The 113,539-nt window shown below is 64.0% G+C and carries 102 protein-coding genes, 1 tRNA gene and 3 pseudogenes (1 of these 106 cut by a window edge); 61 read left to right on the plus strand and 45 right to left on the minus strand.

Going from position 1 to position 113,539, the window contains the following annotated elements; genetic code table 11:
* Window positions 1–20 precede the first annotated feature (20 nt).
* The 3 pseudogenes from UP09_RS38890 to UP09_RS01310 form a co-directional block, all read right to left on the minus strand.
* Window positions 21–206 (minus strand): annotated as a pseudogene (locus UP09_RS38890) (integrase core domain-containing protein); the annotation flags it as partial.
* Window positions 185–266: pseudogene (locus UP09_RS38895) on the minus strand (integrase core domain-containing protein); the annotation flags it as partial. The pseudogenes UP09_RS38890 and UP09_RS38895, both read right to left, overlap by 22 nt.
* Window positions 267–290: 24 nt before the next feature.
* Window positions 291–1,007, minus strand: a pseudogene (locus tag UP09_RS01310) (helix-turn-helix domain-containing protein); the annotation flags it as partial.
* A gap of 161 nt (window positions 1,008–1,168) precedes the next feature.
* Between UP09_RS01310 and UP09_RS01315 the strand changes: the two are divergent.
* On the plus strand, window positions 1,169–2,458 hold the full coding sequence (locus UP09_RS01315; protein WP_044536216.1) for a cytochrome P450: 1,290 nt from the start codon (window positions 1,169–1,171) through the stop codon (window positions 2,456–2,458).
* Window positions 2,459–2,563: 105 nt separating this feature from the next.
* Here the strand turns inward: UP09_RS01315 and UP09_RS01320 are convergent, their stop codons facing one another.
* Window positions 2,564–4,144, minus strand: coding sequence for an AMP-binding protein (locus UP09_RS01320; protein WP_044536217.1), 1,581 nt, complete (start codon window positions 4,142–4,144; stop codon window positions 2,564–2,566).
* Window positions 4,145–4,238: 94 nt separating this feature from the next.
* Complete coding sequence (locus tag UP09_RS01325; protein ID WP_044536218.1) at window positions 4,239–4,649, minus strand: VOC family protein; 411 nt, start codon at window positions 4,647–4,649, stop codon at window positions 4,239–4,241.
* A 237-nt stretch (window positions 4,650–4,886) separates the two neighbouring features.
* Here UP09_RS01325 and UP09_RS01330 point away from each other — a divergent pair, with 237 nt between their 5' ends.
* The 12 genes from UP09_RS01330 to UP09_RS01375 all read left to right on the plus strand — a co-directional run bounded on the left by UP09_RS01330 (window position 4,887) and on the right by UP09_RS01375 (window position 12,268).
* On the plus strand, window positions 4,887–5,858 hold the full coding sequence (locus UP09_RS01330; protein ID WP_044536219.1) for a Bug family tripartite tricarboxylate transporter substrate binding protein: 972 nt from the start codon (window positions 4,887–4,889) through the stop codon (window positions 5,856–5,858).
* 146 nt (window positions 5,859–6,004) lie between these two features.
* Window positions 6,005–6,298 carry a DUF3551 domain-containing protein gene (locus UP09_RS36700; protein WP_082069923.1) on the plus strand — a complete coding sequence of 98 codons (294 nt, stop codon included), beginning with the start codon at window positions 6,005–6,007 and terminating at the stop codon, window positions 6,296–6,298.
* Between the two features lie 98 nt (window positions 6,299–6,396).
* Window positions 6,397–6,840, plus strand: a complete 444-nt coding sequence (locus UP09_RS01335; RefSeq protein WP_245301728.1) for an ArsR/SmtB family transcription factor — start codon at window positions 6,397–6,399, stop codon at window positions 6,838–6,840.
* Window positions 6,840–7,187: an SRPBCC family protein gene (locus UP09_RS01340; RefSeq protein WP_044536221.1), complete on the plus strand. Its 348-nt coding sequence runs from the start codon at window positions 6,840–6,842 to the stop codon at window positions 7,185–7,187. Before UP09_RS01335 ends, UP09_RS01340 begins: the two co-directional genes overlap by 1 nt.
* Before the next feature lie 18 nt (window positions 7,188–7,205).
* Window positions 7,206–7,940 carry a DUF899 domain-containing protein gene (locus UP09_RS01345; protein WP_044536222.1) on the plus strand — a complete coding sequence of 245 codons (735 nt, stop codon included), beginning with the start codon at window positions 7,206–7,208 and terminating at the stop codon, window positions 7,938–7,940.
* A 260-nt stretch (window positions 7,941–8,200) separates the two neighbouring features.
* Window positions 8,201–8,818 (plus strand): hypothetical protein, encoded by a 618-nt coding sequence (locus UP09_RS01350; protein ID WP_044536223.1) that lies wholly within the window; start codon window positions 8,201–8,203, stop codon window positions 8,816–8,818.
* Entirely contained in the window at window positions 8,805–9,185 is a 381-nt protein-coding gene (locus UP09_RS01355; RefSeq protein ID WP_044536226.1) for a transcriptional regulator, read from the plus strand. The genes UP09_RS01350 and UP09_RS01355 overlap by 14 nt, the downstream gene beginning before the upstream one ends.
* A gap of 32 nt (window positions 9,186–9,217) precedes the next feature.
* On the plus strand, window positions 9,218–9,958 hold the full coding sequence (locus UP09_RS01360; RefSeq protein ID WP_044536227.1) for a di-trans,poly-cis-decaprenylcistransferase: 741 nt from the start codon (window positions 9,218–9,220) through the stop codon (window positions 9,956–9,958).
* Window positions 9,959–10,105: 147 nt separating this feature from the next.
* Window positions 10,106–10,510, plus strand: coding sequence for an aminoacyl-tRNA deacylase (locus tag UP09_RS01365; RefSeq protein WP_245301729.1), 405 nt, complete (start codon window positions 10,106–10,108; stop codon window positions 10,508–10,510).
* A 54-nt stretch (window positions 10,511–10,564) separates the two neighbouring features.
* Window positions 10,565–10,720, plus strand: coding sequence for a response regulator (locus UP09_RS01370; protein WP_245301730.1), 156 nt, complete (start codon window positions 10,565–10,567; stop codon window positions 10,718–10,720).
* A gap of 99 nt (window positions 10,721–10,819) precedes the next feature.
* On the plus strand, window positions 10,820–10,969 hold the full coding sequence (locus tag UP09_RS37360) for a hypothetical protein (RefSeq protein ID WP_156164388.1): 150 nt from the start codon (window positions 10,820–10,822) through the stop codon (window positions 10,967–10,969).
* Window positions 10,970–11,038: 69 nt separating this feature from the next.
* Window positions 11,039–12,268 carry a threonine ammonia-lyase gene (locus tag UP09_RS01375; protein WP_044536229.1) on the plus strand — a complete coding sequence of 410 codons (1,230 nt, stop codon included), beginning with the start codon at window positions 11,039–11,041 and terminating at the stop codon, window positions 12,266–12,268.
* On the opposite strand, the gene UP09_RS01380 is transcribed toward UP09_RS01375, so the two are convergent.
* The 3 genes from UP09_RS01380 to UP09_RS01390 are packed head-to-tail and all read right to left on the minus strand — an operon-like array spanning window position 12,265 to window position 13,745.
* Complete coding sequence (locus tag UP09_RS01380) at window positions 12,265–12,777, minus strand: DUF1697 domain-containing protein (protein ID WP_044536230.1); 513 nt, start codon at window positions 12,775–12,777, stop codon at window positions 12,265–12,267. The genes UP09_RS01375 and UP09_RS01380 overlap by 4 nt on opposite strands.
* Before the next feature lie 7 nt (window positions 12,778–12,784).
* Entirely contained in the window at window positions 12,785–13,426 is a 642-nt protein-coding gene (locus UP09_RS01385; protein WP_044536231.1) for a glutathione S-transferase family protein, read from the minus strand.
* A 13-nt stretch (window positions 13,427–13,439) separates the two neighbouring features.
* Complete coding sequence (locus tag UP09_RS01390) at window positions 13,440–13,745, minus strand: hypothetical protein (protein WP_063840125.1); 306 nt, start codon at window positions 13,743–13,745, stop codon at window positions 13,440–13,442.
* A 174-nt stretch (window positions 13,746–13,919) separates the two neighbouring features.
* Between UP09_RS01390 and UP09_RS01395 the strand changes: the two genes are divergently transcribed.
* Together UP09_RS01395 and UP09_RS01400 are read left to right on the plus strand one after the other, a co-directional pair.
* Window positions 13,920–15,185, plus strand: a complete 1,266-nt coding sequence (locus UP09_RS01395) for a serine hydrolase domain-containing protein (protein ID WP_245301731.1) — start codon at window positions 13,920–13,922, stop codon at window positions 15,183–15,185.
* Window positions 15,186–15,233: 48 nt separating this feature from the next.
* Window positions 15,234–15,998, plus strand: a complete 765-nt coding sequence (locus tag UP09_RS01400) for a dienelactone hydrolase family protein (RefSeq protein WP_082069924.1) — start codon at window positions 15,234–15,236, stop codon at window positions 15,996–15,998.
* A 52-nt stretch (window positions 15,999–16,050) separates the two neighbouring features.
* Here the strand turns inward: UP09_RS01400 and UP09_RS01405 are convergent, their stop codons facing one another.
* The 3 genes from UP09_RS01405 to UP09_RS01415 all read right to left on the minus strand — a co-directional run bounded on the left by UP09_RS01405 (window position 16,051) and on the right by UP09_RS01415 (window position 17,611).
* Window positions 16,051–16,437, minus strand: coding sequence for a TfoX/Sxy family protein (locus UP09_RS01405; protein WP_044536232.1), 387 nt, complete (start codon window positions 16,435–16,437; stop codon window positions 16,051–16,053).
* Window positions 16,438–16,536: 99 nt separating this feature from the next.
* Entirely contained in the window at window positions 16,537–17,103 is a 567-nt protein-coding gene (locus tag UP09_RS01410; protein WP_044536389.1) for a cysteine hydrolase family protein, read from the minus strand.
* Window positions 17,104–17,311: 208 nt separating this feature from the next.
* The gene (locus tag UP09_RS01415; RefSeq protein WP_044536233.1) at window positions 17,312–17,611 is read right to left on the minus strand and encodes a hypothetical protein; all 300 of its coding nucleotides are present in this window, start codon (window positions 17,609–17,611) and stop codon (window positions 17,312–17,314) included.
* A gap of 275 nt (window positions 17,612–17,886) precedes the next feature.
* Between UP09_RS01415 and UP09_RS01425 the strand changes: the two genes are divergently transcribed.
* The 5 genes from UP09_RS01425 to greA all read left to right on the plus strand — a co-directional run bounded on the left by UP09_RS01425 (window position 17,887) and on the right by greA (window position 25,834).
* Entirely contained in the window at window positions 17,887–19,149 is a 1,263-nt protein-coding gene (locus UP09_RS01425) for a hypothetical protein (RefSeq protein ID WP_044536235.1), read from the plus strand.
* Between the two features lie 326 nt (window positions 19,150–19,475).
* A complete protein-coding gene (locus UP09_RS01430) occupies window positions 19,476–20,579 on the plus strand; it encodes a hypothetical protein (RefSeq protein ID WP_156164389.1) in 1,104 nt (367 codons plus the stop codon).
* Between the two features lie 348 nt (window positions 20,580–20,927).
* Window positions 20,928–22,157, plus strand: coding sequence for an efflux RND transporter periplasmic adaptor subunit (locus UP09_RS01435; RefSeq protein WP_082069925.1), 1,230 nt, complete (start codon window positions 20,928–20,930; stop codon window positions 22,155–22,157).
* A complete protein-coding gene (locus UP09_RS01440) occupies window positions 22,154–25,300 on the plus strand; it encodes an efflux RND transporter permease subunit (RefSeq protein WP_044536238.1) in 3,147 nt (1,048 codons plus the stop codon). Before UP09_RS01435 ends, UP09_RS01440 begins: the two co-directional genes overlap by 4 nt.
* Before the next feature lie 51 nt (window positions 25,301–25,351).
* Window positions 25,352–25,834 (plus strand): transcription elongation factor GreA, encoded by a 483-nt coding sequence (greA, locus tag UP09_RS01445; protein WP_044536239.1) that lies wholly within the window; start codon window positions 25,352–25,354, stop codon window positions 25,832–25,834.
* Window positions 25,835–25,859: 25 nt separating this feature from the next.
* Here the strand turns inward: greA and UP09_RS36185 are convergent, their stop codons facing one another.
* Window positions 25,860–26,552, minus strand: coding sequence for a TetR/AcrR family transcriptional regulator (locus UP09_RS36185; protein WP_245301732.1), 693 nt, complete (start codon window positions 26,550–26,552; stop codon window positions 25,860–25,862).
* A 241-nt stretch (window positions 26,553–26,793) separates the two neighbouring features.
* Here UP09_RS36185 and UP09_RS01455 point away from each other — a divergent pair, with 241 nt between their 5' ends.
* The gene (locus tag UP09_RS01455) at window positions 26,794–27,297 is read left to right on the plus strand and encodes a hypothetical protein (RefSeq protein ID WP_245301733.1); all 504 of its coding nucleotides are present in this window, start codon (window positions 26,794–26,796) and stop codon (window positions 27,295–27,297) included.
* Window positions 27,298–27,396: 99 nt separating this feature from the next.
* Window positions 27,397–27,678 carry a hypothetical protein gene (locus UP09_RS01460; protein ID WP_044536241.1) on the plus strand — a complete coding sequence of 94 codons (282 nt, stop codon included), beginning with the start codon at window positions 27,397–27,399 and terminating at the stop codon, window positions 27,676–27,678.
* Window positions 27,679–27,786: 108 nt separating this feature from the next.
* Here the strand turns inward: UP09_RS01460 and lysA are convergent, their stop codons facing one another.
* Both lysA and UP09_RS01470 read right to left on the minus strand, forming a co-directional pair.
* Entirely contained in the window at window positions 27,787–29,052 is a 1,266-nt protein-coding gene (gene lysA / locus UP09_RS01465) for a diaminopimelate decarboxylase (RefSeq protein ID WP_044536242.1), read from the minus strand.
* A gap of 244 nt (window positions 29,053–29,296) precedes the next feature.
* Window positions 29,297–29,373 (minus strand) — tRNA-Arg (locus tag UP09_RS01470).
* Between the two features lie 313 nt (window positions 29,374–29,686).
* Between UP09_RS01470 and UP09_RS01475 the strand changes: the two genes are divergently transcribed.
* Window positions 29,687–30,724, plus strand: coding sequence for an alpha/beta hydrolase family protein (locus UP09_RS01475; protein ID WP_044536243.1), 1,038 nt, complete (start codon window positions 29,687–29,689; stop codon window positions 30,722–30,724).
* A 118-nt stretch (window positions 30,725–30,842) separates the two neighbouring features.
* Here UP09_RS01475 and UP09_RS01480 read toward each other — a convergent pair whose 3' ends face one another.
* The 3 genes from UP09_RS01480 to UP09_RS01490 form a co-directional block, all read right to left on the minus strand.
* Window positions 30,843–32,552, minus strand: coding sequence for a methyl-accepting chemotaxis protein (locus UP09_RS01480; protein ID WP_044536244.1), 1,710 nt, complete (start codon window positions 32,550–32,552; stop codon window positions 30,843–30,845).
* Between the two features lie 212 nt (window positions 32,553–32,764).
* Complete coding sequence (locus UP09_RS01485; protein WP_044536245.1) at window positions 32,765–33,169, minus strand: YccF domain-containing protein; 405 nt, start codon at window positions 33,167–33,169, stop codon at window positions 32,765–32,767.
* Window positions 33,170–33,531: 362 nt separating this feature from the next.
* On the minus strand, window positions 33,532–36,633 hold the full coding sequence (locus UP09_RS01490) for a bifunctional diguanylate cyclase/phosphodiesterase (protein WP_044536246.1): 3,102 nt from the start codon (window positions 36,631–36,633) through the stop codon (window positions 33,532–33,534).
* 218 nt (window positions 36,634–36,851) lie between these two features.
* Between UP09_RS01490 and UP09_RS01495 the strand changes: the two genes are divergently transcribed.
* On the plus strand, window positions 36,852–37,490 hold the full coding sequence (locus UP09_RS01495; protein WP_044536247.1) for a carboxymuconolactone decarboxylase family protein: 639 nt from the start codon (window positions 36,852–36,854) through the stop codon (window positions 37,488–37,490).
* A gap of 184 nt (window positions 37,491–37,674) precedes the next feature.
* Here UP09_RS01495 and UP09_RS01500 read toward each other — a convergent pair whose 3' ends face one another.
* Together UP09_RS01500 and UP09_RS01505 are read right to left on the minus strand one after the other, a co-directional pair.
* Window positions 37,675–39,450 carry a putative bifunctional diguanylate cyclase/phosphodiesterase gene (locus UP09_RS01500; protein WP_044536248.1) on the minus strand — a complete coding sequence of 592 codons (1,776 nt, stop codon included), beginning with the start codon at window positions 39,448–39,450 and terminating at the stop codon, window positions 37,675–37,677.
* Window positions 39,451–39,658: 208 nt separating this feature from the next.
* A complete protein-coding gene (locus tag UP09_RS01505) occupies window positions 39,659–40,621 on the minus strand; it encodes a sensor histidine kinase (protein ID WP_044536249.1) in 963 nt (320 codons plus the stop codon).
* Between the two features lie 181 nt (window positions 40,622–40,802).
* Between UP09_RS01505 and UP09_RS01510 the strand changes: the two genes are divergently transcribed.
* Together UP09_RS01510 and UP09_RS01515 are read left to right on the plus strand one after the other, a co-directional pair.
* Window positions 40,803–41,645: an SDR family NAD(P)-dependent oxidoreductase gene (locus UP09_RS01510; protein WP_044536250.1), complete on the plus strand. Its 843-nt coding sequence runs from the start codon at window positions 40,803–40,805 to the stop codon at window positions 41,643–41,645.
* A gap of 100 nt (window positions 41,646–41,745) precedes the next feature.
* The gene (locus UP09_RS01515; RefSeq protein WP_044536251.1) at window positions 41,746–42,759 is read left to right on the plus strand and encodes an adenylate/guanylate cyclase domain-containing protein; all 1,014 of its coding nucleotides are present in this window, start codon (window positions 41,746–41,748) and stop codon (window positions 42,757–42,759) included.
* A 48-nt stretch (window positions 42,760–42,807) separates the two neighbouring features.
* On the opposite strand, the gene UP09_RS01520 is transcribed toward UP09_RS01515, so the two are convergent.
* The 5 genes from UP09_RS01520 to sthA form a co-directional block, all read right to left on the minus strand.
* A complete protein-coding gene (locus tag UP09_RS01520) occupies window positions 42,808–43,602 on the minus strand; it encodes an adenylate/guanylate cyclase domain-containing protein (RefSeq protein WP_044536252.1) in 795 nt (264 codons plus the stop codon).
* A gap of 341 nt (window positions 43,603–43,943) precedes the next feature.
* Window positions 43,944–45,320: a cytochrome P450 gene (locus UP09_RS01525; protein WP_044536391.1), complete on the minus strand. Its 1,377-nt coding sequence runs from the start codon at window positions 45,318–45,320 to the stop codon at window positions 43,944–43,946.
* A 166-nt stretch (window positions 45,321–45,486) separates the two neighbouring features.
* Entirely contained in the window at window positions 45,487–46,728 is a 1,242-nt protein-coding gene (locus UP09_RS01530; RefSeq protein WP_044536253.1) for an LLM class flavin-dependent oxidoreductase, read from the minus strand.
* Between the two features lie 210 nt (window positions 46,729–46,938).
* Window positions 46,939–47,892 (minus strand): formylglycine-generating enzyme family protein, encoded by a 954-nt coding sequence (locus UP09_RS01535; RefSeq protein WP_082069926.1) that lies wholly within the window; start codon window positions 47,890–47,892, stop codon window positions 46,939–46,941.
* 125 nt (window positions 47,893–48,017) lie between these two features.
* Window positions 48,018–49,409 carry a Si-specific NAD(P)(+) transhydrogenase gene (gene sthA, locus UP09_RS01540; protein WP_044536393.1) on the minus strand — a complete coding sequence of 464 codons (1,392 nt, stop codon included), beginning with the start codon at window positions 49,407–49,409 and terminating at the stop codon, window positions 48,018–48,020.
* Between the two features lie 207 nt (window positions 49,410–49,616).
* Between sthA and UP09_RS01545 the strand changes: the two genes are divergently transcribed.
* Together UP09_RS01545 and UP09_RS01550 are read left to right on the plus strand one after the other, a co-directional pair.
* The gene (locus tag UP09_RS01545; RefSeq protein ID WP_044536254.1) at window positions 49,617–51,023 is read left to right on the plus strand and encodes an MFS transporter; all 1,407 of its coding nucleotides are present in this window, start codon (window positions 49,617–49,619) and stop codon (window positions 51,021–51,023) included.
* Window positions 51,024–51,243: 220 nt separating this feature from the next.
* Complete coding sequence (locus UP09_RS01550) at window positions 51,244–52,425, plus strand: extracellular catalytic domain type 1 short-chain-length polyhydroxyalkanoate depolymerase (protein WP_044536394.1); 1,182 nt, start codon at window positions 51,244–51,246, stop codon at window positions 52,423–52,425.
* Window positions 52,426–52,441: 16 nt separating this feature from the next.
* On the opposite strand, the gene UP09_RS01555 is transcribed toward UP09_RS01550, so the two are convergent.
* Window positions 52,442–53,110, minus strand: a complete 669-nt coding sequence (locus UP09_RS01555) for an MBL fold metallo-hydrolase (protein WP_044536255.1) — start codon at window positions 53,108–53,110, stop codon at window positions 52,442–52,444.
* A gap of 129 nt (window positions 53,111–53,239) precedes the next feature.
* Here UP09_RS01555 and UP09_RS01560 point away from each other — a divergent pair, with 129 nt between their 5' ends.
* Together UP09_RS01560 and UP09_RS01565 are read left to right on the plus strand one after the other, a co-directional pair.
* A complete protein-coding gene (locus UP09_RS01560; RefSeq protein ID WP_044536256.1) occupies window positions 53,240–54,052 on the plus strand; it encodes an RMD1 family protein in 813 nt (270 codons plus the stop codon).
* A 96-nt stretch (window positions 54,053–54,148) separates the two neighbouring features.
* Window positions 54,149–55,756 (plus strand): alpha-amylase family glycosyl hydrolase, encoded by a 1,608-nt coding sequence (locus UP09_RS01565; protein WP_044536257.1) that lies wholly within the window; start codon window positions 54,149–54,151, stop codon window positions 55,754–55,756.
* On the opposite strand, the gene UP09_RS01570 is transcribed toward UP09_RS01565, so the two are convergent.
* Window positions 55,744–57,444, minus strand: a complete 1,701-nt coding sequence (locus UP09_RS01570; RefSeq protein ID WP_044536258.1) for an alpha-amylase family protein — start codon at window positions 57,442–57,444, stop codon at window positions 55,744–55,746. The genes UP09_RS01565 and UP09_RS01570 overlap by 13 nt on opposite strands.
* 117 nt (window positions 57,445–57,561) lie before the next feature.
* Between UP09_RS01570 and UP09_RS01575 the strand changes: the two genes are divergently transcribed.
* The gene (locus UP09_RS01575; RefSeq protein WP_044536259.1) at window positions 57,562–58,044 is read left to right on the plus strand and encodes an MmcB family DNA repair protein; all 483 of its coding nucleotides are present in this window, start codon (window positions 57,562–57,564) and stop codon (window positions 58,042–58,044) included.
* Between the two features lie 110 nt (window positions 58,045–58,154).
* On the opposite strand, the gene UP09_RS01580 is transcribed toward UP09_RS01575, so the two are convergent.
* Together UP09_RS01580 and UP09_RS01585 are read right to left on the minus strand one after the other, a co-directional pair.
* A complete protein-coding gene (locus UP09_RS01580) occupies window positions 58,155–58,709 on the minus strand; it encodes an ActR/PrrA/RegA family redox response regulator transcription factor (RefSeq protein WP_044536260.1) in 555 nt (184 codons plus the stop codon).
* A 129-nt stretch (window positions 58,710–58,838) separates the two neighbouring features.
* Window positions 58,839–60,161, minus strand: a complete 1,323-nt coding sequence (locus tag UP09_RS01585; protein ID WP_044536261.1) for an ActS/PrrB/RegB family redox-sensitive histidine kinase — start codon at window positions 60,159–60,161, stop codon at window positions 58,839–58,841.
* Between the two features lie 106 nt (window positions 60,162–60,267).
* On the opposite strand from UP09_RS01585, the gene UP09_RS01590 reads away from it, so the two are divergent.
* The 4 genes from UP09_RS01590 (at window position 60,268) to UP09_RS01605 (ending at window position 64,413) form a co-directional block, all read left to right on the plus strand.
* Window positions 60,268–61,098 carry an ABC transporter ATP-binding protein gene (locus UP09_RS01590; RefSeq protein ID WP_082069928.1) on the plus strand — a complete coding sequence of 277 codons (831 nt, stop codon included), beginning with the start codon at window positions 60,268–60,270 and terminating at the stop codon, window positions 61,096–61,098.
* Complete coding sequence (locus tag UP09_RS01595; RefSeq protein WP_044536262.1) at window positions 61,095–61,919, plus strand: ABC transporter permease; 825 nt, start codon at window positions 61,095–61,097, stop codon at window positions 61,917–61,919. Before UP09_RS01590 ends, UP09_RS01595 begins: the two co-directional genes overlap by 4 nt.
* 127 nt (window positions 61,920–62,046) lie before the next feature.
* Window positions 62,047–63,375 (plus strand): polyhydroxyalkanoate depolymerase, encoded by a 1,329-nt coding sequence (locus UP09_RS01600; protein WP_044536263.1) that lies wholly within the window; start codon window positions 62,047–62,049, stop codon window positions 63,373–63,375.
* Window positions 63,376–63,573: 198 nt separating this feature from the next.
* A complete protein-coding gene (locus tag UP09_RS01605) occupies window positions 63,574–64,413 on the plus strand; it encodes a M48 family metallopeptidase (protein ID WP_044536264.1) in 840 nt (279 codons plus the stop codon).
* Window positions 64,414–64,536: 123 nt separating this feature from the next.
* Here the strand turns inward: UP09_RS01605 and UP09_RS01610 are convergent, their stop codons facing one another.
* Window positions 64,537–66,819: a transglycosylase domain-containing protein gene (locus UP09_RS01610; RefSeq protein WP_044536396.1), complete on the minus strand. Its 2,283-nt coding sequence runs from the start codon at window positions 66,817–66,819 to the stop codon at window positions 64,537–64,539.
* A 221-nt stretch (window positions 66,820–67,040) separates the two neighbouring features.
* Between UP09_RS01610 and UP09_RS01615 the strand changes: the two genes are divergently transcribed.
* Entirely contained in the window at window positions 67,041–67,466 is a 426-nt protein-coding gene (locus tag UP09_RS01615) for a DUF1330 domain-containing protein (protein ID WP_044536265.1), read from the plus strand.
* 227 nt (window positions 67,467–67,693) lie between these two features.
* Here the strand turns inward: UP09_RS01615 and UP09_RS01620 are convergent, their stop codons facing one another.
* From UP09_RS01620 to UP09_RS01630, 3 genes are all read right to left on the minus strand, one after another.
* On the minus strand, window positions 67,694–68,920 hold the full coding sequence (locus UP09_RS01620) for an ABC transporter substrate-binding protein (protein ID WP_044536266.1): 1,227 nt from the start codon (window positions 68,918–68,920) through the stop codon (window positions 67,694–67,696).
* Window positions 68,921–69,325: 405 nt separating this feature from the next.
* Window positions 69,326–70,546, minus strand: coding sequence for an ABC transporter substrate-binding protein (locus UP09_RS01625; RefSeq protein ID WP_044536397.1), 1,221 nt, complete (start codon window positions 70,544–70,546; stop codon window positions 69,326–69,328).
* Window positions 70,547–70,684: 138 nt separating this feature from the next.
* Window positions 70,685–71,047, minus strand: a complete 363-nt coding sequence (locus UP09_RS01630) for a DUF1304 domain-containing protein (RefSeq protein WP_044536267.1) — start codon at window positions 71,045–71,047, stop codon at window positions 70,685–70,687.
* A gap of 90 nt (window positions 71,048–71,137) precedes the next feature.
* Here UP09_RS01630 and UP09_RS01635 point away from each other — a divergent pair, with 90 nt between their 5' ends.
* The gene (locus UP09_RS01635) at window positions 71,138–71,662 is read left to right on the plus strand and encodes a methylated-DNA--[protein]-cysteine S-methyltransferase (RefSeq protein WP_197082581.1); all 525 of its coding nucleotides are present in this window, start codon (window positions 71,138–71,140) and stop codon (window positions 71,660–71,662) included.
* Window positions 71,663–71,803: 141 nt separating this feature from the next.
* Here the strand turns inward: UP09_RS01635 and UP09_RS01640 are convergent, their stop codons facing one another.
* The gene (locus UP09_RS01640) at window positions 71,804–74,599 is read right to left on the minus strand and encodes a [protein-PII] uridylyltransferase (RefSeq protein WP_044536269.1); all 2,796 of its coding nucleotides are present in this window, start codon (window positions 74,597–74,599) and stop codon (window positions 71,804–71,806) included.
* A 198-nt stretch (window positions 74,600–74,797) separates the two neighbouring features.
* Here UP09_RS01640 and UP09_RS01645 point away from each other — a divergent pair, with 198 nt between their 5' ends.
* From UP09_RS01645 to UP09_RS01665, 5 genes are all read left to right on the plus strand, one after another.
* On the plus strand, window positions 74,798–75,772 hold the full coding sequence (locus tag UP09_RS01645; protein ID WP_044536270.1) for an aliphatic sulfonate ABC transporter substrate-binding protein: 975 nt from the start codon (window positions 74,798–74,800) through the stop codon (window positions 75,770–75,772).
* A gap of 200 nt (window positions 75,773–75,972) precedes the next feature.
* Window positions 75,973–76,806, plus strand: a complete 834-nt coding sequence (locus UP09_RS01650) for an ABC transporter permease (RefSeq protein WP_044536398.1) — start codon at window positions 75,973–75,975, stop codon at window positions 76,804–76,806.
* A complete protein-coding gene (locus UP09_RS01655; RefSeq protein ID WP_044536271.1) occupies window positions 76,806–77,591 on the plus strand; it encodes an ABC transporter ATP-binding protein in 786 nt (261 codons plus the stop codon). Before UP09_RS01650 ends, UP09_RS01655 begins: the two co-directional genes overlap by 1 nt.
* A gap of 57 nt (window positions 77,592–77,648) precedes the next feature.
* Complete coding sequence (locus tag UP09_RS01660; RefSeq protein ID WP_044536272.1) at window positions 77,649–78,158, plus strand: OsmC family protein; 510 nt, start codon at window positions 77,649–77,651, stop codon at window positions 78,156–78,158.
* A 158-nt stretch (window positions 78,159–78,316) separates the two neighbouring features.
* Window positions 78,317–79,114, plus strand: coding sequence for a hypothetical protein (locus UP09_RS01665; RefSeq protein WP_044536273.1), 798 nt, complete (start codon window positions 78,317–78,319; stop codon window positions 79,112–79,114).
* A gap of 106 nt (window positions 79,115–79,220) precedes the next feature.
* Here UP09_RS01665 and mutS read toward each other — a convergent pair whose 3' ends face one another.
* A complete protein-coding gene (gene mutS / locus UP09_RS01670) occupies window positions 79,221–81,947 on the minus strand; it encodes a DNA mismatch repair protein MutS (protein ID WP_044536274.1) in 2,727 nt (908 codons plus the stop codon).
* A 212-nt stretch (window positions 81,948–82,159) separates the two neighbouring features.
* Here mutS and pcaF point away from each other — a divergent pair, with 212 nt between their 5' ends.
* The 5 genes from pcaF to UP09_RS01695 all read left to right on the plus strand — a co-directional run bounded on the left by pcaF (window position 82,160) and on the right by UP09_RS01695 (window position 86,833).
* Window positions 82,160–83,368, plus strand: coding sequence for a 3-oxoadipyl-CoA thiolase (gene pcaF / locus UP09_RS01675; protein ID WP_044536275.1), 1,209 nt, complete (start codon window positions 82,160–82,162; stop codon window positions 83,366–83,368).
* 105 nt (window positions 83,369–83,473) lie between these two features.
* Window positions 83,474–84,175, plus strand: a complete 702-nt coding sequence (gene pcaH / locus UP09_RS01680; protein WP_044536276.1) for a protocatechuate 3,4-dioxygenase subunit beta — start codon at window positions 83,474–83,476, stop codon at window positions 84,173–84,175.
* Complete coding sequence (pcaG, locus tag UP09_RS01685; RefSeq protein ID WP_044536277.1) at window positions 84,176–84,775, plus strand: protocatechuate 3,4-dioxygenase subunit alpha; 600 nt, start codon at window positions 84,176–84,178, stop codon at window positions 84,773–84,775.
* 18 nt (window positions 84,776–84,793) lie between these two features.
* Window positions 84,794–85,648 (plus strand): shikimate dehydrogenase, encoded by an 855-nt coding sequence (locus UP09_RS01690; RefSeq protein ID WP_044536278.1) that lies wholly within the window; start codon window positions 84,794–84,796, stop codon window positions 85,646–85,648.
* Between the two features lie 15 nt (window positions 85,649–85,663).
* A complete protein-coding gene (locus tag UP09_RS01695) occupies window positions 85,664–86,833 on the plus strand; it encodes a Gfo/Idh/MocA family protein (RefSeq protein WP_044536279.1) in 1,170 nt (389 codons plus the stop codon).
* 179 nt (window positions 86,834–87,012) lie between these two features.
* Here the strand turns inward: UP09_RS01695 and UP09_RS01700 are convergent, their stop codons facing one another.
* The 4 genes from UP09_RS01700 to UP09_RS01715 form a co-directional block, all read right to left on the minus strand.
* Entirely contained in the window at window positions 87,013–88,323 is a 1,311-nt protein-coding gene (locus tag UP09_RS01700) for an ABC transporter substrate-binding protein (RefSeq protein ID WP_044536280.1), read from the minus strand.
* A 235-nt stretch (window positions 88,324–88,558) separates the two neighbouring features.
* Window positions 88,559–90,115, minus strand: coding sequence for an MDR family MFS transporter (locus UP09_RS01705; protein ID WP_044536281.1), 1,557 nt, complete (start codon window positions 90,113–90,115; stop codon window positions 88,559–88,561).
* Window positions 90,116–90,335: 220 nt separating this feature from the next.
* Window positions 90,336–91,502 (minus strand): HlyD family secretion protein, encoded by a 1,167-nt coding sequence (locus UP09_RS01710; protein ID WP_044536282.1) that lies wholly within the window; start codon window positions 91,500–91,502, stop codon window positions 90,336–90,338.
* Window positions 91,495–91,974, minus strand: coding sequence for a MarR family winged helix-turn-helix transcriptional regulator (locus UP09_RS01715; RefSeq protein ID WP_156164392.1), 480 nt, complete (start codon window positions 91,972–91,974; stop codon window positions 91,495–91,497). The genes UP09_RS01710 and UP09_RS01715 overlap by 8 nt, the downstream gene beginning before the upstream one ends.
* A 155-nt stretch (window positions 91,975–92,129) precedes the next feature.
* Between UP09_RS01715 and UP09_RS01720 the strand changes: the two genes are divergently transcribed.
* Together UP09_RS01720 and UP09_RS01725 are read left to right on the plus strand one after the other, a co-directional pair.
* On the plus strand, window positions 92,130–92,615 hold the full coding sequence (locus tag UP09_RS01720; RefSeq protein WP_044536284.1) for a Fur family transcriptional regulator: 486 nt from the start codon (window positions 92,130–92,132) through the stop codon (window positions 92,613–92,615).
* 246 nt (window positions 92,616–92,861) lie between these two features.
* A complete protein-coding gene (locus tag UP09_RS01725; RefSeq protein WP_502689024.1) occupies window positions 92,862–93,737 on the plus strand; it encodes a DMT family transporter in 876 nt (291 codons plus the stop codon).
* 344 nt (window positions 93,738–94,081) lie between these two features.
* Here the strand turns inward: UP09_RS01725 and UP09_RS01730 are convergent, their stop codons facing one another.
* Window positions 94,082–94,957, minus strand: coding sequence for a sulfurtransferase (locus UP09_RS01730; protein ID WP_044536286.1), 876 nt, complete (start codon window positions 94,955–94,957; stop codon window positions 94,082–94,084).
* 254 nt (window positions 94,958–95,211) lie between these two features.
* Between UP09_RS01730 and ispG the strand changes: the two genes are divergently transcribed.
* The 3 genes from ispG to UP09_RS01745 all read left to right on the plus strand — a co-directional run bounded on the left by ispG (window position 95,212) and on the right by UP09_RS01745 (window position 98,981).
* Window positions 95,212–96,501: a flavodoxin-dependent (E)-4-hydroxy-3-methylbut-2-enyl-diphosphate synthase gene (gene ispG / locus UP09_RS01735; protein ID WP_044536287.1), complete on the plus strand. Its 1,290-nt coding sequence runs from the start codon at window positions 95,212–95,214 to the stop codon at window positions 96,499–96,501.
* Between the two features lie 130 nt (window positions 96,502–96,631).
* Window positions 96,632–97,525 (plus strand): TauD/TfdA dioxygenase family protein, encoded by an 894-nt coding sequence (locus tag UP09_RS01740; protein WP_044536288.1) that lies wholly within the window; start codon window positions 96,632–96,634, stop codon window positions 97,523–97,525.
* A 115-nt stretch (window positions 97,526–97,640) separates the two neighbouring features.
* Complete coding sequence (locus UP09_RS01745; RefSeq protein WP_044536289.1) at window positions 97,641–98,981, plus strand: Rieske 2Fe-2S domain-containing protein; 1,341 nt, start codon at window positions 97,641–97,643, stop codon at window positions 98,979–98,981.
* Between the two features lie 138 nt (window positions 98,982–99,119).
* On the opposite strand, the gene UP09_RS01750 is transcribed toward UP09_RS01745, so the two are convergent.
* Window positions 99,120–100,727, minus strand: coding sequence for a Na+/H+ antiporter (locus UP09_RS01750; RefSeq protein ID WP_044536290.1), 1,608 nt, complete (start codon window positions 100,725–100,727; stop codon window positions 99,120–99,122).
* 111 nt (window positions 100,728–100,838) lie between these two features.
* The gene (locus UP09_RS01755; RefSeq protein ID WP_245301734.1) at window positions 100,839–101,225 is read right to left on the minus strand and encodes a nuclear transport factor 2 family protein; all 387 of its coding nucleotides are present in this window, start codon (window positions 101,223–101,225) and stop codon (window positions 100,839–100,841) included.
* A 63-nt stretch (window positions 101,226–101,288) separates the two neighbouring features.
* Here UP09_RS01755 and UP09_RS01760 point away from each other — a divergent pair, with 63 nt between their 5' ends.
* The gene (locus tag UP09_RS01760) at window positions 101,289–101,759 is read left to right on the plus strand and encodes a GFA family protein (protein ID WP_082069929.1); all 471 of its coding nucleotides are present in this window, start codon (window positions 101,289–101,291) and stop codon (window positions 101,757–101,759) included.
* A 190-nt stretch (window positions 101,760–101,949) separates the two neighbouring features.
* Complete coding sequence (locus UP09_RS01765) at window positions 101,950–103,824, plus strand: caspase family protein (protein ID WP_044536292.1); 1,875 nt, start codon at window positions 101,950–101,952, stop codon at window positions 103,822–103,824.
* A gap of 48 nt (window positions 103,825–103,872) precedes the next feature.
* Here the strand turns inward: UP09_RS01765 and UP09_RS01770 are convergent, their stop codons facing one another.
* Entirely contained in the window at window positions 103,873–104,553 is a 681-nt protein-coding gene (locus tag UP09_RS01770; protein ID WP_044536293.1) for a DUF1345 domain-containing protein, read from the minus strand.
* Between the two features lie 18 nt (window positions 104,554–104,571).
* Window positions 104,572–105,492: a polyprenyl synthetase family protein gene (locus UP09_RS01775; protein WP_044536400.1), complete on the minus strand. Its 921-nt coding sequence runs from the start codon at window positions 105,490–105,492 to the stop codon at window positions 104,572–104,574.
* 184 nt (window positions 105,493–105,676) lie between these two features.
* On the opposite strand from UP09_RS01775, the gene mtgA reads away from it, so the two are divergent.
* From mtgA to UP09_RS01790, 3 genes are all read left to right on the plus strand, one after another.
* Entirely contained in the window at window positions 105,677–106,348 is a 672-nt protein-coding gene (gene mtgA, locus UP09_RS01780; protein WP_044536401.1) for a monofunctional biosynthetic peptidoglycan transglycosylase, read from the plus strand.
* 155 nt (window positions 106,349–106,503) lie between these two features.
* Window positions 106,504–106,689, plus strand: coding sequence for a 50S ribosomal protein L32 (rpmF, locus tag UP09_RS01785; protein WP_044536294.1), 186 nt, complete (start codon window positions 106,504–106,506; stop codon window positions 106,687–106,689).
* Window positions 106,690–106,859: 170 nt separating this feature from the next.
* Window positions 106,860–107,486 carry a hypothetical protein gene (locus tag UP09_RS01790; RefSeq protein WP_044536295.1) on the plus strand — a complete coding sequence of 209 codons (627 nt, stop codon included), beginning with the start codon at window positions 106,860–106,862 and terminating at the stop codon, window positions 107,484–107,486.
* Window positions 107,487–107,600: 114 nt separating this feature from the next.
* Here the strand turns inward: UP09_RS01790 and UP09_RS01795 are convergent, their stop codons facing one another.
* The gene (locus UP09_RS01795; RefSeq protein ID WP_044536296.1) at window positions 107,601–107,885 is read right to left on the minus strand and encodes a hypothetical protein; all 285 of its coding nucleotides are present in this window, start codon (window positions 107,883–107,885) and stop codon (window positions 107,601–107,603) included.
* A 240-nt stretch (window positions 107,886–108,125) separates the two neighbouring features.
* On the opposite strand from UP09_RS01795, the gene UP09_RS01800 reads away from it, so the two are divergent.
* Window positions 108,126–109,817 carry a bifunctional diguanylate cyclase/phosphodiesterase gene (locus tag UP09_RS01800; protein ID WP_044536402.1) on the plus strand — a complete coding sequence of 564 codons (1,692 nt, stop codon included), beginning with the start codon at window positions 108,126–108,128 and terminating at the stop codon, window positions 109,815–109,817.
* 171 nt (window positions 109,818–109,988) lie between these two features.
* Here UP09_RS01800 and phaR read toward each other — a convergent pair whose 3' ends face one another.
* A complete protein-coding gene (phaR, locus tag UP09_RS01805; RefSeq protein ID WP_044536297.1) occupies window positions 109,989–110,579 on the minus strand; it encodes a polyhydroxyalkanoate synthesis repressor PhaR in 591 nt (196 codons plus the stop codon).
* Between the two features lie 315 nt (window positions 110,580–110,894).
* Here phaR and UP09_RS01810 point away from each other — a divergent pair, with 315 nt between their 5' ends.
* The 3 genes from UP09_RS01810 to yddG form a co-directional block, all read left to right on the plus strand.
* Entirely contained in the window at window positions 110,895–112,073 is a 1,179-nt protein-coding gene (locus tag UP09_RS01810; RefSeq protein WP_044536403.1) for an acetyl-CoA C-acetyltransferase, read from the plus strand.
* Between the two features lie 180 nt (window positions 112,074–112,253).
* Window positions 112,254–112,979 (plus strand): acetoacetyl-CoA reductase, encoded by a 726-nt coding sequence (gene phbB, locus UP09_RS01815; protein ID WP_044536298.1) that lies wholly within the window; start codon window positions 112,254–112,256, stop codon window positions 112,977–112,979.
* Window positions 112,980–113,145: 166 nt separating this feature from the next.
* A protein-coding gene (gene yddG, locus UP09_RS01820) for an aromatic amino acid exporter YddG (RefSeq protein WP_044536299.1) crosses the window boundary here: on the plus strand, window positions 113,146–113,539 show its 5' end (the start). Its footprint extends 473 nt past the window's final position; 394 of the gene's 867 nt are visible here — the first part of the coding sequence; its start codon is at window positions 113,146–113,148; its stop codon lies off the right edge, out of view.

The raw sequence follows: 113,539 nt of genomic DNA on the forward strand, positions 1-113,539 counted from the left end.
CTCGCAATTGTGCAAGTTCACTAATTCGCTGATTGAATGGGTTCAGTTTTGGTCGCAGCGAAGTCCTTTGGTGTCTGGCCGCCAAGGGCCTGATGAGGCCTGTGGTTGTTGTAGTAGATCAGGTACTCGAAGAGTTCATTGGCGAAGTGATCGAGGTTATCGAAGGTTGCCCCATCGATGACGTCGTCGTCGAGGGTACGCCAGAACCGTTCGATCTTGCCGTTGGTCTGCGGCCGATAGGGTCTGGTGTAGCGATGCTTGATGCCGAGTTCGAGGAGCATGGCTTCGAAGGGATGCTCTTCACGGTTGTTTCGGGATGCGAACTCGGCGCCGTTGTCGGACATGATTTCGGCGAAGACCAGCCCATAGGTGACGTTGAGGGTGTTGATCATCTTCAGCGTCCTGAACATGACCGGCAAGGCTTTCTTGGAGGTGATGACCTCGGCCCAGGCCAGGCGCGAGCAGCTGTCGATCAGGCTGACGATATAGGCCGTGGCCGGGGGTGGCGCCAGGAACACGTCGCGTGGCAGCTGATGCAGATCGACATGGCCAAGTTCGCCGAGCTTGTCCTTGATAATGCGGCGTTTCTCCTCGCGCATCGCCGGCGTGCGCCGGTTCAGATGATAGCGTTTCAGGACCCGGTAGATCGTCGACGGCGAGGGTAGCGTATCGCGCCGCTCGCGCAAGACAGCATGGATCTCGTAGCGGTTCATCCCCCTCTGGCGGCAAGCAACGATCTCGGCCTCGATGCCTTCCGGTTCGCGCCGTTCCTTCCACTTCGGTCCGCGCCGCCGCGGCAAGAGGTCGGCCTCCTCGCCGCTTTGCAAATAGCGGTTGTAACACTTCCGGAAGGTTTGCGAGCAGGTGCCGTGATGCCGATAAAAATCTCCGACCCGGCGGAACGTTGCCGACCGCCCGGCTTTCACCGCCTCGTATTCCGGGATCAGGAACCGCCACTTCTGCAGGTAGTTCCGCTCAATCGTCCGGTCGTAGCTGTTGTCGCGCATCGAATCCTCCCGCAAGAGAATTCAATCAGCGAATTAGTGAACTTGCACAGCAATGACGGGTGAGGCAGGCTCTCTAGCCATTCAACGCAAGTCCCCGTCCTTGCCTCCGCCTAGATTTCAATGATCATCGGCGCGACTGATGACGTGGCGGGAGGACGACCATGAATACGACAGCGACCGGGGATCTCGACATCCCCGCCGACATCGCGGCCACCCTCGTCGATCCCGTGGCCTATGCCGACCACCGCATCCACGACAGCTATCGCTGGCTCCGCGCCAACAACCCGCTCGGCATCGCGCGGCCCGAGCGGTTCGATCCGTTCTGGGTGGTGACCAAGCACGCCCATATCCAGGCCATCAGCCGGCAGAACGAGCTGTTCCACAATGCCGACCGCCCGACCACGCTGACCACGCAGGCGCTCGAGGAGCGGGTCCGCGAGATCACCGGCGGCCCCAATCTGGTGCGCACGCTGGTGCAGATGGACGCGCCCGATCACCCGAAATATCGCGCGCTGACGCAGGGCTGGTTCATGCCGGCCAATCTCGGCAAGTTCGAAAGCCGCGTCCGCGAGATCGCGCGCGCCACGGTGCAGCGCATGCTCGACAAGGGCGGAGCCTGCGATTTCGTTGAGGACGTCGCGCTCGGCTATCCCCTGCATGTCATTATGGAGATCCTCGGCGTTCCCGAAGCGGACGAGCCGCGGATGCTCAAGCTGACCCAGGAGCTGTTCGGCCCGCAGGATCCCGACACGGCGCGCAGCCGCGAGGCGCTGGGCGCGGAGCAGTTTTCCGCGATGATGCAGGCGGTGGTCGCTGACTTCTCGGCCTATTTCCGCGCCATCACCGAGGATCGCCGCCGCAATCCGCGTGAGGACCTCGCCACCGTCATCGCCAACGCGAAGATCGGCGGCGACTACATGCCTGAGCATGATGTCACCAGCTATTACATGATCGTCGCGACAGCGGGCCACGACACCACGTCGTCCTCGACAGCCGGCGCGATCTGGGCGTTGGCCGAAGACCCGGATCAGTTTGCCAGGGTCAAAGCCAATCCGGAATTGATCGCGGGCCTGGTCGACGAGGCGATTCGCTGGATGACGCCGGTCAAGCATTTCATGCGGTCGGCCACCGCGGATACGGAATTGGGCGGCCGCAGGATCGCGAAAGGCGACTGGCTGATGCTGTGCTACGCCTCAGGCAATCGCGACGAAGACGTGTTCGAGGATCCCGATCGCTTTCGCAGCGACCGCAGGCCCAACCGCCACGTCGCGTTCGGCTATGGCGCGCATCTTTGCCTCGGCCAGTATCTGGCCAAGCTCGAAATGCGTATCCTGTTCGAGGAGCTGCTGCCGCGGCTGAAGTCGCTGTCGCTCGACGGCGAGGTAAAGATGACTCAGGCCACTTTTGTCAATGGCCCGAAGAGGCTTCCGATCCGGTTCGAGGTGAATTAAGCCGTTCTCGTCATTGCGACGAGCGAAGCGACGAAGCAATCCATCTTCCCGCGCGTGCGGAGCCATGGATTGCTTCGCTCCGCTCGCAATGACGGGGAGAGGACTTCACTCCAGCATCTTGCGCAACTCCGCCTTCGCCACCTTCTCCAGGGTCGAGCGCGGCATCTCGTCGACGAAGCGGATTTCCCTGGGCAATTTGAAGTCGGCGAGCGCCGAGCGGCAGGCGGTCATGACATTGTCGTGCAGGTCGGCCGGCAATGCGGCAACGCCGGCCTGCGGGATGATGAAGACGACCGGCACCTCGTCCAGCATCGCGTGCTTCTTTGCGACCACCGCGGCCTCGCGCACTCCCGGTACTACCGCGATCACCTGCTCGATCTCGGAGGCCGCGACATTCTCGCCGCCGACCTTCAGCATGTCCTTGGCGCGGTCGCCGAATTTGAGGTAGCCGCGGTCAAGCAACGTGATGCGGTCGCCGGTGACGAAATAGCCGTGCTCGTCGAAGCTGTCGCGCGTCGCTTTCTCATTGTGCAGATATTCGGCAAACAGCGACAGGCCCGGAACGCCCTTGATCAGCAGGTTGCCGGTCTCGCCGACGCCGGTCGGTGTGCCGTCGTCGTTGGTGATGCGGATCTCGTATTCCGGCGCGGCACGGCCGATCGACATCGGCGTGTTGGGTTGGTCGATCTCACCTATGATGCCATGGGTGATGGTCTCGGTCATGCCCCACCAGCCGATGATCTTGACGCCGAACACCGCGAACGGCGGCGGATCGTTGACCGCGGTGCCCCAGAGCCGGAATTTGTGATCCCTGGGGACCTCGTGCTCGAGCAGTGCCTTCATGCAGAACGGGATGGTCGAGGTCCAGGTGCAGCCATGCTCCAGCGCCACCGGCCAGAAGCGGCTGGCCGAGAAACGCGGCTGGATCACGCAGGATCCACCGACCCACAGTGATGCCAGCATCGAATAGGCCAGCGCGTTGGTGTGGAACAGCGGCAGATAGGTCTGGTGCACGTCGGACGCGTGCAGGTCCTGGTGCGCGGCGTTGATCTTGGCGCCCCACAACGCGTTGGCATGCGTCCACAGCACTGCCTTCGGTCGCGACGTCGTGCCGGACGTATATTGCACGCTGCAGGGTGCGAGCGGATCGGTCGCGCGGCGCGGCCGGTCGGCGCTATCGGCAAACAGTGAGTCAAAGCTGTCGCCGCGCGACGGCGCCTGCACGGGCGTTTGCCCTGCGTCATGCGAGGTCACGGCGATCCAGCGCAGCCCCTTGCAGTGGGCTGATATCAGCTCGGCATAGGCCGGCTGGGTGATCGCGGCCACGGCGCCGCAATGGCCGGCGAAATACTCGATCTCGGCCGCGGCCGAGCGGGTGTTGGTGGTAACCGCGATGGCGCCGAGCTCGACGCAGGCAAACCACGACAGCACAGCCTCGATGCAATTGTCGAGATGGATCAGGACGTAGTCGCCCTGCCTGATGCCACGCTTGGCAAGTCCGGCCGCCAGCGCGCCGACCCGCTCATGGAATTCGCCGTAGGACCAGCGCCGCGCCGGTGCATCGAACGGCGCCCAGATCAGGAACGGATGAGCGCGGCGCACCTCGGCGCGCATCCGGAGCAGCCACGGCACGTCGAGCCCGGCGAACGGTCCCACGATGCCGGGCGCGGCCTTCGAATTGGTCATGTGTCCTCCCGCGCAGCTTCAGCGGCTGCTTGCTTGTTGTCGGGAGCCTTTGTGCCATCGGATCGCGCGGCGGGCAAATGCCACGCGTCAGCAATCAGTCCGCATACGACGAAATCTCGATCAGACTCCCGTCCGGATCGCGGCAATAGACCGAGCGCAGCGTGCCGCGGGCGCCCTGCTTGGCCACCGGGCCTTCCTCGATCGCCACGCCATGGGCCTTCAGATGCGCAACGACCTCATCTGGCGTGCTCGAGGTCAGGAAGCAGAGATCGTCGCTGCCGGCCATCTCGTGATCGGCGGTGAACCACTCGACCTTGTCGGCATCGCGCGGCCGCACATTGATCTTCTGATTGCCGAACACCAGCGAGGTGCGCGGCGTCTTGCCTGCGCCAGGATCGAACACCTTCACCTCCATGCCGAGGATCGTGCTGTACCAGGCAACCGAGCGCGCGACGTCGGCGACATTGATCACGAGATGGTCGAGCGCATTCACCTCGACAGCCATGATCGATCCTTTCGGTCCAGAGCGTTTTCAAGCGAAGCCTGCCCCGCACTTGATGCGGGGTGGACACCGGTTCGCGTGAAGAAAACGCGTCAAACAAGAATTCAGCTTAGCCTTTCGTCGCGGTCGGCTGCGCATGTGTCGCACTGGCCGCAACAGGCTTTGTTTGTTAAAACGCCGGCGCGCGCAATTCAACAGCAACGGGCAGGGGGCAAACCTGCCGCATCGGGAGCAAACTTCATGATTTCACGCCGCACTGCGCTGGGCCTGATGGGGTCGGGGATTTCGACATTCGCGATCGGCCGCGCGTCAGCAGCCGATTACCCGGCGCGGCCGGTGCGCTGGATCGTCGGCTATCCGCCGGGCGGCGCCACTGACATCATTGCGCGCCTGATCGGGCAGCGGCTGTCGGAGAAGCTCGGGCAGCAATTCGTGATCGAGAACAAGCCGGGCGCCGGCAACAATATCGGCACCGAAGCTGCCGTCAACGCCGAGCCCGACGGCTATACCGTGTTGCTGGTCAATCCGGCCAATTACATCAACGCTTCGCTCTACACGAATTTGAAGTTCAATTTCGTGCGCGACGTCGCGCCGATCGCCTCCTTCAACCGCGTGCCGAACGTGATGACGGTCGCCAAGGATGTGCCGGCCAAGACCGTCGCCGAGTTCATCGACTATGTGAAGGCCAATCCCGGCAAGGTGAACATGGCCTCTTCCGGCAACGGCACCTCGGTGCATCTCTCCGGCGAGATGTTCATGTCGATGACCGGCTGCAAGATGCAGCACGTGCCGTATCGCGGCGCGGCGCCCGCGATCACCGACATGCTCGGTGGCCAGGTGCAGGTGATCTTCGACAACATGCCCTCGATCATCCAGCACATCCGCGCCGGCTCGCTGCGCGCGCTCGGCGTGACGACGTCGGAACGCTCGTCGCAACTTCCTGACGTGCCGGCCATTGGCGAGACTGTGAAGGGCTATGAGGCGAGCGCGCTGTTCGGCATGGGGGCGCCGAAGAACACGCCGAAGGAGTTCATCACCAAGCTGAACACCGAGATTAACGCCGTGCTCACCGAGCCCGACATGAGGAAGCGCCTGGTCGAGCTTGGCGGCGATTCCTTGATCCAGACGCCGGAGGCGTTCGGCAACGATATCAAGGCCGAGACCGACAAGTGGAAGAAGGTGGTCGAATTCGCCGGACTCAAGGTCGAATAGGCTACGGTCCCGCACGTGATCGTGATGCCGCGAGATGATGCGGCATTGCTCGAATCCGCCGACAGCGGAATAAAACGTCACACCGGAAACTTTACCTCGCGTGCTGCGCTATCTGTTGCGGCGCCGTGAGAGCGGGAGATTCGATCATGCGTCTATCGCGACTGGCAGTGCTCGCATTGGGGGCGATGATGCTCACCGGCGTCGCCAACATCGCTCCCGCTTCGGCCGATCCCAATGATTATCCGTGGTGCGCGCAAGGCCCGAGCTGGGGTTATCCCGGTGAATGCATGTATCAAACCTTTGAACAATGCGAGGCAAGCGTGTCCGGCCAGTACCTCGCCTGCGGGGAAAACCCTCGCTTCCTGTTTCGCGAGCAGTCCCAGTTTCAGTCCCTGCCGCAACCGCATCGGCGACGACACCGACACGTCCATCGGCACTAAGTGCGTGAATCTCTGATTCCGTGGCATTGACGCGATCGTGAAGTCGCGGCCTTGACGCCACACGGTTTGCGCCTATACTAAACCTTATGGTTAAGTATTTGGACGAGACGCTGGACCGCACCTTCGCGGCGCTCTGCGACCCGACCCGCCGGGCCCTTCTGGCTCGGCTCGGTGAGCAGGAGAGCCTGTCGGTGAGCGAGCTTGCCCAGCCATTTGCGATCTCGTTACCCGCAATCATGAAGCATCTCGACGTGCTTTCGGATGCCGGCCTGGTCGCGCGCGAAAAGACTGGCCGCACGGTGGCGTGCCGGCTCACCGCCCGGCCGATGGAGCAGGCGATGAACTGGCTCAATCACTATGCGCAATTCTGGTCCGACAATCTCGACCGCCTTGCCGCCTTTGTGGAGGACGACCCATGGTCAACAAATCTGCCGTCGCAGCCGACGCCGGCCTCGCCGCGCGCCCAAGCCTCACCCTCACGCGGCGGCTCCGCGCGCGGCCGGAAAAGGTCTACGCCGCGTGGGCCGATCCGGAAAACCTAGTGCAGTGGTTCGGGCCCGGGCAGGTCAAGCCCGGCTCGGCGCGTGCGGAACTCGATGTCCGCGTCGGCGGACGTTACCGCATCAGCTTCACCGGCTCGAACGGCGAACATCACGAGGTCGGTGGCGTCTATCGCGAGGTGGTGCCGAACGAGCGGCTGGTGTTCAGCTGGGCCTGGCATTCGACGCCGGAACGCGAGTCGCTGGTCACGGTGTCGATCAAGCCTGATGCCGGCGGCACGCTGCTCACTTTCCATCACGCCCAGTTCGTTGATGAGACCGCCCGTGACAACCACGAGCGCGGCTGGACCGAGTTCCTCGGCAATCTTGAAAGCTTCGTCGACGCCTGAATACGGAAGGGGCATACCATGCAACCGCACAAGATCGTCTCGCGCGAGGAGTGGGTCGCGGCCCGGACAGACCTGATGGTCCGTGAGAAGGAGCTCACTCAGGCCCGTGAAGCGCTGAGCCGCGACCGCCGCGAGCTTCCCTGGGTCAAGGTCGACAAGGACTATGTCTTTGACGGGCCCAAAGGCGAGATCACCCTCGGCGAATTGTTCAAGGGCCGGCCGCAGCTCGTCGTGCAGCACATCATGTTCGCGCCGGAATGGGACGCGGCCTGCAAGCACTGTTCGTTCTGGGCCGACGGTCTCGATCGCACGGTGGCGCATCTCGCCGCGCGCGATACCACGATGGCCGCGATCTCGCGCGCGCCGCTGGCGAAGCTCGAGGCGTTCAAGAGGCGGATGGACTGGACCTTCGACTGGGTCTCATCGGGGAATAACGAGTTCAACTACGATTACGCCGTCTCGTTTACCCGTGAGCAAATGGACAAGGGCGAAGCGCGCTACAACTTCGGAACCACGCCGCCGTATGGCGACGAGTTGCCCGGCATCAGCGTGTTCTATCGCGACGAGACCGGTGACGTCTTCCACACCTATTCGACCTTTGCACGCGGCCTCGACATGATGAACGCCGCCTACCAATATCTCGACCTGACGCCGCTCGGGCGCCACGAAGAGGGGCTGCCCTATCCGATGGATTGGGTAAGACTGCGGGACCAGTATCAACCGGCGCTGGTTCCGGCATCCTGCTGTCACTGACGCCATCTTAAGCGGCTTGTGACTTGCTCCGTCGTTCCGGGATGGTCCGAAGGACCAGACCTCAGATGCGCAATTGCGCATCGGGGAACCTCGTGCATCGCCCCGGAATGACGGATGCTAACACTGCACGCGGCGGCGCGCCTTCTGCAGTTTTTGTGCAGTAACCCATCGTTAATCATCTTGATCGGCGCGTGGCGCGCTGCTGCTTGCTTTCACTTGGCGATCCCGTATACTTTGCAATACAAAGTTCGGGCGAAAAAATGCGCGACCTCGACAAGGCGTTGGCTGATATCCTCGCGATCCGCAGCCAGATTGCGGCGGGAACCGCGTTCCGCGGCTATGGTCCGGCCACCGTCGCCGCCACCAGCGGCATCGCGCTCGTCGCCGTACTGGCGCAGCACCTCTGGCTCGACGATCCCACCTCGCATCCGATCGCCTTCCTCGCCGGCTGGGCCGCGGCAGCCCTGCTGTCCGCCGTGCTGATCTGGATCGAGATGCAGGCGCGCTCGCGGCGGCACCATTCCGGCCTGGCGGACGCGATGGTGCAGCAGGCGATCGAGCAGTTCCTGCCTGCGGCGATTGCCGGCGTGCTGCTTGCGATCCTGCAATGGAAGTTCGCGCCGGAGACGCTGTGGATGCTGCCGGGCCTGTGGCAGGTGCTGGTCAGCCTCGGCGTGTTCGCATCGGTCCGCCTGCTGCCGCGCTCGATCGCGTTCGGCGGCGCCTGGTACTTCCTCTCGGGCTTCACGGTGCTCCTGATCGCAAGCCAGACTCACGCGCTGTCGCCCTGGACCATGGGGCTGCCGTTCGCGATCGGCCAGCTCCTGCTCGCCGCGCTGCTTTATTTCGCTTCCGGAGACAATGATGCCGAAGACTGACGCGACCAGTGCGCCATTCGCCTATGACGGCCTCGACCGCGTCATCCACGAGAAGGCGCGGCTCGGACTGCTGACCTCGCTGATGGCCCATCCGAAGGGCCTGGCCTTCGCCGATCTCAAGCAGCTTTGCGGCCTGACCGACGGCAATCTCAGCAGGCACCTGCAGGTGCTGCAAGAGGCCGGCCTCGTCGACGTCATCAAGGGCTATGAGGGCAATCGCCCGCATACCACCTGCCGTCTGACCAAAAGCGGCCGCCGCCGCTTCCTCGACTATCTCGCCGTGCTCGAGCAACTGGTGCGCGATGCCGCGAAGGCCGCCGGCAAGGACGCCGGCACGGCCACGCGGCTCGGCATCCTGCCCGCATGATCACCCCCCCCTTTTTACCTGGAGACTTTGTGATGCAAAGTGAGCTCTCGCCCGATCCTGACGCCGCTACCCTGCTGCATGTCGGCATCATCATGGACGGCAATGGCCGCTGGGCGACACGCCGCGGCCTGTCGCGGCTACGCGGCCACGAGGCCGGGGTGGAGGCGATCCGCCGCGTGGTCGAGGCGGCGCCGGACCAAGGCGTTGGCACGCTGACGCTTTACGCGTTCTCCAGCGACAATTGGCGGCGTCCAAGGGCCGAGGTATCCGCCTTGATGACGCTGTTGCGGTTCTATCTTGCCAACGAGATCGACGCGCTGGTGCGCAACGGCGTCCGTCTCACCGTGATCGGCCGCCGCGACCGCCTGCCTGACGGCATCGCCAACGCCATCGCGCGCGCCGAAGCCGCGACTGCCGACGGCACGACGCTCCATCTGCGCATCGCGATCGACTATTCAGCACGCGAGGCGATCCTGAATGCGGCCGTGCGGGCTGCAAATGCCGGCCCGCTCAGCCGCGAGACTTTTGCCGATCTCATCACCGGCGAAACCGGTCTGCGCGACGTCGATCTCATCATCCGCACCTCGGGCGAGAAGCGGCTGTCGGACTTCCTGCTCTGGGAAGGCGCCTATGCCGAGCTGCATTTCACCGAGCGGATGTGGCCCGAATTCGATACCGACGATCTTGCCGATGCACTGGCTTCCTTCCATCGCCGCGAGCGCCGCTTCGGCGGGCTGACGTCGATCGCACCGGAGGTCGTTCCGACGCTTTAGCGCGACGACCGCCGCGACTACGTAAGCACATACCGTTGTGCTGAACTCTGGATAACTGCCGCACCCGGCTGGACGGTCGAGTCGTCAACGCGATAACTTCCGCAATGGCTGCGCAGAACAAAAAGAACCGTGGCGGTCGAGGCGTGAGTGAGCATACAGGTTGCGATTCTGAAAGTATTGGCCAGTCACGGCAGCGGCCGCGCCACGCTCGAGTCCCTCAAACACGATCTTGCAATTCTCGCATCGAGCGGTGCGGACTGGCAGGCGCGGATCAAGCGCTTGGCGTCGCGGGTTCCCGATATCGACATCTTTGGCAATGGCTACGTGTTGCGTGATGCCGAAGGCTGGGAGATCACATTGGCCGGCCGCGCGTTCCTGCATACGCTGGAAGCCGTGACACAGGATAATTTGCCGTCCGAGCCGCCACCGGAAAGGGCAACCCACGCGCAGGGCGCGCTGATCGTGGTCGGTCACCGCTTCAAGAATCGCACGAGGCTGCAAATTGTGCGCAGGGAACCCGGCCGTCGCCGGCCGTTTTCCGAGCAACGCTGAACCTCGCAGCGCCAGGCGCGACCTACATCTGGGGTATTGCTTCGGAGGTCGCAAATGACTGCTTTGACTCAATCGATTGCACGCGCGTTTCCTGCCAATTCGCTTCAAATCAATATTGTCCGGCAACTCCTGTTGCTCGCTCTCGCCGCCGTGGTCGTGGCCCTCCTCAGGGCCACCTATGGACTCGACCTCAGCTGGGCTTTCTTTTGAGCCGCGTGCCGTTTTTTTCGGCTGCAAGTCATATTAGGTTAACCGGACCGGTGTAGCCAAGCGCACGCTTCATTGATTTTGAAATCGGGCCGATCTCCCATGGACAAGCCGATGCGCTGCCAGTGCGGAAGAACGCGAACCATTGCGCTCGACAAGCATTTTCGCACCGCGCTGGTATGCCCGAAATGCGATGAGATCGAACGGACCGGGCCGGTCAAGACGGGGGAAGAGGCGCTGACCGCGCGCTAGCACGGTCGTTTTCGGCGCCGAAACCCGGTAAGCTTCGTTTTCCGAAACCCTCGAAAGCGAAGCCATCCGATGTCGCACCTTCCCGATACCGCCCATGCCGCCGTGACGCTCGCCGACGTGCGCCAGGCCGCGGTTGTTATCCGCGATTCGGTCATGGTCACAGCGTGCAACGAGAGCCGCACGCTGGGCGAGATCTGTGGCTGCCGTCTGTTCCTGAAGTTCGAGAACCTGCAGTTCACCGCGACCTTCAAGGAGCGCGGCGCGCTGAACCGCCTGCAGGCGCTCTCGCCGGAGGAGCGTAAACGCGGCGTGATCGCGATGTCGGCCGGTAATCACGCTCAGGGCGTGGCCTATCACGCGAAACGCCTCGGCATTCCCGCCACCATCGTGATGCCGATCGGCTCGCCGATGGTGAAGATCGAGAACACCAGACGTCACGGCGCCGAGGTCATCATCACCGGACAGACGCTGGAAGAGGCCGCTACATTCGTTAGGTCGCATGCCGCGGCGCATGGCTTCACTCTGGTCCATCCCTATGACGATCCCCTGATCATTGCTGGCCAGGGCACGATCGGGCTCGAAATGCTCGAGGCGGTGCCGGAGATCGACACGCTGGTTGTGCCGATTGGTGGCGGCGGATTGATCTCGGGTATCGCGACCGCCGCCAAGGCATTGAAACCGTCGATACGCATCGTCGGCGTGCAGGCGCAACTCTATCCGTCGATGTACAACGCGATCCGTGGCGAGCAATTGCCGATGCGCGGCGACACGCTCGCCGAGGGCATCGCGGTCAAGGCGCCCGGAAAGATCACCACCAAAATCGTCCGCGACCTCGTCGACGACATCATGCTGGTCAGCGAGGATCAGATCGAGCGCGCGGTCGCAACCTTGATCTCGATCGAGAAGACCGTGGTCGAGGGCGCCGGCGCCGCCGGGCTCGCCGCGGTGCTTGCCGCACCGGAACGCTTTGCCGGCCGCAATGTCGGGCTTGTGCTGACCGGTGGCAATATCGACACGCGATTGATCGCGTCGGTGCTGACCCGCGAACTCGCGCGCGAGGGGCGGCTGACGCAGCTCGCACTCGATATCGTCGACCGGCCCGGACAGCTCGCGGCGGTCTGCAATCTGCTCGCCTCTGCTGGCGCCAACGTCATCGAGGTCTCGCATCAACGGACTTTCTCCGACCTGCCGGCGAAGGCGACCATGCTGGAGCTCGTCATCGAGACCCGCGATCGTGTGCACCTCGAGGACGTGCTGACGAAACTCGGCGCAGAGGGTTTTTCCGTCCGCGGCGGTTAGTCGTCAGCCGCCAGCTCCGCCAGCTTGGCGATCGTGTTGATGTTGCGCGCGGTGCCGTTGATGGCCGCGGGGATCTTCAGCTTCGAGCGGCCCATGCCGCTGCCATAGGTGACATAGATCTCGCGCTTGCCGAGCCGGACCTGCTCGTCCTGCTGGCCCTTGATGTCCTTCAAGGCGTCCTTAGGCAGCGGTTCGTCGAGGAAGATCGCGACCGTCCAGTTCGGCGGCTGCTTCGGAAACGGATTGGCCTTCAGCACCGCAGCGATCTCGTCCGCGCTCCGGACCGCCACGCCGACCGGCTTGCCGGCATAGGCGTGCAGCCGCTTCTCCAGCGCCGCCTTGACCTTGGCCGCACCGAGCTTCGACGAGAACACCACATTGCCGCTGGCGATGTAGGTCTGGACCTCGCCGAATCCCTCATCGACGCACATCGCCTTCAATTCGGTCATCGGCAGCTTGCCGGTGCCGCCGACATTCACAGCGCGCAGCAGAGCGACATAACGGGGCATCAGGGCCTCAGGTCAACAACAGCGCCATGCCCGGATCGCCCTTCTCCATCGCACGCCGGTAGGCCGGGCGCGCGGCAATGCGGCCGAGATAGGCCTTGATGTCGGGACAGCGCCCGAAATCATAGGGCAGGAAATAGCGCATGGTCGTGAGCGAGAAGCCGATCATGATGTCGGCCGACGTGAACTCGTCGCCGGCGAGATAGTTTGCGTCGCGCACGCGCGCATTAACCAGATCGAAGGAACGATCGAGCCGCGCTTTGGCCGCGACCAGCATCGGATTGTCGTCCGCGAGCTTGAGCCGGTTCAGGATCATGTTACGGCCCATCTGGGCCTGCAGCGTGCCGTTGGCGAAATGAAACCAGTACAGGAATGGCGCGAAGTCGGGATGATCGGGCCTCACGGCCAGCCGTCCGTTGCCATATTTCGCGATGATGTATTCGACCACGGCGCCGGATTCGGCCAGCACCAGGTCGCCATCGGTGATGACGGGCGCAGCGCCGATCGGGTGCAGCGCCTTGTAATCGGCCGGCGCCAGGATCGTGACGGGATCGCGCGCATAGTGCTTCAGCTGATAGGGGATCTCCAGCTCCTCGCACAGCCAGACGATCCGCTCCGATTGCGACTTGCCGAGATGATGGACCGTGAGCATGCAGCTTCCTTTCTCAGGCGTCCGCGGTCTTTTTGGCTGTTTTCTTCACCGGCATCGGCTCCTCGATCGCCTTCTTCATGGCGCGAGCATAGGCGTCGGCGGCGTTCTCGGCCGAGTTCTGCAGGCGCTTGGCGGTCGCAGTGGCGTTCAGCAGGGTGCTCTTGGCGAGGAAGCGGAAGCGCGCCTTGGCGTCCTTGTCCTTGGCCTTGGCGGCGCGCGCCACCCACACGGCCCGGCGCTTCTTCGCGGCCGCCATCACGGCCTTGGTCTGTGTTCTTGCGGTTTGCCGGATGACGGCGTCGAGGTCGGCTTCGGCCATTCAGGTCCACTCATTGACTGGATAATGTGCGCCGGGACGGACGCACGGATCTGTGAAGGGAGCTATCACTAGCGCACCCGGCGCGGTTTGAACATGTGGTCCTTGCGGTCGGCGATTGTATCGAGCCGGGCGCTCCGGCATAACCGGCCGGGCCAGAGGGGAGTGGCCCTGCGGATGACGGCCCGGTTTAGTCGGCGCGATATGATGCTGCGCACGGCGGCGATCGCCGCCGCGGCCACGATGGCCAATGCGCCCGTGGCGGTCTCAGGCCCGCTCCGCGCCTTGCGGCAAAGCCGCGACATTGACGCGGCATTGCGGGCTCGCGTCGATGCCGGGGAGGTGCCCGGAATCGTCGCCATGGCGGCCAGCCCGCGGGCCACGATCTATCAGGGCGCGTTCGGCGTTCGCGCGAAAGGCGCGGGCGCGCAAATGTCTATCGATACCGTGTTTCGCATCGCCTCGATGGTCAAGCTCCTGACCTCGGTCGCGGCGCTGCAATTGGTCGAGCAGGGTCGGCTGAAGCTGGACGAGCCCGCGGCCAATATCGATCCGACGCTGGCCGCGCCACAGGTTCTCACCGGCTTCGACGCCAAGGGCACCCCGCAACTGCGACCGGCGCGAAAGCCGATCACGCTGCGCAACCTGCTGTCGCATACGTCGGGCTTCAGCTATCCGCTATGGGATGCCGATGTCGGACGCTATTTTCGGGCCGCGCGATCCGACCCGGCGCTGCCGCGCAGCGTGCTGATGTTCGATCCCGACAGAGGCTGGGCCTATGGCGGCAGCCTCGACCGGGTCGGCCGGCTGGTGGAGATCGCAAGCGGGTTGACGCTCGACCGCTACTTTGGGGATTACATCCTCGGTCCGCTCGGCATGAACGACACCGGCTTCACGATCACCGAGCAGCAGCGCGCTCGGGAAGCGCATCTGCATGTCCGCCAGAGCGACGGCACGCTGGTGCCGCAGCCGCTGGAGAAGCACACTGCGCCAAAGACGTTCTCCGGTGGCGGCGGTATCTATTCGACCGCGCCTGACTACCTCATCTTGCTGCAGACGCTCCTGAACGGCGGCAACTTCGGTGGTACATCGATCCTGCGGTCGCAGACCGTGGCGATGATGGCTGATAACCAGATCGGCAATCTCGACGCCGGCGTGATGAAGACGACCAATCCGGCCATTTCCAGCGACGTCGATTTCTTTCCCGGCGTCCGCTTGCGTTGGGGCCTCGGCCACATGATCAACCTCGATCCCGTTTCCGGCGGCCGCAAGGCCGGCAGCCTGACCTGGGCCGGCCTCTACAACACCTACTACTGGATCGACCCGGCGTCCGGCCTTGCCGGTGTGATCATGATGCAGATCCTGCCCTTTGCCGATGCGCATGCGCTTGCGGCCTATCGCGCGTTCGAGCGCGCGCTCTACCGGGCGTACGTCGCGACGTGATATGGCTGACAACGCAGCCTTGAACTGCACAGTCCGATCGAGGTCTTAGTGCACACACTCAGCCGAAGAAGCCTGCTTGGCGGTCTTGCCTGCGTTGCAGCGTCGCGTCCGCTGGCGGCGGCGAAGGAAAAGCTCAGTGTCGAGGTTGGCGACGGCCGCGTCGCGCTGAGCCGGTATGCTTCGGCGCACGCCGGCAAGCGCCCTGCCGTGCTTCTCCTGCACGGCTCGCGCGGCTTCGATCTCAGGCTGCCGGCCTATGAGCGCTATGCCAACGCGCTGACCGCTGATGGCATCGACGCCTATCTGGTCCGCTACTACACCCCGGCCGACGAGCACGCCTTCGAGACGCTGCACACGCGCGAGAGCCGCGAGGCCTACGAGACCGGGCGCTTCGAGGCCTGGGCGGGGCGCGTCTCGTCCGTGCTGACCGCGGTGCTGGCAGGCGCGGACAGTTCGGGCCGGATCGGTCTGCTCGGCTTTTCGCTGGGCGGCTACGTTGCCGCGGCAGCGGCGGCGCGCGATGCGCGCGTATCTGCGCTGGCCGTGCTCTATGGCGGTATGCCCGAGAAGATCGCACCTGACGTGAAGCATCTGCCGCCGCTGATCGAGCTGCACGGCGAGGCCGACCGCAACGTGCCGCTCGCAAGCGGCGAAGCGCTCGTCAAGCTGGGCAAGGCGATCGGCGCGCCGGCGGAGCTCGTCAAATATCCGGGCAAGGGCCACGGCTTCGACTTCGCGGACAATGATCCGATGACGGCCGATGCGATCAGCCGCGTGAGCGGCTTCTTCCAGTCCCGCCTGACCGCGGCCTGAGCGCAACGGTCCGTCTTCGGTGCGCGAAGAAGGGCTGCGATCGAGTTCCGCTTTACCGCGATCTCGCGGGTGTTTTTCGTTTGGGCGGCGACGGCCGGTCCCGCTTCGCGGCAACCCGGTGCGCGGCTGCAAGCGCGGCCTGCGTCCATGCGACGAATTCGTCCGGCTCGTCGAACAGCCGGTCCGGCATGCGCCAGAATGCAAGATCGATGGTGTGGCCCCGTTTCGCGTAGTTGAGCGGCGGGCTGGACGCGGCCTCCTTGAACGTCTCGCGGTTCTGCTCGTCGACCCGCACATAGAACGTGTTGTCCGTCACCATCCCGAGCATCACGCCGTCGCAGAACACGCCGGACTTGCCGAACATGCGCCGCATCGTGACGTGGCCGAGCGGCGCGAGCTGCTCACGCAGGAATTCGGCAAAGGCGTCGCTGGCAACCATCCTCAATCCTCAGGACCGATTATGATCTGCCGAATGATGGCGGGGATCGGGATGTCCGACAAGGGTGGCGTGATTCCACCGCCCGTCCACGCGCGGACGTCATGCGGCAATCTTCTCCACGGGATCGGCCAGGGCCTCGGCGACCGTTGCAATACGGGCAAACCGTTCGGACAGCACGAGCTCGGTGCGGCCGCGAATCTCGGCCGCGCTCCACACCCGTCCACCCGCATCGGTCATCGGGAAGGTCAACGTTGCTTCACTGACGAAGCTCACCTTGTAGCCAAGATCGGACGCATGCCGCGTCGTCGTTTCGCAGCACTGCTCCGTGCGAATGCCCGACACGATCAGGTGACGGATACCGTTGCTCGTTAGCCAGACGTCGAGGCCAGTTCCGACGAGCGCACTATGACGGCGCTTCCGGAAGATGGCGTCCGGCTCGAACTGCAACGGCGCCAGCGTGGTAACGTGACCCGAAGCTTCGGAGAAGGCGCCGCTGTCGGCGACATGGAATATCTGTACGACGGGAACGCCCTTGGCCTTTGCGCCGTCAATCAGTGCCTGCTGGCGTTCGATGTAGGCCGCGAGGCCGTCGTCGCAAAAGAATGGCCGGTGACGAAAGGATTCCTGTGCGTCGATAACGATCAGGGCGGAACTGATGGCGGACATATCGGGCATTCCCATTGCGTTGGATGAATGGAATCCTACACCGGTTCTTTCGGATCAAAATGCTATCGCAAGACCAAGAGGAGACGATTCACGCAAATTGCCTGGGAACTCGGAGTGCGGTGAAATGCGTTGAAGGGGAGGGATATGCGAAGGGCACTCTCGCTTGCCGGGGTGGGAGGGCACCTGGATGCCCTCCCGACAATCCCGCTCAATTGCACCCGCAGCCATGCGAGTGGCCGCCGCCAAGGATACCAGAGAGGATGCTGGTATTCTTGAGGCTGATCGGCAGGATTGCCGACACGTTGGTCTTGTTGCCGTTCAGCACGTTCACGCCGCCGCCCAGCACGTTCACATTGTTCAGCGCGTTGACGTTCAGCACCGAAACGGCAGTGGTGATCGGAGCCAGCACGGAACCGATCAGTCCGCCGCCACCACCGCGGGGGCCACCCGCGAAAGCGGGCGATGCAGCGAGCGTGGCGAGAGCGGCGGCAACGATATATTTCTTCATGACTTCCTCCGTTGTTATCTGAACAAGCAATTCATTTGCTTGGTGCCGCCACTATCCTCATCTCGCGAACGCTTACAACTTGAAGTGGTTTTTTACTCTAATACTTAGCGTTAACCATGTTATCCAAATTCTTGATGCCCCTATTTCTACTGATGATGCCATCAAAACTGACGCCGGTGGACGATCTGCCCGCGACGTCGAAATCAACCAGAAATTGCTGATTTAAACCGCGGATTAACCATGATTCCCCACGCTGCGCGCGGAGGGTTGCGTGCATGATTCAGCGTGCGCTGTTGGCGGCAGTTGTTGTTTCGCAGCTTGGTGTCTCGGCCGGCCTGGCGCAGACCGCCCCGGCGCAGCCCGCTCCGGCCGGGGCCGCGACCCAGATCACCCCTGCGCAGACCGCCGCGGCGGAGACGGTGACGGTGAGCGCCGGCTCGATCGGCCTGCGAACCGGCTATGATTCCAATCCAACGGACATTCTCGGCGCGCACGGCAGCATGTTCGCTACCGAGACAATCAATTACGACTATCTGCGCGGCTCGCTCCAGGATGGCGTGATCGGACTCAATATCAAGGTTGCGGACACGCAATACGATCCCAACGTCGCGGCCCCGAGTACGAACGCAATCATCGCCGCCACCGGTGCGATCGAGCTGGCACCGAAGCTCACCTTGCGCACGACGTTGACGACGACGGTCGACGACAGCTGGGCGCGCCGTTCGCACGCCGTGCAACTGCGCAATCGTGTCGAATACGACACCACGGATTTCAGAATCTTCGCCAATGTCGACGCGGGTCTCAACGCGCTCAACGAGCGGAATATCTTCACGCTGGGCGGATTCCTGCCCCAGGATGAGAACTTCGCGACGACCACGTTCCTGCCCGGCTTTGCCTACAAGTTCGGGACCGGCGAAATCGGCACATCGGTCGCGTTGTCGCGCGTTGGCTATCTCGACACCGATATCTTTGGTCTCGACCGCAGCCACAACATCGTGCAGCCGAACGCCTTCTTCTCGGTGAAGACCAGCGGCGTTGAAGTGGAGGGATCGGTGTCGCCGTACTTTGCCAAATACGACACCACCGATTTCGACGATGTCAGGCTGTTGCTTTACACGGCCAAGGCCAAGTACCAAACCGGCGCCTGGACATTCGGCGTCGGATCATCGCGCACCGTCCAGGACACGACGTTGTCGTTCGCGTCGCTTGACACGGCGTTGGCACACGAGGCCGCGGTCAGCTACAAGATCGACGACAAGAACGCGGTCAGCCTGCTGGCGCGCTATCGCCGCGACGATTATCTCGGCACTGATCTGTGGAGCACGACGTTCCTCACCGGCATCGACTTCGCGCACGATTTCGGCGAGGGATTCATCGGCACTGCCGGAGCGTCGGTCCGGCAGGTCCGACGTCCGGACGAGGTGCAGCCATGGGCGCTGAACCTGCAGATTGGTCTGCAGAAGAGACTCGATTTCGGCGACGTGCCGAAGCCGGCCGCCGACAAGGTCGCCGACGCCAAGCCCAAAACCGTCCAGTAAGAGACAGTCCAACAAAGGACTGCCCAACACAGCGTTTGCGTGCGCCGCAGCATGGTGCCGAGTCTGCCGCGTGGATCTGCACCGATCGCCGAACTGAAACGATCCGAAATGTTCTGAAACCTGTCTCGCGCAATTGCGGCGGCTTTCAGCGCAAAAGCGTTGCGCGTCTGCAACGCAGCGCGCTGGCGGCGATCATGACCATCCTTTAATTTGCGTCGCGGCGACTTCTGGTCCCAGCTTGGCAGCTATTTCAAGTCATTCGTTTCGGGACTTGATCAGACCCGGGGGAATCGGTGATCAGCCGCAGGGCGCTTTCCGGATTGTTGATGACCCTCGTCGGGCCAGCCGCCGTTGGCGGCAACGACGCGCTGGGGCTCAGCCATTGCGATGGCGCGTGTGCGAATGTCGATCTGCCCCGCCTGGGCTATGATGCGTTCTGCCGCTCGTTCTTCGATATCGCAGTGGGCGGAAAGCTGCGGCCTGGCGCAACGGGATCGGAGATCCGCCCGGAGATGAGATCGCTGTTCCGGCAGCGCCGTCTTTATCGACCGGCTAGCGACGAGATTGAGGTCCTGTGGAAGCGGACGGAGGACGGATTTTCGGTCGCGAAGGTCGAGTTCAACCTTGAATGTGGAATTCCGGTGCGGGGATGTCTCGGCATTCCGGCTGGAGACATCAAGGGATTGATCCTGCTTGCCCACGGCATGGCCAGCACGCCGGAGCGTTGCTTCGACGATGCCGATTCCGACTACATGAACGCCATCGGCAAGAAGCTGTGCGAGGATGGTTATGTCGTCTGGTGCCCGTACATCGTCCAGATCGGAAATCAGGAGAGCCAGAACAATATCGCCGCGATGCTGGCTTCCCACGGCGTCTCTGCCCACAACGTATCCTGTTCGTCGATCGAGGCGGGCGAGTTCGTTTGCAGGAAAATAGTGGGCGCGTCCGGTCTGAACGTCGGCGTGTATGGCGTATCCTGGGGTGCGCTGCTGGTGGTTCACCTCGAGGCCGCAACCGGACGCATGAGGCCGACCGTTGCGTCCGGATACATGCGGGACGAGACGAAGTTTCTGATGTCGCCCATCATCAGCAAGAATTTGGGCATGGAGCTCGCGTCATACGTCCATTTCAGTAACAGCCGTAGCAAGTACATGGGCGGTCAGCTGGCTGATCTCGTCAGCCCATGCCCGCTTCTCTTCGAGCTTGGGAGCCACGACCTGGCAAACTCGATCGCGTATGGCAGGGACGAGAAGTTCGCGGAAATGCGATCCGTGTACGCGTCGTCCGGCCATGCGCATTTGATCGGCATGACGGTGTTCGAAGGCAAGCATGAGGTCAGCGGCAAGAGTGCACGGCCGTGGCTGCAAGCGCGATTGGCGTCGCCGACCTATCAAGTCACGTCTCGGCTGAAGAACGCGATTGCGTTGTGAGCGCCACGGTCGCCATCGCCGCGGCTTGCCTGGCGCGGTGATCTGCGCGTAGCAGGCGGACACCTCCGTCCTCCCGGTCAATTCGTGCCTGTCAATTCGAGCGAGTGGATGTTCGGGTGCCGGTTCCCGGCGCCGGACACGGGGGCGGCACCGTGACTGTCAAGCCCTGATCGGCCGTGTGTCGGGTCAAAAATGCGGCACAGCGGTTACAGGATTGTCGGAGGCAGATTGAGCGCGTTATGATCCTCGGCAACGCCACTTGCTCATCCTTGCCTTTTTTCACGCTTGAAGGAAACTCGACGTCACAACCGCCATGTAGAGATTTCCGGTAGCCGAAGGGCAGGACATATGAATGGCACGACAAGAACGTTCGGTCGAACGGCAGGTCTCCTCGTAACCGCGGGACTTGTGTTTGGGGGGATTTCGGCGGCCGATGCCCAGACGGCTGCCCCGGCGCCTCCGGCGGTCGGCGTGATCGAGGCGGTCAAGCGGCCGATCACCGAGTCCAACGAGTTTCTCGGACGAATCGAGGCCACCAATCGCGTCAACGTGGTCGCGCGCGTCACCGCCTTCCTGGAGAAGCGGAACTTCGTCGATGGCGCGGAAGTCAAGACCGGCGATCTGCTCTATCAGCTCGAGCGCGGTCCGTTCGAAGCCGACCTTGCATCGAAGAAGGCGCAGGTCGCCCAGTTGCAGGCGACGCTGGTCAACGCCAAGCTGACAGCGGATCGCGCCAAGGCTCTGCTCAGCGGGCCGGCCGGCCAGCAATCGAGCGTCGACGCCGCGGTCGCCAGCCAGCAGAGCCTTGAGGCGCAGGTGCAGGCCGCGCAGGCGCAGGTCGATTTGTCCAAGATCAATCTGGATTACACCGAGATTCATTCGCCGATCGACGGCAAGATCGGGCGCACCGCGGTTACCGAGGGCAACGTCGTCACGCCGAGCTCGGGTACGTTGACGACCATCGTCAGCCAGGACCCGATGTATGTCACCTTCCCGGTTTCGGTGCGCGAATCGCTGACGCTGCGCGAGCGCTACGTGACGCGCGGCGGCTTCAAGGCGGTCGTCATCCGTATCAGGCTGACGGACGGCCGGCTCTATGACAAGGTCGGCGAACTGAATTTCGTCAACAACACCATCGCGCAGAATACCGACACGATTACGCTGCGCGGCACCATTCCCAACCCGGCCTTGTATAATGCCCCCGAGGCCGGCGGCGCGGTCCGCGAGCTCACCGACAACGAGTTCGTGACGGTCCTGCTGGAGGGCGTGGAGCCGGTCGAGGTGCTGGCGATCCCGCGCTCGGCAGTGCTGTCGGACCAGCAGGGCGAATATGTCTACGTCGTCGGCGCCGACAACAAGGCCGAGCAGCGGCGGATCAAGCTCGGGCAATCGACGTCGACGATCGCGGCGGTGACTGAAGGCATCTCGCTCGGCGACAAGGTGATCGTCGAGGGACTGCAGAAAGTGCGGGTCGGACAACCGGTCGCGCCGGGGCCGGCCAGCGCGCTGATCCAGTCGAGCATGAAGACCTCGGCCGAGAGCGGCGGCAGCACGAAACCGGCGGGCGCAACGCCATGATTTCCGCAGTCTTCGTCGATCGTCCGCGGCTTGCGATCGTCATCGCGTTCGTGATCACGATCGCTGGCGCGCTGGCGCTGTTGCAGATCCCGGTGGCCCAGTTCCCCGACATCGTGCCGCCGCAGGTCACGGTGACAGCGGTATTTCCCGGCGCCTCCGCCGACGTGGTGGAATCGAGCGTCGCCCAGCCGCTCGAAGCCCAGGTCGTGGGCGTCGACAAGATGCTCTACATGAAGTCGACCAGCGGCAATGACGGCAGCTATACGCTGACGGTCTCGTTCGCGCTCGGCAGCAATCCCGACATCAACACCGTCAACGTCAACAACCGCGTGCAGAGCGCGCTGGCGCAATTGCCGACCGAGGTGCAGGCGCAGGGCCTGGTCGTGCAGAAGAAGTCCTCGGCCGTGCTGCAGTTCATCGTGCTGTACAGCAAGAGTGGCGAGCAGGACCCGCTGTTCATCACCAACTACGCCATCATCAACGTGCTGGACGCGATTTCCCGCACGCCCGGCGTCGGACAGGCGTCGCTGTTCGCCAAGCTGAACTATTCGATGCGGATCTGGTTCGACACCCAGCGTCTCACCAGCCTCAATCTCGCGCCGTCGGACGTGATCGCGGCGATCCGCGCCCAAAGCGTGCAGGCGCCGGTCGGCCGGATCGGCGCGCGCCCGATCAGCAACGATCAGCAGTTCCAGTTCAACGTGCAGACCCAGGGCCGCCTGACGACGTCGGCGCAGTTCGGCGAGATCGTGCTGCGGGCCAATCCGGACGGATCGGTGCTGCGGATCAGGGATGTCGCCCGCGTCGAGATCGGTGCGCAGAACATGGACTCCGAGTCGCGCATCGACGGCAATCCCGGCGTGCCGATGGGCATCTATCTCGCCCCCGGCGCCAATGCGGTGACGACGGCCAAGGCCGTCCAGGCCACGCTGGCAACGCTGTCGGAGCGGTTTCCGCCGGGCCTGACCTATCTCGTACAGTATGATTCCACGACCTTCGTCTCCGATACGATCACGGAAGTGATGAAGACCCTCGGCGAGGCCTTCGTGCTCGTCGTCATCGTGGTGTTCCTGTTCCTCGGCAATCTGCGCGCCACGATCATTCCAGCGGTTGCGGTTCCGGTCAGCCTGATCGGCGCCTTCGCGGTGCTGCTGGCGCTCGGCTACTCCGCCAACACGGTCTCGTTGCTGGCGATGGTGCTGGCCATCGGCATCGTGGTCGACGACGCCATCGTGGTGGTCGAAAACGTCGAGCGCGTCATGGAGGAGGAGCCGGAGCTGTCGCCGGCCGACGCCACCAAGAAGGCGATGACGCAGATCACGGCGCCGATCATCGCGATCTCGCTGGTGCTGCTGTCGGTGTTCGTACCGATTGCTTTCATCCCCGGAATTTCCGGAACGCTGTTCCGTCAGTTCGCGGTGACGATCAGCGCGGCGATGGTGATCTCGGCGTTGAACGCGCTGACGCTGTCGCCGGCGCTTTGCGCCGTCTTCCTGCGCCACACCGGGCCGCGCCACGGCATCATGGGACGGGTGCTGGGCGGCATCGACTGGGTGCGCGACCGCTATGCCGGAGGGGTGAAGCGGCTGTTGCGCGTCGCGGTGCTCTCGCTGGTCGGCGTTCTGGTGTTCTCCGGCGCTATCTTCGGCGTGTCGCTGATAACCCCGACCGGCTTCCTGCCCGAGGAGGATCAGGGCGCGTTCTTCATCGCCGTCCAATTGCCCGACGGCGCCTCGGTGGCGCGCACCAGCGAGGCGACCAAACAGGTCGAGGCGCTCTTGAAGAAGAACCCGGCGGTCGACCACGTGCTGTCGATCATCGGCTTCTCGCTGCTCGATGGCGCCAGCGAACCCAATTCGGCGTTCATGGTGGCGCGCATGAAGCCGTTCGCCGACCGCAAGGCGGTCACCGATTCGGTGCAGGCCGCGATCCGGCAGACCTTCATCGGGGGATCGCAGATCCGTCAGGCCTCGGTCCTGCCGTTCAACCTGCCGCCGATCATCGGGCTCTCGACCTCCGGCGGCTTCGAATATCAGCTCGACGCGCTGGAAGGGCAGGATCCGGCCTCCCTCGGCAGCGTGATGGGCGGGTTGATTGCCGCGGCCAACCGCGACCCGCGGCTGACCCGCGTGTTCTCGACCTTCACCGCGACCAATCCGTCGGTTTATCTCGACATCGATCGGGCCAAGGCGCAGGCGCTCGGTCTCAACATGAGCGATGTCTTCACCGCGCTGCAGGCCACGCTCGGCGGCATCTATGTCAACAACTTCAACCTGTATGGCCGCACCTGGCAGGTCAATGTGCAGGGCGAGGCCGCCGACCGCGGCGACATCCCCGACATCTGGCAGATCTATGTGCGCAATGCGACCGGCGAGATGGTGCCGATCCGGTCGATCGCGTCCTTGCGGATCGTCACCGGTCCGCAAGTGATCACCCGCTACAACAATTTCCGCTCGGTCACCGTGAACGGCGGCCCGGCGGCGGGCGTGTCGTCGGGCACGGCGATCGCGGCCATGGCCGAGATCTCCAAGGCGACGCTGCCGGCCGGCTATTCCTACGAATGGACCGGCACCGCCTATCAGGAGCAGGCGGCCGCCGGCCAGACCGGCATCATTCTCGCGCTGGCGGTGCTGTTCGCCTATCTGTTCCTGGTGGCGCTGTACGAGAGCTGGACGATCCCGATTCCCGTGCTGCTGGCGATCACGGTCGGCGTGTTCGGCTCCTATCTCGCCATCAAGCTCGCGGGGCTGAATCTCGATCTCTACGGCCAGATCGGCCTCGTCGTGCTGATCGCGCTCGCCGCCAAGAACGGCATCCTGATCGTCGAGTTCGCCAAGGAGCAACGTGAGGCCGGCATGCCGATCGTGGACGCCGCGCTGTTGGGATCGCAGATGCGCTTCCGCGCCGTCATGATGACCTCGATCGCCTTTATCCTCGGCCTGCTGCCGCTGGTGGTCGCAACCGGCGCCGCCGAAATCAGCCGCCGCGCCGTCGGCACGGCGGTGTTCGGCGGCATGCTCGCCGCAAGCTCGATCGGCATCTTCCTGGTGCCGATGCTCTACGTCACCTTCCAGCGCATGCGCGAGGGCGTGAAGAGCAGGTTCGGCGGCAAGGGCAAGGTGCCGGAGGCTCCGGCGCATTAGCGCAGCGAGCGAAGTGCAGCTATACTGCCTCGTCTTCGATGGAGCTCCAGATTGAGTGTTGCCTTCACCAAGGAAGAGAGCGCCGAAACCGCGTCCGAGACGCTGTTGCCCGACCGTCCAATTTCACCGCATCCCAATCTGGTGACCGAGGCGGGGTTGAAAGCGTTGGAGGCTCAGTTCCGCCAGGCGCGTGAGGCGCACGAGGCCGCGCAGCAGCTCGAGGACGTCAATGAACGGCGACGGCAGTCGGCAGCTCCCTTGCGCGACGCACGATACTTCGCGGAAAGGCTGCGCACAGCCCAGGTCGTCCCCGATCCTGCTTCAACCGAAACAGTTGCCTTTGGAAGCACGGTGACTTTCAGCCGCGCTGACGGGCGCGTGCAGACCTATCGCATTGTGGGAGAGGACGAGGCCGATCCCAAGGCCGGCTCGATTTCCTTTGCGTCTCCGGTCGCGAAGTCGCTGATGGGCAAGAGCGTGGGAGACGTGGTGGGGTCGGGCAGTCAGGAACTCGAAATTGTTGCGATCGCTTGAGCGGTCGATCTCCTGCCTGAACCCTTCACGCATAGGACCGCATGATGCCTTCGGTCGCCAGCTGTCGAAACATCGCGTCTATCCGCTGGGGCAGCAGCTTTGCGCCACCGTCCAGCCACCAGGTCATCACCGCCATGAAGGCACCAACGACATACTGGACCACGACGTCGTGCGGGATAGTTTCCGCCGATGTCTTGTCAACGGTTGCCGCCAGTTCATTGCGCACCAGATCCGACAGGATCTGGCGAATGGTTCCGAGCGCGACGGCACCGCCGCGGCCGCCCACCAGCGCTTTGTAGAGATCGATATGACCATGGGCATGTTCGAACATGGCAAGGCTGAAGCCCAAACTTCGGTCTTTGCGGTCTCCTGATTTCGCCAGAGCCTCCTTCTGGCGATCGACAAGCTGCTTGCGCAAATGGTCGAGGCCGCTCCGTCTCAGATCATCCTTGCTCGTATAGTGGGCATAGAACGTCGATCGAGCGACGTTGGCCGCGGCGCAGATATCGTCGACGGTGATCGCCTCATAGTCCTTATCCAGGATCAAGGCGAGATGGGCCTGTTGCAGCATCGCCCTGGTACGGGCGACGCGACGGTCGATCGGTTGCTTTGTCATCGCCGCATCATTTCCGGTCAAATCGAGCAGTTCGTCCGGTAACGGACATCCGCGTGAGACTGTTCGTTGACAACATTCCGGACGTTCCGTCTCGTATCGCACGCTGCGTTCAGGTTCACAATTGCGCGCGACACGAGGAGACGCCGATGACTGATCCGGACCGCTATCCAGGCGTCCCACGCTGGGTGAAGGGATTTGGAATCGCGGTCGGTGCCGCGGTTGTCTTGCTTGTCGTCGCACTGCATGTGGGGGGCGGGCTTCGCCACGACATGCCGTCCATCGGTGCCCGAACTGACCCTGCAACGCCGGAGAATGGGCGCTGATGGCGACAATGGCACCCCGTGTGCGCAAGTTCGCGCTCACGGCGCATGTTACCGGCTCGGTCGGCCTGCTCGGTGCGATCGCAGCTTTCCTGGTTCTCGCGATCGCCGGCCTGATCGGCCATGATGCATCGACAGTGCGCGCGGCCTACCCTTCGATGCAGTTGATCAACCAGTTCGCGATCGTCCCATTGGCATCCGTTTCGTTGCTGACCGGGCTTATCCAGTCGCTGGGCACGCCCTGGGGTTTGTTCCGGCACTATTGGGTCCTGATCAAACTCTTGCTGACGGTGTTTGCCATTGCGGTCTTGCTGTCCAAGATGAAGCTGATTGGTTACGCCGCCGGCCTGGCCGCGGAGACCACATTGCCGCGTGCCGAGCTTCGCGCGGTGGGGACTCAACTCGTGCTTCATGCCGCCGGTGGTCTGCTGGTGCTGGTCGTGCCGGCAGTCCTCTCAGTGTACAAGCCGCCGGGCAGGACCCGCTACGGATGGCGAAGACGGTTTGAGCAGTGCTCGCCACCGTAAGCGATCGCAGGCACGCGGCGTTCGGCCCGTGAGTTCCTTTATCTTTCGGTAAGCACGTTGACGCTAGAGTCGGTCGATGAGTTGCGTCGGAGTGGCCAGGTGATCGATTTTGATGAACTGCGGGATCTCGCAGCGGACGTTCGTATCTTCATCGAGGCCTCTGACGACAAGGCAAGCGCGCTGCGGGCGGTCATTACGGCCTACGATGTCGTCGTAGGCATTTACCCCTCCGAGAGCGGAACCGACCTTCACGTCATCAAGGGCCGCGAGGTTCTCGATCACATCGCCCGTTCGCAGACCGCAGACGATTACACCCACACCGCGATCGCGTTCCAGAATCGCGACCAGGCGATCGCGCTTCAGCAGGCAATTGCGGCCTAGTTACCGGTTCATCTGATCGCGGCGGCGTCGCGCGCGTGTTCGCGGGTTATCTAAGCCGTCGGTCTGCGCCAGCAAAGGGCAAGCACAACAGCACCGCTGGCGCAACCATCAGAGCGGTCCTCCATCGGCTTCAAGGTCAAGCAACTGCTCGATCGACTGACGCCTGCGGATCACCGAGAGCGCTCCCGCATCGAGCATGACCTCAGGCGCAAGCGGTCGCGTGTTGTAGTTTGAAGACATGGTCGCGCCATAGGCCCCCGCGTCGCGCAGGATCGCGACATCGCCAACCTCCGGCAGCGGGAGTTCGCGGAACTCGACGAAGCCGCCATCATGTTGGGTGAAGACGTCGCCCGCTTCGCAGAGCGGCCCGGCAACCGCGATGGGACGGATCGGACCGGCAACCGGCGCACCGGCTCGCGTGACAAAGCAGATGTCGTGGTGACTGCCGTAAAGGATGGGGCGCGCCAGTTCGTTGAAGCCCGCATCCAGCAGCACGAAATGGTTGCCGGCCACATTCTTCACCGCGCGAACCTCGGCGACGAGAAGCCCGGCATTGGCCACGAGGTATCGGCCTGGCTCCAATTCGAGGCGTATCCGGCCACCCGTGATTCGCTCCGCCTCGAGCCTCGTCTTGTTCCATGCTGCATAATATTCGGCGATATCGATCTCCGGTTCGCCCGGCCGATAAGGCACAGAGAGCCCGCCGCCCGCCGAGATCGCCAACAGCGGCCGATTGGCGCGCCGCACGGCATCCAGCATGCTGTCGCAGACACGATGCAGGTGCGCATAGTCGACGCCCGAGCCGATATGCATGTGAAGTCCGATCAGGGATAGTCCGTATTCGTCGACGAGACGCAGGCTGTCCTCGAACTCCTCATGCCAGATTCCATGCTTGCTCGAAGGACCACCCGTGTTGGTCTTGCGGTTGTGACCATGTCCGAAGCCTGGATTGATCCTGAGCCAAACCGGATGGCCTCGCCCCACGCGGCCGAGTTGCCTCAGCATGTCGGGCGATCCGCAATTGACGGGAATTCCCAGTGCGAGGACGCGCGCCAGCGTCGCCTCGTCGATAATGTCGGCGGTAAACACGATGTCATGCGCGGTCGTGCCGGGCACGTAGCCTGCCCGCAGCGCTCGTTCGATCTCGCCGAGGGAGACGGCGTCGACCGCGACCCCCATGGACCGGAGCAGGCGCAGGATATGCGTGTTGCTGTTGGCCTTCTGGGCGAAGCGGACGCAATCGAATCCTGACAATTGCCTGACTCGTTCACGTATCGGCTCGGCTTCGTAGAGCCAAAGCGGCGTGCCCACGCGTTGAGCGGATGTGAGCGCGGCGTCGATCAGGTCGGGCCGCAGGGATTGTGGTCTCGTCACGAACAGGTCTTCCGTCTGGGGGTAATGGCCGAAAGTGGTTAGGCCATGGATGACTCGAGGGAAAGCGCGGGCGATCTCGCCCGCAGCATTTCGGCCTGTTCGGGTGCATTAATCAAGACTTGTGCAAGCGCGCAAGCGAAGCGGACGCCAAACTGATGGGGTCGAAAAGCGTCCTGCTGCGTACTCGTGCCGTTGCCTCAAGTGCAAAATGGCGGGTTTTGGCGTGCCCAGTTTTGTACCGAACTGGCGCACCCGACACGATTCGAACGTGTGACCTTTGCCTTCGGAGGGCAACGCTCTATCCAGCTGAGCTACGGGTGCGTACAGGGGTTCATTTAGCTGATTGGCCTCGCGTCGGCAACGGCCTTGGCGGGCCGCCCGCAGGCTTTAAACTGGTCCTCCAAACATGACCGCGCGCGCGAAAACGGCTGTGTTTCGAGGGAGATCGTCATGTGTCCGCTGGAATTGGGCGGGTATCCGCCCGATCCTCGCGGCGAACAACCGCGGGCGGCTGGCGGCCTGAGAATCGGTGAAGCGCCTTTCCAAAAGTTCACGGGTGAACGAGCGCCCGATGCGCCATGATCAAGCCCGATCCCATCTTTCCCGCGGGCACAGCATTGACGGAGCACCCATCATGCATCACCGAGTCTGGCTTGTGGCATTGACGCTGCTTGTCGCGATGGCGGCTCGCGCCCCTGCGGCGCCGCTGACGGAAGACGTCGAGCGTCACGATAAGCCGGTCAAGGAGGTCGCCAGCGCGCGCATTGCGGTCGGCACCGCGACGTTCCCGCTCTATCTGTCGGCCGACTGGTCCAAGCCGCGCCCGGACATCACGCGCGCTGTCCTTGTCCTGCATGGCGCGCTGCGCAATGCCGACGATTACTTCCGTTCCGCGCTGGAGGCACAGGCCGCCGCCGGCGATGCCGGCAAGAGCACGCTGATGATCGCGCCGCAATTCCTTGTCGAATCCGACGTGAATGCCTTCAAGCTGCCCGCCGACACGCTGCGCTGGAGTCTCTATGGCTGGGAGGGCGGCGATCCCGCGCTCGGACCGGGCCCGGCGAGTTCGTTCGACGCGCTCGACGCCATCCTGGCGAAGCTCGGCGACCGCACGCTGTTTCCGAACCTGAAGCAGGTCGTGGTGTTCGGCCATTCCGGTGGCGGGCAGGTGGTGCAGCGCTACGCGATCGCAACGAAGGGCGATCAGCCGCTTCTGCATGAAGGCATCGGCGTGCGCTTTGTGGTCGCCAACCCCTCCTCATATGCCTATTTCAGCAAGGACCGGCCGGATGCCGCGATCGCGGCGAGCTGCCACGGCTACAACGACTGGAAGTTCGGCATGGACGAGCGTCCGCCCTATCTCGCCGAGCCGTCGCCAGCTGCACTGGAGCAGGCCTATGTCGCGCGGCGCGTCATCTATCTCTTGGGAACGCTCGACACCAATCCGAATCATCCCGCGCTCGATAAAACCTGCATGGCCGAAGCCGAAGGACCGTATCGTTACGCGCGCGGCCACGCCTATGTCGCGGTCATGCAGGCCCGCGACAACGGCACGCCGAACCACAGCGAATGGGATGTGCCGGGCGTAGGCCATGAGGGCGGCAAGATGCTGACCTCGCCCTGCGGCCTGACCGCGGTGTTCGACATTCCCGGCTGCGAGGCCGCGCGGTAGAGCGTTTTCGAGCGAAGTGGATACCGGTTCGCGTGAAGAACACGCGTCAAAACAAGAATCTGGAGCTCCGTTCCGATTCCATCGGAACGGGAAACGCTCTAGAGCACGCCGCCGCTTATCACGCTGCCCTGATCGAGCTCAGGAAGCTGCCGACGCCGCGTTTGAGCCGGGCGCTCTCGTTGGCGAGCGATTGCGCGGCCGCCTGTACCTGAGCAGAGGCGCCGCCGGTTTCCGCCGCGCCGCGCTGAACGTCCACGATGCTGGCTTCGACCTGCGAGGTGCCTGCGGCGGCGCGTTGCACGTTGCGGGAAATCTCCTGGGTGGCCGAGCCCTGCTGCTCGACCGACGACGAGATCGACGCTGAAATCTCCGAGATGCGCCCGATCGTCGTGCCGATTTCCTTGATGGCCGCGACAGAATCCTGGGTTGCCGACTGAATGTCCGAGATCTGCTGGCTGATCTCGTCGGTCGCCTTTGCGGTCTGCTCGGCAAGCGACTTCACTTCCGAGGCCACCACCGCAAAGCCTCGACCGGCGTCGCCGGCGCGGGCGGCCTCGATGGTGGCGTTCAGCGCCAGCAGATTGGTCTGTCCGGCGATCGTCTGGATCAGGTCGACCACGTCGCCGATGCGGCTTGCCGCTTTCGACAACTCGCCGATGCGGATATCGGTCTTCTGCGCCTGGGCCACCGCCTCGCCGGCGATGCGTGCGGACGCGCCGACCTGGCGGCTGATCTCGCCGATCGAGGCTGCAAGTTCTTCGCTCGCGGCCGCCACCGAATGCACGTTCGAGGAGGCCTCGCCGGATGCATTGGAGGCGCGGCTGCTGACTTGCTCGACCGTGTCGGCGGTTTTCGACAGCGTCGTCGAGGATTGCTCGAGCTGACCGGCGGCGACCGACACCATCTCGATGATCTCGCCGACCTCGCTTTCGAACTGATCGGCAAGACGGTTCATGTCGATCTTTCGTGTCGCGGCCTGGTTGTGCTCTGCGGCCGCCTGTTGCTCGCGCAGGCGGTTGGTTTCGATCATCGCGTCCCGGAACACCTGCACCGTGCGCGCCATCTCGCCGATCTCGTCGCGGCGGTCCGCATGCGACACCGGAGCGTCAAGCTGGCCGGCGCTGAGCGACGCCATCCGCTCCTTCAGGCTCGACAGCGGCTTCACCACGCTGCGCCCGACCGCCCAGGCGATCACAATCGAGATCAGCATGAGCACGGCGATGACGCCGGAGGCCATCTGCACCATCGACCAGAACGAGGTATCGACCTCCGACATGTACTCGGCCGACCCGATCATCAGATTCCACGGTGCGAAGCCGCGCGTGAAGGCGACCTTGTCGAGCGGGGTGGCATCGCTGCCGCTGCGGCGGAACGCGTAGCGCAGGGTGCCCTGGCCCTTCTTCGCCAGATCCATCAGCATGACCGCGAACGGCAGGCCATTGGCGTCCTTGTTGGGGCGCATGTCCTTGCCGACGAACTGCGGAATGCCGGGATTGGAGACGCAAAGCCCGGTCTCGTAGTCGTAGATGAAGACGTAGTTGGTGTGGTCTTCGTACCAGACCGAATTGTTGGCCTCCAGGAAGCGCTTCCTGGCTTCCTCCTCCGTCATCTGGCCGGCCTTGTAGGCCTTGTAATAGCCGTCCGCGAGATTCCACACCACGTCGACGATGGCATGCGCCTTCTCGGTGCGCTCCGTGACGAGCTGGCCCCGGGCAATCCAGAGAACGGTCGACGCCACCAGCGCCATGCAGATCGCGCCGACCACGGTCATGATCGCAAGCTTTGTCCCGATCGAGCGGAACGAAAACGGGGTCTTGAGGACCGGCATTCTGCCTCTTCGATGTGCTGAGAACGCCGCCCAGGAACCGGGCGGCAGACTGTCCATGAGGTAGGATGCGGCAAAATAGAACGAATTCGTTAAGAACTGAGTTAACAAAGTGACCGTCGTGCCACGGCGGGGGCTCAATCAGGCGCGGCCAGGCAGCGACGTGAGCCGCCAGCCCGGCGGTTCATCGTCAAGAGGCCTCTCGCTACCGATCATCACGCCGGCACGATGACCTTGCCGATCGGCCACAGCGCGATTCCGGCGAGCTTGAGATGGGCCCAAGCGAAGGGGATGCCGATGATGGTGACCGCGAGCAGGATCGCGGTGATCAGGTGCCCGATCGCAAGCCACCAGCCGGCCAGGATGAACCAGATGAGATTGCCGATCAGGCCGAGCGGCCCGGTTCCGAGGTCGCCCTGGCCGGTCAGTTCATTGCGGCGCACCGCGCGCGAACCGAACGGCAGCAGCGTGTAGACCGCGATGTTGAAGGCGGCGCGGGCCCAGGGCAGGCCGATGATGGTGATGGCCATGATCACGGCGGCCACCAGCCAGCCGACCGCCATCCAGGCACCACCGAGTAGAATCCAGAAGATGTTCAGAAGGATAGAGACCGGCTGCATCGAAGAGACCTTCGCGTCGGGTGGGACCGGGATCAATATAGGCCTGCGGCGATCGATGCGGTAGGGATGAGGTTAGGTCGAATAGCAACGGCGAAGGAGCTGTGCTTCCTCTCCCGCTTGCGGCAGAAGTCCACAAACGCCATACGCAATAGCCTGGGGCGAGGGGCGCCTGCGCGATTTCGGAATAATGGAATAATATCGCTGAGTTGCCCGACATGTCAAGTCGTCATGTCGAGCGCCGGGGGCCGCCGGCTACTTTGCATGGGGTTGTTTTCGATATTTTGGCAGTGCGCCCCTGCCCGCAAGCGGGGAGAGGTGCAGCGAGCCTGCCGACGGATCGTTCAACCCGACTCCAGTATGTTCTACGCGATCGCGCGCGCCTTTTCGCCGTGGGCTGATAGCAACGACCTGAGTTCGGCGGCGGGTTTCGGAGCGCTGAACAGATAGCCCTGCATCTCGGTGCAGCCGAGCTGGCGCAGCAGGTCGCGCTGCTGTTCGGTCTCCACACCTTCCGCTGTCGTGGTCATGTTGCGCGAGGCGGCGATGTTGACCACTGACTGCACGATCGTCGCCGAGCCGTCGACCGCGATGTCGCTGATGAAAGAGCGGTCGATCTTGATCTTGTCGAACGGGAAGCGCTTCAGATAGCTCAGCGACGAATAGCCGGTGCCGAAATCGTCGAGTGCGATCCGCACCCCGATGTCGCGGAGCTGGTGCAGGATCGCCAGCGCCACGTCGTCGTCGCCGATCAGCACCGCCTCGGTGATCTCGAGCTCGAGCCTGTTCGGGTTCAGGCCAGAGGCGGCGAGCGCGCTGGCGACCTTCAGCGCCAGCGTGGCATTCTTCAACTGGATGGGGGAGACGTTGACGGCAAGGCGGATGTTGTCCGGCCAGGTCGCAGCCTCCATGCACGCGGTCCGCAGCACCCACTCGCCGAGCTCGACGATCAGGCCGGTGTCCTCCGCGACGGGGATGAATTCAGCCGGCGAGACCATGCCGCGCTCGGCATGCCGCCAGCGCAGCAGCGCCTCGCAGCCGGTCACCTCGTCGCTGTCGAGGCCGAGCAGCGGCTGGTAATAAATCTCGAAGGCGCCGTCGATCATCGCCTGCCGCAGGTCCTGCTCCATCCTCAGCCGTGCCCTTGCGTTGGCGCCCATCTCCGGCTCGAAGAAGCGGTGGGTGCGGCGGCCTTCCGCCTTGGCACCGTACATGGCGATGTCGGCGTTGCGGATCAGCTGATCGAGGTCGGTGCCATCCCGCGGCGCCAGCGCGACGCCGATGCTGGCGTCGGTCGACAAATGATGGCCGAGACAGTCGCAGGGCTGCCGGATCGCGTGGTGGACGCGAGCGACGAAACCCTCAACGTCCTCGGTGCCGCCGATCGCGGTCTGGATCACCGCGAACTCGTCGCCGCCGAGCCGCGCGATCAGGTCGCCATGCTTCAGGCAGGCCTTGATGCGGCCGGCAATGGTCTTGAGCAGGTCGTCGCCGACGTGATGGCCGAGCGAGTCGTTGATGCCCTTGAATTCGTCGATATCGATGTAGAGCAGGGCGAATTGCCCGCCGCGCTTCGCCTTCTCCAGCTCACGCTCGATCCGCTCGCGGAACAGGACGCGGTTCGGCAGGTCGGTCAGTGCGTCGTAATGGGCGAGGTGCGCGATCTTCTCGTTGGCGCGCCGCCGCTCGGTGACGTCTTCCACCACGTTGACGATGTAGCGCGGCATGCTGGCCTTGTCGCGGATGCCGATCCGCCGCGCGGTGATGTAGTGCTCGCCGGTGACAGGGCTGTGCCAGTAATGCTCGTCCTTGAAGAAGCCCTCGCCCGATCGCAGCACCATGTCGTCGTCGTCGGTGACGCTCTGGGCGTTTTCCGCCGGAAACATGTCGAACGCGGTCTTGCCGATGATGTTGTCGCGCGGCATGCCGAACTGGGTCTCGGCGACGCGATTGACCAGCAGATAACGGCGGGTATGCGCGTCCTTGACCGTGATCTGCGAGGGGATGTGGTCGACGATTTCGCGCAGGAAGGCGTTGTTGCGATCGCGCTCCTGCTCCAGATTGCGCCGCTCCGTGATGTCGTCGATGGTGGCGACCCAGCCACCATGCGCCAGCGGCCGGTTGATGGTCGAGAAGCAGCGTCCGTCGACGGACGAGGTGATGATCTCGCTCACTTCAGTTTTGGCGACATTGCTGCGGACCGTCGCGCAGAACGCGTCGACATCGCCATCGAACGATCCGTTCGCCTTGCGCTGCCGTATGATGTCCTCGAATCTGCGGCCCGGCTTGGCGAAGTCGGCCGAAAGTCCGCTCATATCGAGATAGCGCTGATTGCAGACGACCATGTGCGCGGCCGCGTCGAACAGCACGAGGCCCTGGATCATGTTGTTGAGCGCGGTGTCGAGCTGCTGCCGCTCCGACTCCAGCCGCTGCTGCGCCTCGCGGTTCTGCCGCATGATCTGCCTGACAAGGACGAACAGCACCAGGGCTACGATAATTGCGGCGAGTGTGGCGACAGAGACCAGGAAGCGGGTTTGCGCCCGCCAGTCGCCGAGCGCCGCCTCCACCGTGTTGGTGGCGACCACGACTGCCGGAAAATGCGTGAGCCTGACGGCCGAGCCGAGCCGGTCAATGCCGTCGATCGGGCTGGCCAGACGCCGCGTGTGCTGGCCGCCCTGCCGCGCAACGAGATCGACCAGTGGGGCATTGTCGAGCTTCCTGCCGATCATCGCCTCGACATGCGGATAGCGCGCGAGCATGGTGCCGTCGGTTTGGAACATCGTGATCGCGGCACTCGCGCCCGGCGCCACCGAGGCAAAGAACTTCTCGTAGTTCAGGGGATCGATGCGCCGGGTCATGACGCCGAGGAATGTGCCGTCCGGTCCGCTCAGGCGATGGGCGATTACGGTGCTGAGGCCGCCGATGATCAGGCTGCGCAGGGTTTCGGTGCGCACCGGCTCCGGATGCGCATCGAACTTGAAGCTCTTGAAGTAGTCGCGTTCGGCGATGTTCAGCTTGGCCGGCGGCGGCAGATCGCCCGACCAGGTGATGGCCTTTCCGTCGGCATCGAACAGCACGAGGTGGCCGAGGAACGAGACCGCCTTGGTCTTCAGCATCTGATGGGTTTCCGGCGTCGACATCTTCGCGCGGAACGCCTCCGGCGAGGTGATCTCGGAAATCCTCAACTTCTCGATCATGTTCGAGGCGATGATGTCGGAATCCTCGAACTGCTGATCGAAATGGCGGGCGAGCAGCAGAACGGTGTTCTCCAGCTCGCGCTCGCTGTTGGCGAGGGCGCGCTCGCGGTATTCACCGACCATCATGATGGTGCCGGCGAAGATCGCTGAGACCAGCAGGGCGCCGCAGACGGTCAGCCACAGCACCGGCCCGCGAATGGTCGCAGCGATCCGCCAGTTCACACTCTGTCCCGATGGGACGCCCGCCTGCCCCTGCATCGATCCACGCATTTCTCATCCCCTGGATGCCATGCATACGCTGCGGAGTTCGCACAAGCGGTTAGGAAAACCGGTTACTCGTCGCTTAATTGGCGGGGCGGGATTCTGAACGTGATGGTTGCAGGGGTTGCTGCCGCCATCGGCGGTATTCCGTTGCATCCGGGTCGACCGCGATTAAGCTCGCCCGACAAGGGCGGCGAGACGTCCGCCTCGAAAAAGGGAGAGCGATAATGCGACGATTGCTGAAGGCAGGGATTCTGGCGGCTTCGGTGCTTGCCGCGCATGCCGGCCGGGCCGAGGACATCACCCGCTTCGCGCCGCTGAAGGCCGAGGAGTTGTCGCCGGCGCAGAAGGCCTGGGCTGACCTGATCACAGCGCCGCCGCGCAACGCCAAGTTCACCGCACCGCCCTATCGCGCCCATATCCGCAATCCCGATCTGGCGCCAAAACTGTCCAACCTGTCGGAGTATTTGCGCTGGAACACGTCGCTACCGCCGCGCTTGAGCGAAATGGCGATCCTGATCACGGCGCGGCACTGGACCGCGCAGTATGAATGGTTCGCGTACTACCCACTTGCGCTGAAGGGCGGCCTCGATCCGAAAGTCCTGGACGCGATCGCCAAGGGCACGCGGCCTGACGGGATGAAGGACGATGAGGCGGCGCTGTACGATCTCGGCATCGCGCTCTATCGCGACAGGAAGGTCAGCGATGCCGTCTACAAGGCCGCACAGGACAAGTTCGGCGAGCGCGGCATCATGGATATCATCGCCATCATGGGCTATTACGATCTGGTCTCGATGACGCTGATCACGATGCAGGCCGGCGCGCCGAACGACAGCGTGCCGCAACTTCCGGTGCTGGAGAAGTAGCGCGGGCGGCTTTGAAGTCCTGAATCACAGAGCTAACCGCGTCATTGCGAGGAGCAAAGCGACGAAGCAATCCATGGCTCCGCAAGTGGAGGTATGGATTGCTTCGCGGAGCCTGTCATCGGGCGCGCGTTCGCGCGACCCGTTGGCTCGCAATGACGATGAGGCGCAGCAAAATTATCCCGCCCTATCTTCGATAGCTGCTGGCGCGGGAATAGGTCGCGCGGCTTTCCTGGGCCGGGCGCGCCGCCAGGCTGCCGCGCGTCTCGCTGGCGTGCGGCGTCGCGGGCCTGAGGTCCTCGAGGAAGATCGGCCTGGCGAAGTAGTATCCCTGCGCATAGCGGATCTTGGTCGCGGCCTGCAGATAGGCGAGCTCCTCATAGGACTCGATCCCCTCGGCGATCACGGTCATGCCGAGCACCTCGCTCAAGGATTCGATCGCGCGCAGGATGCCCTGGCTGCGCGGCCGCTTGTGGATGTCCGTGATGAAGGAGCGGTCGATCTTGATCTCGTCGGCGGTGATGTCGGCGAGCGCCGACAGCGACGAATAACCGATGCCGAAATCGTCGATCGAGATGCCGACGCCGATTCCGCGCAGCATCGGCAGGATCTGGTCCTGGAATTGCGATTTGGTGATGAAGGCGTCCTCGGTCACCTCGATCATGAAGCGCCTGGCAAAGCCGGTGTCCTCGATCGCGCGGGCGAACGAGCGCATGAAGTCGGGGTTGGCGGCCTGCTTGGCGGCGACGTTCATGCTGATCGTCGTGGTCGGGCCGAAGGTGTCGTTGATCAGGTCGATCGACTTGACGATTTCCGCCAGCACCAGATGCGTCAGCTCGTCGATCAGCCCGAGCTCGACGGCAAGGTTGATGAAGGTGCCGGGCGCCTGGATCACGCCCTCGTCGTCGCGCAGCCGCACCAGCGCCTCGATGCCCTTGACCTCCTGGGTGCGGATATCGACCTTGGGCTGAAACGCGCAGCAGAAGCGCTTCTCCAGGATCGCGAGCCGCAGCGACTGCTCGATCTTCATCCGCGCCAGCGCCTCGCGCTCCATGCTGTCGTCGAAGAACGCGGTCGCGCCCTTGCCGTTGTTCTTGACCCGATACATCGCGATGTCGGCGTTCTGTCGCAGCGCCTCGTAGTCCCGGCCGTGCTCGGGATGCAGGCTGACGCCGATCGAGGTCGAGGCGAAGATTTCAGACTGATCGATGAAGAACGGCGCCTTCAGCCGCTCCTGGATCATCTGGATGAACTCGGCGACCTCGTGATCGCCGCTGATCGGGTTCAGCAGCAGCAGGAACTCGTCACCCGAGATGCGCGACAGGATGTCGGTGTCGCGCAAGGCGTGCCCGAGCCGCTTCGACAGCTCGATCAGCAGCGCATCGCCGATCGCGTGGCCATAATAGTCGTTGATGTGCTTGAAATTGTCGACGTCGAGGAAGGCGAGGGCGAAATGCGCTTGCGGCCCGTCGCGGCGGATCAGGCCGTTGACCCGATGCTCGATCACCCGGCGCGTCGGCAGATCGGTCAGCTCGTCGTAATAGGCGGAGCGGAACAGCTGGTCCTCGAACGCCTTCTGGTCGGTGATGTCGGCAGAGGCCGAGATCAGGAAGTTGCGCCCGGCGATCTGCACCGGCCGGTGCGAGGTGAGGAACACATGCTTGGACGCGCCGCAGGTCAGGGCCTCTTCGAGCACGACCGGGCTGCCGCTGCGCAGCAGTTCGAGGCAGGTCTCGTGGCGGTCGTCGATCTGTGTCGGCTGGCTGGCATTGGCCGCGAGCTGCAATTGTGCCGCGGCCGCTTCGTTAACAAGGATGAATTCGCCGCGCTCGTCCTGAACAGTCACGCCCGAGGGCAGCAGGCGGAGAAGATCCCGCAAAATTTGCAATTCATTGCTGGAATTGCCTTCATTTCCGGCCGCTAACGCACCGGACTGAAAATCGTGTTTGGTGAGACTATGCATGCGCGAAGCTTGGCAAAGTCCGTTGTAGTTTTGGTTAAGCGGAACTGAGAAAAGCCGTGACAGCATGAGAGAGCTGTGGGCTTCGCAAGCCGTCGGCAATCGTCATTAACAGACTATCAACGCGCGGCGTTGCCGCCTGCGCGAGCGATTTCGGTTCCCGCGGTTTCCGTGCGCACTTGAAACAGCGTGTCGTGCCGGGATCGGTTTCTCAACCGGCGGGAAGCTGACACTGCATGGTGCAGTGAATGCCGGTCTTCAGGTAGCTGATCTCGGTCTTGCCGTCGAACGGCCGCAGCGCCGAATTCAACAGCTTGGTGCCGAAGCCGGCTTCGCCGATCGCTTCGACCGCCGGCCCCTCGGTTTCGTCCCAGGTCACATTGAGGCGGCCGTCGCCCGCCGTCCACGACACCTGGAGGAACCCGCGTGGCGAGGAGAAGGCGCCGTATTTGCCGGCGTTGGTGGCGAGTTCATGGAAGATCAGCGCCAGCGAGACCGCGAGCTTGGCGGGCAGAAACAATTGCTCGCCATTGAGGTTGAACCGCACATGACCGTAAGGCCCGAGCTCCGAGCGAAGCAAATCCTTGATATCGCAGCCATAGCCGTCGACCCGCGTGATCAGATCGTCGGTTGCCGACAGCGCGCGGATGCGGTGATCGATGCGGTCCCAGACGTCAGGTCGGTCCTGCAGCGCCTGGTGCAGCACGGCATGAATGGTCGAGGACTTGTTCTTCAGCCGGTGCTGCAACTCGTCGACCACCATCTTGCGGTATTGCTCCTCCTCGATCAGCCGTTGGGCGATCTCGCGTTGCTGCGCGACCATCGAGCGGTAGTGCTCGACGCCCCAGATCGCGATGCCGCACACCGCCCAGAAGATCATCAACAGCGCAAAGCGGGCGGGATCGACGGCTGTACCGCTGAAATTGACGGCGACGCCAAGCGCGCCGCTGGCAAGCGCGGTGGCGATCCCGACCCGGAAGCCGCCGAAGGCGGTGGCGAAGAACACGGCCGGAAAATACGGCGTAAAAAACACATCCGGCCTGATCTGGGCGAGCCCAAAGCGCGCGGCCGTGGCCCAAACGAGACAGAACAGGGCGAAACTGCCCGCAAAAAGCGTCGAGGGCTGGGAAATGCCCTGCCAACCCGTCCTGAATTCATCGATCAGCTTCGTCATCCGCTGTTACTTCACGTGATCAGCGGACCCAAAATAAGGCCGCTGCGACCGAAAACCTGCAGTTGTGTCCTTCCGGCCACAGCCGGACCCGTGCCGGCGTCGCATGCGAGCGTAGCTGTGCTTGCGTTGCCCGGGATGGACGCGGAATATCTGCGGCATCAAATTGGGCTGGGGGATCGGGATGGGACGGCTGGACGGCAAAGTCGCGGTGATTACGGGCGCGACCAGCGGCATCGGGCTGCGCACGGCGGAAGTCTTCGCCGCGGAAGGCGCAAGGATCGTGATTGCGGGCCGCCGCGCGGCGGAAGGCGAGGCGCTGGCGAAGCAACTCGGTGTTAACTGCGTGTTCCGTCAGACCGACGTCACGGTCGAGGACCAGATGCAGGCGCTGATCGCGCTCGCGGTCGAGAAATTCGGCCGGATCGACTGCCTGTTCAACAATGCCGGCGGCCCGGCGCAGACCGGAGGCATCGAAGGCCTCGACGTCGCGCGGTTCGACGCCGCGATGGCCACCTTGCTGCGCAGCGTCATGCTTGGCATGAAACACGTCGCGCCCATCATGCGCAAACAAGGTTCCGGCAGCATCATCAACAATGGCAGCATCGCCGGGCGGCTCGCGGGTTTCTCGTCATCGATGGTCTATGGCGCGGCCAAGGCGGCTGTGATTCATTTCACCAAATGCGTCGCGATGGAACTCGGCGAGGACGGCATCCGCGTCAACTCGATCTCACCCGGCGCGATCGCCACCGGTATTTTCGGCAAGGCGCTCGGATTGTCGACCGAGGCGGCCGAGAAGACGCCGGCGGTGATGCGCGAGATCTATAAGGCGGCGCAGCCGATCCCGCGCGCCGGCCTGCCCGACGATATCGCGCACGCGGCGGTGTTCCTGGCGAGCGACGAGTCGAGCTTCGTCAACGGCCACGATCTCGTCGTCGACGGCGCCATCACCGGCGGCCGCAACTGGACGCAGCAGCAGGCGGCCTATGTCGCCCTGCGCAAGGCATTCGATCAGGGCGCAGGGTAGGTAACATCGTCATTGCGAGCCAAAGCTGCTCGCAGTGACGGGGGGAAGGACACATCATGCTGTTCGCAATGGTCAGCTGCCTTAGCCGGCTCCGTTCCTCATGAACGCGAGGCTCGAACGTCAGCTGCGCTTTCTCGGCGCCATCATCGTCGCCGGTGCAGTGGCGAGCGTTGCGGTCAATCTCGCGCAAGGCCGCCATACAGCGCCCCAGCTCATCGCGGCGCTTGCTTACACCTTCGTGACCGCCGTGGTGATCGGTAGTGTCGAGTTGTTCATCCTGCAGGACTCGGAGCGGCTCCGCCGCTTGCCGCTTGTTGCCCTTCTGGCTGTCCGCAGCGCGATCTATGCCGTCCTCATCATTGCGATCCAGTTGCTTCAGGTCGGCGAGCGCGCCGCCGGGCTGGAGTTGCAAACGTCGATCGAGGATTTCTGGCGCAGCATCGTCTATTCGGGCGTGATCTCGGTGATCCTGAACCTCGGGTTCAGCATCGCAAATCTGATCGGCCCGCGCGTCTTCCTGAACTTCATCTCCGGCCGTTACCATTCGCCGGTCGAGGAGAACCGCTTCGTGCTGTTCGTCGACATTGCCGGGTCCACCGGTCTCGCCGAGCAGCTCGGCGGCATCGGCATTCATCGCTTTCTCGACCGCACCTTCCGCCTGCTCACCGAATCGGTCGTGGATTATCGCGGCGAGGTGTTGAACTACATCGGCGACGAGATCATCGTGACCTGGCCGGAGCAGTCCGGCGCGATCGATAGCCGGCCGCTGCGCTGTTTCGTGGCGATGCGCCGCGCCTTGCAGAAGGCCGTGCCGGAGTTCGAGCGCGAATTCGGCGCCGCACCGCAAATCCGCGGCAGCCTGCATTTCGGACCGGTGATCGTCGGCGAAATCGGCGACGTCAAGCCCGCCATCGTGTTCAACGGCGACGTCATGAACACCGCAGCGCGGCTGGAGGAGTTGAGCCGCAAGGTCGATGGCGGATTCCTGGCCTCGCGCGCCGCGACGGCGCGCTTCGCGGCACCGCCGCCGTTCCCGCTGCACGATCTCGGCACGCTGCCGATCCGCGGCCGCGTCGACGGCATCGAGGTGGTCGGGATTGGGGCGGCGGCGTAGTCCGTCACCGTTCCTGCTTGTGGAGAGGTGACGCCATCTCAATGCGGATTAATGCTCGACCCGATACAGGCGCCATCGCTGCGGTACGCCTTTGAGTTGGTGAATGCCGCGATCCTTGAAACGGATTTCGGACGTCGACATCAGATCCTTGACCGCGCTCGAGACCAGGACTTCGCCGGCACGCGCTTTGGCGGCGACGCGCGCGCCGATGTGAATCGCGAGACCAATCACCTCCGCCCCGCTCACCTTGTATTCGCCCGCGTGCAGCCCGACCCTGATCTCCAGTCCCAGCGTGCGCACCGCCTCGCGGATGGCGGTCGCGCAACGGACTCCGGCAGCCGGCGCGCGGAACGTCGCCAGCAATCCGTCTCCCGTCGTCACGACTTCTTTTCCGCGCAAAGCCTTCAGCTCTCTGCGGACAGCGGCGTAATAGTGATTCATCACCTGTGCCCAACGCGAATCGCCGAGCCGTGCGGCCTTTTCGGTGGACCGGACGATATCGACAAAGAGGATCGTGGCGAGCGCTTGTCCAGGCTCGGCGCTGCGATTGGCGGTTCGTCGCCGGGCGGCGATGTTTCCAGTCAGCGGTTCGTAATGATGGCTGCGTCGCCGTGCGATCGCGGCTTTTGCATAGTCCTTGGCACGCTGCTCCGTACGGCAGCGAACTGTTTTATCCCGCGGTGGAAGCGTCCAGTAGACCTTGCGCCCTTCTCCGGCGCCATGGACCTCCACGGCGCCCCACTTCAGGAGAACCGTCGAGCCAACCCGCCGGACGCACCATGCCTTCGACGTGTATCCCGACACGTTCGACTGATGGACTCCGATGCGAAGAAATTTGGGCATGAACGCGCCGCAGATCGAAAGACCGTATGGGTCTGGCTGGGCTCAAGCGTAGTCATACATTCGCGCGTTGGCAACATCGCTCCGGGCGAAGCTTCAACGGCGCTCGTGCCAACGCACCAGACGGGCCGTGCATCCTTCGAGACGCGCACGAGGGCGCTCCTCAGGATGGCGGGACATAGCCGTAGGATGGATAGAGCCAACGGGTCCGCGTAATGCGCGGCCCGATGATAAACTCCGCGAAACCCATCGCTTGCGGATGCCGGTGGATCAGGTCGGTGGGTTTCGCTCCGTTCTACCCACCCTACAAAGCTGTCGGATATCGACGTTGATGAGGACCCGTTCTACGCCGGCTTCACCATCACCCTTAGCCCGTCGCGTGGTTTCGGGATCGGCCACATCTGCCAGTCGGCCTTGTAGCCCGGCGGCAGCGATACTTCGAGGTTCTGCACGAAATGCCGCGCAAAGCACTTCGCCTGCATGTAGGCGAAATGCAGCCCGATACACATATGCGCGCCGCCGCCGAACGGCACCCACGCGAAGCGATGGCGCGCGCGTTGTGCTTCGTCGGTGAAGCGCATCGGGTCGAACCTCTCGGGCTCGGGCCAGATCTCCTTCATATGATGGGTGAACAGCGGATTGACGCCGACCAGCGTGCCGGCGGGAATCGCATAACCCCTGAACGAGAAGTCGCGGACCGCGCGGCGCGGCATCGACGGCACCGGCGGCTTCAGCCGCAATGCTTCCTTGAACGCCATCTCCGCCATCGGCAGAGCGTTGAGATGGTCCAGGCTGGTGGGTTGATCAGCGGCAATGCCGAGCGCGCCGACCTCGTCACGCAGCTTGTTCTGCCAGCCGGGATTGGCGGCGAGCTCGCCGACGAACGACGTCAGCGACGAGGTCAGCGTGTCGTGCGCCGCCATCATCAGGAAGCTCATATGGTCGATGATATCAGGCTCGGACAGCAGCGCGCCGTCCTCGTGGGTCGCCTGGCACAGTTGCGAGAACAGATCGTCGCCGCCGCCTTTGGCGCGCCGGATCGGAATCTGCTCGGAGAAATAGGCGATGATCCGTTTGCGTCCCTTGACCCCGCGCGCCATCTGCGTGCCCGGCAGCGGCTTGCGGATCGGTGCCACCGCCGCGGCCACCATGTCGACAAAGGCGCGGTTGATCTGGTCGACCTCGGGGCCGATGTCGGCGCCGAGGAAGGAGGTCGCAGCGAGGTCGAGCGTGAGCTGCTTCATCGCCGGATAGACCAGCATCTCGCCGGGCCTGGCTTTCCACTGCGCCACCCGCGCGGCGATGCCGCGGTCGAGCCCGGTGAAGTATGACTTCATCGGCTTGTCCTTGAAGGCGAATGACAGCGCACGGCGGTGCAGCCGATGCTCGTCGAAGTCGCGCAGCATCAGGCCGCGCGGGAACAGCAGGCCGAGAATCGGGCCCCATCCGTGCTCGGAGGAGAATTGCTTCGCCTGGTCGAACAGCACGAGTTCGTTGGCCTCGGGCCCCAGCAGCACGATGTTGGTCTCGCCGAACATATGGCTGCGGTAGCAGAGGCCGTGTCGCGCGGCGCTCTTCTCGACGAACCCCTTGGGGTCCGCCAGCACCTGCAGCGTCTTGCCGATGAGCGGCCAGCCCTCGTCGCCGGGAATATGGGTCAGCGAATTGCGCTTGGGCGGCGTGAACGTGTAAGCGGTGGGCGCGACACTCTGCATCGACATGGTCAGTGCTCCGGTCGGGGCGTCTCGCTCATAAATAGCCGGTTTGCGGCGCCACCGCAAAGCTCCGGTGCGGCGGATCGCCGTGGTCTTCAACAGGCCGGGCGACGACACCGCGTATTGCTGCGCGACGCTGGGGCCAAAGTTGAGGGAGTGCGGGATTAAAACATCACACCTTGTGCTTCGCCGCCGCCTTCTGCAAATCAGGCGCATTCACCGCCGGAATCGCGACACGCCCCGTGCCGGTAAGCTGAAGTGCTGCGGCGGCTTTGTCGTTTTGCATGATCTTGGCCATCACGGCCTGGCCGGCGCGCTCGAACACCGCGCGGTTGTCGATCACGAACTGGCGCGACTTGCGCAGGCTGTCGATATAGCCGTTGATTTCAGGAACAACATAGCGCGCGACCATGTCCCAGCTGCGGCGGGTGTTTTCCGGATTGGCCCAGTCATGCGCGAAGCCGACGATGGTGCCGACGCCGCCGGAGACATCGACCAGGTTCTTGATCATCTTCACGAGATCGTCGGGTGTGCCGATGGTGGAGGCCGCGCCGTCGACGAACGCGGTCTTGTCGACCGCTTCATCGGGCGAAGCGTACGCGGTCAGGCCCGGCCGCATCAATGTGCCGACATTATATTCATTGTGCCAGCGCATCAGGCCGGGGCCGGCCTCGCGCCGCGCCTGTTCGCGGGTTTCGGCGACGTGCCACGACAGCAGCACGCGCCAGTTCGCGCGGCTTACCGTGGTGCCGGCCTTCGTCGCGGCGTCCTCGGCGAATTGCCATTGCTGCGGCAGCGCCATCAGGCCCTGCGTCGACATTGAGCCGAGCGAGATGATGCCGATGCCGTATTTGCCGGCGAGCGTCATGCCCGACGGCGATATCTGCGAGGCCACCACGAACGGCATGTCCTCCTGCAGCGGCAGGATCTGCAGCGCGGCGTCGTTCATCTCGAACCAGTCGGTCTTCGCCGTGACGCGCTCACCGTTGAACAGGCGGCGGATCACCGCGATCGCCTCGTCCTGGCGGTCGCGTTGGGTCATCGGATCGATGCCGAGCGTGTGCGCGTCGGACGCAAGCGCGCCCGGGCCGGAGCCGAAGATGGCGCGGCCGCCGGTCATGTGGTCGAGCTGCACCATGCGCTGGGCGACGTTGAAGGGATGGTGATAGGGCAGCGAGATCACGCCGGTGCCGAGCTTGATGCGCTTGGTGCGCTCGCCGGCCGCGGCCAGGAACATTTCCGGCGAGGCGATGGTCTCCCAGCCCGACGAATGGTGCTCGCCGCACCAGAATTCATCATAGCCGAGCGCGTCGAGCTGCTCGACGAAATCGAGGTCGCGGCGGAATTGCAGCATCGGATGCTCGCCGATCGGATGATGCGGGGCGAGAAAGGCTCCGAATTTGAGGCGCGCCATGGGTCGTTCTCTCCGGATGATTGTTATTGGGGGCTTTCCGCCAACCTACGGGGTGCCCCGGGGCAAGGCAATGCTTCGAGGCTGCAGCGCCCGCATGGTTGTTGCGCGAATCGGCCGCGCTTGCCGCCGTCCGGAATGTTTCCCAGCGCGTCAACGCAAGTTGAGGCTGACGCCGCAGCGTGCTTGACGAAGTCCCGGCAGGCCGCGGTTCTAAGGCACGTTCAGCGTGCGCACGACGCGGAAGCTGAACCCGTAGCCGTCGACCAGCCCATTCTCGCGGTAGCCGGAGCGCACCATGTTGGCGGACCAGTCCCATCTTCCGCCGCGCAGGATGCGGTTGCGGCAATCGCCTTCCAGCCAGGGCGCGCCATCGCTCGGCGTGTCCTCGGTGTAGCGCTTGCTGAAGCAGTCCTCGGTCCATTCGAACACGTTGCCATGGACCTGGTAGAGCCCGAACGGATTCGGCGGATAGGAATCGACCACCACAGGTCCCTTGCTGTCCGGCCCGTGCGGGCCGCTGCCGTAGGGCGTCGAGGCCTGGTAGTTGGCGTTCTGCGTCGTGATCGTGTTGCCGAACCAGAACGGCGTCGTGGTGCCGGCACGGGTGAAATATTCGCGTTCGGATTCGCTCGGCAGCCGGTAGGTGCGGCCGACCTTCTTCGACAGCCATGCCAGATAGAGCTTGGCCGCGTTGAAATTGATGCCCTGCGCGGGCATCCGGCCGCGGCCGAATTTGTCATCACCCTTGATGCCGCCGCATCCGCTGTCGGCCAGGCAGGCGTCCCAGTCATCGAAGCTGATCGCAAAGCGGCCGACCGCGAACGGCTTCGTGATCGTCACGCGGTGAATCGGGTCCTCGCCCTTGAAACGGTCGGGCTCGTTTGCGGGCGTTCCCATCATGAACGAGCCCGCAGGCACCACCACCATTTCGGGGCAGTCGGCGCATTCCCTAAAACTGTCCTTCGGGCGCAGCTGAGCTTCGATCTCCGGCGTCAGCGGCTGGACGGTTTGTCTGGAAAATATTGCCGCGGCGGCGCGGGCGGGATCTGAGCGGCTTGCGCCGGGGCTGGCCTCGGCTTGGCGGAAGCAATGGTGGACGAGACAGCAACAAGCATCGCCGCGGCCAATGCGGCCAGCAGGCGGGAGCGACCAGACATGAGACATCCTCTGCACCGAAGGTACCTGGTGCTTGGTCGCGTGCTGCGGAGAACGCGTTCACGTCGCCATCGGCTTTCGAGACGGTCGCCGCGTGTGTCATCGGGCCGCTCGGTGGTGTGTGCACGTGGAGGTTACCGCGTCATCCTGTTCCACGCATCGAGGCCGGCGATCTTGTAGGCCTCCGCGAGCGTCGGATAGTTGAAGGTATTCTGGATGAAATAATCGATGGTGCCCTTCAGATTGAGCACGGCTTGGCCGATGTGAATCAGTTCGGTCGCGCCTTCGCCCAGGATGTGCACGCCGAGCAGCCGGCGGGTCTTGGTCGAGAAGATCATCTTCATCATGCCGCTGTTCAGCCCCATGATGTGACCGCGCGAGGTCTCGCGAAACCGCGCGATGCCGACCTCGTAGGGGATGCCGCGGGTGCGGACCTCCTCCTCGGTCAATCCGGTGGTGGAGATCTCCGGCACCGAATAGATGCCGTAGGGAAAATACTCTGGCGGCGCCATCGGCTCCATGCCGAGCGCGTGGCAGGCGGCGACGCGGCCCTGCTCCATCGAGGTCGAGGCAAGGCTCGGGAAGCCGATCACGTCGCCGGCGGCATAGATGTGCGGCACGGAGGTCTGCAGCGTCATCGGATCGACCGCGATGCGGCCGCGGTGGTCGACGTTGATGCCGGCGGCGTCGAGATTGAGCCGGTCGGTGGCGCCGACGCGGCCGGCGGCGAACAGCAGCATCTCCGAGGTTACGACGCGGCCATCGGCAAGCCGGGTCTGGATCGCGCCGCTGGTGGCTCGCTCGATCGCCGAGACGGCGGAGCCGAGCCGCAGCGAGACGTTGCGATCGCGCAGCTCGTGCATGAATTCGTCGATCAGCTCCTTGTCGATGAAGTCGAGGAAAGTCGGCCGCGGCTCGATCAGGGTGACGGCGACATCGAGCGCGGAGAAGATAGTGGCATATTCGACCCCGATCACGCCGGCGCCGATCACGGCAAGGCTGCGCGGCAGCTTCGGCAGCTCGATGATCTCGTCGCTGTCGAACACCGATTTGCCGTCGAACGGCACATAGTCGGGCCTGAACGGCCGCGTGCCGCACGCGATCAGGATATGGGCAGCGGAGACCACTTTAGTCTCGCCGTTCTGCGCCGTCACCTCGATCTGATGCGGGCCGACGAAGCGCGCTTCGCCATTGGCGGTGCGCACCAGATTGCGGCTGAATTGATGCTCGAGCACCTCGACCTCGTGGTCGAGCGTCTTCTGCAGCCGCACGATCAGATCGTTGGCGGCGATGTCCTGCTTGACCCGGTAGGAACGCCCGTAGAAGCCGCGCTCGCGCCAGCCGGAGAGGTTCAGCACGGTCTCGCGCAGCGTTTTCGACGGGATCGTGCCGGTATGGACCGACACGCCGCCGACCCGGCGTCCCTTTTCGACCACCAGCACCGACTTGCCGAGCTTGGCGAATTGCACCGCAGCCCGGCGGCCGGACGGGCCGGAGCCGATCACCAGCATGTCATAGTCAACCATCGAAGGCAGTCCCGAACGCGCGAAACGACTGAAAAGGTGCAAAATGCGCTGAAATACATGCAGCAATCGGGCCAATCCCGGCGTTCGCTTACCCCCGAGTCAAGCAAGCTTACCTCCGAGGTAGCTACGCTTACCTCCGAGGTAATCGCCGGGATGACCGTTTCTGGTGATGATGCATGCAACAGAATTCCGACAGGACCGCACCGCATGCACCAGATCGTATCGACGCGAGCGGACTCATCCCGCCGCTGGTGGGTGCTGGCGATTGTCGTCGCCGCGCAATTCATGTTCGGTGTCGACGCCTTCATCGTCAACGTCGCGATCCCGACCATCGCGTTGGAGCTGCACGCGAGCCCGGCGCAGATCGAGGCCGTGATCGCGATCTACCTGATCGCCTATGCCACGCTGGTGGTGACCGGTGGCCGGCTCGGCGATATCTACGGCACCAGGAACGTGTTCATCACCGGCGTCGCGGGCTTCTCGGTGACCTCGCTGTGGTGCGGCCTGGCGCAATCCGGTCCGGAGCTTATTCTCGCGCGGCTGGCGCAGGGTGCGACCGCGGCACTGATGGTGCCGCAGGTGCTGGCGACGCTGCATCTGTTGTTCGCAGACAGCGCCCGCGCGCGGGCCTTCGGCATCTACGGCATCGTGCTCGGGCTTGCGGGCGCCGCGGGCTTCATGCTCGGCGGCGTGCTGGTGACGTTCGATCTCGCCGGCCTCGGCTGGCGCGTGGTGTTCTTCGTCAACGTGCCCTGTGGCGCCGTCATCATCGCGGCGGCGCTGAAGATCATGCCGACGGTGCCGCGCCGCGCCGGCACGCGGCTCGATATTCCTGGCGCGGTGGTGCTGTTCACCGGCCTGCTGTGCCTGATCGGGCCATTGCTGTTCGGCCACGATCTCAATTGGGCGGCGTGGATTTGGTTGGTGATGGCGGCGGGTGTTGCGATCATCGCGGCATTCGTGCGGCTGGAGCGCGCCGTCGCGCGCCGCGGCGGCATGCCGTTGATCGATCTGTCGCTGCTGGCTGATGCCGCCTTCATGCGCGGACTGGTCGCGGTGTTTTTCTTCTTCTTCGCGAATCTGTCCTTCTACCTGACCATGACCATGTTCATGCAGAAGGGCCTGCAGATTGCGCCGCTGCAGGCGGGGCTGGTGTTCGTGCTGCTGGCGCTGACCTTCGTGGTCGCCTCGCGTCATAGCGGTATCAGGGCGAAACATCGCGGCACGCTGGTGCTGATCGAGGGCTGCCTGTTGCAGGTCGTCGGTCTCGCGGTGCTGGTGGCGACCGTTGAGGTGGTCGCGGCGCCATCGGCGCTGTTGCTTGCGCTGGTGCTGATGGTCTTCGGCTATGGTCAGGGACTGGTGATGGCGCCGTTGTCGAGCGCAGTGCTCTCGAGCGTGACGCCGGCAAGTGCGGGCGCGGGCTCCGGCATGTACGGCACCACGGCGCAGATCGGCAACGCGGCCGGCGTCGCCGCGATCGGTGCGGTCTTCTTTGCCGTTGAGACTGCTATTTCGGCACGCGTGGCATTGTTCGCAGCGTGCGCATTGTTTGTGCTGTCGATCGCCATTTCAGCCGCATTTCTGTCATGGATGCGCCGCGCCACAGCGTGAATCCGGAGGCGGATGGCGCGTTTTTTCGAAAAGATCATGCTCAAACAAGGTGCTACGGCAACTATTTCAACTGAGCGTCATGCGCTTCAGCGCCGATCACGCATTAACGCCGATTCTCACATTTCCGCGGGGAGGGACAGCACACGGGCTTTTCTTTTTGCAGTGCAGCAACTATCTGTTCCGCTGTGCGTAACTAGAATAATCACCTCAGGAGTTGCTGTTGTCCTTGATCAACAACGTCGAGTTTCTGCGTCATCTGCCGAAGATGAACGCGTTCAACGGCCTCGGCGCATTTGCGCCCGCCGTGTCGACGCCGCTCGTCGAGACGACCGAATTTGGCGCCAACCCCGGCGCACTGAAGATGCTCTCGTTCGTGCCCGCGCAGCTCGCGCGGTCGCCCGCGCTCGTCGTCGTGCTGCATGGCTGCGGTCAGACGGCTGCAGCCTATGATCTCGGCGCCGGCTGGTCGACGCTCGCGAGGCACTATGGCTTCGCATTGCTGATGCCGGAGCAGCAGTCGTCCAACAACGGCAATACCTGCTTCAACTGGTTCGATCCGGAAGACATCGCGCGCGGTCAGGGTGAGGCCAGCTCCATCAGGCAGATGATTGCGTACATGGCCGGTGCGCATGACATAGATTCGCGGCGCATCTACGTGACCGGTCTCTCCGCCGGTGGTGCGATGGCGTCCGTCATGCTCGCGACCTATCCGGATGTGTTCGCGGGCGGCGCGATCATCGCCGGCCTGCCGTTCGGCGTCGCCACCAATCTGCGCGAGGCGCTGCAGGCCATGATGCAGGGCAGTGCGCTGCCCGCGCCCGAACTCGGCGCGCTCGTCCGCAACGCTTCGAAGCACAACGGCGCCTGGCCGAAGATCTCGGTGTGGCATGGCAGCGCCGATCGCACCGTCAGTCCTGCCAATGCCGACGCGATCGTCCGGCAATGGCTCGACGTTCACGGCCTGCCGCCGGCTGCGATGTCGAAGGCCGATGTCGGCGGTTATCCGCGTGAGGTCTGGTGGAACGCCGATGGCGAGACGCTGGTCGAATCCTATGGCATCACCGACATGGCCCATGGCACACCGCTCGGGCTTGCCGACAATGACGATCGCTATGGCGTGGAAGGCGCGTTCATGATCGAGGCCGGGATCTCTTCGACCTATCACATCGCAAGCTTCTTCGGCCTGACCGATCAGGTCCGTCAGCCGCAGATTGCACCGACGGGAATCCCGCGCGAGCGCGCCGACACGATCTCGATGACGATTCCAGTGCCGGCGGCTGAGCCTGTCTCCGAAACGATGTCCGACCGCAGCAGCACCAAGCCGCGGAATCCACCGAGCAAGGGCGTCGATGTCGGCCGCGTCATCGCGCGGGCGCTGACCGCCGCGGGGTTAATGAAGTAGCGGGCGGGATAGGCGCTTACATCTCGCCGGTCAGGAACGGGTTCGTCATTCGCTCCTGGCCGATGCTCGATCCGGCGCCATGGCCGCAGATGAAGCCGACATCGTCGCCGAGCGGCAGCAGCTTGTCCTTGATCGACTGGATCAGCGTCGGATGACTGCCGCCGGGCAGGTCGGTGCGTCCGACCGAGCCGGCGAACAGGACGTCGCCGACATGGGCGAAGCGCAGCTCCTTGTTGAAGAACACCACGCTGCCCGGCGAATGGCCGGGGCAATGCAGGATGTCGAAGGTGAGGTCGCCGATCGAGACCTGGTCGCCCTCGTCGAGCCAGCGATCGGGCCCGAAATTGCGGACTCCGGTCATGCCGAAGCGTTCGCCGCTCGAGACCACATTGTCGAGCAGGACCTTGTCCGCGATATGCGGGCCCTCGATCTTGACCTGCAGCGCATCGCGCAATTCGGCGGCGCCGCCGACATGGTCGATGTGGCCGTGGGTCAGCCAGATCTTCTCGACCGTGACGCCGGTCTGCTTGATCGCCGCCTGGATCTTCGGCACGTCGCCGCCGGGGTCGATCACCACGGCCTTCTTGGTCGGCTCGTGCCAGATGATGGTGCAGTTCTGCTCGAACAGCGTCACTGGTACGATGATCGCGCCAGCCTTCGGTTTGGTCTCGGTTGTGTCATCCATGAGGGGCACCATAGGCTACCAGAAACAGCCGTCAACACGGACCAACGCGCGGTGCCCGGCGTGTGATCCAAAACAGACCGTGATAGACTTGTGATGACAGAACAATTGGTCCCCGCAGTCCCGACCTCCATGACCCAGGCCCCCAAATCGCCGCTCGGCGGACCCCGGACCAGCGCTCGCGCGTTCTTTGTCGCAGACCGCATCAGCACGTCCGGCCTGGAGCGCGGCGACGTGCTGGCCACCACGCCGCTGGCGTTCCGCGTCAACGACAATGGCGTCGCGATCCTGTTCCGTTACGGCGTCGTGGTCCTGATCGGCCTCAACGCGCTGGAGGAGGATGAATTCCTGCGCAGTCTGCAGTCGCGGATGACCGGCCCCTTCGCGCGGCGCGAGGAGGAGATCGCGATCATCGAGCTCGCTTCGGAGAAGGAGGATCAGATCCCGCCCGGCGGTCCGATCTATCTGCAAAGCCTGTCGCCGGAGCGGCTGATCCTGGTCGGCGAGGCGCTCGCCAAGAGCGTGGTGCTGGCGCGCCACGAGCGCGAGGTCGCGGCGGTGTTCGACACCACCGAGCCGTTCGCGCGCGACCTGGCGAAGAGCGGGCGGATCCATGCTGGCCGCGTCGCAATCCTCAAGCACATCGGCAATGCGCTGTCGGTGAGGCACCGCGTGGCTGGTCCCGTCGAGATCGCGGAGAAGCCCGACATCCTCTGGGACAAGCCGCAGCTCGAGCGGCTCTACGCCCGGCTCGAGGATGAGTATGAGCTGAAGGAGCGGGCGGAATCGTTGAACCGCAAGCTCGCGGTGATCGCCGAGAGCGCCCAGGTCCTCACCGACATCATCGACACCAGCCGCTCGCTGCGGCTGGAGCTGATCATCGTCTTCCTGATCCTGTTCGAGGTGCTGATCACGATCTACCAGATTGCGATGGCTCGTCACTGAGCCCGTCATCTTTCCGTCCCGAATTGTGCGTCATCCCTGAACCAACCGGCACCATCGGGCGTTAGCTTGCTCGGGCCGGATTGCGAGGGGAGCGGGATGGATCAGGGCGACAGGGACTGGTGGCGGAACGGCATTTTCTATCAGATATATCCGCGCTCGTTCGGGGATAGCGATGGTGATGGCGTCGGCGATCTCAGGGGGATCATCGCGCGGCTGCCCTATCTGACGCGGCTTGGCGTCGATGCGGTCTGGCTGTCGCCGATCTTCCCGTCGCCGATGGCCGACTTCGGCTACGACATCTCCGACTACACCGGCATCGATCCGCTGTTCGGGACGATGGAAGATTTCGACGATCTTGTCGCGGCCGCCCATGACGCCGGCCTCAAGCTGATCCTCGATCTGGTGCCGAACCACACCTCTGACCAGCATCCCTGGTTCACCGAGGCAAAGAGCTCGCGCGAAAATCCGAAGCGCGACTGGTACATCTGGCGCGATCCGGCGCCGGATGGTGGGGTGCCCAACAACTGGCTGTCCGAATTCGGCGGCAGCGCTTGGGCATATGACGAGGCCTCGAGCCAATATTACTATCACGCCTTCCTCGCCCAGCAGCCTGACCTGAACTGGCGCAATCGTGACGTCAGGCAAGCAATCTACGACGTGATGCGGTTCTGGCTCGCCAAGGGCGTCGACGGCTTCCGCGTCGACGTGATCTGGCACCTGATCAAGGATGCCGACTTCCGCGACAACCCGCCGAACCCGCATTATCGCGAAGGCCGGCCGCCACACGAGAAAATCCTGACGCAATATTCGACCGACCAGCCGGAGGTGCATGCCGTCATCACCGAGATGCGCCACGTCACCGAGGAGTTCGACAACCGCGTGCTGATCGGCGAGGTCTATTTGCCGCTGCACCGGCTCGTCGCCTATTACGGCAACGATCTCAGCGGCGCGCAGATGCCGTTCAATTTCGCGCTGCTGTCCACGCTGTGGAGCGCGCGCTCGGTCGAGACCATCATCGCCGACTATGAGAAGGCGCTGCCATCGGGCGCATGGCCGAACTGGGTGCTCGGCAATCACGACCGGCCGCGCGTGGCGAGCCGGGTCGGCCCGGCGCAGGCGCCGGTGGCCGCAATGCTGCTGCTGACGCTGCGCGGGACGCCGACGCTCTATTACGGCGATGAGATCGGCATGCGCCAGGTGCCGATCGCACCGGATCAGGTGCGCGATCCCTTCGAGAGGAACGTTCCTGGTATCGGCGTCGGTCGCGACGGCTGCCGCACGCCGATGCAATGGAGCGCCGAGCCTAACGCCGGTTTCTCCAGCGCCAGGCCATGGCTGCCGCTGGCGCACGACTTCGCCAGGGACAATGTCGCGAGCCTGGAGGCAGACGGGGCGTCGATCCTGAACCTCTATAAGGCGATGATTGCGCTGCGGCGAGGATTGCCGCAGCTCGTCCATGGCAGCTATGAGCCAGTGGCGGCGCAGGGCGATGTGCTGCTGTACCGGCGGCGCAGCGCCGAGGGCGTGGCGGTGGTCGCGCTGAATTTTGGCGCGCAGCCTGCGACCATCACGTCCAGCGCGATCGGATTCAGCAATGAAGTCCTGCTATCGACCTTGATGGACCGGCAGGGCGAGAAGATCGAAGGCGCGCTCGATCTGCGCGCCAATGAGGGCGTGATCCTCGGGCCGCATCAGGAGGACTGACGGGCCGTGCGCGGCGTTTTCGTATCGATGTCGCTGCGCTTGAGCAAATAGTCGAGACCGCCGACGCGATACCAGCGATAGCCGTAGCCCTCGATCAGGAGCTTGTGGCGCCCGCGATCGTCGGCGAGGCTGTGATCCTCGCTCAGCAAGTTGACCAGAGTGTTGCCGGCGTCGTCCGGAAGCCCGACAGCGAACGAGATTTCGCGAGGCTGTTCTGCAAGATTATGCATGAACAGCACCGAGTTGTTACGCCAGTCGTAACGGATCACCAGCACGGCGGGATCTCGGGTTGCGATTATCTTGAAATCCCCCCAACCGATCTCAGGGACCTCCTTGCGCATCCGGATGACGCGCTCGGTCCAGTTCAAGAATGAATCGGGGTCGCGCCGTTGCCTGGCGGCATTGACGTGATCATAACCGTACGGACCCTTGTCGATCACGGGCGAGCACGGCTTGCCGGCTTCGGTAAAGCCGGCATTTGGCTCGTTCGACCACTGCATCGGCGTGCGCGCACAGTTACGTTCGGGCAAATCCAGATTGTCGCCCATGCCGAGTTCGTCTCCGTAGCGGATCACAGGCGTGCCGGGGAGCGTGCACATCAGGCTGTAGGCCAGCTCCAGACGCCGGCGATCGCCGCCGAGCATCGGTGCCAGACGCCGGCGGATGCCGCGGTCGTAGAGCTGCATGCTCTTGTCCGGTCCGAACGCCTTGAACACGGTCTCCCGTTGCGCCTTGCTGAGGCGGCCGAGGTCGAGCTCATCATGATTGCGCAGGAACAGGCCCCATTGCGCCGTCGCCGGTCGCGGCTTCGTTGCGGCAAGCGCCTTCGCCAGCGACCGCGAGTCGGCGGACGCCATCGCGTAGAACAGATGCTGGTTGACATGGAAATTGAACATCATTTGCGCTCGGTCGCCATCGCTTCCGAAATACTCCATGTCAGTCTCGGGCTGCACGTTGGCTTCAGCAAGGATGATTGCGTTGCCCTGACGCCATTGCAGGAACTCGCGGAACGTTCGCAGCATGTCGTATTGCTCGACCGGCTTGCGGACTTTGGCGCCCTTGGTTGCGATCACAAAGGGCACCGCGTCCATGCGAAAGCCGGAGACGCCAAGCTGGATCCAGAACCCCATGATCTTGAGGATCTCGGCCTGCACATGCGGGTTCGACGTGTTGAGATCGGGCTGGAAATCGTAGAAGCGGTGGAAATACCAGGCGCCGGCCTGCTTGTCGCGCGTCCATGTCGATTTCTGCACGCCCGGAAACACCATGCCGGTGTTGGCGCTAGCGGGCCGCTTGTCCGCCCAGACATACCAGTCGCGATAGGGCGACTCCTTTGAACTACGTGCTGATTGAAACCAGGCGTGCTGGTCCGAGGTGTGGTTGACCACGAGGTCGATGATCACGCGGATGCCGCGTTGCTTGCAGCCGTGGGTGAATTCGACGAAATCGCCGAGCGTCCCGTAGCGCGGATCGACGCCGTAATAATCCGATATGTCGTAACCGTCGTCCTTGCCGGGCGAGGGTTGAAACGGCATCAGCCATATCGCGGTGATCCCGAGCCCGTCCAGATAGTCCAGGCGCCGCAACAGGCCCTGGAAATCGCCGATGCCGTCGCCATTGGCATCCATATAGGTGCCGACGGAGAGGCAGTAGATCACTGCGTTTTTGTACCAGAGATCGTCGATCACGAGGCAGCCCTCATCGGTCCGCCCATCGCAGCGGCCATGAGATAAGCGGCAATGGACCCCTGAGTTCCGGCTATCGGCTGTTGGGCACGTGCCGCGGAATCGGTTAGTCTCTGCTGGATGGAAACGCCCGCTCGCCAGATCGCGCTCGTCCCGGCGCCCGACCGACGCCAGTCGGAGACCGCGCTTGCGATCGCGCGCGGCACGGCGAGGCTTCTGAGATCGCTGGGATTTTCCTGCATCAGCGAGTTGCCGCTGCCGTCCGGCCGGCGAGCCGACCTGGTCGCGCTGAACGAGCGCGGCGAGATATGGATCGTCGAGATCAAGTCGTCGGTGGAGGATTTACGCGCCGACCAGAAGTGGCAGGACTATCGGATGCATTGCGACCGGCTGTTCTTCGCCTTCACGCAGGATCTGCCGTGCGAGATATTTCCGTTGGATACCGGGCTGATCATCGCCGATGCCTATGGCGCGCATCTGCATTGCGAGGCGCCGGAGCATCGCCTGCCGGCCGCCACGCGCAAGGCGATGACGGTGCGTTTTGCGATGGCTGCGGCGCAGCGGATCAACCGGCTGGTCGATCCGCAGGGGCATGAGCTTTAGAGGATGTCACGTAGCCCGGATGAAGCGCAGCGAAATCCGGGACCGGTCGCGCCATTTGAGAGTTGCCCCGGATTTCGCTTCGCTCCATCCGGGCTACAAGTGCGCGACGTTTACCGCGGCGCGCGTTTCGCCAAGATTCGCTGCAGCGTGCGGCGGTGCATGTTGAGGCGGCGCGCCGTCTCCGAGACGTTGCGGTTGCACATCTCGTAGATGCGCTGGATGTGTTCCCAGCGCACGCGGTCGGCCGACATCGGATTGGTCGGCAGCTCGGACTTCTCGTTGCCGCTCGCAAGCAACGCGGCGACGACGTCATCGGCATCGGCCGGCTTGGAGAGATAGTCGACGGCGCCCATCTTCACCGCGGTGACGGCGGTCGCGATGTTGCCGTAGCCGGTCAGCACGATCGCGCGCGCCTCGGGGCGTTTGCGCTTCAACGCCGAGACGACGTCGAGGCCATTGCCGTCGCCAAGCCGCAAGTCGACGACTGCGAAAGCGGGTGCAGCGCGGCCGATCTCGGCGAGACCGTCGGACACGCTATCGCATGACTTCACCGTGAAGCCGCGTGTCTCCATGGCGCGCGACAGGCGCTCCAGGAACGGCTTGTCGTCCTCGACGATGAGGAGCGATCGGTCGGCGTGATCATTCAGTTCGGCGATAGCGTTCACGGTCCATTTTCCCTATGTCAGACCCCCATTATATGGGACGGCACTGCGACCCTGCCAAGGCAGCCTAAAGTCGAGGCGGCTGCATCCTTAATGCCAGAGGCGCGCAAGAGATGCGATTAGGAACCGTTCTTAGGAGGCGTTCTCAGCATCCGGGGCGGCTTCCTCAAAGCGTTCGCGCGGCCAGACGATCTGAACCACGGCGCCGTGATCGGGGAAGATGCGGTTGCTGAACGAGACCTTGGCGCCGGTGCGCTCCAGCAGCGTCCGCGCAATGAAAACGCCGAGACCGAGGCCTCCGCGCGGGTTTTGGGCCTCATCTGCGCTGCGGCGGCGCGACAAATAGGGTTCCCCGATCCGTTTCAGCATGTCCGGCGCTATGCCTGGACCATCGTCGGAGATGACCATTTCAACGGTTTCCGCATTCCACCATGCATTCACCTCGACGGTCTGATGCGCGAAATCGACGGCGTTTTCGAGAATGTTTCCGACGCCATAAAGGATCGCCGGATTGCGCGCACAGACTGGTTCACGCGTAGCTGCGACAGCAAGCCGCACCTTGATGTCGACGCCGAAGTCGCGATGCGGTGCCACCGACTCCTCGATCAGCGTCGACAGCTTCATGTTGTCGAATGGTGCGCCGCTCGATGACAGCTGCGCGATCTTGCTCAGGATATCGCGGCAGCGCTGCGCCTGTTCGCGGAGGGTCTTCACGTCGCTTGCGAGGCTTGGGTCATGCACCGTCTTCTCGAGCTCGCGCGAGATCAGGAAGATCGTCGACAGCGGTGTGCCGAGTTCATGGGCGGCCGCGGCGGCGAGGCCGTCGAGCTGGGTCAGATGCTGCTCGCGCGTCAGCACCAGTTCGGTCGCGGCCAGCGCATCGGAGAGCTGGCGGGCTTCCTCCGTCACCTGAAACGCATAGAGGCTGGTGACGCCGATCGCGAGCACGATCGAAAGCCAGACGGCGAGCAGATAGATCGGCGGCAGCACCAGCGGATCGTCGGCATCCCATGGCAGCGGCAGATGGTAGAAGAACAGCGCCGAGGCGCAGGCGACCGCAAGGCAGCCGAGCGCAATGGTCAGGCGGACCGGCAGCACCGTGGCCGAGATCAAGACCGGTGCCAGGAACAGGAACGAGAACGGGTTCTGCAGGCCGCCGGTGAAATACAGCAGTGCCGCGAGCTCGACGATGTTGAGCGCGAGCAGGGCTGCGGCATGGCCCGGCTCCAGCCGCTGCATCGGGTTGAAGGCGATCTGGAGCCCCAGATTGAGCAGCGCAGAGAAGGCGACGATGCAGACGCAGGGGATGATCGGAACGTCGAATTCCAGCCCCTGGGCGACGATGAAGATCGCGACGAGCTGGCCGAGCGCGGCCAGCCAGCGCAGCCGCAGGATCGTATCCAGGCGGACAAAGCTGCGTGGCTGGCGGAAATCGGAAGCGGCGACGTCGGTCATCTCAGAACTCTAGCCGTGCTGTGGGCGGCGCACAAATTTGCGACTTAGCTCGATGGTGCGGCCCGCGCCTTGCGCTTATTGTCGCAATGGCTCAAGGAACGGCGATATGCAACAGAACGAGACGGGTCAGGGGCAGCCGCCCGATCTGCGAACGACAGCGGCCGATCTGCAGGCGCGCGCGGCCGACGTGAATGGACCGGCCGCGATCGATGTCGCGCATCTGGTCAAGCTCTACAAGGCCACCCGCGCGGTCGACGACATTTCCTTCCGCATCGCGCGCGGCAGCATCACGGGACTGCTCGGCGGCAATGGCGCCGGCAAGACCACGACGATCGCGATGATCATGGGGCTGGTGCTGCCGACCTCGGGCCGCGTCGAGGTGCTGGACGCAAAAATCCCCGAGCAGAGCTATGACGTGCTCGGCCGGATGAATTTCGAGAGCCCCTATGTCGACATGCCGATGCGGCTCACGGTGCGGCAGAACCTGACGATCTTCGGGCGCCTCTATGCGGTGAACCATTTGCGCGAGCGGATCGACCAGCTTGCCGCCGATCTCGACCTGAAGGAATTCCTCGACCGCGCCAGCGGCAAGCTCTCCGCCGGGCAGAAGACCCGGGTCGCGCTGGCGAAGGCGCTGATCAACGAGCCGGACCTGCTGCTGCTGGACGAGCCGACGGCATCGCTCGATCCCGACACCGCCGATTGGGTGCGCCAGCATCTCGAGACCTATCGCAAGACCCATAATGCGACCATCCTGCTCGCATCGCACAACATGCTGGAGGTCGAGCGCCTGTGCGACCGCGTCATCATCATGAAGCGCGGCAAGATCCAGGACGACGACAGCCCTGACCGGATCATGGCGCGCTACAACCGCGACACGCTGGAAGAGGTGTTTCTCGACGTCGCGCGCGGGCGGATGCGGGAGGGCGCGTCATGAGCGAGATCGTTAGTCACCGGCATCGCGGCATATCGCTGCATCGCATCAATGCGATGGTGCTGCGCTATTGGTATCTCCTGATGTCGTCATGGCCGCGGCTGCTGGAGCTGGTCTACTGGCCGACGCTGCAGATCATCACTTGGGGGTTCCTGCAGACCTATATCTCGCAAACCTCAGGGTTTTTCGCCAAGGCCGGCGGCTCACTGATCGGCGCCGTGATCCTGTGGGACATCCTGTTCCGCGGCCAGCTCGGCTTCTCGATCTCGTTCCTGGAAGAGATGTGGTCGCGCAATCTCGGCAACCTGATGATGAGCCCGCTGAAGCCGATCGAGTTCCTGCTCTCGCTGATGATCATGAGCCTGATCAGGCTCGCCATCGGCGTGATTCCAATGACGCTGATGGCGCTGTTCTTTTTCGGCTTCAACTTCTACGCCATCGGGCTGCCGCTGATCCTGTTCTTCTGCAATTTGATCTTCACCAGCTGGTCGGTCGGTGTGTTCGCGTCGGGCCTCGTGCTGCGCAACGGGTTAGGGGCGGAGAGCATCGTGTGGACGCTGATGTTCGCGGTGATGCCGCTCGCCTGCATCTATTATCCGGTCACGGTGCTGCCGGTCTGGCTGCAATATGTCGCCTGGGCGTTGCCGCCGACCTATGTGTTCGAGGGCATGCGCTCGCTGCTGATCGACCACGTCTTCCGCGCCGACCTTATGATCGATGCATTTGTTATCAACGCGATCCTGTTCGCTGCATCTTTTGCGATCTTCCTTGCCCTTTTGCGCGCCGCCAAGCGTCATGGATCGCTGCTCGGCGGGGGTGAATAAATGTCACTTTCTCGTGGAATTTCGCCCTTTTAGGCGAATTCCGCCCCTATATTCCACCAGCGGCGCATTGACGCATTATTACGCATTGTCCAGTATGCTGCGGCGCAAAACAGGGGTCTGAACGATAATGCCGATTGGTGAATTTGGCGGTGCCCCGCCACTGGTGGCGGAAGGCAGTCCGGGACTCACGACGCCGCTCTACTGGATGTACGAGATGGGGCATGCGTCGCTCAATCCGGCACGTGCGGTGACCGACGCCACCAAAATCCTGTTTCAGAATCCGCTCAATCCGTGGACCCACACCGAGTTCGGCAAGAACGTCGCGGCGGCTTGCGAATTGTTCGAGCGCACCACCCGCCGTTACGGCAAGCCGGAATGGAATCTGCCGACGACCGAGGTCAACGGCGTCCGCACGCCGGTCGAGGTACGTTCGATCTGGGAAAAGCCGTTCTGCCGCCTGTTGCATTTCGATCGCAAGCTGACGCGTCCGCTGCGCAGCCCGCAGCCGCGTGTGCTGATCGTGGCGCCGATGTCGGGCCACTATGCGACGCTGCTGCGCGGCACCGTCGAGGCGTTCCTGCCGACGCATGAGGTTTACATCACCGACTGGGCCGATGCGCGCACGGTGCCGCTCGCGGCCGGCCGTTTCGATCTCGAGGACTATGTCGATTACCTGATCGAGATTCTGCATGCGCTCGGCGGCAACATCCACATCGTTGCGGTGTGCCAGCCCTCGGTGCCGGTGGTTGCGGCGGTCTCGGTGATGGAGGCGAACAACGATCCGTTCGTGCCGCTTTCGATGACGCTGATGGGCGGCCCGATCGACACCCGCCGCAATCCGACCGCGGTCAACAACCTGGCCGAAGAGCGCGGCATCGACTGGTTCCGCAACAATGTCATCACCAAGGTGCCGTTCCCGCATCCCGGCGTGATGCGCGACGTCTATCCGGGGTTCCTGCAGCTTAACGGCTTCATCAGCATGAACTTCGATCGGCACATGGACGCGCACAAGTCGCTGTTCGCCAATCTGGTGAAGGGTGACGGCGATCTCGTCGACAAGCACCGCGAATTCTATGACGAGTATCTCGCGGTGATGGACCTCACTGCGGAGTATTACCTGCAGACCGTCGACCTCGTATTCGTCAAGCATGCGCTGCCGAAGGGCGAGATGACCCATCGCGGCAAGCCGGTCGAACCCTCGAAGATCCGCCGCGTCGCGCTGATGACGGTGGAGGGCGAGAAGGACGATATCTCCGGCCTCGGCCAGACCGAGGCAACGCACGCGCTCTGCACCGCGATCCCCAACGATCGCCGGGTGCATTACGTGCAGAAGGGTGTCGGGCACTACGGCGTGTTCAATGGCTCGCGCTTCCGCTCCGAAATCGTGCCGCGGATCTCCGATTTCATGGTTTCGGCGGCCATTACGCGGGTTTCCCTCGCCGCCGCCGCTGAATAGGTATCGTTCCGGCCTCGATTCCGGCGGCGGCATAAGTCGCTGAATTGACTAAAGGAATATCGAATCCGGGATCGTTTAAGGGGTGAATGTGGCCTCACCCCTTGGGCATTGTTTGTGACGATGATTCACTTGAAAAATTCCGATCCGAGCCCCTGCAGGTAGAGGTCAAGAACTGGCCAGCCCCTGTATATTGGGCAAATGATTTGTTTTTGCGCCGAGCGATTTCAATGGCGGCGGTTATGGCAGAATCCGGGCGAACTCCTGCTCCCCGGACTGTCAGACATGGCTACTCGCGCGCTCCTCTATCGGCGGCCTGCCGAACCCGCGACTCTTTTGGTCAGGCACGGCTCCCAATTCTTCACGATCAGGCTTCGCCGGCACCGGCGGGCGCGGCGTTATACGTTGAGAATCCATCCGACCGACCGCGAAGCGATCCTCACGATGCCGCCGCGCGGCACGATCGCGGAAGCCAAGGAGTTCGCCCACCTCCATGGCGGCTGGATCGCCGCTCGTCTTGGCCGTTTGCCGAAGGCCGCACCATTCCAGCCCGGCACGATGGTGCCGTTCCGTGGCGTTCCGCACCGCCTTGTTCACCGCACCGGCGAGCGCGGCACGGTCTGGATCGAGACGCGTGACAGCGGCGAGAAGATTCTCTGCGTCGCCGGCGGCGTCGAGCACATGGACCGCCGCGTGCACGACTTCCTCAAGCGCGAGGCGCGCAAGGAACTGCAGAAGGCGGCGCTGTTTTATGCGGCGGAACTCGGCGTGCGGGTGAAGCGGATTTCGATCCGCGATCAATCCAGCCGCTGGGGCTCGTGCACCTCGGCCGGCTCGCTGTCATTCTCGTGGCGGCTGATCCTGGCGCCGCCCTTCGTACTCGACTATCTTGCGGCGCATGAAGTCGCGCATCTCGTCGAGATGAACCACTCGGCGCGGTTCTGGCGGGTGGTCGACAAGGTCTGTTCGTCGGTCGCGCGTGCCAAGAACTGGCTCGACACCCATGGCAACGACCTGCATCGCTACGGGATCGAGGATTAGGCGTCGTCAGCGCTTAGTGCGTAGGATGGGTAGAGCGGAGCGAAACCCATCATCTCGCCGCGCAGATGAAGACTGATGGGTATCGCTGCGCTCCACCCATCCTACGCATTGAAGCAAGAGCGCTTAGCGACGCCCGCCGAACAGCCGGTCCGTCAGCCAGCCATCTAGTCCGGCCGCCGCTTCGGGCCGCGCGTTCGGGTTCGCTTGCGCCGAGGTGCGCGTCGGTGGCGGTGGGCGATAATAGCTGCCGGCGGCTGGCGTGACGGGTGCAGGCGGTTGCGACGGTGGCTGCATCTGAGGCTGCATCTGAGTCTGCATCTGTCCCGTCGGCGCCGACGGCGCGCTGACCTGCGTCGACACCTGGATCAGGTTCGCCGGTCCCCAATTGCCTTGCGAATTCGGAATGGTCGCCACAGGCACGCCTTGATGCGCGGCCTTCATGAAACGCGTCCATACCTCGACCGGCAGCCCGCCGCCGGTCGCCTTCTTGGTCGGCGAATTGTCGTCATTGCCGAGCCAGACGCCGGTGACGAGGTTGGCGGTGTAGCCGATGAACCAGGCGTCGCGATAATCCTGGCTGGTGCCGGTCTTGCCCGCGGCGGTCCAGCCGGGGATCTCGGCCTTGCGCGCGGTGCCCGAGATCAGCGTCTCGCGCATCATGCTGTTCATCATCGAATCGTAGCGCGGCTCGATCACTTGATTGGGCTGATCGGAGGGCCTGACGTAGAGCACCTTGCCCGAGCTGGTGCGGATACTGGTCACGACATGCGGTGAGACGCCGAACCCGCCATTGGCGAAGGGTGCATAGGCGCCGACCATCTCGATGACAGAGACTTCGGAGGTGCCGAGCGCGATCGAGACGTTGGGCTCGAGTTTCGACGAGATGCCGAGCCGGTGGGCGGTGCGCACCACGTTCTTCGGCCCGACCTCGAGGCCGAGCCGCACCGCGACCGTGTTCAGCGACATCGCCAGCGCCTGGGTCAACGTCACCGAACCGAAATATTCGTGGGTGTAGTTTTCCGGCTTCCAGCCCTTGATGTCGAGCGGCGCGTCCTGCCGGATCGTATCCGGCGTCAGCCCCGATTCCACCGCGGTGAGATAGACGAACGGCTTGAACGACGAACCCGGCTGGCGCTTCGCCGTCACTGCGCGATTGTACTGGCTCTCGGCGTAATTCCGTCCCCCCACCATGGCGCGGACCGCGCCGTCGGGCGTCATCGCCACCAGCGCGCCCTGGCTGACATTGAACTTCACGCTCTTGGCGGCGAGCTCGTCTATAACAGCGGCTTCCGCAATGTTCTGCAGCTTCGGATCGATCGTGGTCTGCACCGTAATGTCCTGGTCGATCTGGCCGACCAGATCGTCGAGCACTTCGCCGATCCAGTCGGCGACATAGTTCACGGTGCCGGCACCGGCCGGCTTCACATTGATCGAAGGCTGGCCGATCGAGGCTTTTGCCTGGGCTTCGGTGATGAAACCGGCGTCCGCCATTGCAGTGAGCACGAGTTGCGCGCGCTGCTCGGCGCCCTCCGGATTGCGGTTCGGCGCCAGCCGCGACGGCGATTTGACGAGACCCGCCAGCATCGCGGCTTCCGCCACCGTCACATTCTTCGCCGACTTGCCGAAATAGCGCTGCGCCGCGGCTTCGACGCCATAGGCGCCGGAACCGAAATAGACGCGATTGAGATAGAGTTCGAGGATCTCGGTCTTGGAATGCTTGCGTTCCAGCCACAGCGCGAGCTCGGCCTCCTGCAGCTTGCGCTGCATAGTGCGCTCCTGGGTCAGGAACAGGTTCTTGGCGAGCTGCTGGGTCAGTGTCGAGCCGCCCTGCGAGACGCCCCGATGCAGCACGTTGGTGACTGCTGCGCGTAAAATGCCGATCGGGTCGACGCCGTAATGCGAATAGAAGCGGCGGTCCTCAATGGCGATGAACGCCTTCGGCAGATACGGCGGCAGATCCTTCAGCGCGACATTGGCGCCGGCCATTTCGCCACGCTGCGCCAGCACGCTGCCGTCGAGACCGACGATCTGGATGGTCGGCGGCCGCTTCGGTATCTCCAGCGACTGGATCGGCGGCAGATGCGCGCCGACATAGACCACGACGCCAATCACCGCGATACCGGCCCACAGGCCGAGCACCGCGGTCCAATAGAACAGCCGGCCGATGACGGTGCCGCGTGATTTGGCGCGGCGCTTGCTGCCGCTGCGCGATGGACGCGGCCTCTCACCGCCGGAATCGCCGCCAGAGGTGTTGTTCCTATTGTTCGTGGGCTTGGATTTGGCCGGCGTGTCGTCGCCACCGCCGGGAATGCGGTCGGCGATCGACAGCCGCAGGTCGGAAAGCGCGGCCGGAAGCCCGAACAGCGGCTCCTTGCGCCCACCGCTTTTTTTCTGTCCCCACGCCATCCGCAACGCTCACACCCTTACGGGGGCGCAAGCTAGCGTTCCCGGTTTAAGGGGCGGTTACGCAAAGCTTAACGCCGGATTAGGAGGTTGGGCGGTGCGTGCTTAAATGTTGGAGCACGATCCGGAAAAGTGGGCACCGGTTTTCCGAAAAGATCATGCTCAAACAGAGAGATGGAGCGCGACCGAATGATCGCGCTCCAGGGAACAACAAGGAGCACCGCATGGGCCACATCGATCCGACCAAGGACGTTTTCGCACAGTTCCGGGACAGCGACCGGCCAGGCCCGATCCACATGCTCAATCTGGTCCGGCTGCGCGAGCACGCCGCCTATCCCGACGGCCGCAAAGCGACCGGCGCCGAAGCCTATGCCGCCTATGGCCGCGACAGCGGCCCGGTGTTCGAGCGGCTCGGCGGACGCATCGTCTGGCAGGGAAAGTTCGAGCTGATGCTGATCGGCCCCGAGGCCGAGCGCTGGGACCATTGCTTCATCGCCGAGTATCCCAGCGTCGGCGCCTTCGTCGAGATGATCCGCGATCCCGTCTACCGCGAGGCGGTGAAGCACCGTCAGGCCGCGGTGGAAGATTCGCGGCTGATCCGGCACGCCGTGCTGCCGGTGGGGAAGAATTTCGGCGAGGTGCCGAAGTAGGCTACGCAGGAATCGATTGGACGCGACGATCTCCATCCCCGTCATCCTGAGGTGCGAGCCCTTGCGAGCCTCGAAGGGTGCGCGGCCACAGTCGGGCCGCCGCCCTTCGAGGGCCGCTGAAGAAGCGACCACCTCAGGGTGACGGTGAGAGATTGATTGTGACGAGCCCAAAAAACAAACCGGCGGCCCGTTGAGGCCGCCGATCGTCTGTCAAATCTGCAATCCCACTAGCCCGCCGGACCTGCGTCCTCGAGGATCGGGCCGAACAGCTCCCAGCGCTCGCCGTTGAACTTCATCATCTGCAGCTGCTTGTTGACGCGATAGTCGGTCGCCGACGTGTTGGCCTTGATGCCCGGCAGCGCGATGTCGGTCGTGACATCCTTCATCGATGAAGCCTGCTTCATCACGTTCTCGCGCGTCAGGTCGTCGCCGCACGCCTTCAGCACGGTCACCAGCATCTGCGCGGTGGCGTAGCCGTAGGTGTTAAAGTTCGAGTCCTTGTCGCCATCGGGATAGTACTTGGCCATGAAGTCGAAATAGCGCTTCAGGCCGGCATCGTCCTTCCAGGTCGGATCGAGCGGGTCTTTGCCGTAGTTGACGCTGATCACGCCCTTGGCGGCGTCGAGCCCCGCCGGCTTCATCACCGCGCCGACCGAGGTGGCGTTGATGTCGACGATCTGGACCGGATGCCAGCCGATCTCGGCAATCTTCTTGATCGCCTGCGCCGCCTGCTTCGGCGTCGTGGCCGAGAAGAACAGGTCCGCGCCGGAATCCTTGATCTTGAGGATCTGCGAATCGATGGTCGGATCGGAGACCTCGTAGGACGCTTCCGACACCACCGTGGTCGCGGCCTTGTCGCCGAGCCCGGCCTTGAAGCCGTTCAGGTAGTCCTTGCCGAGGTCGTCATTCTGATAGAGCACGCCGACCTTGGCGTTGGGATATTCTTTCACGATGTACTGGCCGTAGATACGCCCTTCCGTGAAGTAGTTGGGGTTGAAGCCCATCGTCCAGGGGAAGTTCTTCGGATCGGTGAACTTCGAGGCGCCGGTCGCCGCAAACAGTTGCGGCACCTTCTTGCCGTTGAGATATTTCTGCACGGCGGCATTTGACGGCGTGCCGACGATCTGGAACGTCAGCAGCACCTCGTCGCTCTCAACGAGCTTGCGGACCTGCTCGACGGCTTTCGGCGGCGAATAGGCGTCGTCATACTGGATCAAATTGACCTTGCGGCCGTTCACGCCGCCCGCATCGTTGATCATCTTGAAATAGGCCGCCTGGGTCTTGCCGATGCTGGCATAGGCGGAGGCTGGTCCACTGAAAGGGACGGTCTGGCCGATCTTGATCTCGGTGTCGCTGGCGCCGGAATCGTACTTCTTTTGCGCCGAGGCCGCCGTTGTCGACAGCGCGATTGCGAGCGCCGTTGCCGTGACCAGGTGGAAAATCCCGTTCCTCATAATGCTGCGTTCCTCACGTGATTGATGTTGGGCCGATGATCTCGTCCGCGGGTCCAAATTCCCGCAGATCGCCATCGCTTGCGCCGGATACTGGAGGAACCCCTGTTGCAACGCAAGACGAGCGATGCCGAAAAGGTGAGCGATTTCAGTCAACGAAAGTAGGGGGCGGCGCAAAAGGAAAGCGGCGCAGCGGAGGATGCGCCGGCTTTGCCTAACCTCGCCCCGCGTGCGGGGAGAGGTCGCATCGCATCGAAGATGCGATGCGGGTGAGGGGGAGTCTCCGCGAATTCGTCTGTCACCGTCTGTGCGGTAACAGCCCCTCACCCCAACCCTCTAAGAGCGAGCTACGCTCGTCTCGGCCCCGTAAGAACGGGGCGAGGGAGCGCGGTCCCATCGCGGCTCGATCTAACCCGCCGGTCCGGTGTCCTCGATGATCGGGCCGAATAGCTCCCAGCGCTCGCCGTTGAATTTCATCATCTGCATCTGCTTGTTGATGCGATAGTCGTTCGGTCCTGTCGTGATCGACATGCCGGGTAGCGCGAGGCTCGGCACGAACTTCTTCAGGCTGGTCACCTGCTTCATCAGGTTCTCGCGGGTGAGGTCGTCGCCGCACTGCTTGAGCACCTGGATCAGCAGCTCCGCCGTCGAATAGCCGTAGGTGTTGACGGTGTTGAGCTTGTCGCCTTCAGGGTAATATTTGTCCATGAAGGTGAAGTAGGCCTTCAGGCCGGCATCGTCCTTCCACTGCGGATCGGCCGGGTCCTTGCCGTAGTTGGTCGAGATGATGCCCTTGGAGATGTCGAGACCGGCCGGCTTCAGTGTCGCCGATACCGGGCTCGCATTGATGTCGAGGATGTGCACCGGGTTCCAGCCGAGGTCGGCGACCTTGCGGATCGCCTGTGCCGCGAATTTCGGCGTCGACGCATCATAGAGCAGATCGACGCCGGCGGATCTCAGCTTGACGATCTGGGAATCGACCGTGGGGTCGGTCAGTTCGTAGGACACTTCGGCCACGATCATGCTCGCAGCCTTGTCGCCGAGCCCGCCCTTGAGACCTGCGATGTAATCGCGGCCGAGATCGTCGTTCTGGTAGAAGATGCCGATCTTGGCGTTGGGGTAATTGGCCAGGATGTATTTGGCGTAGATGCGTCCCTCGGACTGGTAGTTCGGATTGTACGAGATGGTCCAGGGCGCTGCCACCGGATCGGAGAAGCGCGACGCCCCGGTGGAGGCGAGCAGCTGCGGCACCTTCTTGGTATTGAGATATTTCTGCACGGCGGCGTTCGATGGCGTGCCGATGATCTGGAAGGTGAACAGCACCTCATCGCTTTCGACCAGCTTGCGCACCTGCTCGACCGCCTTCGGCGGCGAATAGGCGTCGTCATACTGGATCAGGTTCAGCTTGCGGCCGTTGATGCCGCCCTGATCGTTGATCATCTTGAGGTAGGCGGCCTGGGTCTTGCCGATGCCGGCATAGGCCGACGCAGGGCCGGAGAACGGCACGGTCTGGCCGATCTTGATCTCGGTGTCGGTCGCGCCGATGTCGTATTTCTTCTGCGCGGCGGCTGACGTAACGGACAACGCGATGGCAACCGCAGTCGCAGCGAGCAATTGCACGCTTCTCATGTCGTGACCTCCCATGTTGCCGATGATCTTGTCCGCGAGCCGTCGGCCGCCGGATGTCACCGTTGTGAAGATGATGGAGGAACGATGGGGGCATTGCAAGGCAATGCCAGCCGCGCGCAATGTCGCGCTATGCGCCTCTCAAGCCAGCCAGAGCAGGATCAGCGCCAGCGCCGCGGGCGCGGCCTGCACATACAGGATGCGCTTGCTGACGGTCGCAGCGCCGTAGACGCCGGCAATGATGACGCAGAGCAGGAAGAATATCTTGATCTGGAACGCGAAGGCGGGATTGCCGTGGATCAGGCCCCAGATCAGCCCTGCGGCCAGGAAGCCGTTATAGAGCCCCTGATTGGCGGCGAGCACTGCTGACTCGGTGGCCTTCTCGATCGAGTTGCGAAAGGTCTTGAGCCCGAGCGGCTTGGTCCAGAGAAACATCTCCAGGACCAGGAAATAGATGTGCAGTGCGGCCACCACCGCGACCAGGACATTGGCGAGCAAGAGCATGATGCGGTCCCCCAACCGGAATTCGGGTGGACGCTAGCACAGCCGTGGTGAAAAGTGCGATCCACCGATGCTGATTTCCGTGAGATGACGATGGCCGACCGCAAAACGCCTCAAACCTTCAACCTCGATCACTTGCCGACGCCGATCGGCGTGGCGCTCTTGGTGACCGATGACGACGGTGCGTTGCGCGCGCTTGATTGGGACGATTACGAAGGACGAATGCGCGATCTGCTGCGGCTGCAACACGGCGCGGTGACATTGCGGGACGGCCGCGCGCCGCGCGATCTATCGCGCGCGCTCAGCGGTTACTTCAAGGGTGACCTCGATCGGCTCACCGAGATCAGATGGCGCGTTTCCGGCACGCCGTTCCAGCAGAAGGTTTGGCACGCGCTGCCGAAGATTCCTTGCGGCTCCACCATGAGCTACGGCGCATTGGCGGCGAGACTGAAGGCGCCGAACGCGATGCGCGCGGTCGGCCACGCCAACGGCTCCAACCCGATTAGCGTCGTGCTGCCCTGCCACCGCCTGATCGGCGCCAACGGCTCGCTGGTGAAATATGGCGGCGGGCTGGAACGCAAGCGGTGGCTGCTGCGGCACGAGGGGGTGGAGGTTTAGCTCCACCTTCTCCGTCGTCATTCCGGGGCTCGCGAAGCGAGAGCCCGGAATCCATCGCGCCGCTGAACATGTGGGCCAATGGATTCCGGGCTCAGCCCTGCGGGCTGCCCCGGAATGACGGGTGGAGAGAGTGCGAGCCCTCTACGCCGCTGGCTTCGCCGCCTGATCCTCGCTCGACAACAAATGCAGCAGCGCGCTCTTGATCGCGGCCTGCCGGGTTGGGGCGTTGATCTGGGCGCCGAGCAGGTCGGTGACATAGAACACGTCGCGGGCGCGTTCGCCGAAGGTCGCGACATGGGCGGAGGCGATGTTGAGGTTGAGCTTCGAGATCGCCGTGGTGAGCTGGTACAAGAGGCCCGGCCGGTCGAGGCCGGAAACCTCGATCACGGTGTAGCGGTCCGACCACTGGTTGTTGATGATGACCTCGGGCTCGACGAAGAAGGGGCGCGCCTTGCTGCGCACGGTGCGCTTCGCCACCGCATCGGGCAGCCGCAGCTTGCCTTCCAGCACGTCCTCGATCATCTCGCCGATCCGGGTCGCGCGGCGGCCCTCGTCCTCGTCGCGGTCGTATTCGCGCGAAATCGAGATGGTATCGAGTGCGCGGCCGTCGGTCGTGGTGTAGATCTGCGCGTCGACGATGTTGGCGCCGGCGGACGCACAGGCGCCGGCGATGATCGACAACAGCCAGGGATGGTCGGTTGCGAGGATCGTCAGCTCGGTGACGCCGCGCATTTCGTCGAAGCCGACATTGATCGCGAGCTTATGCGCGGCCTGCTCGCTGGCGCGGATGAAGCGCGCCTGGCGGATCTTGCGCGGCAGCTCGACCTTGAGCCAGTAGGCCGGATAGTGCCGGCCGATATAGGCGTTGAGCTCGGCTTCCGGCCATTCGGTGAAGGCCTGACGGAATTCGGCCTGCGCCACCGCGATGCGCTGGGCGCGGTTCACCTCCGAGAAGCCGCCGGTCAGCACTGGCTCAGTCTCGTAGTACAGCGTGCGCAAGAGCTGCGCCTTCCAGCCGTTCCAGACGCCGGGGCCGACGCCTCTGATATCGGCGGTTGTCAGGATGGTCAGCAGCTTCATCTGCTCGACCGACTGCACCACGGCAGCGAAATTCTCGATCGTCTTGCGGTCCGACAGGTCGCGCGACTGCGCCACCGTCGACATCGTCAAGTGATCCTCGATCAGCCAGGCCACGAGTTCAGTGTCGGCGGCGGAGAAGCCGAGCCGCGGACACAGCCGTCGCGCCACCTTGGCGCCGGCGATCGAGTGATCCTCGGGGCGGCCCTTGGCGATGTCGTGCAACAGCGTCGCGATGTAGATCACTGGGCGGTGCTCGGGGCGGATCTTGCGGAACAGGTCGCTCGCGACCACGAACTCGTCGCTGTTGCCGCGCTCGATCTCCTGCAGGAAGCCGATGCAGCGGATCAGATGCTCGTCCACCGTGTAGTGGTGGTACATGTTGAACTGCATCATCGACACGATCTTGCCGAAGGCGCGGATGAAATGGCCGAGCACGCCGGTTTCGTTCATCCGCCGCAGCACAATCTCGGCGTTGTCGGAGGTCAGGATCTCCATGAACAGGCGGTTGGCGTTCGCGTCGTCGCGGAGCTGGGTGTTGATCAGCTTCAGCGAGCGCGTCACCGTGCGCATCGCGTCGGGATGGAAGGCGAGGTTGTTCTTCTGTGCGAGGCGGAATATCCGGATCAGGTTGACCGGATCCTGCTTGAAGACGTCGGGCGCGGCGAGGTTGATGCGGTTGTTGTCGACGATGAAGTCGTCGCTCTCGGGCACTCGCCGCCGCTTGGTGCCGCCGGGGCGGAAGCGCGCCACCATGCGGCTCAGCACCGGCGCCGGCTTCTTCTGCTCTTCCTCCAGCCTCGCGCACAAGATCGCGGTGAGATCGCCGACGTCTTTCGCGATCAGGAAGTAGTGCTTCATGAAGCGCTCGACGTCCTGCATGCCGGGATGCGAGGTGTAGCCGAGACGAATCGCGATCTCGCGCTGCATGTCGAACGACAGTCGCTCCTCCGCGCGTCCGGCGAGGAAGTGCAGGTTGCAGCGGACCGACCACAGGAAATCGGCGCAGCGGCGGAAGATGCGATACTCCTGGGCGTCGAACACGCCGCGCTCGAGGAGTTCGTCGGTCTTGCGCACGCGGTAGACGTATTTGGCGATCCAGAACAACGTGTGCAGGTCGCGCAGGCCGCCCTTGCCGTCCTTCACATTCGGCTCGACCAGATAGCGCGACTGGCCGGCGCGACGGTGTCGTTCTTCGCGCTCGGCGAGCTTGGCGGTGACGAATTCGGACGCAGTACCCTGCACGACCTCCTTGTCGAAGCGCCCGACCAGTTCGTCATAGAGCGGCTGATCGCCGGTCAGGAATCTCGTTTCCAGGATCGCGGTGCGGATCGTCATGTCGCCGCGCGCCTGCCGGATCGATTCATCGACCGAACGGGTGGCGTGGCCGACCTTCAGTCCCATGTCCCAGAGGCAGTAGAGGATCGCTTCGGCGACCTGCTCGCCCCAAGCGGTCTGCTTGTAGGGCAGGATAAACAGCAGATCGATGTCGGACTCCGGCGCCATCAGGCCGCGGCCATAGCCGCCGGTCGCGACCACGGCCATGCGCTCGGCGCCCGAGGGGATCGGCGAGTGATAGAGATGCCTGGTGGCCGCCGCGTAGAGGATGCGGATGATCTCGTCCTGCACGAAGCAGAGCCGCTCGGCGCAGCGGCGGCCGTGACGGTCCTTCAAGAGCAGCGCCTGCGCCTTGGCGCGCGCCGCGATCATCTCGGCCTTGAGCAGCTGTGCCATCGCGGCACGGAACTGGTCCTCACGGCCGGAATGCTTCTCGGCGAGGGCATTGAGCGCAGCGGTGATCCGCGCGGTCTCGAAACGATCATCCGCGTAAGGGCGGCTCTCGGCTACGACGCTGTCCATCTTTCAATCCGATAACGGACGGAGCCTTTGCTGTCACGGACCAAAGTATGAGGACAGCAGGCCCATCCTGTTTCAGCGCCGCTTCGAGCAAGAGTGTTCTAGCGCCGCCTCGCAAAGGGTATGCATTTTCTGGTTGACCGCAAGCCTAACTCATTGAAATAAAAGATTGTTTCTTAAGCACCTCAAGGAGATCGACGAATGCAGATATTTTCCCGGCGCGCGTTGGCCGCGCTGCTCGCGGTCTCGGCGTTGTTTCCCGGTGCGGCCTTCGCCGCCGATGCGCTGAAGGAGATCCGGATCGACTGGGCGACCTATAATCCGGTGTCGCTGGTGCTGAAGCAGAAGGGCCTGCTGGAGAAAGAGTTCGCCAAGGACGGCATCAGCATCGTCTGGGTGCAGTCGGCCGGTTCCAACAAGGCGCTCGAATTCCTCAATGCCGGCTCGATCGATTTCGGCTCGACCGCGGGCTCGGCCGCTTTGGTGGCCAAGATCAACGGCAACCCGATCAAGTCGATCTATGTCTATTCGCGCCCCGAATGGACCGCGCTGGTGACATCAAAGGATTCCAAGATCGCCTCGGTCGCCGACCTCAAGGGCAAGCGCGTCGCCGTCACCCGCGGCACCGACCCGCACATCTTCCTGGTCCGCGCGCTGCTCGGCGCCGGCTTGAGCGAGAAGGACATCACGCCGGTGCTGTTGCAGCACGCCGACGGCAAGACCGCGCTGATCCGCGGTGACGTCGACGCCTGGGCCGGCCTCGATCCGATGATGGCACAGGCCGAAGTCGAGGACGGCGCAAAGCTGTTCTATCGCAAGGCCGACGCCAACACCTGGGGCATCCTCAATGTGCGCGAGGAGTTTTTGAAGGATCATCCTGACGTCGTCCGCCGCGTGCTCGCGACCTATGAAGAGGCGCGCAAATATTCGCTGGCGAATTACGACGAACTGAAGAAGACCTTCATCGCGGTGACCAAGTTGCCGGACGCCGTGGTCGACAAGCAGCTCAAGGAGCGCACCGAGCTGACCCACAGCAGGATCGGCAGCCCGCAGCGCGAATCGATCCTCGCCGCCGGCCTCGCGCTGCAGCAGGCCGGCGTCGTCGATGCCAAGGTCGATGTGAAGGCTGTGCTGGATACCCTGATCGACGATCAGGTGCCGCTGCCCACCAACTAACAGCTGTCGTCCCGGACAAGCGAAGCGCGATCCGGGACCCATAACCACAGGGCGTGGTGATGGAGCAAGCTGGGGCCACAGCGTTGTTCAACAATGCAGTCCTGTGGTTATGGGTCCCGGCTTTCGCCGGGACGACGTGGGGATGGAGCGGGCCATCCCCACCTTGCAATCCCGCCCGAGGAGTCGTTTTTGCTATGGCCATGACCGTTGACCTGCCCGCGCTGGAACAGACGGCCGCGCCGCGTGCGGTGTCGGCGCGGTGGCGCCATGCGCGGCCGGCGCTCGGGCTGTTGCTGCCGGTCGCGGTTGCGCTCGGCTGGGAGCTTGTCGTCCATCTCGGTTGGTCCAACGGCCGCCTGGTGCCGCCGCCGTCAAAGATCTTCGCCACCATCGTCGAGCTGGCGCGAACCGGCGAGCTGTCGCGTCACATCCTTGCGACGTTGTGGCGGGTCGGCGCGGGCTTCGCGCTCGGCGTCGTCGCCGGCACCATCCTGGGTGCGATCTCCGGCTATTGGGGCCTGGCGCGGCGGCTGCTCGATCCGACCGTGCAGGCGCTGCGCGCAATTCCCTCGATCGCCTGGGTGCCGCTGTTCATCCTGTGGCTCGGCATCTTCGAGACCTCCAAGGTCGCGCTGATTGCGGTCGGCGTATTCTTCCCGGTCTATCTCGGCGTGATGGGCGCGATCGCATCGGTCGATCGCAAGATCGTCGAGGTCGGCCGCATCTTCCGCCTCTCTGGCCCCGCGATGATCCGCCGCATCCTGCTGCCCGCGGTGCTGCCGGCCTACGTCGTGGCGCTGCGGGTTGGCCTCGGCCTGGGCTGGATGTTCGTGGTCGCCGCCGAATTCATGGGGGCGTCCGAGGGGCTCGGCTACCTCCTGATCGACGGCCAGCAGCTCGGCAAGCCGGCGCAGATCCTCGCCGCGATCGTGATCTTCGCGATCCTCGGCAAGACCACCGACTGGCTGATCGAGATCGCAAGCGCGCCGCTGTTGCGCTGGCAGGATGCGTTCGGCGCGCGAGGAGGGGCCTGATGCTCGCGCTCAAGGATGTCGGCAAAACCTATCCCAACGGCGTCCATGCGCTGGAACGCTTTTCGGCCGAAATCCAGCCGGGCGAGATCCTTGCCATCATCGGCGGCTCCGGTTGCGGCAAGTCGACGCTGCTGCGCGCCATCGCAGGCCTCGATCCCGCCACCACGGGCGCCGTGACGCTCGACGGTGCCGTGATCACCTCACCGCATGCCAAGATCGGCATCGTCTTCCAGGAGCCGCGGCTGTTGCCCTGGCTCAGCGTCGCCGACAATATCGGCTTCGGCCTCGCCGACCTTCCCGCCGATGTCCGGCGCGCGAGGGTCGCTGCCGCGCTGACCCGCGTCGGTCTCGCTGACAAGGCCAATGCCTGGCCACGTGAGCTCTCCGGCGGACAAGCACAGCGGGTCGCGATTGCGCGCGCGCTGGTGCCGCAGCCCGAAGTGCTGCTGCTCGACGAGCCGTTCTCCGCGCTCGACGCCTTCACGCGACGCGACCTGCAGGACCATCTGCTCGATCTCTGGGCCGACACCCGGCCGACCCTGATCCTGGTCACCCATGACGTCGATGAGGCCGTGGTGCTGGCCGATCGCGTGCTGGTGATGCGGCCGCGGCCGGGCCGGCTGTTCGAGGCGATCACCATCAATCTGGCGCGGCCGCGCGACCGCAATTCCGAGCTGTTCGACACCTTCAAGCGCCGCGTGCTGACCGCGCTCGACCGTTCGCTGGACCGTTCCGTGCGCGACGTCACGGACAAATCCAGCGCCGGCGAGGCGATGTGGTGGTGACATCGGCCCCATAAGGCCTTACATCGGCGGATAACAAGAACAGCCGGGAGCAGAACCATGGACTCCGCCGAACTCCGCGCAATGCAGGCCCCGATCAAGGAACGCTACAAGGCCGATCCCTCGGCCGCCGTGATCACGCTGAAAGCCAAGGGCACGATCGACAACGAAAGCCTGTCCTGCAAGGTCGAGACCGGCCGCGCCCTCGCGGTCGCCGGCCTCCACCCCGCCACCGGCGGTTCCGGGCTTGAGCTCTGCTCCGGCGACATGCTGCTGGAGGCGCTGGTCGCCTGCGCCGGCGTCACGCTGAAATCGGTCGCGACCGCCGTCGAGGTGCCGCTGAAGACCGGTAAGGTCTTCGCCGAGGGCGATTTGGATTTCCGCGGCACGCTCGGCGTCGACAAGGAGGCGCCGGTCGGCTTCGCCGAGATTCGGCTGCGCTTCGAGGTCGGCACCGACGCGCCGCAGGACAAGCTCGATCTGCTGCTGAAACTCACCGAGCGCTATTGCGTGGTCTATCAGACCATCAAGAACGGCCCGAAGGTGTCGGTGTCGATGAAGCGGGTGTAGCTCGTCGCCCCGGCGAAGGCCGGGGCCCCGGCGTGAGCGCAATTGCGCTCATCGCCATCGCCGTGCCTCATCGTTTGAAACTCCAATATTCGACGTCTTTCGTTCCCCACGAACAGTCGTGGTTATGGGTCCCGGCCTTCGCCGGGACAACTCAAGACATGCCCCCCGAACTCCATTTCCTCCTCACGCTTGTGCTGCGAATGGCCATCACGGCCGCGTTCGTGGTCAGCGCCTCCATCATCACGGAGCGCTCGGGACCGGTGATCGGTGCGCTGGTCGCAACATTGCCGATCTCGGCGGGGCCCTCCTATACCTTCCTCGCGCTCGACCATGACGCGGCCTTCATCGCCGCCGGCGCGCTGGCGAGCCTGCCGGTCAACGCGGCGACGATTCTGATGGGCCTCGTCTATGCGGTGCTGGCGCAGCGCTTCAGCATGTGGATCAGCGCCGGCACGGCGATTGCGGTGTGGCTGGTGCTGGCCACCATCATGCGCCAGTTCGAATGGACGCTGGCCGGCGGCCTGATCGTCAACATCATCACCTTCGCGGCCTGCGTTCCGCTGCTCAAGCCCTATCAGCACGTCGCCAGGATGCCGCTGATCACGCGGCGCTGGTACGACATCCCGCTCCGCGCCGCGCTGGTCGCGACCCTGGTTGCAACCGTGGTCACGACGTCGGGCTGGGTCGGTCCGCGTGTCACCGGCGTGATGGCGCTGTTTCCGATCGTGTTCTCCTCGATGATGCTGATCCTGCACCCGCGCATCGGAGGGCAGGCGACCGCCGCCGTGCTCGCCAACAGCGCCTGGGGCCTGCTGGGTTTCGGGCTAGGTGTCGCGGTGCTGCATATCGCCGTGCTGCAATTCGGTTCGGCGATCGGGCTCAGCATCGCGCTCGCCACCTGCATCGCCTGGAATCTGACGCTGTGGTGGAATGGACGACGGAAGCGGGTGGCATGAACCTAACCCCCGTCATTGCGAGGAGCGTAGCGACGAAGCAATCCATCCCTCCGCGTATGGGGAAGGATGGATTGCTTCGCTTCGCTCGCAATGACGGCGGAGAGAGCTACTTCGGCAGTTTCGCCTTCAGCGCATAGAGCGCATCCAGCGCCTCGCGCGGCGACATTTCGTCGGGATGCAGCGCCTTCACGGCTGCCATCAGCAACTCTGCCTCGCTCGGCGGCACATCTTCCGCAGCAGCACGCGATGGCACGGCGAACAGCGGCAGGTCATCCGCCAGCGCACGTGCGGTCTGGCCGCGGTCTTGTGCTTCCAATTTCGCCAGCACCGATTTGGCGCGCGCGATCACCGCCGGCGGCAGGCCGGCAAGCTTCGCGACCTGGATACCGTAGGAGCGGTCGGCCGAGCCCGGCAGCACCTCGTGCAGGAACACGACGTCGCCCTGCCATTCCTTGACCCGCACCGTGGCGTTGAACATCCGCGGCAGCCTGGCCGAGAGCGCGGTCAGCTCGTGATAATGCGTCGCGAACAGCGTGCGGCAGCGGTTGCTCTCGTGCAGATGCTCGATTGCGGCCCAGGCGATCGACAGTCCGTCGAAGGTCGCAGTCCCACGGCCGATCTCGTCGAGAATAACAAGCGACCGTTCGCTCGCCTGGTTGAGGATCACCGCGGTCTCGACCATCTCGACCATGAAGGTCGAGCGCCCGCGCGCCAGATCGTCGGCGGCGCCGACGCGCGAGAACAGCCGGTCGACGATGCCGAGCCGCGCCCGCGAGGCCGGCACGTAAGAGCCGATCTGCGCCAACAGTGCGATCAGCGCGTTCTGGCGCAGGAAGGTCGATTTACCCGCCATGTTGGGGCCGGTGATCAACCAGAGCTGGCCGGATTTTTGCGCGGGGGTGGGCGAGAGATCGCAGGCATTGGCGATGAACGGCTGGCCGTCGCGCTTCAGCGCTTGCTCGACCACCGGATGGCGGCCGCCCTCGATCGCAAAGCCGAGCGAGCCGTCGACCTCGGGCCGCACGTAATTGTCGTCGATCGCGAGCTTGGCCAGCGCGGTTGCGACGTCGAGCATCGCAAAGGCATGCGCGGCGTTGCGCAGATCGTCGCTCACGGCAAGCGCCATCGCGCTCAGCCGCTCGAAGATCTCAAGCTCGAGGTTGAGTGACCGCTCGCCGGCGTTGGCAATCTTGGCCTCGATCTCGCCGAGCTCCGACGTGGTGAAGCGAACCTGACCTGCCAGCGTCTGGCGATGGATGAAGGTCGCGTTCAACGGCGCCGCCATCAGCTTGTCGCCATGCTGCGCGGTCACCTCGACAAAGTAGCCCAGCACGTTGTTGTGCCGGATCTTCAGCGTCTTGATGCCGGTGTCCTCGGCGTAACGCGCCTGCATCGCGGCCACGACGAGGCGCGAAGCGTCGCGCAGATTGCGGCTCTCGTCGAGCGCGGCTTCATAGCCCTCGCGAACGAAGCCGCCGTCGCGCTTGATCAGCGGCAGTTGCTCGGACAGCGCGCGGGAGAATTCCTGCGCCAGATCGCGCGAGGGGCGGCGCAACGCCGCCATCACGGTCGCGAGCTCGGGCGGCGGATTTTCAAGCTGCGCCAGTAGCTCCAGCGCCTGGTCGGCGGCGAGGATGCCGTCGCGCAAACCTGCGAGGTCGCGCGGGCCGCCGCGACCGACCGATAGCCGCGCCAGCGCGCGCGACATGTCGGGCGCCGCCTTCAGCACGGTCCTGATATCTTCGCGCGCCGCGCTGTCTGCGACGAAGGCCGCGATCGCATCGAGCCGCCGCGCGATCGCAGCAGCATCGGTGAGCGGCGCGGCGAGGCGCTGTGCGAGGAGCCGCGAGCCCGCAGCAGTGACGGTGCAGTCGATCGCATCCAAGAGCGAGCCGCGGCGCTCGCCGGCGAGTGTGCGCGTCAGTTCGAGATTGGCGCGCGTGGCGGGATCGATCGCCATCGTGGTGCCGGCGGCCTCGCGCGTCGGCGGCGACAGCGGCGGCCGCTTCCCCACTTGCGTGCGGTCGATATAGGTGACGGCCGCGGCAGCAGCCGTCGCCTCCAGTCGCGACATCGCCGACAGGCCGTCCATGGTCGCGACCGCGAAATAATCGCACAGCCGCCGCTCGGCGGTGGCGCCATCGAAGACGTCGCGGGTCAGCGGCGTCACCGCCGGCAGTTCGCGTAAGGTCGGCGCAAGCTCGGTGTCGCCATAGAGCGCGTCAGTGACGATGACTTCGTTCGGATTGATGCGCGCCAGCGTCGCCGCGAGTTCCGCCGTCGCGCACTCCGTCACCATGAATTCGGAGGTCGAGATGTCGATCCAGGCGAGCCCGAGCCGGTCGGCGCCGGACGAGCCCCGGGCGCGGGCGATCGCGATCAGGTAATTGTTAGTGCGGGCATCGAGCAGCGTGTCTTCGGTCAGCGTGCCCGGCGTCACCAGCCGCACCACGCCGCGGCTCACCACGCTCTTGTTGCCACGGGCACGGGCGGCTGCCGGATTCTCGGTCTGCTCGCACACCGCGACGCGGTGACCGGCGCCGATCAGACGATGCAAATAATCCTCGGAGCGCTCCACCGGCACGCCGCACATCGGGATGTCCATGCCCTGATGCTTGCCGCGCTTGGTCAGCACGATGCCGAGCGTCTTCGAGGCGATCTCGGCATCCTCGAAGAACAGCTCGTAGAAATCGCCCATCCGGTAGAACAGCAGCAGGCCGGGATGGGCCGCCTTGATCTCCAGATACTGTTCCATCATCGGGGTGACGCGCGACGATGTGTCTGCGGCGGTTGCGGCCTCGGGCGGAACAGGGATGGGCTGTTGAATGGTCATGAGGGGGCGGAAACTACAGAATTTCGTCTGCCGGTCCTACCAGTGAAGGTGGGGTTTTCCACCCTGTCCACGGCATTGGGCATAACAGACCTAACGGCAATGCGCCGATGACGCGCATCGGCGTCAATTGACCTGCCGCGGGCACGCTCCTAAAACTCGCCCCAAGTTCCAGCGATCCAGCGCCTAAACCACGGCATTCAGGGAGAAATTCAATGCGTGATGTCTATATTTGCGATGCCGTCCGGACCCCGATCGGCCGCTTTGGCGGTTCGCTCGCCAAGGTGCGCGCCGATGACCTCGCGGCCACCCCGATCAAGGCGCTGATGGCCAAGCACCCGACGCTCGACTGGACCCAGGTCGACGAAGTGTTCTTCGGTTGCGCCAATCAGGCCGGTGAGGACAATCGCAACGTCGCGCGCATGGCGCTGCTGCTGGCTGGTCTGCCCGATTCGGTTCCCGGCCAGACCCTGAACCGCCTCTGCGCCTCCGGCCTCGACGCGGTCGGCGCCGCGGGCCGCGCCATCCGCGCCGGCGAGATCGATTTCGCGATCGCCGGCGGCGTCGAATCGATGACGCGCGCGCCGTTCGTGATGGGCAAGGCGCCGGAAGCGTTCTCGCGCTCGGCCGATATCTACGACACCACGATCGGCTGGCGCTTCATCAATCCCCTGATGAAGGCGCAGTACGGCGTCGACGCGATGCCGGAGACTGGCGAGAACGTCGCCGAGGAGTTCCAGATCTCGCGCGCCGATCAGGACGCGTTCGCGATCCGCTCGCAGCAGCGCGCGGGCGCCGCAATCGCATCAGGCTATTTCGCCGAGGAGATCACCCCGGTCCGGGTGCCCGGCGGCAAGGCCGGCCCCATCACCGTCGACAAGGATGAGCATCCGCGTCCCGAGACCACGCTCGAAGGATTGGCCAAGTTGAAGCCGATCGTGCGCAACCCGGGCACGGTGACCGCGGGCAATGCGTCCGGTGTCAATGACGGCGCCGCCGCGATGATCCTGGCGTCTGAGGCCGCGGTGAAGAAGCACGGCCTGACCCCGCGCGCGCGAATCCTCGGGCTTGCCTCTGGCGGCGTGCCGCCGCGCATCATGGGCATCGGCCCGGTGCCGGCCGTGCGCAAGCTGGTCGAGCGGCTCGGCATCAAGGTGTCGGACTTCGATCTGATCGAACTCAACGAAGCCTTCGCCTCGCAGGGCATTGCCGTTTTGCGCCAGCTCGGCGTCAAGGAGGATGCCGATTTCGTCAATCCGCATGGCGGCGCGATCGCGCTCGGCCATCCGCTCGGCATGAGCGGCGCGCGGCTGGCGCTGACCGCCGTGCACGGCATGGAGAAGCGGGGCGGGAAGCTTGCCTTGGCAACTATGTGCGTCGGCGTCGGCCAGGGTGTCGCGCTCGCGATCGAAAAATTGAACTGAACCAATGGCTTGGAGGGGCTGAAAACAGCCCTTCCAAGGATTGGTTATGTTCTATAATGATCGGCGGCAGGGCTCACCGGCATCTCACCTGCGGAGGTATCAGCCATGACCTTACAGTATCCGCTGCAGTCGCTTGCGGCGCATCCGGCGCGGCTGTCGCCGGCCTATCGCTCCACGGTGAAGCGTTCGCCGCAAAAGCCGCTGATCCCGATGCGGCACACGCTCTCCGAACTCACCGGTCCTGTCTACGGCCATGAGACCGTCCGCGAGCACGACAACGATCTCACCATTCAGGCGAAGGGCGAGCCGCTCGGTGAGCGCATCATCGTGCATGGTCACGTGCTGGATGAAAACGGCCGCGGCGTGCCCAACACGCTGGTCGAGCTGTGGCAGGCGAATGCCTGCGGCCGCTACGTCCACGTCGTCGACCAGCATCCCGCGCCGCTCGATCCGAATTTTACCGGCGCCGGCCGCACGCAGAGCGACGCCAGCGGTTACTACAAGTTCATCACTATCAAGCCCGGCGCTTACCCCTGGGGCAATCACCACAACGCCTGGCGGCCCGCGCATATCCACTTCTCGGTGTTCGGGCATTCATTCATCTCGCGTCTCGTGACCCAGATGTACTTCCCGGGCGATCCGCTGTTCCCGTTCGATCCGATCTTCAATTCGGTGACCGACGAGAAGGCGCGGACGCGGATGATCTCGTCGTTCGATCTCGACAACACCAAGCCGGAATGGGCGCTGTGCTACCGCTTCGATATCGTTCTGCGCGGGCAGAGCGCCACGCCGATGGAGACCAAATAGGTGTCGAATCAGCGTCCTGATGGCGTCACGCCGTCGCAAACCGTCGGTCCTTATTTCAAGTACGGCCTGACGCCGAACGGCGCCTATGAATGGAACGACGCCTTCACCAACAATTTGCTCACGCCTGACACTTCGGGCGAGCGTATCCGCGTCGAGGGCAAGGTCTATGACGGCGACGGCGCGGTGGTGCCGGACGCGATGCTGGAGATCTGGCAGGCAGACGCGCAAGGCCGCTTCTCCGATCCGCAGGACAAGCGCGCGCTGCCGAATTCTTCGTTCAAGGGCTTTGGCCGCTGCGGCACCGACGCGGGCGGCGGCTACGCCTTCGACACCATCAAGCCGGGCTCCGTCCCCGATCCCGACGGCAAGCCGCAGGCGCCGCACATCGTGCTGGCGGTGTTCGGGCGCGGCATGCTGCTGCATCTCTACACGCGGATTTATTTTGACGATGAAGCCGGCAACGCCGCCGATCCCGTGCTGGCCCTGGTGCCGGCCGATCGCCGCGCCACGCTGATTGCGAAGAAGGCGGGGTCAAGCAACGTCTACACGCTCGACATCCACCTGCAGGGCGACAACGAGACGGTGTTCTTCGACGTCTGATCTCGGGTTTGAGGATTGATGCGCGACCGCTTCCTCACTGGCCTGATTGGATACCCGATCGCGCAATCGGCCGCGCCTGCGATGCATGAGCAGGCCGCCGCGGCGCTCGGCGTTCACTGTCACTACCAGCTGATCGAGGTCGCGGGCGCCGGACGCGAGGATCTTCGCGCCATGCTCGAGGGCGTCAGGCGGCTTGGTTTCGCCGGCGTCAACGTCACCTTTCCCTACAAGGAAGCCGTCGTCGATTGGCTCGACGACCTCGCGCCGGACGCCCGCGCGATCGGCGCGGTCAACACCATTGTCGTCGATGGCGCACGGCTGGTCGGGCACAACACCGATGCGTCAGGCTTCAAGCGCGCGATCGAACCATTGCTTGCCACCACGCCAAGCCGCGCCATCGCATTGGTCGGTGCCGGCGGCGTCGGCAAGGCGATCGCATTTGCGCTCGCGGGTCTCGGTGTCGGCGAGATCAGGATTTTCGACGCCGATGGTGCCAAGGCCGCGCAGCTCGCGGGACAGTTGGAAGGCCGCGTGACGGCGCGCAGCGTCACCAGCATCGCGGCCGCACTCGAGGGCGCGGCGGGCCTGGTCAACGCAACGCCGGTCGGCATGCTGCCGAACCGCGAGAGTCCGGTGCCGGAAGCCCTGCTGCGTCAGGCGATGTGGGTCGCCGATGCCGTCTATACGCCGCTGTGGACGCCGTTGCTGACATCGGCAAAGGCCGCGGGCGCCACGGTCCTGACCGGACGTGACCTTGCGATCAATGCCGCGGCGGATGCGTTCGCGCTGTTCACGGCACTGACGCCGCCGACTGACGTGATGGGAAATGCATTCGACGCCGTGATGGCTGCACGCTACGCTCTGCCGGCCTGAAGCACGGAGCATCCCATGGCGAAACTCAGGATCGGTCTGGCCGGCTGCGGCTTCGTGTCGGAGCTGCATATGGTCGCGTACCGGCGCGTCTACGGCGTCGATGTCGAGGTCAGGGCGGTCGCGGCGCGTGGCGACCATGTTGTGGACTTTGCTCGCAAGCACGCCATCCCGAATGCCTATCGCAGTTTTGCGGAGCTGGTCGCGGACCGCGATCTCGACGTCATCGACATCTGCACGCCGCCCAATCTGCATGCCGCGATGATCGTCGACGCCATGCAGGCCGGCAAGCACGTGATCTGCGAAAAGCCGTTCAGCGGCTATTTCGGCCGTGACGGCGACCAGCAGCCGATCGGCAAGCATGTGCCGAAGGCGCTGATGTACCAGCGTGTGATGGAGGAGATGGAGACGACGCGCGCTGCGATCGAAAAGACTGGCAAACTGTTCATGTATGCCGAGGACTGGATCTACGCGCCGGCGGTGACCAAGACCGCGGAGATCATCCGCGCGACCCGCGACAAGATCCTGTTCATGAAGGGCGAGGAGAGCCATTCCGGTTCGCACGCCGCGCATGCCGCGCAATGGGCGATGACTGGCGGCGGCTCGCTGATCCGGATGGGGTGCCATCCGCTCTCGGCGGTGCTCTGGCTCAAGCAGGTCGAGGCCCGCGCGCGAGGAGAGAGCATCCATGTCGCCAGCGTGACCTGCGACGTCGGCAACGTCACCGCTGGTCTCAAGCCGGAGGAACGCACCTACATCAAGGCCAATCCGGTCGATGTCGAGGATTGGGGCACGTTGACCGCGACCTTCTCCGACGGCACCAAGGCCACGGTGTTCTCCGGCGACATGATCATGGGCGGCGTGCGCAATCTGATCGAGACCTACACCTCAGGCGGCTCGCTGTTAGCCAACATCACGCCGAACACCCATCTGACCAGCTACCAGACCTCCGAGGAGAAGCTCGCGAGCGTCTACATCACCGAGAAGGTCGACCGCAAAACCGGCTGGCAATATGTCTGCCTCGAGGAGGAATGGACTCGCGGGTACTTGCAGGAGATCCAGGATTTCATGGAGTGCGTCGCGACGGGGAGGCAACCGCTCGCCAATCTCGCGCTGGCGTTCGAGACGACGAAGGTGAATTACGCGGGGTATTGGGCAGCGGATGAGGGACGGCGGGTGATGCTCTAACCGCGCGCGCACTTCCCTTCTCCCCTTGTGGGAGAAGGTGGCGCGCAGCGCCGGATGAGGGGTTGTCGCCGCGAGTTCAGGTCGCGAGAGAGGCGTCTGCGGAGAGAGACCCCTCACCCGGCTTCGATGCGCTGCATCGAAGCCACCCTCTCCCACAAGGGGAGAGGGTGAAAGACACGCTACGCCGCGTAGATCGAGCTCTTCGGCAGCGGGAACACCGGGTCCTGCGTCCTGATATTCGTCGGCCACACCACGGTGATGCGCTCGCCGGCGTTTTGCATCACGACCGGGGTCGAGCGCTCGTTCTGGCCGGACATCGGGGTGCCTGGCGGATAAAATTTCACGCCATAGCCCTGGATGGTGCCGCCTGCGGGGATGTCGACGTCGAGCGCGGCTTTGCGGACGGCTTCCGGATCGAAACCGCCATACTTCTCCTTGGCGACCGGCAGCACGTTGTTGAGCAGGACCCAGGTCTGGTTGAAGCCCATCGAGCAATGCGGCGGGACTTCGGTCGCCTTGGTCTTCTCCAGGTAGCGGGCGACCATGGTCTTGGTGAGGTCGCCGACCCCCGGTGCGAGCTTGGCGGGATCGAGCAGTTGCGCCGGCACTGGATCAATGTTGCAGAAATTCTCGATGTCGGTACCGAACGTCGCGCGCAGCTTGTCGAGCTGGCTGTAACCCGCGCCGGCGCCGAACAGCATCTTGAACTTCAACCCGCTCTCGCGCGCCTGGCGCAGGAACAGCGTGATGTCGGGGTTGTAGCCGGCGTGTGAGATGATGTCGGCCTTGGCGCGCTTCAGCTTGGTCACCAGCACCGAGAGATCAGGCGCGGAGGCTGAATAGCCTTCCTTCAGCACGATTTGCAGCCCGGCTTCTTTCGCGAACATCTCGTCCGCGGCAGCGACGCCGACGCCATAGGGACCGTCCTCATGGATCAGCGCGACCTTGACGTCCTTTGGCTCCATGCCGAGCCTGGCCTGGGCGTGCTCGGCGAGGAAGCCGCCAAAGGCCTGACCGTATTGGTCGGAATGGATCTGCGCGCGGAAGACATATTGCAGGTTCTTGTCCTTGAACACGGCGGTCGAAACCGCGGTCGTGATCCAGAGGATCCGCTTCTGCTGCTCGACCTTGGCGGCAAGCGGGACCGCGTGCGAACTGGCGAAGACGCCCTCGAGGATGTCGACCTTCTCCTGGTCGATCAGGCGACTGGCCTCGTTGATCGCAACATCGGGCTTGCTCTGGGAATCGACGTTGACGGGGGCGATCTTGTGCTTGCCGCCGATACCGCCCTTCTCGTTGACGAGATCGATCGCGATCTGGGTGCCGATCGAGGAGGCCACCGAGCCGCCGGCGGCAAACGGGCCGGTCAGGTCGTAGATCACGCCGATGCGTACCGTTTCGGCCTGCGCCTGCGCGCGTGTCCAATCGAAGCTGAATGCAGCGGCGGCGGCCGCGGAGGTCTTCAGCAGCGTCCTGCGTGACGTCGGCATCGCGTCCTCCCCATTGATCGGCTTTTTTGACCGGCTTTTTCGCCGTTTTGCCGAGTATTGGGAGCAGGGGCCGGAAAGTCAACGCGATTGCGGCTGCCGCGCCTCGCTCGTTGGTAGGGGGAGCCGTCATTCCGGGGCTCGCGAAGCGAGAGCCCGGAATCCATTCCTCCACGAAACATGCGGCCTGATGGATTCCGGGCTCGTGCTTCGCACGCCCCGGAATGACGGGCGAGATTTACTCCATCACCGCAGCATGATCCGCCGGCGCCGACTGCTTGCGGAGCGCGGCCTTGGTCGAGCCGATCATGATCGCGAGCGGGATCGAGACCAGGATGAACACCATCACCAGCTGGTAGTCGTGCGAGAATGCGATGATCTGCGACTGCGCCGCCACCATCCGGTCGGCGAGCGCGCGGCCGGCATCGCTGTTGAGATTGATCATGCCTGCGACGTCGGGCATCTGCAGCGCGTGGTTGAACGGATTGATCTGCTCCGACAGCTTTGAGTAGATGCGCCGCCCGCCCTCGGTGAGCTGCGCGATCACGATCGAGATGCCGACCGAGCTCGCGACGTTGCGGAACAGCGTCAGCATCGATGTGCCGTCGGTGCGCAGATTGCCCGGCAATGTGAGGAACGCCACCGTCGACAACGGCACAAAGACGAGCCCGAAGCCGAAGCCCTGGACCACGCTGACGATGATGATCTCCCTAGCCTGGGTCATGTCGGTCCAGCCCGTCATCTGGAACAGCGACGCGGCGGTCAGCGAGAGACCGGAGATGATCAGCGTGCGCGCCTCGATGTAGCGCATCAGGCGGCCGACCAGCATCATCGCGACAAAGGTGCCGGCGCCGCGGGTCGCCAGCAGCAGGCCGGCGGTGATGATCGGATAGCCGACCACGTTCTGCAAATACGGTGAGGACAGCGCCATGGTCGAATACAGCACGAGGCCCATCACCGTCATGAATACGACGCCGCCAAGGAAATTCCGGTCCTTGAAGATCGAGAACTGGATGAACGGCTTGTCGGTCGTCAGCGAATGGGCAAAGAAGAAATAGCAGCCGACCGCTGCGGCGATGAATTCGATCAGGATCTCGTTGGATTCCAGCCAGCCGAGCTGCTCGCCGCGGTCGAGCGCCAACTGTAACGCGCCGATCGAGACCGCGAGTGCCGCGAAGCCGAACCAGTCGAAGCGCAGATTGTGGTCCTGCTTGGTCTCGTCCATGAAGACGGCGAGGCCGAGCACGGTGAAGGCGCCAAACGGCAGATTGACGAAAAACACCCAGTGCCAGGAATAGGTCTCGGTCAGCCAGGCGCCGAGCGAGGGGCCCATGATCGGGCCCATCATCACGCCCATGCCCCAGATCGACATCGCCTTGGCGCGCTCATGCAGCGCGTAGGAATCGAGCATCACGGCCTGCGACAGCGGCACCAGAGCCGCGCCGAACACGCCCTGCAGCAGGCGGAACAGCACCATCTGGGTGATGTCCTGGGCGAGGCCGCACATGACAGAGGCGATGGTGAAGCCGGCCGAGCAGATGATGAAGATGCGCTTGCGGCCGAAGCGGTTGGCGATCCAGCCCACCGGCGCAGTCATGATCGCGGCAGCGACGATGTAGGAGGTCAGCACCCAGTTGATCTGGTCCTGCGAGGCCGACAGCGTGCCCTGCATGTAGGGCAGCGCGACATTGGCAATCGTGGTGTCCAGCGCCTGCATGATCGTCGCCGTCATGGCGCAGATCGTCACCATGTTCCGGCGCAGGCCGGGGACGGCGGATGGCGACGATGCATTCATTCAGGTCGTCTCGCTTTGTCGAATGTGCCGGGAACCACCTCTCCCGCTTGCGGGGGCGCAATCACACATCGCAGCTGTCGTCCCCGCGAATGCGGGGACCCAGTATTCCAGAGGCCCTGCCGTAAACCGCAAGGCCGCGGCGTACTGGGTCGCCCGGTCCATGTGCGCAATTGCGCACAGGCCGGGCGATGACAGACGAATGTGTATCGGCATCCCGTCGTCAGTCCTGATGCGCGGACGCCGGCGCGAGGCCGAGCAGGCCGGCCAGCGAGCGGCGGTGGTTGGTGTCGATCGTGACATAGACGCTCATGCCGGCCTTCAGCCTCGTGACGAACTTGTCGTCCGGATCGAAATAGATCCGGACCGGCACGCGCTGCACCACCTTGACGAAGTTTCCGGTGGCGTTCTGCGGCGGCAGGATCGAAAACTGCGCGCCGGTGCCCGGCGACAGCGAGCCGATCGTGCCCTTGAAGGCGTGGTTGGGGAATGCGTCGACGTCGAGTTCGACCGGCTGGCCGACCGCGACATAGGTGAAGTCGCTTTCCTTCGGATTGGCGTCGACCCAGGGATGCTCGACGTCGATCACGGAAAACACCGGCGCGCCCGCGGCGACGAAGCGGCCGAGCTGGATCTGGTCGACCTGGGTCGCGACCCCGTCCATCGGGGCGCGTAGCGTGGTGTGATCGAGGTTGCGTTGCGCGTCGTCGAGCTTCGCCTTGGCCTGGGCGTAGGGCGGGAACTGCTCGATCGGCAGGTCGACATTGCCGAGCAGCTGCGTCTTGGCGTTGGAGACCTGCTGCTTGATGTACTGCGCGAGACTCGCGGCCGTGACTTGTGCGTTCGCCGCGTTGTCGAGGTCGAGCTGCGAGCCGAAATTCTGCTTGGCGAGCGTCGTCTTGCGCTCGACGTCGCGCTGCTTCAGCTCGACGCTCTGCTCCGCGTATTCGAGCATCTTGGTGTTGATCTTGATGTTGGCGACCAGATTGTCATAGGTGGTCTGGGTCTGGTCGAGCGCCGCCTTGGCCTGAGCGACCGCCAGCTGGTAGGGGACCGGATCGATCTCGAACATCACGTCGCCGCGCTTGACGTGCTGGCCCTCCTTCACGACTATCTTGTCGATCTTGCCGGAGATCTCCGGCGTGATCAGCACCTTCTGCGCACCGACATAGGCGTCGTCGGTGCCGACATAGCGGCCGCCATTAAGATAGAACACGATGCCGCCGATCGCGGCCACGATCGGCAGCACGACGAGCAGCAGGGTACGGCGATAGCGCCGCAGGCCAGCCATCAGGCGGCGGCGCGGCGCGCGGCTGGCCTTGCCCGCCGGTGTGGGCGAGGCCGGATTGCCCTTCTGCTCGGGCGCGAGTTTGAGGATGGGTTCAGCCATAGCGCTGCTCTTTTCGGGAGGGCTCGCCGGCTGGGCTTTGGATGGCATTGCGAACGTTTTCCTTGATCTGGTCCAGTTGGGTGAGCAGGCGATGCGCGTCAGCGGGGCTGATGCCCTCGAGCGCGGTCGCGGTGAGTTCGGAGCGCAGGCCGGCGAGCTTGCCGAGCAGCGGGCGCGCGGCCTTCTTCAAATAAAGCCGGTTGACGCGGCGGTCGGTCTGGTCGCTGCGGCGCTCGATCCAGCCGGCGTTGCTGAGCTTGTCGATCAGGCGAGTCAGCGTGATCGGCTGCATCTCGAGCAGCTCGGCAAGCTCGGTCTGTTTCATTCCTTCGCTGCGCTCGACCTTGGACAACACAGCCCATTGCGCGCGGGTGATGCCGTAGCGCGAGGCCTCCTTGTCGGCATAGACGCGGATCAGCCGGAACACCTCGCCCAGCGTAAACAAAAAGTTCGCGTCCACGGGACCGCGCATGTGGCCTGCCTCCATAAGCTTTGGCTATAATAAGCTTGCTTATGAATTCTGCATGCCGGGTTAACGGAAGGCTGCCCCGCACTGCGCACATGGCTTTCGGGGAAGGCCGCAGGAGGGCTTTGGGAACCGGCGCAAAAATGCTACATACGGGCCACATGAGCCTCGCAAAACCAACATTTCCTGCTCCCGACCACGATCACGGCCGCTGCGCCGCGGACGCGATGGCGCATGCCGAGCAGGTTTGTACGCGCCGGGGACAGAAATTCACCCCGATCAGGCGCCACGTGCTGCAGGCGCTGCTGTCCAGCCACCGTCCGCTCGGCGCCTATGAGGTGATCGACGAACTGGCCAAGTCGATGCCGCGCCCGGCACCGATTACCGTCTACCGCGCGCTCGACTTCCTGATGGAGAACGGCCTCGTCCACCGCATCGAGAGCCGCAATTCCTTCCTCGCCTGCGCGCATGACCACGACGAGACCTCGATGGTGGCGTTCCTGATCTGCGACCATTGCGGCTCGGTCGGCGAGATCCCGGCCGCGCCTGTCGCGCAGAGCCTGACCGCGGCAGCGCGGGCGTCCGGCTTCCTGCCAAAACTCTCCGTCGTCGAGATCGCCGGCACCTGCGCGCATTGCCAGAAATGACCTCGTCATTGCGAGGTCTCACCCGTCATTGCGAGGAGCGAAGCGACGAAGCAATCCATGCTTCCGCAAGTGGCGATATGGATTGCTTCGCTTCGCTCGCAATGACGGACTGAACGATGCGCAAGTCATAACAACAACACGGCGCCAAGCCGGCCGCGAGGAAACATGTCGACGCAAGCGATTTCCACCAATGCTGCAAGGTCCGTCAGCGTTGGGCACGGACTGCCGCCAGGCGCCATCGCATTGATGCTGATGCTGTGCGTGAGCTGGGGTTTCAATCAGCTTGCGGTCAAGCTGGCGCTGCCCGACGTGCCGCCGATGCTGCAGGCGATGATCCGTTCCGCCGGCGCCTTGCCGGTCATGCTGATCGTCGGCTGGCTGCGCGGTGCAAAGTTCTTCGTGCGCGACGGCACGCTGCTGCCCGGTCTCGTCGCCGGGCTGATGTTCGGCTGCGAATTCGTGCTGATCTTCTCCGGGCTGGTCCTGACCTCGGCGTCGCGAGCGTCGGTGTTCCTCTACACCGCGCCGTTCTTCGTCGCCCTCGGCTCGCATCAGTTCCTTGGCGAGCGCTTGAGCGTGATGCAGTGGAGCGGGCTGGCGCTGAGCTTTGCCGGCGTAGCCCTCGCAATCGGCGTGCCGCAGCCGAATGTCGATGCAAAAGTGCTGCTCGGCGATCTGCTGGTGGTCGGCGGGGGCGCGCTGTGGGCCGCGACCACGCTGGTTGCCAAGGGCACCAATCTGCGCCGGGCCGCGCCGGAGAAAGCACTCGGCTACCAGGTCGCGGTATCGATCCCGATCCTCGGCTTCGCCTCCTGGTTCGCCGGCGAACGCATCACGCATTGGCCAAGCGCGCTGTCGGTCTCGCTGCTGGCCTATCAGGCGGTGTGGGTGGTGGGCTGCACCTTCGTGATCTGGTTTGCAATGGTGAAGACCTATTCGGCAAGCAAGCTGTCGGCCTTCACCTTCATCACGCCGCTGTTCGGCGTGGTCGCAGCCTATTTCGTCATGCACGACACGCTGACGCCGGTGTTCGGTGTCGCCGCTCTGCTGGTGATCGCCGGGCTCTATCTCGTCAACAAGCCTGATCCGAAGGTGACGCGGGATCCGAATGTGCCGGCGTGATGTTTTCTTCTCGTCATTCCGGGGCGCGCCAACGGGTCGCGCGAATGCGCGCCCGATGACAGGCTCCGCGCGAGCCCGGAATCCATTTCACCACGCGTGATGTGGCCCAATGGATTCCGGGTTCTCGCTTCGCGAGCCCCGGAACGACGGCAGGTGGCGATGCGTTTTGAAATTGAAGCGCGCAACACACTCAGTGTCGTCCCGGCGTAGGCCGGGACCCATAACCACAAATGCAGATTGTCTTGCAACGCTGGAACGACGAGTTCCGCCTACAACATCCGCTGCGGCGTATGGGTCCCGGCCTTCGCCGGGACGACGCGAGGATTGAGTGGTGCGCGTTACTGCTACCCCACCTCGATCGGGAGCGACGCATCCTTGGCCCATTCGCCCATCGAAGCGTCGTAGAGCGTGAGGTTGTCGTAGCCGAGCCGATGCAACTGGAACAGGTCGATGGTCGCGGAGATGCCACCGCCGCAATAGGCGATGACGCGCTTGCTCCGGTCGATGCCCTGGGCGGCGAAGGTCGCTTCGGCTTCCGCCAGCGGCACGAAGGCCTTGCTCTTGGGATCGATCAGACTTGCCGCAGGCACGCTGACGCTGCCGGGGATGCGGCCGGGCCTTCCATAGCGACTCGGCTCAAGGCCCTTGTAGAATTGCGGGCCGAGCGCGTTGACGATCACGGTGTTGGCTTCCGCAGTTGCGGCGAGCACGTCGTGCTTGCCGACGAACAGGCCGGGCTTCGGCCGTGCCGTGAACGTCGCCTGCGGATAATGGCCGGCAAGCCCGGTCTCGATATCGCGGCCCTCGGCGGTCCATTTGTCGATGCCGCCGTCGAGCACAGCGGCGCCGTCGAAGCCGATCGAATGCAGCATCCACCAGAAGCGCGTCGCCCACATCGCGGTGCCGATCGAATAGAGCACCACGCGACTGTTCGGCGAGATGCCGTGACGGCCGAACGCGGCCTCGATCTGCGCGACTGGCGGCATCATGAAGCGCAACTCAGTATGGGGATCGGAGAACTCGGCCTGCAAATCCAGGAAATTCGCGCCCGGAATGTGCCCGGCCTCGAACGTCTGGTGGCCCGAGACGACAATATAAGGAGCGCTGCTGCCGGCCGGCGCCGGCTCCAGATAGGCCGTGCAGTCGAACAGACGCAAATCGGGCCGCGTGAGGATATCTGCGAGTTCCGCCGTGGTGATCAGCTCGTTGTGGCCAGCCATAGTCACCTCCCGACGATGTTAGGCCGATGGTAAGGTGCCCCGGATCACATGAAAAGCTGCGACTTTGCCCTTTGAATCACCCGGTTTAGGTCCAATATACCGGCCATGCAGAACGCCGCTGCATGGCCTGCGTTCGGCTCCATCAGGCGTAATAAGCTATTGAATTCACACCGGAAACATGTCCTTTCGGCCTGCGGTCGCGCAAAGCCGGTCCCCCTTGGTGAATGTCACCAAAACCTGATATTCGAGACACCATGAACAAGCCCGAGATTTTGCCGCAAAACGACGTCGCAGGCCCCAGCGCCCGGCACCACACCACGCAAGTCATGGTCGGCAATGTCGCCGTCGGCGGCGGTGCCCCGATCGTCGTGCAGTCGATGACCAACACCGACACTGCCGATATCGATGGCACCATCGCCCAGGTCGCCGCGCTCAGCCGCGCCGGCTCCGAGATGGTGCGCATCACCGTCGACCGCGACGAGGCCGCAGCCGCGGTGCCGCACATCCGTGACGGCCTGCGCAAGCTCGGCATCACCACGCCCTTGATCGGCGACTTCCATTACATCGGCCACAAGCTGCTCGCCGATTATCCGGCCTGCGCCGAGGCGCTCGACAAATACCGCATCAATCCCGGCAATGTCGGCTTCAAGAACAAGCGCGATACCCAGTTCGCCGACATCATCGAGATCGCCAACAAGCACAATAAAGCCGTGCGCATCGGCGCCAATTGGGGCTCGCTCGACCAGGAGCTGCTGACCAAGCTGATGGACGAGAACATTGCCTTGCCCAATCCGCGCGACGCGCGTGCGGTGACCCGCGAGGCCATGGTGCAGTCGGCGCTGCTGTCGGCGGCGCGCGCCCAAGAGCTCGGCATGCCCAAGAACAAGATGATCCTGTCGGCGAAGGTCTCCGCCGTGCAGGATCTGATCGCGGTCTATCAGGAAGTGGCGCGCCGTTCGGATTATGCGATCCATCTCGGCCTCACTGAGGCCGGCATGGGCTCGAAGGGCATCGTCGCCTCTTCGGCCGCGCTCGGCATCCTGTTGCAGCAGGGCATCGGCGACACCATCCGCATCTCGCTGACGCCGGAGCCCGGCGGCGATCGCACGCTGGAAGTGCAGGTCGCGCAGGAATTGCTGCAGACCATGGGCTTCCGCACCTTCGTGCCGCTGGTTGCAGCCTGCCCGGGTTGCGGCCGCACCACCTCGACCACGTTCCAGGAACTGGCGCGCTCGATCCAGGACTTCATCCGCGTCGAGATGCCGGGCTGGAAGACGAAGTATCCGGGCGTCGAGGAGCTCAACGTCGCCGTGATGGGCTGCATCGTCAACGGCCCCGGCGAATCCAAACACGCCAATATCGGCATCTCGCTGCCCGGCACCGGCGAAGCACCGGCAGCGCCCGTGTTCGTCGACGGCAAGAAGTTCCGCACTCTGCGCGGCCCGGGTATCGCCACCGATTTCAAGGCGCTGGTGATCGACTATATCGACCAGAAGTACGGCAGCGGCGCCAAGCTGCCGGAGACGGCGGGCGCCGCGGAGTAAGGCGGTCGTAGCCCGGATGGAGCGTCAGCGAAATCCGGGGCACTGCTGCCATGCATGAACGGCTCCCGGATTGCGCTTCGCTCCATCCGGGCTACGATGGCCAAAACAATAAGCCATCGGGAGACCGTCCATGAGTTCACTGTCCGGCAAGCAGGGCCCGCGCTACCGGCACACGGCGGCCGAGTCCGAACCCTATGAGACCATCGGCGTCGAAAAACTGACGCCGATCATTGGCGCGGAAATCTCCGGGGTCGATATCGGCAGACTGGTCTCCGACGACGCGCGCTCCAACCGCCAGATGGACGAGATTCATCGCGCGCTGGCCGAAAACCTCGTCATCTTCTTCCGCGACCAGCACATCAGCCCCGAGCAGCACCTCGCCTTCGGCCGCAAGTTCGGCGAATTGCATGTGCATCCGGCAGCGCCCAACGAGGGCGATCCGGCGTTGATGAAGATCTATGCCGACAAGGATTCTCCACGCGCCAATGGCGAGGGCTGGCATACTGACGTGTCCTGCGATCAGGAGCCACCGATGGGCTCGATCCTCTACATCAAGCAGTGCCCGCCGCGCGGCGGCGATACGCTGTTCGCCAACATGTACGCCGCCTATGAGGCGCTGTCGGACCGTATGAAGGCCTATCTCGACGGGCTGACCGCGCTGCATGATGGCGAGCAGACCTATCGCGGGCTCTATGCCAATTACGGCGTCGCCGACAAACGGGAATATCCCCGCGCCGAGCATCCGATCGTGCGCACCCATCCGGTGACCGGCAACAAGGCGCTCTACGTTAACCGCGGCTTCACCCGCTTCATCGTGGGCATCCCGCGCGACGAGAGCGATGCCGTGCTGGCCTATCTCTACCAGCACGCCGAAAATCCGCTGTTCCAGTGCCGCTTCCGCTGGAGCGAGAACGCGATCGCATTCTGGGACAACCGTTGTGCGCAGCATCGCGCGATGTGGGATTACTGGCCGCATACGCGCTCGGGAACGCGCGTGACGGTGAAGGGGGAGCGGCCGGTGTAAAGACACTGCGTAGGATGGGTAGAAGCGAAACCCATCCTCTCACCGCGCGGACAAGAGTTGATGGGTATCGCTTCGCTCCACCCATCCTACGAAAATAAAAATCGGGAGGTCGTCCATGCTTCGCGCCGAAGACAACAAATTCCTCACCGAGTCGGGTGCGGGAACAGGGATGGGCGAGTTGCTGCGCCGGTTCTGGATCCCGGTACTGCTGTCGGAAGAATTGCCCGAACCGGATAGCGATCCTAAGAAGATCACGGTGCTCGGCGAGGAGCTGCTCGCCTTCCGCGATTCGCGGGGCGTGGTCGGCCTCATCGATCAATACTGCCCGCATCGCGGCGCCAATCTGTGGCTCGGCCGCAACGAGGAATGCGGCATCCGCTGCGTCTATCATGGCTGGAAGTTCGACACCGACGGCCGCTGCGTCGACATGCCGACCTCGTATCCGGACCTGAATGCAAAAGACCTGATCCGCATCAAGTCCTATCCGGTGCGCGAATGGGGCGAGATGATCTGGGCCTATATGGGACCGGCCGAGGCGATGCCGGAACTGCCGGCGCTGGAAATGGCGCTGCTGCCGCCGTCACATCGCTTCGTCACCAAGAAGTGGCAGGACTGCAATTGGGTGCAGGCGGTGGAGGGCTCGATCGACACCGCGCATTTCACCTTCGCGCATCTCTCCTTCGAGAAGGAGGAGAACGAGATCCTCGACATCAAGCGGCATTTCGTCAATCCGCTGACGCGGGTCGCGACCGATCACATGCGCTGGATCGCCGAAGATCCGCGCCCGGTGATCAAGATCAATCCACATGAAGCCGGCCTCACGGTCGCAGGCGGGCGCTTGACCGGGAGCGATAACATCTACTGGCGCATCGCCCAGTTCCTGATGCCGTTCCACAGCTACGCGCCGAGTTCGATGCCGGGCGAGAACATGTTCGGCCAGACCTTCGTGCCGGTCACCGACACCGGTTGCTGGATCTACACTTATGCGTGGAATCCGGACCGTCCGCTGACCGAGGCCGAGCGCGACGGTTACGCCAATGGCAATGGCGTGATGGCAGTGGTCGACGAAAATTATATCCCGCTGCGCAACCGGGCGAACGACTACCTGATCGACCGCAAGCTGCAGCGGACCAAGAGCTACACCGGCATCAAGGGCGTCTCCGAACAGGACGCCGCCGTGCAGGACAGCCAGGGGCCGATCGCCGACCGCACCCGCGAGCATCTCGGCCCGACCGATCTCGGCATCATGCATTTTCGCAAGCTGGTGATGGAGGCCGCGCGCGCCCTTCAGAAGGGCGAAGCGCCGCCGCACGTCAAGCACCAGGACCGCTACACCGTGCGTTCAGGTGCCTGCGTGACGAACAAGGCCAAGGATCTCACCGCGGTGATGATCGAACGGTTCGGCGATCCGGCCGGGTTCGTGGGTGGTCCCGGGCAGAACGCGGCGGCGGAGTAAGCTGTCGTCCCGGCGAAGGCCGGGACCCATAACGACCGAACGTTGTTGGAGAAGAAAGGTAACGCCGCTTGTGCCCTTTCCACGGGCCGCGGCGTATGGGTCCCGGGTCGCGCTTCGCTTGCCCGGGACGACAGCGGACTACAGCGGAGTCCTGCGATACTCCCGATTGCTCAGGCTCGCTTCCTCGAGGTCAAGATCGCGCTCGATGCGGCGCCTTGTTTCGTCGGTGATCTTGCCGTCGCGCAGCAGCGCATGGATGAACTTGCGCTCGGAGGCAATCAGCTCGCGGGTCAGCTCGGTGCCGGTTGCCGAGACGTCGTGCTTGTCGGGGTCGAGCGTATCAGGCAATTGGTTGGCGCGGATTTCGTGCCGCGAGCGCAGCAGCCTCACCACCTCGTCGGACAGTTCGCGGTCGTCGGTGATGGCGTCGAGCGATTTCAGCGCGGCGTCCAGCGCTTCGCGCCGCGCCGCGATTTCCGATTCATGCTCCGCGACATACTCGCTGCGCCCGTCCTTGGCGAGGCCGAGCCAGCGCACCACCGGCGGCAGTCCGAGGCCGAGCCCGACCAGCGTTACGAAGATCACGCCGAAGGCGACGAACAGGATCAGGTCGCGATAGGGAAAGGCATCGCCGTTCGGCAGCGTCAGAGGCAGCGCCAGTGCCGCGGCGAGCGAGACCGCGCCGCGGACGCCGGTGAAGGCCACCACGAACACGGCGCGCCAGGACGGCAGCGGATCGCGGTCGCGCACCTGCTTGGAGATCCAGCGCGGCAAATACGTGCCGGGAAATACCCAGAGGAAGCGCGCGACGATCACGATGATCGCGACCAGCACGGTGGCCGCGAGGATGTCGTGCAGCGGGAACGCCTTCGATTTCTCGTACAGCGACCGCATCTGGAACCCGGTCAGCAGGAACAGCAGACCCTCGATCAAATAGATGATCAGGTCCCAGAAGAAGATGCCCTGCAGACGGGTCGCGGCCGAGATCATCAGCGGGCCGTTCCAACTCATATAGAGCCCGCAGGCGACGGTTGCGATCACGCCGGAACCGCCGAAATGCTCGGGGATCCAGTAGGCGAGATAGGGCGTGATCAGCGACAGTGTGATCTCGACCTGGGAATCGCGGGCGCGGCGGCGTGCGCGCAGGCTGAGCCAGCCTATGGCCGTGCCGAACAGGACCTCGGCGGCGACGATGACGAAAAAGGTGCCGGTCGCCTTCGGCAGCGAGAACAGCCCGGTCGAGATCGCCACCACCGCGAAGCGATAGAGGATCAGCGCGGTCGCGTCATTGGCGAGACCTTCGCCCTCGAGCACCACCAGGATGCGCCTGGGCATGCCGAGCTTGCGCGCGATCGCCAGCGGCGCGACTACGTCGGGCGGGGCGACGATGGCGCCGAGCAGGAAGCCGACGTTCCAGGGCAGGCCGATCAGATAGTGGGTCGCAGCCGCGACCATGAAGGCGGTGAAGATCACGCAGCCGACCGACAGCAGGATGATCGGCCGCAGATTGGCCTTGAACTCGCGCCAGCTCATCGCGACGCTCGCCGAATAGATCAGCGGCGGCAGCACGACCAGCAGCACCAGTTCCGGCGGCAGTTCCAGCAATGGCATGCCCGGCACGAAGGCGAGCACGATGCCGACAAGCAGGAGCAGGATCGCCGGGGCGACATTGACCCGCCGAGCCACGAGCGCGGTTCCCGCCAGTACGCCGAGCAGGATGAGAAAGATCTGAAATCTGGCTTCCATGACGGCTCAATTCGCCCGGAAAGCAGCGCCAGTCAATGCGGGCGGGCCATCGCCGGCCCGCCCGATCATGTCATGGAGTTGTCGTCCGGGAAGTTCGGAAGTAGCGCTCGATCAGTCCCGCAGGTCGTAGCGATAGGATTTCGAGACGATCTGCCAGCCGTCCGCGAGCTTCATCGCCACCAGATAGTCGGTGAAGAAGCGCGGCGGCAGCTGGCAGCGCACTTTGATGAAGGCGGTGTTGTCGTCGGAGCGGTCGATGGTAACGATGAAGTCCTCGCGTTGCTTACCCTCTGCCTTCCCCGACGGACGCTTGCGCACCCAGGCGAGCCAGTCAGGCACGGTCAGGACCTTCAATTCGCCTTTCTCGACCCAGCGCAGGTCGGCACTGGGATGGAAGGCCGCGGCGAGCTTGTCGGCGTCGCCCTCATAAAGGCCGTCGAAATAGGTCTGCACGACGCTTTCGACGCTGGATCGGTCTTGCGAAGGTTCTTGGCTCAACGGTTGGTCCTCCCGGCAGGATCTGGTCTGATAGGATTTAGCCATGAACCGCCTGGCAGCGCCATGGCCGGCAACAAAAATCAGCGTGAGGGATCAGCCGTGACCGCACATGCAAATCAGAACGAACGCATCCTTGCCGGCGAATGCCTCTGCCGCGCCGTGCGCTACGAGGTCGCCGATGCATTTGCCTATGCGCTCAATTGCCATTGCTCGAACTGCCGGCGTGCCACGGGTTCGGCGTTCAAGCCGTTCGCCGGGATCGCGCGGGAGAAATTGACCGTCGTCGACGGCGCCGACGACCTGATGACTTACGGTGGTACCGCGGCGCATGACGCGCATTGTCGCCGTTGCGGCTCGCTGCTCTATTCGGTCGTGCGCGACGGCGCCTTCGTCCACGTCACGATGGGAACGCTGGGCGATGCGCCCGCGATCCGGCCGAGCGCGCATATCTTCGTCGGTTCCAAGGCGCCGTGGTACACGATCTCGGACGACCTGCCGCAATATCAGGAGCACGTCACGCGCGGGGCGGAATAAATCCGCGTCCGGGCCGTTAGTGCCCAATGGCTGGCCAGCAAAATCCGAACCGAGCGTCCATTTCGCCGACTAACAGTCAGGACGGCCCGCTCCACACTGGCGTCGATCGTGAGGTACCTCACAAAGGCCGGGGGGCGCTTCTGGTAGTCGGATAGGCGTGCTAGAAATGCTAAATTCTGGGACGGTCACCATGAACAGGCCCGGGTTCCTCAAATTGAATCGATTGGTTCTCGCCATTGCAGCCTTCCTGCTGCTCGTGTGCCAGCCGGCTTTCGCCGAAAAGCGCGTGGCGCTGGTGCTCGGGAATTCCGCCTACAGGAACACCGCGCCGCTGGCGAACCCGGGCAACGATGCCGCCGTGATGGCCGCGACGCTAAAGGCTGCCGGCTTCGATTCCGTGGACTTCCGCCGCGATCTGCCCGCCGCCGAAACCCGCCGCGCGCTGCGTGACTTCGGCGACCGCGCCCGCGATGCCGATATCGCCGTGGTCTATTACGCCGGCCATGGCATCGAGGTGGACGGTGCCAATTATCTGATCCCGGTCGATGCCAAGCTGGAACGCGATACCGACATTTACGACGAAGGGCTTTCGCTCGACCGCGTCCTGGTCGCGATCGAGCCAGCGCGGAAATTGCGGCTGGTGATCCTCGATGCCTGCCGCGACAACCCGTTTGCCAAGACCATGAAGCGGACGCTGGCGACCCGGGCGATCGGGCAGGGGCTGGCCAAGGTCGAGCCGACCAGCCCGAATGTACTGATCGCCTATTCGGCGAAGGCGGGCTCCACGGCGGCCGATGGCGACGGCAAGAACAGTCCCTTTACCACCGCCCTGTCAAAGTACCTGCCGACGCCGGGCCTCGATATCCGCCGTGCGTTCGGCTATGTGCGCGACGAAGTTCTGAAGACCACCAACAACCGCCAGGAACCGTTCGTCTATGGCTCGCTCGGCGGCGAAGACGTTGCCTTGGTTCCTGCGGCTGCCAAGCCTGCACCGCCACCGGTTGCCGCCGCACCGGCTGCGCCGGCGCCCACGGCGCAGTCCGAGACCCGTCGCGATTACGAGCTCGCGCTGCAGATCGGCAACAAGAGCGCGATGAACGCCTTCCTCGCGCAGCATCCCGACGGTTACTACGCGAACCTCGCCAAGCTGCAGGTCGAGAAGTTCTCGGCGGAGGATACCCGCGTTGCCGCCACCGAGAAGGCACGGCTTGCCGAGCAGGAGCGTGCGCGGCTGGTCGCCGAGGGGGCACAGAAGACGCAGCAAACCAAGGCCGAGGCCGATGCGAAAGCCGCTGAGCAGGCGCGCCTTGCCGCCGAGCAGGCCAAGCAGATCGCCCAGGACCAGGCTGCCGCCGCCGAACAGAAGCGGCTTGCCGCGGACAAGGCTGCCGCCGATCAGGCCGCGGCCCAGCCGCCCGTGGCCGCGGCTCCCGCGCCTGCTGAGAAGACGACGACAGTGGCCGCGCTGACCGCCGGGTCGCCCCAGGTCGACGTCACCAAAGCCGACGTCACCAAATCGGTGCAGTCCGAACTGCGCCGCGTCGGCTGCCTGACGGGCGCCGCCGATGGCGATTGGAACGCGGCTTCGCAGCGCTCGCTGACGCTGTTCAATCGCTTCGCCGGCACCAAGCTCGACGCCAAGACCGCGAGCCTCGACACGCTCGATGCCGTCAAGCTGAAGCAGTCCCGTGTCTGCCCGCTGGCCTGCGAGCATGGCTACAAGGCCGACGGCGACCACTGCACCAGGATCGTCTGCGCCGAGGGCTCGTTCCTCAACGACGACAATGAATGCGAAAAGCAACGCGGGCGGAAGCCGGTCGCCAAGCGTGATAGCGACGACCGTCCGTCGCGGCGTGAACGCGCTTATCTGCCGCAGCGGGAGCCGCCGGAGCCGTCCGCGGCTATTCCGCACCCGCAGGCGAGCGCGAGTGACCGCGACCGCGGCAAGATCGTCTGCGACAATACCGGCTGCAAGCCGCTCCTGCACGGCTGTCATATCGAATACCGCGGCGGCGGGGGTGTTCCGACCTATGCCGGCGTTGGCAATGTGCAGGTCTGCAATTGAAGCGGCTGCAACTGAAAGGTCTGCAACTGAAGCGGCTGCGACGGAAGGTTAAATCGCGCTCGCCGCGATATTGACCATCAACGCCAGCAGCGCCGTGTTGAACACGAACGAGATGATGCCGTGTACGGTCGCGGTGCGGCGGATGATCTTGTCGGTGATGCCGACATCGGAGACCTGCGCGGTCATGCCGATCACGAACGAGAAGTAGACGAAGTCCCAGTAATCGGCATCGGTGTGCTCGTCGCCGCTCGGAAACTGCAGGCCGCCGGGCTTCTTGCCACGATAGAATTCATGGGCGTAGTGCAGCGAGAATGCGGTGTGAACCACAACCCATGACAGGGCGATGGTCGCGACCGCGACCGCCAGGGCAAATGGATTGTCCTTCGCAGCGCCGAGCTCGGATATGATCGCAGCCAAACTCGCAAACGCGCCAAGCGCTGTCAGCACCAGGATCAGAAAGCGACCGTCGTCCTGCACGACCGCGCTGCGTTTGATATGGGCGACGCCACAGCGCAGCATCATCACATAGGCGAGCACGAGATAGAGCAGGGCGAAGGCATCCCAGCCCGCGAGCAGACGGGTCACCATCCGCGGTGAGCCCGGTACCAGCAGCGCCACCACGATGCCGAAGGCGATCGAGCCGAACATGCGCGGCCGGCCCACGACCACGCGGACCGGCATCGGCAGCTTCCTGAAACGAACAAGGTGGTCGGCGAAATCCTTGTCCATTGGCTGCCGCTGTCCGCGCTAGTTCTTGCGCTCGGCGACGAAGCGCGCGGCTGCGCGCAGCACATCGCCCCGCGCGCCGAACACCGACAGCGCGGCATCGGCGCGCGCCAGCAGGTCGCGCACGCGCTGCTTGGCGCCCTCGATGCCGAGCTGGGTGACGAAGGTGGTCTTGCCGAGCGCCGCATCCGCCCCGGCCGGCTTGCCGAGTGCCGCCGCGTCGCCCTCGACGTCGAGCAAATCGTCGGCGATCTGGAAGGCCTCGCCGAGCGCTTTGCCGTAATCGTCGAGCGCCTGATATTCGCTCAGTGAGGACTGGCCGAGGATCGCGCCGGCGATGCAGCCGAAGCGTAACAGCGCGCCGGTCTTCATCTGCTGCAGGCGGGCGACGTCGACCGGCTCGCGGTCGCCGAAGCGGCCTTCGCCGGCGAGGTCGAGGATTTGGCCGCCGGCCATGCCGCCGATGCCGGAGGCACGCGCCAGCGCGCGGGTCAAGAGCAAGCGGACATTGGCGTCGTTGTGGATCTCGTCGCGGGTGATGATATCGAAGGCGATCGTCAGCAGCGCGTCACCGGCGAGGATCGCGGTGGCGTCGTCATAGGCCTTGTGCAGGGTCGGGCGGCCGCGGCGCAGGTCGGAATTGTCCATCGCCGGCAGATCGTCGTGGATCAGCGAATAGCAGTGGATGCATTCGAGCGCCGCCCCCGCCATCAGCGCGGCCTCGCGCGGCACGCCGAACACCGCCGCACTCTCGACCACCAGAAACGGCCGCAGCCGCTTGCCGCCGCCGAGGCTGGAATAGCGCATCGCCTCGATCAGCCGCTTCGGGCGCACGATCTCATCTGTTACGGTCGCATCGGACAGCAATTTCGCAAGCAGGGCTTCGGTATCCTCCGCGGTCTGGTCCAGCCGCTTGGAAAACTCTGCAGTACCGGTCGTCATTAAGAATTGCTCCAGATCGATTTTCGGCCGGACAATCGTTGATGGCACCGGCTTCGTCAATTCCACCCTGCGACGGATCGCGCCTTAAAAGTGCTGGAAAAACCGTGAATTATCATACAGACGTCAAGCGGCGCCGGCCATTTTGGGGCTGACGCGGACCGCGTCCGAGCCGGAAACCGCCGTTTTGCGCATCGTCCGAATTTCATTGCTGCTTTTGCTGGCCCCGCTGTTGCTGCCTTATTTGGTGACGCCGCTCTACCGCGCCGGCCACCCGGTCTCGGCCTTGATGGCGTGGCGGACCCTGACCGGTGCCCCGGTGACGCGGCATTGGGTCGATTTCGGCGCGATTTCGCCATATCTGCCCCGTTCCGTGGTCGGCTCGGAGGACGCCAAATTCTGCAGCCATCGCGGCGTCGATTGGGGGGCGCTGCGCGAGGTGATGGATGACGCCGAGGATGGCGAGGTGGCGCGCGGCGGCTCGACCATCACCCAGCAGGTCGCCAAGAACCTGTTCCTGTGGCCGGGCCGCAGCGTGATCCGCAAAGGCCTGGAACTGCCGCTGGCACTCTGGATCGATTTCGTGCTGCCCAAGCAGCGGATCCTGGAAATCTACCTCAACATCGCCGAAATGGGCCCCTCCGGGCAATTCGGCGCCGAAGCGGGGGCCCAATTTGCCTTCGGTCGTTCCGCTGCCGCGCTGTCACCGCGCGAGGCGGCGCTGTTGGCGGCGATCCTGCCGAATCCGGTCAAACGGAGCGCCCACAGCCCCGGCCCGGGGGTCCGCCGGCTGTCCGGGACCTATATGGCCCGGGCCAATGCGGTCGAGCGCTGCTGGCGCGAAAATCGAGGATCTTGAGCCGATTTCTGGCGCTTTTTGCTCAATCCCACCCTAGATTTACGTGGTCCCTTCCTCTATAAGCGCGGCCTTACCGGCATCGCACCCTGCGCTCTCAGCGCTGTGCCCGTCCGCCTTTCGGACGATGCCTCCGCAACACCCCTAGAGGACCTGTTATGGCCGTTCCCAGAAGAAAAACCTCGCCGTCGCGCCGTGGCATGCGCCGTTCGGCCGATGCGCTGAAGACCCCGACCTATGTCGAGGACAAGGACTCCGGCGAACTGCGCCGCCCGCACCATCTCGACCTGAAGACCGGCATGTACAAGGGCCGCCAGGTCCTGAAGGCCAAGAAAGAGTCCTGATCGAACGGTCGGCCTGCGCGCCGCAATGTTGCGGCGTCGCAGCTGAATTCGGCCAACGCGTGCGATCAAGACGCGCGTATCAGCGGCGAAGCCGGTGCATCGCCGCCTTGCTCGGTTCTCCCTGATTAAGGTCTCTCTGATTAAGGCCACCCTGATTAAGGCTCTGCCCGATGGTCGGTTTTCCGCTGCTGCTGGTTCCGCTCGCGGTCTACAACATCATCGCCTTCCTGATGCCCGGCGTGTCCTTCACGGACCCGCTGATCAAGCTGACATTGATGTCGGGCGAGGTATGGCCGGTCACGCTGGGCGATATGCTGCTTGCCGCTGGCATGCTGCTGTTGATGCTCGAGGTGATCAAGGGCGCGCGGCCGGGCGCGAAATATCTCACCGACCATCTGCTGTCGCTGATCGTGTTCGGCGCGGCGGCGGCCGAATTCCTGCTCTGGCCGAAATTCGGCAACTCGATCTATTGCCTGCTGACGCTGCTTGCGCTGGTCGATTTCATCTCCGGAATTGCGCTGCGCACGCGCCGCCGCGCCGTTGCGGTGGCGGCGGCGCCGGCGCCGCAGCAGCGCGCAGAGAAGTTCGAGCCCGCGCCGGCGCCAGTGCACGTCGCGCCCGCGCCCGCAGCTTCACCAGCGCCCGTTGCTGCGCCTTCGCCAACGCCAGCTCCGGCCGCAGCTTCGGTGGCTGAATCGGTGTTGCTGGATAAGGATGGGCCGAAGCCAGTGCAGCCCGCGGTCACTTCGCCGGAGCTTCAGCCAGGCGACCAGCTATCCCCCGACGCGCCGCGGTAGAAACAACCGTCGCTAGAGCGTTTTCGAGCGAAGTGGATACCGGTTCGCGTGAAGAAAACGCGTCAACACAAGAATCTAGAGCCCCGTTCCGATTCCATCGGAACGGAAAAGGCTCTAGATAATTTGCTTTGTCCGCCGTGTGACGCTGCGGCGTTCGCGGGCTTCCGGTTCGTACGCATGCTGTGCGTCGGCCGGCGATCCGCGCCGCAACTCGCGGGTCTGCGCTTCATGCGCGGCGGTTGCGATCAGTTGTGTGACGAAGGACGGATCGGGATGGGGCAGCGGGATCTTGGGTGCCCACTGGGTCGTCGTGGCCAGCGGCACCAAAGCCGTGCTGGTGGCACCGCGATCTCCGTCGACTTCACCGTCCCGGTCTTCTGATTGATCGATATCCGGCATTGTGGTCAGACCCGGCTGAACCGTCACGTGTTGAGACGATGCCTCTCTTAGTAACGTGGCGTCTCTTAGTAACGTGCCAACCGCAAAGATTGTGCCGACCGTGCCCGGTCTGTTCCGGAGGCTTCGTCAAATGTGGTTTCCAAATTATTTATCAACTTCACCTAGCGTTCGATTCGCCGGAACCACTATCTCTGGGCGTAGAATCACCCGATGATGGTGTCCCAAATCGAGGCAAGCTTGATGCCCTCTGTCCCGCCAGCTGCCAGCATCCTCGCCTCGCTTGGGCAGGCGACGTTTGCCTGGGATCTCGCGACCGATGCGATCGCCTGGAGCGACAATGCCGCGGCGGTGTTTCCCGACATTCCGGCCGGGTCGCTCGCGAGCGGCGCCGAGTTTGCCAAGCTGATCGAGCCGTCGCGCGCGGTGCGATCGGAGGCGCTCGGGCAGGGTGCGCCGGCGCGGAGCGGCGAGGCCGTTCCCTACCGCATCGAATACGGCGCTCGTGCCGCGAGCTCGGCCCCGCTGCTCTGGATCGAGGAGACCGGCTGCTGGTTTGCCGGCGTCGACGGCAAGCCGGCCCGGGTGCAGGGCATCATCCGCGTCAACAACGAGCGTCATGCCCGCGACGAGCAATTGCTGAAATTGTCGCGGCACGATCCGCTCACCAACGAACTCAACCGCACCCATCTGATCGCCTCGCTCGCCGAGACGATCGAGGAATGCGCGCGCTTCCGCTCGTCCTGCGCCTTCATGCTGATCGGCATCGATCATCTGGCGCGGGTCAACGATGCGTTCGGCTTCGATGTCGCCGACGCCGTGATCGCCGAGGTCGCGAAGCGGATCCGCGCGCGGTTGCGCAGCGGCGACATGCTCGGCCGCTTCTCCGGCAACAAGTTCGGCCTGATCCTGCGCAACTGCACCGTCGACGACACCAATGTCGCGGCCGAGCGTTTCCTGGCCGCGGTGCGCGATGACGTAGTGCCGACCCGATCCGGTCCGGTATCGGTGACGGCCTCGATCGGCACCGTCACCATCCCGCGCTACGCCAGATCCGCGGAGGAGGCGATCAACCGCGCTCAGGAGACGCTGGACGCCGCCAAGAGCCGCCGTGCCGGATCGTTCGCGCTGTGGAGGCCGAATGTCGAGCGCGACGCCCAGCGCCGCGTCAACATCCGCGTCACCGACGAGATCGTCACCGCGCTGAACGAGCGGCGGATCGTGGTCGGGTTCGAGCCCGTCGTCGACGCGCGCTCGCGGCAGCCAGCATTCTACGAATGCCTGGTCCGCATGGAGCAGGACGACGGCCAGGCATTGCTTGCGCCCGATATCGTGCCGGTTGCCGAGCGACTCGGCCTGATCCGGATGGTTGATCACCGCGTGCTCGAGCTCGCCGTCGCCGAGCTTGCGGCCGCGCCGGAGGTGCAGCTCAGCCTCAACATCTCGCCGGATACCACGATGGATCCGGACTGGTGGACCACGATCGAATCGCTGATGCGCGCCCATCCCGGCGTCGGCGAGCGGCTGATCGTCGAGATCACGGAGACGGTCGCGATCCAGGACATCGACGACGTCCGCGGCTTTGTCACGCGGCTGAAGAATTTCGGCAGCCGGATCGCAATCGACGATTTTGGCGCCGGCTACACCTCGTTCCGCAATCTGCGCAAGCTCGGCGTCGACATCGTGAAGATCGACGGCGCCTTCGTGCAGAACATCGCGCGCTCGGCGGACGACCGCGCCTTTGTGCAGACGCTGATCGATCTCGCGCGGCGCTTGCAGATCAAGACGGTCGCCGAATGGGTGCAGGACGAAGAGGCGGCTGCGATGTTGCGCGAATGGGGCTGCGATTTCATCCAGGGCCGCCTGATCGGCCTCGCATCGCCGGACCGGCCGTGGAGCCCGTCGGCCGAGAAGGTGCTGCCGGCGGCGGGGTGATTCACATTCGCCAGCCAAACTAACGGTGTCGTCCCGGCGGAAGGCCGGGACCCATACGCCGCGGCTTTTCAATGAGGCGATCTGGCAGACGCCTCGTTCAAACAACGATCATCGGTGGTTATGGGTCCCGGCCTTCGCCGGGACGACGATGGGGTGAGCAGCGCGACGAGCCTACTCGTCCTTCTTGACCGGCTGCGACATGCGTTCGAGGCGTTCCTGCATGTCCTTCATCTGGCGGCGCAGATCGTCGATCTTGTCGTCCTCCGCTGCGGGCTCCGCCACCTTCTCCAGCTCGGTGCCGACGCGCTGCGGCACGAACGGCTTGAACATCGAGAAGGTCTGCTGGAACAGCTCCATGTTGCGGCGAACCTGTTCTTCCAGCGGCGCAAACGGCGTTCCGCTCAGTGCGCCCGCGATCTGCTTGCGAAACTTCTCCTGCTCACTGGTCAGCGTCGCGATCGATTGTTCGAGAAACTTCGGCACCACCATCTGCATGCTGTCGCCATAGAAGCGGATCAGCTGCCTCAGGAACGTGGTCGGCAGCAGATTCTGCCCCGCCTTGTTTTCCTGTTCGAAGATGATCTGCGCCAGCACCGATCGGGTGATGTCGTCGCCGGTCTTGGCGTCGTAAACGAGGAAATCCTCGCCTTCCTTCACCATCGCCGCGAGATCCTCGAGCGTCACGTACGTGCTCGTACCGGTATTATAGAGCCGCCGGTTCGCGTATTTCTTGATCGTGGTCGGTTGGTCAGATTTTGCCATGGGCTCTCACTTCAACACCGAAGGACCTGGAACCCGACGGCATCGCCGCAGGGCTAAATGCAACGCATCGCAACAAAGGTAAGCATTTTCAAAGCGGCTCGGCTACCGTTTTGTGCGCCACGGTTAATTCCAAAGCATAGGTATTGCTCAGGAAACTGCCAATAGCGTCATTTTGAGTGCGTCGCGTCGCGATTTGCAGCACAGTTCGATTGACATGCCTCAATGAGGTTTACAGGATACGCAACCAAGAGACAGGCCCGCCAACCGGCCGCCCGCCGTCGAGAAACTCAAGCTTACAACCAACAGGAGATGTCCATGTCAGACGATGTCGTCATCGTCAGCGCCGCCCGCACCCCGGTCGGCAGCTTCAACGGCGCGTTCGCCACCACCCCGGCGCATGATCTTGGCGCGATCGTCATCAAGGCGGCGCTGGAGCGCGCGGGCGTCGAGCCGGGTCAAGTCTCCGAAGTCATCATGGGCCAGATTCTCACCGCGGCGCAGGGCCAGAACCCGGCCCGCCAGGCGTCGATCAACGCCGGCATCCCGGTGGAGAGCCCGGCCTGGGGCGTCAACCAGCTCTGCGGCTCGGGCCTGCGCACGGTCGCACTCGGCTATCAGGCGCTGCTCAACGGCGATTCCTCTGTCGTCGTCGCCGGCGGCCAGGAATCGATGAGCATGGCCCCGCACGCGCAATATCTGCGCGGCGGCGTCAAGATGGGCGGCCTCGAACTGATCGACACCATGATCAGGGACGGCCTGTGGGATGCCTTCAACGGCTACCACATGGGCAACACCGCCGAGAACGTTGCGAAGCAGTACCAGATCACCCGGTCGCAGCAGGATGAGTTCGCCGTCGCTTCGCAGAACAAGGCGGAGGCCGCGCAGAAGGCCGGCCGGTTCAAGGACGAGATCGTCCCGGTCACCCTCAAGTCGCGCAAGGGCGACATCGTGGTCGATACCGACGAATATCCCCGCCATGGCGCCACCGTCGAGGCGATGGGCAAGCTCCGCGCGGCGTTCGAGAAGGACGGCACCGTGACCGCCGGCAACGCCTCGGGCATCAATGACGGCGCCGCCGCCGTGGTGCTGATGACCGCCAAGGAAGCCGCCAGGCAGGGCAAGAAGGTGCTCGCGCGCATCGTCTCGTGGGGCCAGGCCGGCGTCGATCCCAAGATCATGGGCACCGGGCCGATCCCGGCGTCCCGCACCGCGCTGAAGAAGGCCGGCTGGAACATCGCCGACCTCGATCTGATCGAGGCCAATGAGGCGTTCGCAGCACAGGCCTGCGCGGTCAACAAGGACCTCGGCTGGGATCCGGCAAAAGTCAACGTCAACGGCGGCGCGATCGCGATCGGCCATCCGGTCGGCGCATCCGGTGCGCGCGTGCTGGTGACGCTGCTGCACGAGATGCAGAAGCGCGACGCCAAGAAGGGCCTTGCCACGCTGTGCATCGGCGGCGGCATGGGCATCGCTATGTGCGTTGCACGCGACTGAACAAAAGGCAGCGAGGCGGGTTAGGTGATGAAAAGATCATCTGTCAACCGCGGCGCGAGCTGATAAATAAGATGCCCGGCTTCGCGCCGGGCATTTTTGTTTTGCAAGTGCGAGTGACTGCAGTGAGTGCAAAGACCGGAGCTATTCCGGTCATAAAAGACGGCCAAGGAGGAGACGGACATGGCACGTGTTGCATTGGTGACGGGCGGAACGCGGGGCATCGGGGCGGCGATCAGCAAGGCGCTGAAAGCGGCGGGCTACAAGGTGGCGGCGAGCTACGCCGGCAATGACACCGCGGCGGAGAAGTTCAAGGCGGAGACCGGCATTCCCGTCTACAAATGGGATGTCTCCTCGTTCGACGCCTGTGCGGCCGGCGTCAAGCAGGTCGAGGCCGATCTCGGCCCGGTCGACGTGCTCGTCAACAATGCCGGCATTACCAAGGATGGCGCCTTCCACAAGATGACGCTCGAGCAGTGGACTTCGGTGATCAACACCAATCTCGGCTCGCTGTTCAACATGACGCGCCAGGTGATCGAGGGCATGCGCGCCCGCAAGTTCGGCCGCGTCGTCTCGATCTCCTCGATCAACGGCCAGAAGGGCCAGTTCGGCCAGGTCAACTATTCCGCGGCGAAGGCCGGCGATATCGGCTTCACCAAGGCGCTCGCGCTCGAGAACGCCAAGGCCGGCATCACCGTGAACGTGATCTGCCCGGGCTACATCAACACCGAAATGGTGCAGGCGGTGCCGAAGGACGTGCTCGAGAAAAACGTGATCCCGCAGATTCCGGTCAACCGCCTCGGCGAGCCCGAGGAGATCGCGCGCGCGGTGGTCTTCCTCGCGGCCGACGATGCCGGCTTCATCACCGGCTCGACGCTGACCATCAATGGCGGCCAGTATCACGCGTGACGTGATCTGAACTCGGTTATTTGAGAGATCGTCATGCCCGGCCTTGTGCCGGGCATCCACGTCTTATAACTCGGGCGCGAGAAGACGTGGATGGCCGGGACATAGGCGAGCGGAAGCGACGCCGTCCTTCGGACGGCTGCGCCCGGCCATGACGGAATAATTTCAAATGACCTCTCGCACCGCCACCCTCGTTGGACTGACCGCTATCCTGATGTGGTCGCTGCTGTCTGTCATGACGGTTGCGACCGGCAAGATCCCGGCGTTTCAGCTTGCCGCCATGACATTCGCGATCGCCGCCGCGGTTGCGTTTGCGAGCTTCCTGTTTCGTCCGTCCGCTTTTGCCGCGTTGAAGCAGCCGCCCATCGCCTGGGCCGTCGGAGTCGGCGGGCTGTTCGGCTATCACGCGCTGTATTTCCTCTCGCTGCGCTATGCGCCGCCGGCGGAAGCCGGGCTACTGAACTATCTTTGGCCGCTGTTGATCGTGCTGTTCTCCTCGCTGCTGCCGGGCGAGCGGCTCGCCGCGCATCACATCATCGGCGCCGTGCTCGGCCTTGTCGGAA

The sequence above is a fragment of the Bradyrhizobium sp. LTSP885 genome, from assembly GCF_000938305.1.
Taxonomy (GTDB): Bacteria; Pseudomonadota; Alphaproteobacteria; order Rhizobiales; family Xanthobacteraceae; genus Bradyrhizobium.

Excerpts from the sequence above, each read along its gene's own strand:
- UP09_RS01315 (WP_044536216.1), top strand. The coding sequence starts at position 1,169 with ATGAATACGACAGCGACCGGGGATCTCGACATCCCCGCCGACATCGCG.
- UP09_RS01320 (WP_044536217.1), bottom strand. The coding sequence starts at position 4,144 with ATGACCAATTCGAAGGCCGCGCCCGGCATCGTGGGACCGTTCGCCGGG.
- UP09_RS01325 (WP_044536218.1), bottom strand. The coding sequence starts at position 4,649 with ATGGCTGTCGAGGTGAATGCGCTCGACCATCTCGTGATCAATGTCGCC.
- UP09_RS01330 (WP_044536219.1), top strand. The coding sequence starts at position 4,887 with ATGATTTCACGCCGCACTGCGCTGGGCCTGATGGGGTCGGGGATTTCG.
- UP09_RS36700 (WP_082069923.1), top strand. The coding sequence starts at position 6,005 with ATGCGTCTATCGCGACTGGCAGTGCTCGCATTGGGGGCGATGATGCTC.
- UP09_RS01345 (WP_044536222.1), top strand. The coding sequence starts at position 7,206 with ATGCAACCGCACAAGATCGTCTCGCGCGAGGAGTGGGTCGCGGCCCGG.
- UP09_RS01350 (WP_044536223.1), top strand. The coding sequence starts at position 8,201 with ATGCGCGACCTCGACAAGGCGTTGGCTGATATCCTCGCGATCCGCAGC.
- UP09_RS01355 (WP_044536226.1), top strand. The coding sequence starts at position 8,805 with ATGCCGAAGACTGACGCGACCAGTGCGCCATTCGCCTATGACGGCCTC.
- UP09_RS01360 (WP_044536227.1), top strand. The coding sequence starts at position 9,218 with ATGCAAAGTGAGCTCTCGCCCGATCCTGACGCCGCTACCCTGCTGCAT.
- UP09_RS01370 (WP_245301730.1), top strand. The coding sequence starts at position 10,565 with ATGACTGCTTTGACTCAATCGATTGCACGCGCGTTTCCTGCCAATTCG.
- UP09_RS37360 (WP_156164388.1), top strand. The coding sequence starts at position 10,820 with ATGGACAAGCCGATGCGCTGCCAGTGCGGAAGAACGCGAACCATTGCG.
- UP09_RS01375 (WP_044536229.1), top strand. The coding sequence starts at position 11,039 with ATGTCGCACCTTCCCGATACCGCCCATGCCGCCGTGACGCTCGCCGAC.
- UP09_RS01380 (WP_044536230.1), bottom strand. The coding sequence starts at position 12,777 with ATGCCCCGTTATGTCGCTCTGCTGCGCGCTGTGAATGTCGGCGGCACC.
- UP09_RS01385 (WP_044536231.1), bottom strand. The coding sequence starts at position 13,426 with ATGCTCACGGTCCATCATCTCGGCAAGTCGCAATCGGAGCGGATCGTC.
- UP09_RS01390 (WP_063840125.1), bottom strand. The coding sequence starts at position 13,745 with ATGGCCGAAGCCGACCTCGACGCCGTCATCCGGCAAACCGCAAGAACA.
- UP09_RS01395 (WP_245301731.1), top strand. The coding sequence starts at position 13,920 with ATGACGGCCCGGTTTAGTCGGCGCGATATGATGCTGCGCACGGCGGCG.
- UP09_RS01405 (WP_044536232.1), bottom strand. The coding sequence starts at position 16,437 with ATGGTTGCCAGCGACGCCTTTGCCGAATTCCTGCGTGAGCAGCTCGCG.
- UP09_RS01410 (WP_044536389.1), bottom strand. The coding sequence starts at position 17,103 with ATGTCCGCCATCAGTTCCGCCCTGATCGTTATCGACGCACAGGAATCC.
- UP09_RS01415 (WP_044536233.1), bottom strand. The coding sequence starts at position 17,611 with ATGAAGAAATATATCGTTGCCGCCGCTCTCGCCACGCTCGCTGCATCG.
- UP09_RS01425 (WP_044536235.1), top strand. The coding sequence starts at position 17,887 with ATGATTCAGCGTGCGCTGTTGGCGGCAGTTGTTGTTTCGCAGCTTGGT.
- UP09_RS01430 (WP_156164389.1), top strand. The coding sequence starts at position 19,476 with ATGACCCTCGTCGGGCCAGCCGCCGTTGGCGGCAACGACGCGCTGGGG.
- UP09_RS01435 (WP_082069925.1), top strand. The coding sequence starts at position 20,928 with ATGAATGGCACGACAAGAACGTTCGGTCGAACGGCAGGTCTCCTCGTA.
- UP09_RS01440 (WP_044536238.1), top strand. The coding sequence starts at position 22,154 with ATGATTTCCGCAGTCTTCGTCGATCGTCCGCGGCTTGCGATCGTCATC.
- UP09_RS01475 (WP_044536243.1), top strand. The coding sequence starts at position 29,687 with ATGCATCACCGAGTCTGGCTTGTGGCATTGACGCTGCTTGTCGCGATG.
- UP09_RS01480 (WP_044536244.1), bottom strand. The coding sequence starts at position 32,552 with ATGCCGGTCCTCAAGACCCCGTTTTCGTTCCGCTCGATCGGGACAAAG.
- UP09_RS01485 (WP_044536245.1), bottom strand. The coding sequence starts at position 33,169 with ATGCAGCCGGTCTCTATCCTTCTGAACATCTTCTGGATTCTACTCGGT.
- UP09_RS01490 (WP_044536246.1), bottom strand. The coding sequence starts at position 36,633 with ATGCGTGGATCGATGCAGGGGCAGGCGGGCGTCCCATCGGGACAGAGT.
- UP09_RS01495 (WP_044536247.1), top strand. The coding sequence starts at position 36,852 with ATGCGACGATTGCTGAAGGCAGGGATTCTGGCGGCTTCGGTGCTTGCC.
- UP09_RS01500 (WP_044536248.1), bottom strand. The coding sequence starts at position 39,450 with ATGCATAGTCTCACCAAACACGATTTTCAGTCCGGTGCGTTAGCGGCC.
- UP09_RS01505 (WP_044536249.1), bottom strand. The coding sequence starts at position 40,621 with ATGACGAAGCTGATCGATGAATTCAGGACGGGTTGGCAGGGCATTTCC.
- UP09_RS01510 (WP_044536250.1), top strand. The coding sequence starts at position 40,803 with ATGGGACGGCTGGACGGCAAAGTCGCGGTGATTACGGGCGCGACCAGC.
- UP09_RS01515 (WP_044536251.1), top strand. The coding sequence starts at position 41,746 with ATGAACGCGAGGCTCGAACGTCAGCTGCGCTTTCTCGGCGCCATCATC.
- UP09_RS01520 (WP_044536252.1), bottom strand. The coding sequence starts at position 43,602 with ATGCCCAAATTTCTTCGCATCGGAGTCCATCAGTCGAACGTGTCGGGA.
- UP09_RS01525 (WP_044536391.1), bottom strand. The coding sequence starts at position 45,320 with ATGTCGATGCAGAGTGTCGCGCCCACCGCTTACACGTTCACGCCGCCC.
- UP09_RS01530 (WP_044536253.1), bottom strand. The coding sequence starts at position 46,728 with ATGGCGCGCCTCAAATTCGGAGCCTTTCTCGCCCCGCATCATCCGATC.
- UP09_RS01535 (WP_082069926.1), bottom strand. The coding sequence starts at position 47,892 with ATGTCTCATGTCTGGTCGCTCCCGCCTGCTGGCCGCATTGGCCGCGGC.
- sthA (WP_044536393.1), bottom strand. The coding sequence starts at position 49,409 with ATGGTTGACTATGACATGCTGGTGATCGGCTCCGGCCCGTCCGGCCGC.
- UP09_RS01545 (WP_044536254.1), top strand. The coding sequence starts at position 49,617 with ATGCACCAGATCGTATCGACGCGAGCGGACTCATCCCGCCGCTGGTGG.
- UP09_RS01555 (WP_044536255.1), bottom strand. The coding sequence starts at position 53,110 with ATGGATGACACAACCGAGACCAAACCGAAGGCTGGCGCGATCATCGTA.
- UP09_RS01560 (WP_044536256.1), top strand. The coding sequence starts at position 53,240 with ATGACCCAGGCCCCCAAATCGCCGCTCGGCGGACCCCGGACCAGCGCT.
- UP09_RS01565 (WP_044536257.1), top strand. The coding sequence starts at position 54,149 with ATGGATCAGGGCGACAGGGACTGGTGGCGGAACGGCATTTTCTATCAG.
- UP09_RS01575 (WP_044536259.1), top strand. The coding sequence starts at position 57,562 with ATGGAAACGCCCGCTCGCCAGATCGCGCTCGTCCCGGCGCCCGACCGA.
- UP09_RS01585 (WP_044536261.1), bottom strand. The coding sequence starts at position 60,161 with ATGACCGACGTCGCCGCTTCCGATTTCCGCCAGCCACGCAGCTTTGTC.
- UP09_RS01590 (WP_082069928.1), top strand. The coding sequence starts at position 60,268 with ATGCAACAGAACGAGACGGGTCAGGGGCAGCCGCCCGATCTGCGAACG.
- UP09_RS01595 (WP_044536262.1), top strand. The coding sequence starts at position 61,095 with ATGAGCGAGATCGTTAGTCACCGGCATCGCGGCATATCGCTGCATCGC.
- UP09_RS01600 (WP_044536263.1), top strand. The coding sequence starts at position 62,047 with ATGCCGATTGGTGAATTTGGCGGTGCCCCGCCACTGGTGGCGGAAGGC.
- UP09_RS01605 (WP_044536264.1), top strand. The coding sequence starts at position 63,574 with ATGATTTGTTTTTGCGCCGAGCGATTTCAATGGCGGCGGTTATGGCAG.
- UP09_RS01610 (WP_044536396.1), bottom strand. The coding sequence starts at position 66,819 with ATGGCGTGGGGACAGAAAAAAAGCGGTGGGCGCAAGGAGCCGCTGTTC.
- UP09_RS01615 (WP_044536265.1), top strand. The coding sequence starts at position 67,041 with ATGGGCCACATCGATCCGACCAAGGACGTTTTCGCACAGTTCCGGGAC.
- UP09_RS01620 (WP_044536266.1), bottom strand. The coding sequence starts at position 68,920 with ATGAGGAACGGGATTTTCCACCTGGTCACGGCAACGGCGCTCGCAATC.
- UP09_RS01625 (WP_044536397.1), bottom strand. The coding sequence starts at position 70,546 with ATGAGAAGCGTGCAATTGCTCGCTGCGACTGCGGTTGCCATCGCGTTG.
- UP09_RS01630 (WP_044536267.1), bottom strand. The coding sequence starts at position 71,047 with ATGCTCTTGCTCGCCAATGTCCTGGTCGCGGTGGTGGCCGCACTGCAC.
- UP09_RS01635 (WP_197082581.1), top strand. The coding sequence starts at position 71,138 with ATGGCCGACCGCAAAACGCCTCAAACCTTCAACCTCGATCACTTGCCG.
- UP09_RS01640 (WP_044536269.1), bottom strand. The coding sequence starts at position 74,599 with ATGGACAGCGTCGTAGCCGAGAGCCGCCCTTACGCGGATGATCGTTTC.
- UP09_RS01645 (WP_044536270.1), top strand. The coding sequence starts at position 74,798 with ATGCAGATATTTTCCCGGCGCGCGTTGGCCGCGCTGCTCGCGGTCTCG.
- UP09_RS01650 (WP_044536398.1), top strand. The coding sequence starts at position 75,973 with ATGACCGTTGACCTGCCCGCGCTGGAACAGACGGCCGCGCCGCGTGCG.
- UP09_RS01655 (WP_044536271.1), top strand. The coding sequence starts at position 76,806 with ATGCTCGCGCTCAAGGATGTCGGCAAAACCTATCCCAACGGCGTCCAT.
- UP09_RS01660 (WP_044536272.1), top strand. The coding sequence starts at position 77,649 with ATGGACTCCGCCGAACTCCGCGCAATGCAGGCCCCGATCAAGGAACGC.
- UP09_RS01665 (WP_044536273.1), top strand. The coding sequence starts at position 78,317 with ATGCCCCCCGAACTCCATTTCCTCCTCACGCTTGTGCTGCGAATGGCC.
- mutS (WP_044536274.1), bottom strand. The coding sequence starts at position 81,947 with ATGACCATTCAACAGCCCATCCCTGTTCCGCCCGAGGCCGCAACCGCC.
- pcaF (WP_044536275.1), top strand. The coding sequence starts at position 82,160 with ATGCGTGATGTCTATATTTGCGATGCCGTCCGGACCCCGATCGGCCGC.
- pcaH (WP_044536276.1), top strand. The coding sequence starts at position 83,474 with ATGACCTTACAGTATCCGCTGCAGTCGCTTGCGGCGCATCCGGCGCGG.
- UP09_RS01690 (WP_044536278.1), top strand. The coding sequence starts at position 84,794 with ATGCGCGACCGCTTCCTCACTGGCCTGATTGGATACCCGATCGCGCAA.
- UP09_RS01695 (WP_044536279.1), top strand. The coding sequence starts at position 85,664 with ATGGCGAAACTCAGGATCGGTCTGGCCGGCTGCGGCTTCGTGTCGGAG.
- UP09_RS01700 (WP_044536280.1), bottom strand. The coding sequence starts at position 88,323 with ATGCCGACGTCACGCAGGACGCTGCTGAAGACCTCCGCGGCCGCCGCC.
- UP09_RS01705 (WP_044536281.1), bottom strand. The coding sequence starts at position 90,115 with ATGAATGCATCGTCGCCATCCGCCGTCCCCGGCCTGCGCCGGAACATG.
- UP09_RS01710 (WP_044536282.1), bottom strand. The coding sequence starts at position 91,502 with ATGGCTGAACCCATCCTCAAACTCGCGCCCGAGCAGAAGGGCAATCCG.
- UP09_RS01715 (WP_156164392.1), bottom strand. The coding sequence starts at position 91,974 with ATGCGCGGTCCCGTGGACGCGAACTTTTTGTTTACGCTGGGCGAGGTG.
- UP09_RS01720 (WP_044536284.1), top strand. The coding sequence starts at position 92,130 with ATGAGCCTCGCAAAACCAACATTTCCTGCTCCCGACCACGATCACGGC.
- UP09_RS01725 (WP_502689024.1), top strand. The coding sequence starts at position 92,862 with ATGCTGATGCTGTGCGTGAGCTGGGGTTTCAATCAGCTTGCGGTCAAG.
- UP09_RS01730 (WP_044536286.1), bottom strand. The coding sequence starts at position 94,957 with ATGGCTGGCCACAACGAGCTGATCACCACGGCGGAACTCGCAGATATC.
- ispG (WP_044536287.1), top strand. The coding sequence starts at position 95,212 with ATGAACAAGCCCGAGATTTTGCCGCAAAACGACGTCGCAGGCCCCAGC.
- UP09_RS01740 (WP_044536288.1), top strand. The coding sequence starts at position 96,632 with ATGAGTTCACTGTCCGGCAAGCAGGGCCCGCGCTACCGGCACACGGCG.
- UP09_RS01745 (WP_044536289.1), top strand. The coding sequence starts at position 97,641 with ATGCTTCGCGCCGAAGACAACAAATTCCTCACCGAGTCGGGTGCGGGA.
- UP09_RS01750 (WP_044536290.1), bottom strand. The coding sequence starts at position 100,727 with ATGGAAGCCAGATTTCAGATCTTTCTCATCCTGCTCGGCGTACTGGCG.
- UP09_RS01760 (WP_082069929.1), top strand. The coding sequence starts at position 101,289 with ATGGCCGGCAACAAAAATCAGCGTGAGGGATCAGCCGTGACCGCACAT.
- UP09_RS01765 (WP_044536292.1), top strand. The coding sequence starts at position 101,950 with ATGAACAGGCCCGGGTTCCTCAAATTGAATCGATTGGTTCTCGCCATT.
- UP09_RS01770 (WP_044536293.1), bottom strand. The coding sequence starts at position 104,553 with ATGGACAAGGATTTCGCCGACCACCTTGTTCGTTTCAGGAAGCTGCCG.
- UP09_RS01775 (WP_044536400.1), bottom strand. The coding sequence starts at position 105,492 with ATGACGACCGGTACTGCAGAGTTTTCCAAGCGGCTGGACCAGACCGCG.
- rpmF (WP_044536294.1), top strand. The coding sequence starts at position 106,504 with ATGGCCGTTCCCAGAAGAAAAACCTCGCCGTCGCGCCGTGGCATGCGC.
- UP09_RS01790 (WP_044536295.1), top strand. The coding sequence starts at position 106,860 with ATGGTCGGTTTTCCGCTGCTGCTGGTTCCGCTCGCGGTCTACAACATC.
- UP09_RS01795 (WP_044536296.1), bottom strand. The coding sequence starts at position 107,885 with ATGCCGGATATCGATCAATCAGAAGACCGGGACGGTGAAGTCGACGGA.
- UP09_RS01800 (WP_044536402.1), top strand. The coding sequence starts at position 108,126 with ATGCCCTCTGTCCCGCCAGCTGCCAGCATCCTCGCCTCGCTTGGGCAG.
- phaR (WP_044536297.1), bottom strand. The coding sequence starts at position 110,579 with ATGGCAAAATCTGACCAACCGACCACGATCAAGAAATACGCGAACCGG.
- UP09_RS01810 (WP_044536403.1), top strand. The coding sequence starts at position 110,895 with ATGTCAGACGATGTCGTCATCGTCAGCGCCGCCCGCACCCCGGTCGGC.
- phbB (WP_044536298.1), top strand. The coding sequence starts at position 112,254 with ATGGCACGTGTTGCATTGGTGACGGGCGGAACGCGGGGCATCGGGGCG.